Origin of the sequence: Mesorhizobium sp. M0678, assembly GCF_040320505.1 — a bacterium.
Lineage (GTDB): Bacteria > Pseudomonadota > Alphaproteobacteria > Rhizobiales > Rhizobiaceae > Mesorhizobium.
The window spans coordinates 223,699-333,479 of the sequence record NZ_JAMYPT010000005.1; the positions used below are offsets into that span (position 1 = coordinate 223,699).

At 62.7% G+C, this 109,781-nt stretch carries 116 protein-coding genes and 2 tRNA genes (2 of these 118 only partly in view); 55 read left to right on the forward strand and 63 right to left on the reverse strand.

Annotated features, from left to right (window positions below):
* A protein-coding gene (locus NKI29_RS12210) for a dihydrofolate reductase family protein (protein ID WP_352796354.1) crosses the window boundary here: on the forward strand, positions 1-392 show its 3' portion. The gene continues 145 nt to the left of window position 1, outside the view; only the last 392 of its 537 coding nucleotides appear in the window; its start codon lies beyond the left edge, outside the window; the stop codon is at positions 390-392.
* 170 nt (positions 393-562) lie between these two features.
* Here the strand turns inward: NKI29_RS12210 and NKI29_RS12215 are convergent, their stop codons facing one another.
* The gene (locus NKI29_RS12215) at positions 563-1,468 is read right to left on the reverse strand and encodes a LysR family transcriptional regulator (RefSeq protein WP_352680688.1); all 906 of its coding nucleotides are present in this window, start codon (positions 1,466-1,468) and stop codon (positions 563-565) included.
* 147 nt (positions 1,469-1,615) lie between these two features.
* On the opposite strand from NKI29_RS12215, the gene NKI29_RS12220 reads away from it, so the two are divergent.
* Positions 1,616-2,512, forward strand: coding sequence for an MBL fold metallo-hydrolase (locus NKI29_RS12220; RefSeq protein ID WP_352796356.1), 897 nt, complete (start codon positions 1,616-1,618; stop codon positions 2,510-2,512).
* Between the two features lie 89 nt (positions 2,513-2,601).
* Here the strand turns inward: NKI29_RS12220 and NKI29_RS12225 are convergent, their stop codons facing one another.
* From NKI29_RS12225 to NKI29_RS12245, 5 genes are all read right to left on the reverse strand, one after another.
* Positions 2,602-3,471, reverse strand: coding sequence for a patatin-like phospholipase family protein (locus NKI29_RS12225; RefSeq protein WP_352569779.1), 870 nt, complete (start codon positions 3,469-3,471; stop codon positions 2,602-2,604).
* The gene (locus NKI29_RS12230; RefSeq protein ID WP_502896677.1) at positions 3,468-4,718 is read right to left on the reverse strand and encodes a M16 family metallopeptidase; all 1,251 of its coding nucleotides are present in this window, start codon (positions 4,716-4,718) and stop codon (positions 3,468-3,470) included. Before NKI29_RS12230 ends, NKI29_RS12225 begins: the two co-directional genes overlap by 4 nt.
* A gap of 166 nt (positions 4,719-4,884) precedes the next feature.
* Complete coding sequence (locus NKI29_RS12235; protein ID WP_352569777.1) at positions 4,885-6,249, reverse strand: M16 family metallopeptidase; 1,365 nt, start codon at positions 6,247-6,249, stop codon at positions 4,885-4,887.
* A gap of 97 nt (positions 6,250-6,346) precedes the next feature.
* Entirely contained in the window at positions 6,347-6,901 is a 555-nt protein-coding gene (rsmD, locus tag NKI29_RS12240; protein ID WP_352569776.1) for a 16S rRNA (guanine(966)-N(2))-methyltransferase RsmD, read from the reverse strand.
* Positions 6,882-8,786, reverse strand: coding sequence for a pseudouridine synthase (locus NKI29_RS12245; RefSeq protein WP_352569775.1), 1,905 nt, complete (start codon positions 8,784-8,786; stop codon positions 6,882-6,884). The genes rsmD and NKI29_RS12245 overlap by 20 nt, the downstream gene beginning before the upstream one ends.
* Positions 8,787-8,862: 76 nt before the next feature.
* Here NKI29_RS12245 and NKI29_RS12250 point away from each other — a divergent pair, with 76 nt between their 5' ends.
* Positions 8,863-9,315 carry a nucleoside deaminase gene (locus tag NKI29_RS12250; protein ID WP_352479909.1) on the forward strand — a complete coding sequence of 151 codons (453 nt, stop codon included), beginning with the start codon at positions 8,863-8,865 and terminating at the stop codon, positions 9,313-9,315.
* A gap of 85 nt (positions 9,316-9,400) precedes the next feature.
* On the opposite strand, the gene NKI29_RS12255 is transcribed toward NKI29_RS12250, so the two are convergent.
* Positions 9,401-10,081, reverse strand: a complete 681-nt coding sequence (locus tag NKI29_RS12255) for a hypothetical protein (protein WP_352458053.1) — start codon at positions 10,079-10,081, stop codon at positions 9,401-9,403.
* 194 nt (positions 10,082-10,275) lie between these two features.
* Positions 10,276-13,266 carry an isoleucine--tRNA ligase gene (ileS, locus tag NKI29_RS12260; RefSeq protein ID WP_352796358.1) on the reverse strand — a complete coding sequence of 997 codons (2,991 nt, stop codon included), beginning with the start codon at positions 13,264-13,266 and terminating at the stop codon, positions 10,276-10,278.
* A 298-nt stretch (positions 13,267-13,564) separates the two neighbouring features.
* Here ileS and NKI29_RS12265 point away from each other — a divergent pair, with 298 nt between their 5' ends.
* Positions 13,565-13,780 carry an antitoxin Xre/MbcA/ParS toxin-binding domain-containing protein gene (locus tag NKI29_RS12265; RefSeq protein ID WP_352569773.1) on the forward strand — a complete coding sequence of 72 codons (216 nt, stop codon included), beginning with the start codon at positions 13,565-13,567 and terminating at the stop codon, positions 13,778-13,780.
* A 35-nt stretch (positions 13,781-13,815) separates the two neighbouring features.
* Here the strand turns inward: NKI29_RS12265 and NKI29_RS12270 are convergent, their stop codons facing one another.
* Both NKI29_RS12270 and NKI29_RS12275 read right to left on the reverse strand, forming a co-directional pair.
* Positions 13,816-14,628 (reverse strand): MipA/OmpV family protein, encoded by an 813-nt coding sequence (locus NKI29_RS12270; RefSeq protein ID WP_352569772.1) that lies wholly within the window; start codon positions 14,626-14,628, stop codon positions 13,816-13,818.
* Positions 14,629-14,826: 198 nt separating this feature from the next.
* Complete coding sequence (locus NKI29_RS12275) at positions 14,827-15,732, reverse strand: alpha/beta hydrolase (protein ID WP_352569771.1); 906 nt, start codon at positions 15,730-15,732, stop codon at positions 14,827-14,829.
* A 343-nt stretch (positions 15,733-16,075) separates the two neighbouring features.
* On the opposite strand from NKI29_RS12275, the gene NKI29_RS12280 reads away from it, so the two are divergent.
* Positions 16,076-16,630 carry an HdeD family acid-resistance protein gene (locus NKI29_RS12280; RefSeq protein WP_352569770.1) on the forward strand — a complete coding sequence of 185 codons (555 nt, stop codon included), beginning with the start codon at positions 16,076-16,078 and terminating at the stop codon, positions 16,628-16,630.
* A 78-nt stretch (positions 16,631-16,708) separates the two neighbouring features.
* Here the strand turns inward: NKI29_RS12280 and NKI29_RS12285 are convergent, their stop codons facing one another.
* Positions 16,709-17,692, reverse strand: coding sequence for a bifunctional riboflavin kinase/FAD synthetase (locus tag NKI29_RS12285; RefSeq protein WP_352569769.1), 984 nt, complete (start codon positions 17,690-17,692; stop codon positions 16,709-16,711).
* Between the two features lie 9 nt (positions 17,693-17,701).
* Entirely contained in the window at positions 17,702-18,562 is an 861-nt protein-coding gene (locus NKI29_RS12290; RefSeq protein ID WP_352569768.1) for a TIGR01459 family HAD-type hydrolase, read from the reverse strand.
* 331 nt (positions 18,563-18,893) lie between these two features.
* Between NKI29_RS12290 and NKI29_RS12295 the strand changes: the two genes are divergently transcribed.
* Positions 18,894-20,849, forward strand: a complete 1,956-nt coding sequence (locus tag NKI29_RS12295; RefSeq protein ID WP_352796396.1) for a pilus assembly protein TadG-related protein — start codon at positions 18,894-18,896, stop codon at positions 20,847-20,849.
* Positions 20,850-20,968: 119 nt separating this feature from the next.
* Positions 20,969-21,601 (forward strand): LysE family translocator, encoded by a 633-nt coding sequence (locus tag NKI29_RS12300; RefSeq protein WP_023674336.1) that lies wholly within the window; start codon positions 20,969-20,971, stop codon positions 21,599-21,601.
* 6 nt (positions 21,602-21,607) lie between these two features.
* Here NKI29_RS12300 and NKI29_RS12305 read toward each other — a convergent pair whose 3' ends face one another.
* Entirely contained in the window at positions 21,608-22,432 is an 825-nt protein-coding gene (locus tag NKI29_RS12305) for a DUF2189 domain-containing protein (protein WP_352569767.1), read from the reverse strand.
* Positions 22,433-22,565: 133 nt separating this feature from the next.
* Positions 22,566-23,315 carry an SDR family oxidoreductase gene (locus NKI29_RS12310; RefSeq protein ID WP_352569766.1) on the reverse strand — a complete coding sequence of 250 codons (750 nt, stop codon included), beginning with the start codon at positions 23,313-23,315 and terminating at the stop codon, positions 22,566-22,568.
* A 95-nt stretch (positions 23,316-23,410) separates the two neighbouring features.
* Here NKI29_RS12310 and NKI29_RS12315 point away from each other — a divergent pair, with 95 nt between their 5' ends.
* Positions 23,411-23,782, forward strand: coding sequence for a winged helix-turn-helix transcriptional regulator (locus NKI29_RS12315; protein WP_352569765.1), 372 nt, complete (start codon positions 23,411-23,413; stop codon positions 23,780-23,782).
* Positions 23,783-23,883: 101 nt separating this feature from the next.
* Here NKI29_RS12315 and NKI29_RS12320 read toward each other — a convergent pair whose 3' ends face one another.
* Entirely contained in the window at positions 23,884-24,588 is a 705-nt protein-coding gene (locus tag NKI29_RS12320; RefSeq protein ID WP_352796360.1) for a glutathione S-transferase family protein, read from the reverse strand.
* 108 nt (positions 24,589-24,696) lie between these two features.
* Here NKI29_RS12320 and NKI29_RS12325 point away from each other — a divergent pair, with 108 nt between their 5' ends.
* Entirely contained in the window at positions 24,697-25,062 is a 366-nt protein-coding gene (locus NKI29_RS12325) for a winged helix-turn-helix transcriptional regulator (protein ID WP_023674333.1), read from the forward strand.
* A gap of 276 nt (positions 25,063-25,338) precedes the next feature.
* On the opposite strand, the gene NKI29_RS12330 is transcribed toward NKI29_RS12325, so the two are convergent.
* Positions 25,339-25,788, reverse strand: coding sequence for an SgcJ/EcaC family oxidoreductase (locus tag NKI29_RS12330; protein WP_352569763.1), 450 nt, complete (start codon positions 25,786-25,788; stop codon positions 25,339-25,341).
* Positions 25,789-25,850: 62 nt separating this feature from the next.
* Between NKI29_RS12330 and NKI29_RS12335 the strand changes: the two genes are divergently transcribed.
* Both NKI29_RS12335 and NKI29_RS12340 read left to right on the forward strand, forming a co-directional pair.
* Entirely contained in the window at positions 25,851-26,345 is a 495-nt protein-coding gene (locus tag NKI29_RS12335; protein ID WP_051406070.1) for a MarR family winged helix-turn-helix transcriptional regulator, read from the forward strand.
* A gap of 195 nt (positions 26,346-26,540) precedes the next feature.
* Positions 26,541-27,059, forward strand: a complete 519-nt coding sequence (locus tag NKI29_RS12340; RefSeq protein WP_352569762.1) for a CAP domain-containing protein — start codon at positions 26,541-26,543, stop codon at positions 27,057-27,059.
* Positions 27,060-27,103: 44 nt separating this feature from the next.
* Here the strand turns inward: NKI29_RS12340 and NKI29_RS12345 are convergent, their stop codons facing one another.
* From NKI29_RS12345 to NKI29_RS12365, 5 genes are all read right to left on the reverse strand, one after another.
* On the reverse strand, positions 27,104-29,791 hold the full coding sequence (locus NKI29_RS12345; RefSeq protein ID WP_352569761.1) for an EAL domain-containing protein: 2,688 nt from the start codon (positions 29,789-29,791) through the stop codon (positions 27,104-27,106).
* A gap of 173 nt (positions 29,792-29,964) precedes the next feature.
* Positions 29,965-31,500, reverse strand: coding sequence for a DHA2 family efflux MFS transporter permease subunit (locus NKI29_RS12350; RefSeq protein ID WP_352517860.1), 1,536 nt, complete (start codon positions 31,498-31,500; stop codon positions 29,965-29,967).
* Positions 31,501-31,804: 304 nt separating this feature from the next.
* Entirely contained in the window at positions 31,805-32,983 is a 1,179-nt protein-coding gene (locus NKI29_RS12355) for an HlyD family secretion protein (RefSeq protein WP_352569760.1), read from the reverse strand.
* Positions 32,980-33,459: a MarR family winged helix-turn-helix transcriptional regulator gene (locus NKI29_RS12360; protein ID WP_352517870.1), complete on the reverse strand. Its 480-nt coding sequence runs from the start codon at positions 33,457-33,459 to the stop codon at positions 32,980-32,982. The genes NKI29_RS12355 and NKI29_RS12360 overlap by 4 nt, the downstream gene beginning before the upstream one ends.
* A 156-nt stretch (positions 33,460-33,615) precedes the next feature.
* Positions 33,616-34,524, reverse strand: coding sequence for a LysR substrate-binding domain-containing protein (locus tag NKI29_RS12365; RefSeq protein WP_352517858.1), 909 nt, complete (start codon positions 34,522-34,524; stop codon positions 33,616-33,618).
* 140 nt (positions 34,525-34,664) lie between these two features.
* On the opposite strand from NKI29_RS12365, the gene NKI29_RS12370 reads away from it, so the two are divergent.
* Positions 34,665-36,053, forward strand: a complete 1,389-nt coding sequence (locus NKI29_RS12370) for an FAD-binding oxidoreductase (RefSeq protein ID WP_352569759.1) — start codon at positions 34,665-34,667, stop codon at positions 36,051-36,053.
* 40 nt (positions 36,054-36,093) lie between these two features.
* Here NKI29_RS12370 and NKI29_RS12375 read toward each other — a convergent pair whose 3' ends face one another.
* Positions 36,094-37,029 carry a bifunctional helix-turn-helix transcriptional regulator/GNAT family N-acetyltransferase gene (locus NKI29_RS12375; protein ID WP_352569757.1) on the reverse strand — a complete coding sequence of 312 codons (936 nt, stop codon included), beginning with the start codon at positions 37,027-37,029 and terminating at the stop codon, positions 36,094-36,096.
* A gap of 217 nt (positions 37,030-37,246) precedes the next feature.
* On the opposite strand from NKI29_RS12375, the gene groES reads away from it, so the two are divergent.
* A complete protein-coding gene (gene groES / locus NKI29_RS12380; protein WP_006203049.1) occupies positions 37,247-37,543 on the forward strand; it encodes a co-chaperone GroES in 297 nt (98 codons plus the stop codon).
* 62 nt (positions 37,544-37,605) lie between these two features.
* The gene (gene groL / locus NKI29_RS12385; protein ID WP_352541606.1) at positions 37,606-39,261 is read left to right on the forward strand and encodes a chaperonin GroEL; all 1,656 of its coding nucleotides are present in this window, start codon (positions 37,606-37,608) and stop codon (positions 39,259-39,261) included.
* 246 nt (positions 39,262-39,507) lie between these two features.
* On the opposite strand, the gene NKI29_RS12390 is transcribed toward groL, so the two are convergent.
* Positions 39,508-40,107, reverse strand: a complete 600-nt coding sequence (locus NKI29_RS12390; RefSeq protein WP_352517833.1) for a TetR/AcrR family transcriptional regulator — start codon at positions 40,105-40,107, stop codon at positions 39,508-39,510.
* 144 nt (positions 40,108-40,251) lie between these two features.
* On the opposite strand from NKI29_RS12390, the gene NKI29_RS12395 reads away from it, so the two are divergent.
* Genes NKI29_RS12395 through NKI29_RS12405 form a run of 3 tightly spaced genes read left to right on the forward strand, consistent with a single transcriptional unit; the run spans position 40,252 to position 42,114 of the window.
* Positions 40,252-41,214, forward strand: coding sequence for a zinc-dependent alcohol dehydrogenase family protein (locus tag NKI29_RS12395; RefSeq protein WP_352755979.1), 963 nt, complete (start codon positions 40,252-40,254; stop codon positions 41,212-41,214).
* 50 nt (positions 41,215-41,264) lie between these two features.
* Positions 41,265-41,711, forward strand: coding sequence for an OsmC family protein (locus tag NKI29_RS12400; protein WP_352622135.1), 447 nt, complete (start codon positions 41,265-41,267; stop codon positions 41,709-41,711).
* A 16-nt stretch (positions 41,712-41,727) separates the two neighbouring features.
* Positions 41,728-42,114: a nuclear transport factor 2 family protein gene (locus tag NKI29_RS12405; RefSeq protein ID WP_352452751.1), complete on the forward strand. Its 387-nt coding sequence runs from the start codon at positions 41,728-41,730 to the stop codon at positions 42,112-42,114.
* Between the two features lie 26 nt (positions 42,115-42,140).
* Here NKI29_RS12405 and NKI29_RS12410 read toward each other — a convergent pair whose 3' ends face one another.
* Both NKI29_RS12410 and NKI29_RS12415 read right to left on the reverse strand, forming a co-directional pair.
* Entirely contained in the window at positions 42,141-42,752 is a 612-nt protein-coding gene (locus NKI29_RS12410; RefSeq protein WP_352616803.1) for a LysE family translocator, read from the reverse strand.
* Positions 42,753-42,838: 86 nt separating this feature from the next.
* Positions 42,839-43,258: a nuclear transport factor 2 family protein gene (locus NKI29_RS12415; protein ID WP_352595758.1), complete on the reverse strand. Its 420-nt coding sequence runs from the start codon at positions 43,256-43,258 to the stop codon at positions 42,839-42,841.
* A 171-nt stretch (positions 43,259-43,429) separates the two neighbouring features.
* On the opposite strand from NKI29_RS12415, the gene NKI29_RS12420 reads away from it, so the two are divergent.
* Positions 43,430-44,350, forward strand: a complete 921-nt coding sequence (locus NKI29_RS12420) for an AraC family transcriptional regulator (protein WP_023677604.1) — start codon at positions 43,430-43,432, stop codon at positions 44,348-44,350.
* Between the two features lie 37 nt (positions 44,351-44,387).
* On the opposite strand, the gene NKI29_RS12425 is transcribed toward NKI29_RS12420, so the two are convergent.
* The 5 genes from NKI29_RS12425 to NKI29_RS12445 all read right to left on the reverse strand — a co-directional run bounded on the left by NKI29_RS12425 (position 44,388) and on the right by NKI29_RS12445 (position 46,130).
* Positions 44,388-44,726, reverse strand: a complete 339-nt coding sequence (locus tag NKI29_RS12425) for a YkgJ family cysteine cluster protein (protein ID WP_051406159.1) — start codon at positions 44,724-44,726, stop codon at positions 44,388-44,390.
* 50 nt (positions 44,727-44,776) lie between these two features.
* A complete protein-coding gene (locus tag NKI29_RS12430) occupies positions 44,777-44,941 on the reverse strand; it encodes a hypothetical protein (RefSeq protein ID WP_023677606.1) in 165 nt (54 codons plus the stop codon).
* 1 nt (position 44,942) lies between these two features.
* Positions 44,943-45,350: a hypothetical protein gene (locus NKI29_RS12435; RefSeq protein ID WP_023677607.1), complete on the reverse strand. Its 408-nt coding sequence runs from the start codon at positions 45,348-45,350 to the stop codon at positions 44,943-44,945.
* On the reverse strand, positions 45,350-45,577 hold the full coding sequence (locus tag NKI29_RS12440; RefSeq protein ID WP_023677608.1) for a hypothetical protein: 228 nt from the start codon (positions 45,575-45,577) through the stop codon (positions 45,350-45,352). The genes NKI29_RS12435 and NKI29_RS12440 overlap by 1 nt, the downstream gene beginning before the upstream one ends.
* Positions 45,578-45,920: 343 nt before the next feature.
* Positions 45,921-46,130, reverse strand: coding sequence for a cold-shock protein (locus tag NKI29_RS12445; RefSeq protein WP_010915421.1), 210 nt, complete (start codon positions 46,128-46,130; stop codon positions 45,921-45,923).
* Positions 46,131-46,819: 689 nt separating this feature from the next.
* Here NKI29_RS12445 and imm45 point away from each other — a divergent pair.
* On the forward strand, positions 46,820-47,161 hold the full coding sequence (gene imm45, locus NKI29_RS12450) for an Imm45 family immunity protein (protein ID WP_156937365.1): 342 nt from the start codon (positions 46,820-46,822) through the stop codon (positions 47,159-47,161).
* Between the two features lie 309 nt (positions 47,162-47,470).
* Here imm45 and NKI29_RS12455 read toward each other — a convergent pair whose 3' ends face one another.
* Complete coding sequence (locus NKI29_RS12455) at positions 47,471-48,262, reverse strand: SDR family oxidoreductase (protein WP_280952103.1); 792 nt, start codon at positions 48,260-48,262, stop codon at positions 47,471-47,473.
* 66 nt (positions 48,263-48,328) lie between these two features.
* The gene (locus NKI29_RS12460) at positions 48,329-48,790 is read right to left on the reverse strand and encodes a RidA family protein (protein WP_023677611.1); all 462 of its coding nucleotides are present in this window, start codon (positions 48,788-48,790) and stop codon (positions 48,329-48,331) included.
* A gap of 96 nt (positions 48,791-48,886) precedes the next feature.
* On the opposite strand from NKI29_RS12460, the gene NKI29_RS12465 reads away from it, so the two are divergent.
* Positions 48,887-49,738 (forward strand): LysR family transcriptional regulator, encoded by an 852-nt coding sequence (locus NKI29_RS12465; RefSeq protein WP_023677612.1) that lies wholly within the window; start codon positions 48,887-48,889, stop codon positions 49,736-49,738.
* A 19-nt stretch (positions 49,739-49,757) separates the two neighbouring features.
* On the opposite strand, the gene NKI29_RS12470 is transcribed toward NKI29_RS12465, so the two are convergent.
* Entirely contained in the window at positions 49,758-50,513 is a 756-nt protein-coding gene (locus NKI29_RS12470; RefSeq protein WP_023677613.1) for an SDR family NAD(P)-dependent oxidoreductase, read from the reverse strand.
* Positions 50,514-50,596: 83 nt separating this feature from the next.
* Positions 50,597-51,265 carry a glutathione S-transferase family protein gene (locus tag NKI29_RS12475; protein WP_352595761.1) on the reverse strand — a complete coding sequence of 223 codons (669 nt, stop codon included), beginning with the start codon at positions 51,263-51,265 and terminating at the stop codon, positions 50,597-50,599.
* 147 nt (positions 51,266-51,412) lie between these two features.
* Between NKI29_RS12475 and NKI29_RS12480 the strand changes: the two genes are divergently transcribed.
* Positions 51,413-51,592, forward strand: a complete 180-nt coding sequence (locus NKI29_RS12480; RefSeq protein ID WP_031212003.1) for a CsbD family protein — start codon at positions 51,413-51,415, stop codon at positions 51,590-51,592.
* A gap of 62 nt (positions 51,593-51,654) precedes the next feature.
* On the opposite strand, the gene NKI29_RS12485 is transcribed toward NKI29_RS12480, so the two are convergent.
* Positions 51,655-52,785 carry a metallophosphoesterase gene (locus tag NKI29_RS12485; protein WP_023677616.1) on the reverse strand — a complete coding sequence of 377 codons (1,131 nt, stop codon included), beginning with the start codon at positions 52,783-52,785 and terminating at the stop codon, positions 51,655-51,657.
* A 119-nt stretch (positions 52,786-52,904) separates the two neighbouring features.
* Here NKI29_RS12485 and NKI29_RS12490 point away from each other — a divergent pair, with 119 nt between their 5' ends.
* Complete coding sequence (locus tag NKI29_RS12490; protein ID WP_023677617.1) at positions 52,905-53,498, forward strand: hypothetical protein; 594 nt, start codon at positions 52,905-52,907, stop codon at positions 53,496-53,498.
* Between the two features lie 49 nt (positions 53,499-53,547).
* Here NKI29_RS12490 and NKI29_RS12495 read toward each other — a convergent pair whose 3' ends face one another.
* Complete coding sequence (locus tag NKI29_RS12495; RefSeq protein ID WP_352796364.1) at positions 53,548-54,159, reverse strand: TetR/AcrR family transcriptional regulator; 612 nt, start codon at positions 54,157-54,159, stop codon at positions 53,548-53,550.
* Between the two features lie 150 nt (positions 54,160-54,309).
* Here NKI29_RS12495 and NKI29_RS12500 point away from each other — a divergent pair, with 150 nt between their 5' ends.
* From NKI29_RS12500 to NKI29_RS12520, 5 genes are all read left to right on the forward strand, one after another.
* Positions 54,310-55,092 carry an NIPSNAP family protein gene (locus NKI29_RS12500; protein WP_352796367.1) on the forward strand — a complete coding sequence of 261 codons (783 nt, stop codon included), beginning with the start codon at positions 54,310-54,312 and terminating at the stop codon, positions 55,090-55,092.
* A 113-nt stretch (positions 55,093-55,205) separates the two neighbouring features.
* Positions 55,206-55,964, forward strand: coding sequence for an SDR family NAD(P)-dependent oxidoreductase (locus tag NKI29_RS12505; protein ID WP_023677620.1), 759 nt, complete (start codon positions 55,206-55,208; stop codon positions 55,962-55,964).
* A 264-nt stretch (positions 55,965-56,228) separates the two neighbouring features.
* Positions 56,229-57,626, forward strand: coding sequence for a class II fumarate hydratase (gene fumC, locus NKI29_RS12510; protein ID WP_023677621.1), 1,398 nt, complete (start codon positions 56,229-56,231; stop codon positions 57,624-57,626).
* A 128-nt stretch (positions 57,627-57,754) separates the two neighbouring features.
* On the forward strand, positions 57,755-58,189 hold the full coding sequence (locus NKI29_RS12515) for a DoxX family protein (protein ID WP_023677622.1): 435 nt from the start codon (positions 57,755-57,757) through the stop codon (positions 58,187-58,189).
* A gap of 144 nt (positions 58,190-58,333) precedes the next feature.
* Positions 58,334-58,747 carry a DoxX family protein gene (locus tag NKI29_RS12520; RefSeq protein WP_352569738.1) on the forward strand — a complete coding sequence of 138 codons (414 nt, stop codon included), beginning with the start codon at positions 58,334-58,336 and terminating at the stop codon, positions 58,745-58,747.
* Between the two features lie 18 nt (positions 58,748-58,765).
* Here NKI29_RS12520 and NKI29_RS12525 read toward each other — a convergent pair whose 3' ends face one another.
* The 3 genes from NKI29_RS12525 to NKI29_RS12535 form a co-directional block, all read right to left on the reverse strand.
* Complete coding sequence (locus NKI29_RS12525) at positions 58,766-59,392, reverse strand: hypothetical protein (RefSeq protein ID WP_352569737.1); 627 nt, start codon at positions 59,390-59,392, stop codon at positions 58,766-58,768.
* Between the two features lie 63 nt (positions 59,393-59,455).
* Positions 59,456-60,988: an exopolyphosphatase gene (ppx, locus tag NKI29_RS12530; RefSeq protein ID WP_352569736.1), complete on the reverse strand. Its 1,533-nt coding sequence runs from the start codon at positions 60,986-60,988 to the stop codon at positions 59,456-59,458.
* Complete coding sequence (locus NKI29_RS12535; protein ID WP_352458380.1) at positions 60,988-63,189, reverse strand: RNA degradosome polyphosphate kinase; 2,202 nt, start codon at positions 63,187-63,189, stop codon at positions 60,988-60,990. Before NKI29_RS12535 ends, ppx begins: the two co-directional genes overlap by 1 nt.
* Before the next feature lie 149 nt (positions 63,190-63,338).
* On the opposite strand from NKI29_RS12535, the gene NKI29_RS12540 reads away from it, so the two are divergent.
* Together NKI29_RS12540 and NKI29_RS12545 are read left to right on the forward strand one after the other, a co-directional pair.
* The gene (locus NKI29_RS12540; RefSeq protein WP_352569735.1) at positions 63,339-63,584 is read left to right on the forward strand and encodes a zinc-finger domain-containing protein; all 246 of its coding nucleotides are present in this window, start codon (positions 63,339-63,341) and stop codon (positions 63,582-63,584) included.
* 19 nt (positions 63,585-63,603) lie between these two features.
* A complete protein-coding gene (locus NKI29_RS12545; protein WP_352569734.1) occupies positions 63,604-64,818 on the forward strand; it encodes an FAD-dependent monooxygenase in 1,215 nt (404 codons plus the stop codon).
* 27 nt (positions 64,819-64,845) lie between these two features.
* Here NKI29_RS12545 and NKI29_RS12550 read toward each other — a convergent pair whose 3' ends face one another.
* Positions 64,846-65,517, reverse strand: a complete 672-nt coding sequence (locus NKI29_RS12550; protein WP_352636532.1) for a TIGR02117 family protein — start codon at positions 65,515-65,517, stop codon at positions 64,846-64,848.
* Positions 65,518-65,621: 104 nt separating this feature from the next.
* On the opposite strand from NKI29_RS12550, the gene NKI29_RS12555 reads away from it, so the two are divergent.
* The 3 genes from NKI29_RS12555 to NKI29_RS12565 are packed head-to-tail and all read left to right on the forward strand — an operon-like array spanning position 65,622 to position 67,648.
* Positions 65,622-65,885 carry a metal-sensing transcriptional repressor gene (locus NKI29_RS12555; protein WP_023719742.1) on the forward strand — a complete coding sequence of 88 codons (264 nt, stop codon included), beginning with the start codon at positions 65,622-65,624 and terminating at the stop codon, positions 65,883-65,885.
* Positions 65,882-66,904, forward strand: a complete 1,023-nt coding sequence (locus NKI29_RS12560; protein ID WP_502894598.1) for a cation diffusion facilitator family transporter — start codon at positions 65,882-65,884, stop codon at positions 66,902-66,904. The genes NKI29_RS12555 and NKI29_RS12560 overlap by 4 nt, the downstream gene beginning before the upstream one ends.
* Positions 66,905-66,934: 30 nt before the next feature.
* Positions 66,935-67,648 (forward strand): HoxN/HupN/NixA family nickel/cobalt transporter, encoded by a 714-nt coding sequence (locus NKI29_RS12565; RefSeq protein ID WP_352569732.1) that lies wholly within the window; start codon positions 66,935-66,937, stop codon positions 67,646-67,648.
* A gap of 74 nt (positions 67,649-67,722) precedes the next feature.
* On the opposite strand, the gene NKI29_RS12570 is transcribed toward NKI29_RS12565, so the two are convergent.
* Complete coding sequence (locus NKI29_RS12570; protein ID WP_352796370.1) at positions 67,723-69,639, reverse strand: multicopper oxidase domain-containing protein; 1,917 nt, start codon at positions 69,637-69,639, stop codon at positions 67,723-67,725.
* Between the two features lie 757 nt (positions 69,640-70,396).
* On the opposite strand from NKI29_RS12570, the gene NKI29_RS12575 reads away from it, so the two are divergent.
* On the forward strand, positions 70,397-71,734 hold the full coding sequence (locus tag NKI29_RS12575; protein ID WP_352796373.1) for a multicopper oxidase family protein: 1,338 nt from the start codon (positions 70,397-70,399) through the stop codon (positions 71,732-71,734).
* A gap of 13 nt (positions 71,735-71,747) precedes the next feature.
* Complete coding sequence (locus NKI29_RS12580) at positions 71,748-72,185, forward strand: YqaA family protein (protein WP_352796375.1); 438 nt, start codon at positions 71,748-71,750, stop codon at positions 72,183-72,185.
* 126 nt (positions 72,186-72,311) lie between these two features.
* On the opposite strand, the gene NKI29_RS12585 is transcribed toward NKI29_RS12580, so the two are convergent.
* The 4 genes from NKI29_RS12585 to NKI29_RS12600 all read right to left on the reverse strand — a co-directional run bounded on the left by NKI29_RS12585 (position 72,312) and on the right by NKI29_RS12600 (position 76,573).
* Positions 72,312-73,061, reverse strand: coding sequence for an amino acid ABC transporter ATP-binding protein (locus tag NKI29_RS12585; protein WP_031212005.1), 750 nt, complete (start codon positions 73,059-73,061; stop codon positions 72,312-72,314).
* A 70-nt stretch (positions 73,062-73,131) separates the two neighbouring features.
* On the reverse strand, positions 73,132-74,289 hold the full coding sequence (locus tag NKI29_RS12590) for an amino acid ABC transporter permease (RefSeq protein ID WP_352616744.1): 1,158 nt from the start codon (positions 74,287-74,289) through the stop codon (positions 73,132-73,134).
* 4 nt (positions 74,290-74,293) lie between these two features.
* Entirely contained in the window at positions 74,294-75,481 is a 1,188-nt protein-coding gene (locus tag NKI29_RS12595) for an amino acid ABC transporter permease (RefSeq protein ID WP_023677634.1), read from the reverse strand.
* Positions 75,482-75,544: 63 nt separating this feature from the next.
* The gene (locus tag NKI29_RS12600) at positions 75,545-76,573 is read right to left on the reverse strand and encodes an amino acid ABC transporter substrate-binding protein (protein WP_023677635.1); all 1,029 of its coding nucleotides are present in this window, start codon (positions 76,571-76,573) and stop codon (positions 75,545-75,547) included.
* 427 nt (positions 76,574-77,000) lie between these two features.
* Between NKI29_RS12600 and NKI29_RS12605 the strand changes: the two genes are divergently transcribed.
* The 4 genes from NKI29_RS12605 (at position 77,001) to NKI29_RS12620 (ending at position 80,050) form a co-directional block, all read left to right on the forward strand.
* Entirely contained in the window at positions 77,001-78,170 is a 1,170-nt protein-coding gene (locus NKI29_RS12605; protein WP_352569727.1) for a cystathionine beta-lyase, read from the forward strand.
* A 253-nt stretch (positions 78,171-78,423) separates the two neighbouring features.
* On the forward strand, positions 78,424-79,095 hold the full coding sequence (locus tag NKI29_RS12610; RefSeq protein WP_023677637.1) for an RNA polymerase sigma factor: 672 nt from the start codon (positions 78,424-78,426) through the stop codon (positions 79,093-79,095).
* 104 nt (positions 79,096-79,199) lie between these two features.
* A complete protein-coding gene (locus tag NKI29_RS12615; protein ID WP_023677638.1) occupies positions 79,200-79,724 on the forward strand; it encodes a DUF4142 domain-containing protein in 525 nt (174 codons plus the stop codon).
* Positions 79,725-79,738: 14 nt separating this feature from the next.
* A complete protein-coding gene (locus tag NKI29_RS12620; RefSeq protein ID WP_352569824.1) occupies positions 79,739-80,050 on the forward strand; it encodes a cupredoxin domain-containing protein in 312 nt (103 codons plus the stop codon).
* Between the two features lie 105 nt (positions 80,051-80,155).
* Here NKI29_RS12620 and NKI29_RS12625 read toward each other — a convergent pair whose 3' ends face one another.
* The 3 genes from NKI29_RS12625 to NKI29_RS12635 all read right to left on the reverse strand — a co-directional run bounded on the left by NKI29_RS12625 (position 80,156) and on the right by NKI29_RS12635 (position 81,878).
* Positions 80,156-81,376 (reverse strand): anion transporter, encoded by a 1,221-nt coding sequence (locus tag NKI29_RS12625; RefSeq protein WP_352569726.1) that lies wholly within the window; start codon positions 81,374-81,376, stop codon positions 80,156-80,158.
* Between the two features lie 59 nt (positions 81,377-81,435).
* Positions 81,436-81,512, reverse strand: a tRNA-Arg gene (locus tag NKI29_RS12630).
* 60 nt (positions 81,513-81,572) lie between these two features.
* Positions 81,573-81,878 (reverse strand): ETC complex I subunit, encoded by a 306-nt coding sequence (locus tag NKI29_RS12635; RefSeq protein ID WP_023677641.1) that lies wholly within the window; start codon positions 81,876-81,878, stop codon positions 81,573-81,575.
* A gap of 160 nt (positions 81,879-82,038) precedes the next feature.
* Here NKI29_RS12635 and NKI29_RS12640 point away from each other — a divergent pair.
* Positions 82,039-82,115, forward strand: a tRNA-Pro gene (locus NKI29_RS12640).
* Between the two features lie 123 nt (positions 82,116-82,238).
* Here NKI29_RS12640 and NKI29_RS12645 read toward each other — a convergent pair.
* Positions 82,239-83,066, reverse strand: a complete 828-nt coding sequence (locus NKI29_RS12645; protein WP_352569725.1) for an alpha/beta fold hydrolase — start codon at positions 83,064-83,066, stop codon at positions 82,239-82,241.
* 131 nt (positions 83,067-83,197) lie between these two features.
* Between NKI29_RS12645 and NKI29_RS12650 the strand changes: the two genes are divergently transcribed.
* Positions 83,198-84,226 (forward strand): GlxA family transcriptional regulator, encoded by a 1,029-nt coding sequence (locus NKI29_RS12650; RefSeq protein WP_352569724.1) that lies wholly within the window; start codon positions 83,198-83,200, stop codon positions 84,224-84,226.
* 441 nt (positions 84,227-84,667) lie between these two features.
* Here NKI29_RS12650 and hdaA read toward each other — a convergent pair whose 3' ends face one another.
* The 3 genes from hdaA to NKI29_RS12665 are packed head-to-tail and all read right to left on the reverse strand — an operon-like array spanning position 84,668 to position 87,130.
* Positions 84,668-85,369, reverse strand: a complete 702-nt coding sequence (gene hdaA / locus NKI29_RS12655) for a DnaA regulatory inactivator HdaA (RefSeq protein WP_352569823.1) — start codon at positions 85,367-85,369, stop codon at positions 84,668-84,670.
* Between the two features lie 5 nt (positions 85,370-85,374).
* Entirely contained in the window at positions 85,375-86,601 is a 1,227-nt protein-coding gene (locus NKI29_RS12660) for an AI-2E family transporter (RefSeq protein ID WP_352569723.1), read from the reverse strand.
* The gene (locus NKI29_RS12665; RefSeq protein WP_023677645.1) at positions 86,573-87,130 is read right to left on the reverse strand and encodes a CDP-alcohol phosphatidyltransferase family protein; all 558 of its coding nucleotides are present in this window, start codon (positions 87,128-87,130) and stop codon (positions 86,573-86,575) included. The genes NKI29_RS12660 and NKI29_RS12665 overlap by 29 nt, the downstream gene beginning before the upstream one ends.
* Before the next feature lie 200 nt (positions 87,131-87,330).
* Here NKI29_RS12665 and NKI29_RS12670 point away from each other — a divergent pair, with 200 nt between their 5' ends.
* The 7 genes from NKI29_RS12670 to NKI29_RS12700 all read left to right on the forward strand — a co-directional run bounded on the left by NKI29_RS12670 (position 87,331) and on the right by NKI29_RS12700 (position 92,076).
* Complete coding sequence (locus NKI29_RS12670; RefSeq protein WP_352796378.1) at positions 87,331-87,981, forward strand: glutathione S-transferase family protein; 651 nt, start codon at positions 87,331-87,333, stop codon at positions 87,979-87,981.
* 133 nt (positions 87,982-88,114) lie between these two features.
* Positions 88,115-88,747 carry a hypothetical protein gene (locus tag NKI29_RS12675; RefSeq protein ID WP_352569720.1) on the forward strand — a complete coding sequence of 211 codons (633 nt, stop codon included), beginning with the start codon at positions 88,115-88,117 and terminating at the stop codon, positions 88,745-88,747.
* Between the two features lie 135 nt (positions 88,748-88,882).
* Complete coding sequence (locus NKI29_RS12680) at positions 88,883-89,290, forward strand: hypothetical protein (protein ID WP_352569719.1); 408 nt, start codon at positions 88,883-88,885, stop codon at positions 89,288-89,290.
* Between the two features lie 109 nt (positions 89,291-89,399).
* Positions 89,400-90,464: a phosphoribosylformylglycinamidine cyclo-ligase gene (gene purM / locus NKI29_RS12685; protein WP_352472623.1), complete on the forward strand. Its 1,065-nt coding sequence runs from the start codon at positions 89,400-89,402 to the stop codon at positions 90,462-90,464.
* A complete protein-coding gene (gene purN / locus NKI29_RS12690) occupies positions 90,461-91,168 on the forward strand; it encodes a phosphoribosylglycinamide formyltransferase (protein ID WP_352457663.1) in 708 nt (235 codons plus the stop codon). The genes purM and purN overlap by 4 nt, the downstream gene beginning before the upstream one ends.
* 50 nt (positions 91,169-91,218) lie before the next feature.
* Positions 91,219-91,551 (forward strand): hypothetical protein, encoded by a 333-nt coding sequence (locus NKI29_RS12695; protein WP_352569718.1) that lies wholly within the window; start codon positions 91,219-91,221, stop codon positions 91,549-91,551.
* A gap of 9 nt (positions 91,552-91,560) precedes the next feature.
* A complete protein-coding gene (locus NKI29_RS12700; protein WP_352569716.1) occupies positions 91,561-92,076 on the forward strand; it encodes a SixA phosphatase family protein in 516 nt (171 codons plus the stop codon).
* Between the two features lie 110 nt (positions 92,077-92,186).
* On the opposite strand, the gene NKI29_RS12705 is transcribed toward NKI29_RS12700, so the two are convergent.
* From NKI29_RS12705 to NKI29_RS12735, 7 genes are all read right to left on the reverse strand, one after another.
* Positions 92,187-92,459, reverse strand: a complete 273-nt coding sequence (locus NKI29_RS12705) for a DUF680 domain-containing protein (protein ID WP_352452971.1) — start codon at positions 92,457-92,459, stop codon at positions 92,187-92,189.
* A gap of 276 nt (positions 92,460-92,735) precedes the next feature.
* Positions 92,736-92,972: a DUF680 domain-containing protein gene (locus tag NKI29_RS12710; protein ID WP_352452970.1), complete on the reverse strand. Its 237-nt coding sequence runs from the start codon at positions 92,970-92,972 to the stop codon at positions 92,736-92,738.
* A gap of 377 nt (positions 92,973-93,349) precedes the next feature.
* A complete protein-coding gene (locus NKI29_RS12715; RefSeq protein WP_502896684.1) occupies positions 93,350-95,572 on the reverse strand; it encodes a cation:proton antiporter domain-containing protein in 2,223 nt (740 codons plus the stop codon).
* A gap of 170 nt (positions 95,573-95,742) precedes the next feature.
* Positions 95,743-96,441: a DUF2270 domain-containing protein gene (locus NKI29_RS12720; RefSeq protein WP_352569713.1), complete on the reverse strand. Its 699-nt coding sequence runs from the start codon at positions 96,439-96,441 to the stop codon at positions 95,743-95,745.
* 56 nt (positions 96,442-96,497) lie between these two features.
* Positions 96,498-98,606: a molybdopterin-containing oxidoreductase family protein gene (locus tag NKI29_RS12725; RefSeq protein WP_352569712.1), complete on the reverse strand. Its 2,109-nt coding sequence runs from the start codon at positions 98,604-98,606 to the stop codon at positions 96,498-96,500.
* A gap of 211 nt (positions 98,607-98,817) precedes the next feature.
* Complete coding sequence (locus NKI29_RS12730) at positions 98,818-100,695, reverse strand: ABC-F family ATP-binding cassette domain-containing protein (protein WP_352569711.1); 1,878 nt, start codon at positions 100,693-100,695, stop codon at positions 98,818-98,820.
* 448 nt (positions 100,696-101,143) lie between these two features.
* Positions 101,144-101,323, reverse strand: a complete 180-nt coding sequence (locus NKI29_RS12735; protein ID WP_023677659.1) for a hypothetical protein — start codon at positions 101,321-101,323, stop codon at positions 101,144-101,146.
* A gap of 132 nt (positions 101,324-101,455) precedes the next feature.
* Between NKI29_RS12735 and NKI29_RS12740 the strand changes: the two genes are divergently transcribed.
* The 3 genes from NKI29_RS12740 (at position 101,456) to NKI29_RS12750 (ending at position 104,272) form a co-directional block, all read left to right on the forward strand.
* Positions 101,456-101,629: a hypothetical protein gene (locus tag NKI29_RS12740; protein ID WP_023677660.1), complete on the forward strand. Its 174-nt coding sequence runs from the start codon at positions 101,456-101,458 to the stop codon at positions 101,627-101,629.
* A gap of 94 nt (positions 101,630-101,723) precedes the next feature.
* Complete coding sequence (locus NKI29_RS12745; RefSeq protein ID WP_352569709.1) at positions 101,724-103,805, forward strand: ATP-dependent helicase; 2,082 nt, start codon at positions 101,724-101,726, stop codon at positions 103,803-103,805.
* 164 nt (positions 103,806-103,969) lie between these two features.
* On the forward strand, positions 103,970-104,272 hold the full coding sequence (locus NKI29_RS12750) for a DUF982 domain-containing protein (RefSeq protein WP_023677662.1): 303 nt from the start codon (positions 103,970-103,972) through the stop codon (positions 104,270-104,272).
* A 60-nt stretch (positions 104,273-104,332) separates the two neighbouring features.
* Here NKI29_RS12750 and NKI29_RS12755 read toward each other — a convergent pair whose 3' ends face one another.
* On the reverse strand, positions 104,333-104,632 hold the full coding sequence (locus tag NKI29_RS12755; protein ID WP_352569708.1) for a hypothetical protein: 300 nt from the start codon (positions 104,630-104,632) through the stop codon (positions 104,333-104,335).
* Between the two features lie 13 nt (positions 104,633-104,645).
* A complete protein-coding gene (locus NKI29_RS12760) occupies positions 104,646-105,158 on the reverse strand; it encodes a DinB family protein (protein ID WP_352569707.1) in 513 nt (170 codons plus the stop codon).
* A gap of 73 nt (positions 105,159-105,231) precedes the next feature.
* Between NKI29_RS12760 and NKI29_RS12765 the strand changes: the two genes are divergently transcribed.
* The 5 genes from NKI29_RS12765 (at position 105,232) to NKI29_RS12785 (ending at position 108,872) form a co-directional block, all read left to right on the forward strand.
* Positions 105,232-105,942: a glutathione S-transferase family protein gene (locus NKI29_RS12765; protein ID WP_352569706.1), complete on the forward strand. Its 711-nt coding sequence runs from the start codon at positions 105,232-105,234 to the stop codon at positions 105,940-105,942.
* 313 nt (positions 105,943-106,255) lie between these two features.
* Positions 106,256-106,891, forward strand: coding sequence for a 5,6-dimethylbenzimidazole synthase (bluB, locus tag NKI29_RS12770; RefSeq protein WP_352796381.1), 636 nt, complete (start codon positions 106,256-106,258; stop codon positions 106,889-106,891).
* Between the two features lie 50 nt (positions 106,892-106,941).
* Complete coding sequence (locus tag NKI29_RS12775) at positions 106,942-107,337, forward strand: DUF1905 domain-containing protein (protein WP_352796383.1); 396 nt, start codon at positions 106,942-106,944, stop codon at positions 107,335-107,337.
* A gap of 245 nt (positions 107,338-107,582) precedes the next feature.
* Complete coding sequence (gene ndk / locus NKI29_RS12780; RefSeq protein ID WP_023677669.1) at positions 107,583-108,005, forward strand: nucleoside-diphosphate kinase; 423 nt, start codon at positions 107,583-107,585, stop codon at positions 108,003-108,005.
* 36 nt (positions 108,006-108,041) lie between these two features.
* Positions 108,042-108,872, forward strand: a complete 831-nt coding sequence (locus NKI29_RS12785; RefSeq protein WP_352796385.1) for a class I SAM-dependent methyltransferase — start codon at positions 108,042-108,044, stop codon at positions 108,870-108,872.
* A 75-nt stretch (positions 108,873-108,947) separates the two neighbouring features.
* Here NKI29_RS12785 and NKI29_RS12790 read toward each other — a convergent pair whose 3' ends face one another.
* Entirely contained in the window at positions 108,948-109,217 is a 270-nt protein-coding gene (locus NKI29_RS12790; protein ID WP_023677671.1) for a hypothetical protein, read from the reverse strand.
* Positions 109,218-109,410: 193 nt separating this feature from the next.
* Positions 109,411-109,781, reverse strand: the final stretch of a protein-coding gene (locus tag NKI29_RS12795) for a YbaY family lipoprotein (protein ID WP_352622382.1). 397 nt of this gene lie beyond the right edge of the window; the window shows 371 of its 768 coding nt (coding positions 398-768); its start codon lies beyond the right edge, outside the window — the gene reads right to left on this strand; its stop codon occupies positions 109,411-109,413.

Here is a 109,781-nt window from a genome sequence, read left to right on the forward strand (position 1 = left end):
CGACCTATGAGATCTTTGCCGGCTCGTGGCCCAAGGAGACCGGAGATTTCGCCGACCGGTTCAATGCGCTGCCGAAATATGTCGCCTCGACGAGTTTGACAGCGCTGGACTGGCAGCCGGCCGAGCTGCTGCAGGGCGCGTTGCCGGACGCGGTCAGAGGGCTGAAGCAAGGCAGCGGCGGCAACATCTATGTGCATGGCAGCCTCAGCGTCGCGCAGGAATTGCTGCGCCATCGCCTGGTCGACCGCATCCGCCTGCTCAGCTATCCCGGTGCCGTCGGCCAGGGCAAGCTGCTGTTCCCGCCCGGCGCGCAATTGCCGCTCGAGCTGATCTCGGCCAGGCAATTCAGCAACGGCGTGGTGGCGCTGGAGTATGCGGCTGGGATGGCGTGATGAGCCAATCTCCCCCCTTGAGGGGGAGATGCCCGGCAGGGCAGAGGGGGGCGTCTCGCGTAATGCGCCAACCCCCACCGACGCAAGAGGCAGGCCGCGCCCGGTCGAACCGACCCCCTCTGGCCTGCCGGCCATCTCCCCCTCAAGGGGGGAGATCGCAGCTTCGCCCATCAGCGCCCCCGCCCGCCTGCCTCCAGCTTCTGCTCGGCCGCGATCAGCATCTCGACAAACCTCGTCACCTTGGGCGGGCGGAAGCGGGCGGCGGGGTAGACTGTGTAGATGCCGCCGGAGGGCAGCCGCCACTCGGGCAGGATCTGCACCAGCCGCCCGGCGGCCAGTTCGTCCCGCACCAAAAAGTCCGGCAGCACCGACAGGCCGGCGCCGGCGCGGACCGCTGCCAGCACTGCCGGCGTTGCGTCGATCGAAATCGTTGCCTGCATGCGCACGGCCTGCTGCTCGTCATCGCCGCGCGAAAATTGCCATAGCAGCGGTTCGCGCAGCGCCATGTTGGCGACGAAGGGCAGCCCGGCGAGGTCTTGCGGTTCGCCGGCGGTGAACCGGCCTGCAAAGCCGGCGCCGCATACCATGAATTGTTGGAAGGTGCCGATGCGCCGGGCCTGCAGGCTGGAATCGGCCAGCCAGCCGACGCGGATGGCCACGTCGATGTGGCCGGAAACCAGATCGATCGTCTCGTCGCCCAGCGTCAGCTCCACCCGGCAGGCGGGATAGCGCGCGCTGAAGGCGGCGACCACCGGCACCACCGCCGATGTGCCGTAGTCGTTGGACGCGGCGATGCGCAGCGTGCCAGTCGGCTCGGCGGCGGCCTGCGCGAGCTCGTCGAAGGCATCCTCGGCCTGCTGCAGGACCTGCAGGCAGCGGGCATGGAACGTTCGGCCGGCCTCGGTCGGATGGACGCGCCGCGTCGTGCGGATCAGCAGCGTCGTTCCGACATCGCGCTCCAGCCGCGCCACCTGCTGGCTGACCACCGCCTTGGTGATGCCCAGCCGCTCGGCGGCCCGCGTGAACGAGCCGGCATCGACCACCGCCGCGAAATAGGCCAGCCGGTTCAGGTTCATGCTTCGCTCATGGCAGAGGCAGTCTCATTGTCAGGCAATGGCATACATTACGTCTATTTTGTCTGCCTTCAATACGCATTCCGCTTTTGCCATCTTGCGGGCATCGAGGCTGCGCGCCGCCGAGTTCCGCATTCCCAGGAGACATCCATGTTCACACGGAGAGCCATCATGAAAACCACCCTCGCCGCCGGCGCTGCCGCGGTCTTTGCTCCCGCCGGGCTTGGCCATGCGGCAGGCGGGCTTTCCTGGAAACATTTCCCCGCCGGGCAAAACGGCTTCTTCCGCGCCCCGGTGCTGGTCTCCGGCGCCGCCGAAGCCGTGCTGATCGACGGCGGTTTCACCTACCCCGACGGCCGGGCCGTGGCCGAGGCGATCAAGGCGACCGGCAAGACGCTCACCACCATCTATGTCAGCCAGTCCGACCCGGACTATTATTTCGGCCTCAAGCCGATCAAGCAGGCATTCCCGCAGGCACGGGTGATCGCCGCGGCCGAGACGGTGGCCGCCATCAACGGCAATGTCGAAAAGAAGCTCGCCGTCTGGGGGCCGCAGCTCAAGGAGAATGGCCCGCAGGCGCTAGCCGACGTCGTCATCCCCGAAGCATTCGACGGCAAGACGCTCAACGTCGATGGCGAGACCATCGAGATCGTCGCCGCGGAAGGCCTCGCCAACCGGCGCTATCTCTTCGTGCCGTCGCTGAATGCGGTGTTCGGCGGGGTGATGATCTTTGCCGGCGTGCATGTCTGGACCGCCGACACGCCGACCAGGGAACTGCGCGCCGCCTGGCTCGCCAATCTCGAAAAGATCGCGGCGCGCAAGCCGGCGATTGTCGTGCCCGGGCACATGACGCCGCAGGCGGCAACCGACCTTTCGGGCGTCGAGCACACCAAAACCTATCTCGTCGCCTTCGAGGAAGAACTGGCCAAGGCCAAGGACGCTGCCGCGCTGAAGAGCGCCATGGACGCCCGCTTCCCCGGCCTCGGCATGGGCGTCGCGCTCGACATCGGCTCCAAGGTTGCCACCGGCGAGATGAAGTGGGGCTGAGATGGCCGCCAATCGCGAGCTGATCCGCGCCACTTACGAAGGATACGCTCATGGTCCAGCGGGCGCTGACGCCGGACGCTTGATTACGGTTATCCGCCGAGACGGTTCGTGCGCTTGCTGGCTTCGGCCTTGGCGCGGGCCTCGACCGCCTTCTCGATCTCGCGCTTCAGCTCGTCCTTGATCGCCACCGTCTCGGCCATCAGCGCCTCGACCTTCATGAAATCGAGCACCCGGTATTTCGACACCGCCGGCCTGATCAATATGTCGGGCCGGCTCTGGTTCAGCTTGCTGGCGATGATCGACTGCATCATCAGCTGCGTGGCGCCGAACATCAGGTCGACGGAGGTCGGGAATTTGCGGCCCGCCTCGGTCGGCGCGCCGACCACGTCGACGGCGATGATGATGTCGGCGTCGAGCTCGATCAGGTCGAACGGCACGGGATTGTAGATGCCGCCGTCGATCAGCAGCCTGCCGTCGCGCATCACCGGGCGGAACACCGCCGGGATCGCCGCCGAAGCGGCCAGCGCCGAATGCAGCTCGCCTTCGTCGAACACGGCGAGCTGGTGGCCATAAAAGTCCGTTGCCGTCACCTTCAGCGGTATCTTCAATTCGGCGAAGGTTTCGGGAATGGCGTCGGGCAGGAACGCCTTGAGGATGCGCTCGACATTGAACTGGCTGACCCGCAAGCCGCCCTGCAACGCTTCGGCAAAAGTGCCGGGCCGCGCCCGCCACATGCGCGTCGCCACTTCGGCGCGGCGGCCGAGGATCGAGCGCGTATAGTCGTGGATGTCCTTGCCGGTCATGCCCGAAGCCATGCCGGCGCCCATGATGGCGCCGATCGACGAGCCGGCGATTGCTGCCGGCCTTATGCCCAGCTCGTCCAGCGCCTCGATGACATGGATATGCGCCAGCCCACGCGCCCCGCCGCCGCCAAAGGCGATGCCGAAGCTAGGGCTCATCCCTTGTTGGCCGCGCCGAGCTTCGGCCCGACCACCATGACGGCCGGCTCGGCGGAGAGCAGCTTTTTCGCCACCGCTTTCACCTGGTCCAACGTCACCGCGTTTATCAGGGCGGCGCGGCGCTGCATGTAGTCGATGCCGAGCTTGCCGAGCTGAATCTCGAGCAGCGTTGAGGCGATCGCGCCGGAGGAATTCAGATTGTTGATGGCATAGGCGCCGATCATGTATTTCTTGGTCGCCGCCAGCTCGGCTTCGGTCGGCCCCTCCTCGGCCATGCGCTTGACCACGTCGCGCACCACGGCCAGCGTCTCGGCCGCCCTATCGGCGCGGGTCGAGGTGGTGATGGACAGCGCCTCGGAATGCTGGTGGTCGACGAGGTCGGAGCTGACGCTGTAGGCCAAGCCGCGCTTCTCGCGCACCTCGTCGAACAGCCGCGAGGTGAAGGTGCCGCCGCCGAGGATCTCGTTCATCAGCACCGCGGCGAAGAAATCCGGCGCATTCCGCTTCACGCCGGGATAGGCGAGTTGCAGCGAGGCCTGCGGCTGGTCGTAAACGACCTCGAGCTGCTGGCCGAGCTTCAGGTCGATGTCGGGAACGGGCGTAAGCGCCTGCTTTTCCGGCAGGCTGCCGAACACCAGGTCGAGCTTCTGCTTCAGCGTCTCGGCGTCGATGGCGCCGACCACCGCGACATGCAGGCCGTCACGGGCGAAACTTGCCTTGTGGAAGGCGCTGAGATCGGCCGGCGTAATCGTCGCGATGCTTTGCCTGGTGCCCTGGTCGGGCCGCGCATAGGGATGCGTGCCGTAGATCGCGTCCAGCCATTTGCGTTGGGCGAGCGTATCGGGATCGCGCTCGTTGGCGATGATGCCGGACAGGATCTGCGCGCGGATGCGGTCGATCGGCACCTGGTCGAAGCGCGGCTGGTTGACCGCCACCCGCAACAGGTCGAAGGCGCCGTCGCGCTGCTCGGCCAGCATGCGCATCGAGCCGTAGATGCCGTCGCGCTGCGCATCGAAGCTCATCTCGGCGCCGACATCGTCAAGCTTGATCTGGAAGGCCTCGCTGTCGAGGTTGCCGGCACCTTCGTCGAACAGGCCGCTCATCAGATTGGCAAGCCCTTCCTTGCCGGGCGGATCCTGCGTCGCGCCGCCATCGAAAACGAAGCGGATAGCGACGATCGGCACCGAATAATCCTCCACCAGCCAGGCGGTGATGCCCTTCGACGAGGTCACCTCCTGGATGTTCACGGCGGCGCGAGCGGAAAGCGCCGGCAGGATGACAAAGAGAAGGGAGAGGAACAGGGTTGCTAGAAGAGGGCCGGCGTGCGGGCGCTTCCCTTCTCCCCTTGTGGGAGAAGGGGAGGAGCCCACGAGGGGAGAAGGCAGAGCGGGACCATGCTGGCTCATCATCAAATCAATTCCCAGCTTGGGTTTGCGGCAGAAGATAGCCGGTCGTTGCGTGGTCGAGATTGAGATAGCGGGCAGCGACCGCCTTGACCTGGTCGGCGGTGACCTTGCGGATGCGGTCCGGCCATTGCTGGACGTTCTGGACGTTACCGCCTGTGGCGAGCGTCGAGCCGTAGATGTTGGCCATGTCCTCCTGCTTGTCGCGGGCAAAGATCATCGAGCGTACGAAACGGTCCTTGGATTTTTCCAGCTCGTCGCTGGTGACGCCGTCTTTCGCGATGCGGGCGATCTCGGCGTCGACCGCGGCCTCGATGTCGGCAAGCTTGGCATCGCCGCGCGGCGCGCCGTAGACGGTGAAATTGGTGTCGTCGAGCATGGTGCCCTGGAAGAAGGCGCCGGCCTCGGCGGCGATGCCTTGCCTGACGACAAGCTCCTGGTAGAGCCGGCTGCGGTTGCCGCCGCCGAGGATTTCGGACAGCACGTCGAGCGCTTCGGCTTCGCCGGGCTTTGCCGTGTGATAGGACGGAACCACCCATTGCGTGGTAAAGCTCGGCACGCTGACGCGCCCGTCGGTCAGCGTCACCGTGCGCCTGGTGTTCTGCTCGGGCTCGACGGGGCGGATGCGCGGCGGCAAGTCCGGGCCGCGCGCGATCTTGCCATAGGTCTTTTCGGCCAGCGCCTTGACCGTTTTCGGCTCGACATCGCCGGCCACCACCAGCACGGCGTTATTGGGTGTATAATATTTGTTGTAGAAGGCCATCGCGTCGGTGCGGTTCAGCTTCTCCATCTCCTGCATCCAGCCGATGACCGGAATGCGGTACGGCTGGTTCTGCCACAGCGTGGCGTCGATCTCCTCGTCGAGCACCGCCTGCGGATTGCTATCGATGCGCGAGCGGCGCTCCTCGAGGATGACGTCGCGCTCGGTTTTGATGACGTCGTCGTTGAGGATGAGATTGCGCATGCGGTCGGCCTCGAAGCCCATCATCTCACCGAGCGCCTGAGGCACCACCGTCTCGTGAAAGGCGGTGTAGTCGTAGGAGGTGAAGGCGTTGTCCGAACCGCCGATGGCGGCGACGGCACGGTCGAGCTCGCCCGCCGCATGGTTGCTGGTCGCCTTGAACATCAGATGCTCGAAGAAATGGGCAATGCCGGACTTGCCCGGCGGCTCGTCGGCGCTGCCGATCTTGTACCAGACCATATGGGTGACGATGGGGGCGCGGTGATCGGGGATGACGACGACCTCCATGCCATTGTCGAGCAGGAAATCGGTGACGACGCCATCGTCAGGATTGTTATCCGCCAGAGCCGGCGCGGCCATCACCAGAGCCAGTCCCAAGAGCGTTCCGCGCAGCCATTCAGCCTGAAATGTCATAGATGGCTCCGGTTTGTAGTGGGACGATAGGCGGGGTTGCTGGTCGAGGCAAAACGAATTGTTCGTCATTTTGAAGGCGCCATCGTGGAAGCCGAACTCAGGCGGCCTCGATGAACCGGATGACCGTCTCGCCATAGTTGCGCTCGTCGACAACCGAAAAGCCCGACCCTGCCTCGAACGGCGCCGCCGCCGCTTCCTCGACGACGCAGAGCGCGCCGGGGGCGAGCCAGCCGCCTGCTTTGGCCGAGCGCAAGGCGCGTTCGCCAAGGCCTTTGCCATAGGGCGGATCGGCAAAGACCATGCCGAATGCGGCGATGGTGCCCGCCTCGCCCAAGCCCGTCGCGTCGCGGCGGAAAATCTTGGTGCGGCCGGTGAGGCCGAAGGCCTCGACATTGGTGCGGATCAGGCCGCGCCCTTCGGCGGATTCCTCGATGAAGACAGCGTAGGAGGCGCCGCGCGACAGCGCTTCGAGGCCGAACGCGCCGGTGCCGGCGAACAGGTCGAGCACGCGCGCGCCGTCCAGTCTTTCGGGAAAGCGATGCGCCAGCACGTTGAAGACCGCCTCACGCGTGCGGTCGGTGGTCGGGCGGATGGCAAAGGTGCGGGGCGTCGCCAGCGGACGCCCGCGAAACTCACCGCCGACGATCCGCATTGCTTCCTTTCGGGCCGCCGCGCGGCCGGTCGCCACCGCCATCCGGGCGCTCGCCGCGCGGTTTGCCGAACGGCTTTGCACCGCCGCCTTGCGGCTTGCCGCCGGGCTTGCCGTAAGACGGCTTGAACGATGCCTTGCGCGCCTTGTTTTCTGCCGCCTTGGCGGCGTCTGCCTCCGCCCTGCCCTTGCCGATCGGCCGTGCGCCCGGCGCCATCCAGACATTGGCCTTGCGCTGGCCCGGCGGCTCGATCGGCCGCTGCTCGCGTTCGGATTTTTTCCCACCGAAGCCGCCACGAGGCTTGTCGCCACGGGGTTTGTCCCCGAAGTCGCTGCGTTCAGGTCTGGGGCCACGCTCGCCAAAGCTCTTTTTTGGCCCAAAGCTCCTGTCAGGGCTTGTCGACAGCTTGCCGAGCGCTTCGTCGCGGCTGCCCTCGCGCCGCTTGCGGTTCTTGATCAGGCCGCCCTCGCCGATCGGCCGGCGTTCGCCGTCGCGGGTGAATTTCGGCCGCTCGGGCTCCTCCTCGCGCTCACGCCTGACCGGCTTGTTGGAAAACGGCTTGGCGATATCGGCATCGAAATTGGCGCCGGACTCTTCGACCAGGCGCTCGCCGAGCTGGTCGCGCAGCACGCGGCCCTTGATCTCCAGCACATGGCCTTCCGGCAAATCGTCGAGCTGGAACGGCCCGTAGGAAATGCGGATCAGCCGCGTCACGTCGAGACCGAGCGCGCCCAGGATGTTCCTGACCTCGCGGTTCTTGCCTTCGCGCAGGCCGAGTGTCAGCCAGGCGTTCGAACCCTGCTCGCGGTCGAGCGTCGCCTCGATGGCGCCATAAAAGACACCGTCGACGGCAATGCCTTCGCGCAGCCCTGCAAGCGCGCTTTCCTCGACCTTGCCGTGGACGCGCACGCGGTAGCGTCGCAACCAGCCGGTCGCCGGCAGTTCGAGCACGCGCGACAGGCCGCCATCATTGGTGAGCAGCAGCAGGCCTTCGGTGTTGATGTCGAGCCGGCCGATGGTCATCAGCCGCGGCAGCCCGGGCGGCAGCACGTCGAAGACGGTCTTGCGGCCCTCGGGATCGCGGTTTGTCGTGACCACGCCGGCCGGCTTGTGGAACAGGAACAGCCTGGTGCGCTCGATCGGCGGAATCTCCATGCCGTCGAGATGGATGATGTCGCCAGGCATGACGTTGAAGGCCGGCGAGGACAACACCTTGCCATTGACCTTGACGCGGCCGGCCGCAATCAGTTCCTCGGCGTCGCGGCGCGAGGCCAGGCCGGCACGCGCCAGCCGCTTGGCAATGCGTTCGCCGGCTTCTTCCGTTGCCTCGACGCGACGCGGGCGCGGCTTGAAGCCGCCTTCCGATGCCACCTGTGCCCTTTGTGCCCCTTGCGGTCGATCGCCGCCAAAATCACGCTTGGGACGGTCGAAGCGCCTCTCGCCGCGCTCGCTTTCGGCAGCTGCTGGCCGGTCGCCGCGCGGTGCGTAAGGCTTGCGCGGACCTTCGCGCTTTTCATAAGGCGTGCCCTCCGGACGCGGCCCTTTGCTGAACGGCCTGTCGCCGCCTTTGAAGTCGCGCTTCGGCCGCTCGCCTTCGGCAGCTGCCGGCCGGTCGCCGCGCGGCGCATAAGGCTTGCGTGGACCCTCGCGCTGTTCATAAGGCTTGCCTTCCGGACGCGGCCCTTTGCTGAACGGCCTGTCGCCGCCTTTGAAGTCGCGCTTCGGCCGTTCGCCTTCGGCCGCCGCCGGCCGGTCGCCGCGCGGAGCGTAAGGTTTTTTGGCGCCGAAGGGCGGCTTGCCGCCCTTGCCGGGAGCGCCATCGCGACCACGCGGCCCCCCCGGCTTCGGGCCGGCCTTGCGCGGGAATTTCTTGTTTTTGTCGTCCATGTGGCCTTTGCTCGTTTGCGCGGGTAGTAACAGGATCGCGCTCTAGTGGCGAGGAGATAATCGGAATGGAAACCGCGTGAAGCGGCAGGATTTCATGGCCCTGGCGCTGAAAGAAGCCGAAGCCGCCGCCCAGCGTGGCGAAGTGCCGGTTGGCGCGGTCGTCGTCGGCGGCGATACGGTCGTTGCGAGTGCCGGCAACCGCACCCGCGAGTTCGCCGATCCGACCGCCCATGCCGAGATGCTGGCGATCCGCGAGGCCTGCCGCAAGCTTTCCAGCGAGCGGCTCAGCGGCCACGATCTCTATGTGACGCTGGAGCCGTGCGCCATGTGTGCCGGCGCCATCTCCTTCGCCAGGCTGCGCCGGCTTTATTTCGGCGCTGCCGACGAGAAGGGCGGCGCAGTGGTCAACGGCGTTCGCTTCTTCACTTCACCGACCTGCCACCATGTGCCCGACATCTATCCGGGCATGGCCGAGAACGCTGCAGCAGCATTGCTGAAGGACTTTTTTCGCGAGCGACGCGGACCCTGATTTTCTGGTCCGGCAGACGGTCCAAATCCAAGTCAGCCAATCCAGCCAGCCAATTCAGGGCAAGGACGTCTCTGGCGCCGTCAGCCTACCAGGGCAGCCAGTCGAACATGCCGCCGCTCTTACTCTTGGCGGCCGCCTCCCTCTTGAGGCGGCGTTCCTTCTTGTACTCGTCCTCGCCGAGGTCACCCTGCGGCGCGGTGGCGGCGGCAGCGCGGTATTGCACCGGCGGCTCGCTCAGATATCTGCGGGTGGTCGGGTCGCCCTGTTTGCCTTCAGCCCGGCGGCGCATGATTTCCGCGGCGCGGCTCTTGTCCGAATCGGCCGGAGTCCAGGCTGGCGGATGGCTCGAGCCCGACTGCTTCAGCGCGGCCTTGACCGACGCCGGATCCGTCTGCACGTCATCGATGACCTGCGCCTGGTAGGCCGGGTCGTCCTGATGCAGGGTGGCATCGGCGCGCAGGCGGGCACGGCGCTGCTCCGGCGATTCGGGCCATTCGGCGCTTGCCGTCTCGATGCTTTCCTGCGGCGGCGGCAAGACTTCCTTCTGCCCCGGCCCTGGCTTCACCAGCGTGGGGCGCGGCTTGTAGTCGATACTATCCTTGCGCTTGGGTGCGAAGGAAAAAGCCCCGGTGAGGTCGCCGGCAAGCTGCGCGCCCGCGGTCTTGTCGGTCCCGTAAGTGGGCGAGCCCATGCAGCCGGACAAAGCGAGGCCCGATACGACAAGCGGCGCCAGCAGCGCAACGCGCGCGTAAGTTCTCTCGGTCATGCCAAAAAGTCCCACTGTAGACAGCCTCTCGATTGCCGCCGGCCAAAGAAAGGTCCGGTCCCCATCGCCTATGCTCTTCCGACGGAATTCCGGCGACAATTTGTCGTCCGGAGTTTCGCGTGTTTACCTCAACCACTCGTTAAGGGCAACGCGCGAGGGCCGATCGGCCCCCGCCGTGGCATTTGTGCACCGCCTCAAAGACGGCTCAAAGCCTTCAGCTCATGCAGAACAGCGGCGTCACGGGCCGAAACATCCGGGAATTCCGGATCTGAGCCGACATCGGCGGTGTAGCGCCAGGAGCGCGCGCACTTCACCAGGCCACGGTCCTCCGCCTTCTCGACGACCACGGCGACGCCCTTGACGTCGTCGAGGGTAAAGCTGCCCGCCGGCGCTTTGCCGTGCATGATAACCAGATCGCTGGTGATCGCCAACTCGGCCATGTCGACATCGGCGATCGCCGCTTCGAGCACGGCATCGTCGAGGGTGACGACCGGCACCGCTTCCAGCGAAGAGCCGATGACCTTCTGCGCACGGGCGATTTCCAACGCCCCGGTGACGACACGGCGGACCTGCCGCACCTTGCGCCACTTCTCCGCCAGCGCCTCGTTCTTCCAGTCCGCCGGGATCTCCGGGAACTGGTCGAGATGCAGAGAGACCGCATCCGGATGACGGTCGAGCCAAGCCTCTTCCATGGTGAAGGGCAGCATCGGCGCCAGCCATTTCACCAGGCAGTCGAAGAGATGGCGCACCACCTGCACGGAAGCCTTGCGCTTCACGCTGGAAGGCGCTTCGCAGTAAAGCGCGTCCTTGCGGATGTCGAAATAGAAGGCCGACAGCTCGACCACCATGAAGTCGAGCAGCGCGCGGGTGATGCGCTTGAATTCGAACGCGTCGTAGCCCGAGCGTACGACTTCATCGAGTTCAGCGAGCCGGTGCAGCATCAGCCGCTCCAGCTCCGGCATCTTGTCCAGCGGCACCTCCTCACCGTCGTCATGGGCGAGCGTGCCCAGCATCCAGCGGATGGTGTTGCGCAGCTTGCGGTAGGCGTCGATATTGGTCTGCAGCACGTTCTTGCCGAGCCGCTGGTCTTCCCAATAATCGGTCGTCACCACCCACAGCCGCAAGATGTCGGCGCCGGACTGCCTGATGACGTCCTGCGGCACGACGGTGTTGCCGAGCGACTTCGACATTTTCCGCCCCTCCTCATCCATGGTGAAGCCATGGGTGACGACGGTGTCGTAGGGTGCCCTGCCCCTGGTGCCGCAGCTTTCGAGCAGCGAGGAGTGGAACCAGCCGCGATGCTGGTCGGAGCCTTCGAGATAGACGTCGGCCGGCCATTTCAGGTCGGGCCGGTCCTCAAGCGTGAAGGCATGCGTCGAGCCTGAATCGAACCAGACATCGAGGATGTCCATGACCTGCTGCCATTTCGAGGCATCGTGATTGCCGAGGAACCGCTCCTTGGCGCCGGCGGCGAACCAGGCGTCGGCGCCTTCTTTCTCGAAGGCGTCCATGATGCGCTGGTTGACTGCCTCGTCGCGCAGCACATTGCCGTCGGCATCGGCAAAGACGGCGATCGGCACGCCCCAGGCGCGCTGGCGCGACAGCACCCAGTCGGGGCGCTCCTCGATCATGGCGCGGATGCGGTTCTGGCCGGCGGCGGGCACGAAGCGGGTATCGTCGATGGCTTTCAGGGCGCGGCTGCGCAGCGTCGTGCCGTCGCCAAGCTCCTTGTCCATATAGACGAACCATTGCGGCGTGTTGCGGAAGATGATCGGCTTCTTCGAGCGCCAGGAATGCGGATAGGAGTGCTTCAGGCGGCCGCGCGCGAACAGCGCGTTGCGCTTGATCAGCTTGTCGATGACAGCCTGGTTGGCGTTGCCCTTCTTGCCATTGTCGTCGATGACGCGCGCCGCTCCACCCTCGCAGTCCGGGCCGAAGCCCGGCGCGTCCTTGGTGAAGAAGCCGGCATCGTCGACGGTGAAGGGGATCGCGGTGTCGATGCCACGCTGGCGAAGATCAGAGGCAGCATCCATCCAGGCGTCGAAGTCTTCGCGGCCATGTCCCGGCGCGGTGTGGACGAAACCGGTGCCGGCATCGTCGGTGACGTGATCGCCGGCGAGCATCGGCACGGGAAAATCGTAGCCGCCGCCCAGAGCTTTGAGGGGATGCGAAAGCGTAAGGTTTTCAAGCTCTTCGGCGCCAACGCTGCGAAGCCGATTCAGAGTGACCTTGGCCTTCGCGGCAGCGTCGTCCGCAAGCTTCTCGGCAAAGATCAGCTTTTCGCCGGGCTGAGGACCAAAGGCGTTCTCGGCCGCGGTAACCTCGTAGAGACCATAGTTGATGCGCGGCGAGTAATTGACGGCGCGATTGCCGGGGATTGTCCACGGCGTCGTCGTCCAGATGACGACGTTGGCATCAAGCAGATCGAGCGACGTCTGCGTCAGCTTGGGATCCAGGGCTGGCTGCCCATCCTCGATGTTGATGACCTGGCGAGCGAGGCTGACGACCGGAAACTTCGCCCAGATCGTGTCCGACTCATAGTCCTGGTATTCGACCTCTGCCTCGGCCAGCGCGGTGCGCTCGACCACACTCCACATAACCGGTTTGGAGCCGCGATAAAGCTGGCCGGACATGGCGAATTTCAGCAGCTCGCCGGCGATGCGCGCCTCGGCATGGAAAGCCATTGTCGTATAGGGATTGTCGAAGTCGCCGACGACGCCGAGCCGCTGGAATTCGGAACCCTGCACCTTGATCCAGTGCGCCGCAAACTCGCGGCATTCCTGCCGGAACTCGTTGACCGGCACCTCGTCCTTGTTCTTGCCCTTAGCGCGGTACTGCTCCTCGATTTTCCATTCGATCGGCAGGCCGTGGCAATCCCAACCGGGTACATAGTTCGAGTCATAGCCGCGCATCTGGAACGAGCGGGTGATGACGTCCTTGAGGATCTTGTTCAGCGCATGGCCGATATGGATGTTGCCATTCGCATACGGCGGCCCGTCGTGCAGCACGTATTTTTCGCGGCCGGCTGCGTCTTCGCGCAACTTGCGGTAAAGGTCCATGTCCTGCCAGCGTTTGACCAGCAGCGGTTCCTTTTCCGGCAAACCGGCGCGCATCGGGAAATCCGTCTGCGGCAGGTAGAGCGTTTTGGAATAGTCGATCGTCTCGGCGGTCTCGGTATCAGTCATTCGTCTGCCATATGCGTTGCCCGGCGGCAAAAGAGCCCGGGCGTTGAACTATCATGATCTGGAAAAAGCGCGAGAGGCGCGCGCAAGATTCCCGGCGGCTCCGGCGGCGGTCAGGCCGCCCGGAACACCGGGCCTGTAATTCGTATCGCAGTCGCGAATGCGCTGATAAAGTGCGTCATGACCGGGCTTTTAAACGAGGCCGGCCCTATTGAAAAGCCCGAACTCTGATGCTTCCTCCTAGGAGCATGTACCAACTGCGGTTTACATTTCACAGTTAGCGCGCCGGAAGGAACGAAATGTGACTCTGACGATTACCGAGTCCGAACGCGCCCTGCGACTTCGTATTTCAACGATGGCGGATCGTGTTTTCGGCAACCATGAAAGGGCGCAGCGCTGGCTGCGCAAGCGAAGTCGGGTGCTCAACGAGGCGCCCATCAATCTCCTACAATCCGAAACAAGTGCGATGCTTGTGGAAGAGGAACTCAACCGCATCGCCTACGGCATAGTCGCCTGAGCCATGCGGCTGCGCGCAGTATATAACCTGCGACATCACATCGAGAAATCGAAGCGATAGGTCGTCGACATGCCGATCATGAACTGATCCCTGGAGCCGCGCTCCTTGACCAGGCTGGAATCGGCGGCCGGGCCCATCAGGCGGGAATATTCGCCGAACAGACTGGCCGTCATCGGCTCGGTCACCTTCCAGGTCACCGCGCCGCCCAGGCCCGCCGACTTCACCCCGCCACCGGGATGATATTCGCTGAGCCCCGAGGCCAGGGACTCCTCGGCATCAACGCCGTAATTGGCGTCGAAATAGTCCGATGAGGCGAACGAAACGCGCGGTCCGGCCGAAATCCTGACGTCGGGCGTCACATCGTAAAAGGCGTCGGCGGCGATGTCGGCGACAAAGCCGTTATGGGCACGAATGCCGTGCCGCAATTCGGCGCGGGCACGCAGCCAATCCAAAGGATAGAATTCGAAGAAGCCGCCGGCCTCGCCGCCCCAGCGCACCGGGTCGAGGCCTTTCAATTCGTCGGCGTCACCACCGTCGCGGGAAAACAGGAACTTGCCCGTCAGGCCGGCGCGGACGCCGCCATCGTCGATCAATGCCAATGAGATATTGTCGTTGCGCGAGGTGAAGCGCGCCGCGGGACCAGCCTTGCCGAGCGAGATGATCGGCGAGGCGCTGAGCAGGTACTTCTTGCCGCCCTCGAAATTCGGGGCAATCATGCCGGTGGCGCCGACCGTCAGGTACCAGTCTCCGGACAGCCAGCCGAAGGTGCCCTCGCCGGCCTTGGCAACGCCGCAGGTGGCGAGCATGAATGCGGCCAGGACCGCCGGGATCGTCGGGACAGACCGCATCGTTACTCCATACGTCGAACACATTGGCCGATACAACCAGCCTTGACTGAAGCCATGGCGCCAGTTCGGTAAAATTTGACTTAATATCCATGACATCGGCGGCGTTGGCCGGCCTGTTCCGCATTGCAGTCGACTGTTTGGCGCACCAAGATTCCAGATCAAGTGTTTGGAATACGATAGCAGTTGCCTCGGCAGGGGTTACAAACATTCGCGGACAAACATGCCTGCGCCGTGAAGAGCGCGGCGACCGGCGCTCAACCCCGCATTCCAAACCGGCCAAGCGTGAATCATATGCGGCCAAATTTCGAGACGTACTTTGACGTCCGCCGCGCCGGCGGCTTCGGCGAGCCGAGTTGCGTCAGACATCAGCGTCTCGGCCGAACCGGCTTGTATCAGCATTGGGGGAAATCCGCTCAGATCGGCGAACAAAGGCGAGATCAGCGGATCGCGCCGACCAACGCCATTGGGAACATAGGCCGTTGCCAGTTCCTCCAAATACGCCCGGTGGATGATAGGGTCGATTGCGTCGTTGGTTGATAGTGTCGCGCCGGACATCGAAAGGTCCGTCCAGGGCGAAACCAGCCAAAGACATCGCGGCAACGGCTCGCCTGCCGCACGCAATATACTGACCAGGCACAGGGTAAGGTTGCCGCCCGCACTGTCTCCGCCAATCACGATGCGGTCCGGCGCGATGCCTTGCCGCCTCAGAAAGCGCCATGCGGTGAGTGCGTCTTCATGTTGCGCAGGGAAAGGATGTTCCGGTGCGCGGCGATAGTCGATCGCGAGGGTGCGTATTCCCATTGCCCGACCTGCCTCGGTAACCATTCGACGATGACTTTTAAGGGAGCCGGAGCAGTAGCCACCACCGTGGAAAAAGAGCAGAACCTTATCCCTGTCACTCCCAGGCGCCAGGGACCACTCGCCCGCGAGGCCATCGAAAACCACATGCTCGCATCGGATGTCCTCCGCGACTGGCCACACCGAACCGACTTCGTCGAGCCGTGCCCGGCGTTCGTCCCAGCGGACCGTTCGAGGCTTTGAGGTCAACAACCTGCGGACGGCGTTGATCTCCGTCAGATCGAGGTGTTCGTCCGCATCGCTCATTTTGCTTCCCTAGCCTCATCAAGCGTAGAAAACGGCATATAGCAGCAGCACACGTCATCGTATAAAGGGCCAATGCCAGCACTGGGAATTTTCGTTACACTTGCGCCGCGGCGAATACACGGGACGACGGGTCGCCCGTAAACCCGCTTGTTATCTTTTAGCACTGGCTCACCCCCCACATGATCGAATTATTCCATCTGGTATTTGGCCGCTTCGGGTCAAAAACGGAGGTCTAGCGGATCGCTCGGGAGTGTGGCGCTCACAGCCTGCTCGCTGGACGGGCAAGGCGATCGGCGCTACCTTCCGGAACAAAGAAGCTAGGCAACCTTGAGGGAGAAGGGCAATGACCGTGCACAGCGATGCCATGAAAGACGCCATTGGCCAGACGCGGGCGAAATGGGGATGGTTCGTCGCGCTCGGGGTGCTGCTGCTTGTCTTCGGCGGCATTGCCTTCGGCAATCTGTTCATCGCAACCGTCGCCTCGGTCTTTGTCGTGGGCTGGCTGATGCTGATGGCCGGCATTGTCGAGATCATCCATGCCTTCGGCGTGAAGACATGGGGCCGCTTCTTCTATTGGCTGCTCAGCGGCCTCCTCTACGCCGTCGCCGGCTTCTTCGCCTTCGACAATCCGGTCCTCGCCTCGACGGTGCTGACCTTCCTCCTGGCGGTCGCGCTGCTTGCCTCAGGCGTGCTCAGGGCCTGGGTCGGCTACAGCCACCGGCCGCAGCCGGGCTGGGGCTGGGTAGTCGCGGCCGGCGTCATCAGCGCGCTGGCGGGACTGGTCATCGCCATGGGCTGGCCGGTCAACAGCGTGTGGGTTCTGGGCCTGTTCCTGGCCGTCGACCTGATCTTCCAGGGCTGGACCTTCATCGCCCTTGGCTTGGCGCTGAAGAGATAAATTCTGGTTGAGCATGATCTTAATCGGAAAACCGGATCCCACTTTTTGCTTCGCTGACCTTCGGTTCGGGACCATGCTCTAAAAAGCTATGGCCGCGTCCAGCCCGGAAAGCGGCCTGACGCCGGCGAGCAGTGCCTTCGCCTCGGCCTCGTCGCGCTTCATCTGGGCGACCAGCGCGTCAAGCCCGTCGAACTTCACCTCCGAGCGCAGGTAGCCGAAGAAGGACACGGCACAAATCTCGCCGTAGAGGTCGCCGGAAAAGTCGAAGACGAAGGTCTCCAGCAATGGCGCGCCATTGTCGTCGACCGTCGGCCGGCGGCCGAAGCTGGCGACGCCATCGTGTAGCGAACCGTCGGCGCGGCGGAAGCGGACGGCATAAATCCCTTCATTGAGGGTGACTTCCGGCGAAAGCCTCATGTTTGCGGTCGGAAAGCCGAGTGTCCGGCCGAGCTGCTGGCCGCCGATCACCTCCGCCTCGACGGTGAAACGGTAGCCGAGCAAGCCGGCGGCCTCGGCCACATTGCCCTCGCACAGCAGCGTGCGTATGCGGCTCGACGACACCACCTCGGCGCTTTCGTCGCGAAACGCATCCACCAGCGTGACGCCGAAGCCGTGGCGCTCGCCGGCAGCCATCAGATAGGCCGGACCGCCCTGGCGGTCCTTGCCGAAATGGAAATCGAAGCCGGTGACGGCGTGGCTTATGCCGAGGTTGCGCTCGAGCACGCCGGTGACGAAAGCCTCCGCCGACAAGGAGGCGAACTCGCGTGTGAACGGCTGTTCGACCAGCGCCGCAAAGCCCAGATGCGACAACAGCCGCGCCTTCATCGGCGGCGGCGTCAGCACGAACAACGGCATGTCCGGCCTAAACACCTTTCGCGGATGCGGTACGAAGGTCAGCACCAGGGCGGGTACGCCGCGACGCTCCGCTTCGGCGCGCGCGCGTTCGAGCACCGCCTGGTGGCCGCGGTGGACGCCGTCGAAATTGCCGATAGCCACCACGCCGCCGCGCAGATGGGCCGGCAGCGGTGCGGTTGCGGAAATGCGTTCGAACATGGCCGTCATGGCTTGAACCTATTGCAGCCTGGGAATCACCGCGACCGGCCTGTAGCCATATTTTTCCAGGAAGGCCGCGAGCCTGGCCGGATCCGGCTGCAGCGTCTCACCGTAATCGCGGGCATGGATGCCGCCCGATACGTAGAGCACGTCGAAGCCATTGTCGGCCGCGCCCTTGATGTCGGTCATCATGCCGTCGCCGATGGCCAGAACTTGCGAACGCTCGACCGGGCGGCCGAGAATGACGGCGATCTCCTTCATGGCGACGTCATAGACCGGCGCGTAGGGTTTGCCGGCGATCAGCGTGCGTCCGCCAAGCTGTGCGTATTCGCGGGCCAAAGCGCCTGCGCACCAGATCATGCGTTCGCCGCGCTCGACGACGATGTCGGGATTGGCGCAAATGAAGGGCAGGTTCCTGGCACGCAGCCTCTGCAGAAGATCGGCATAATCTTCCGGCTTCTCCACCTCGTCATCGAACAGGCCGGTGCAGACCACGCCGGATGCTTCGAACTCCTCGACGAGTTCGACGTCGAGGCCCTCATAGAGCGTGAAATCCCGATCGGCGCCTATATGGAAGATCTTTCGCGGCCCTTCGGCGATCAGGTCGCGGGTAACGTCGCCGGACGTCACGACACGGTCGTAGGCGGCGGGCGGAACGCCGATGGCGCTCATCTGTGCCACCACGTCGGCGCTGCGACGCGGCGAATTGGTGATCAGCACGACAGGTATTTTCGCCGCGCGAGCAGCGATCAGCGCGGCAGCCGCCGCCGGGAAATGCCATTCGCCATTGTGCACCACGCCCCAGACGTCGCACAGGATGGCTGAATAGGCTCCCGACAAGTCTGCGAGCGAACCGATGATGTCGGGCGAATCCGCCATGCCGTTGTCCCTGTACCATGATGCTTGCAAGCGCCGCGACCGACGGTCCGTAGCGGCCGGCCCGGATTAACCGAAGCGCTTCGCTCTGTCACCAGCTTTCGTTGTGCCCGCAAGATTGCCGCCCGGGGACGCCGGCGAGGACGTGATGGCGAAAGCCTTCTTTTTCAGAGCCTTATCGGGCTTTGCCGCGGAGCAGCATTGCCGATTGCGGACGTGTGGTTAACGGGCATTGAAAAACCGTGCCGACCTTGAACGTATTTTAGCAATCGGAAATTTAAAAATGCGTGGCATCGTCCGGAAAAAAACGGGGCGGGCGGGAATGCTGAAGGCAATGATCGGAAATTTCCGACGCGACAGACGTGGCAACTACTCCTTAATGACCGCAATCACCATTGTACCGCTGATGGGCGGGTTGGCGCTCAGCGTCGATTACGGGGAGTTGTTGCGCCAGAAGCACGAAACGCTGAATGCCCTTGACGCGGCCGGCCTCGCCGCCGCCCAGCAGATCGTCGCCGGCGCCAGCGACGACGACGTCAAGGCCTACGCCAAGACATTTTTCGAAACCAATCTCGCACGTGTCGATCCGGCGAACACAGCGCTGACCGTCACGCTGCCCAACAACAATGCCGGCGGCGGCACCTTGAAGCTCTGCGCCGGCCTCACCTTCCACCCCTATTTTCTACCGGCCGCCAGCCTGCTGATCGGCGGCACGGCAAGCGACACGACCTTCACCGAATGTTCGGAACTCCGCCTCAAGAACACCCTCGAAGTCGCGCTTGTGCTGGATAATTCCGGCTCGATGAGCGATCTCGGCTCCGGCACCGGCGAGAAGCGAATAGACCTGCTGAAGTCGGCCGCCAAGCAGCTTGTCGATACGCTGGCGCTTCAGGCGCAGCAGATGAAGCAGATCACCAAACCGGTGCAGTTTTCTCTCGTGCCGTTTGCGGCCTCGGTCAATGTCGGCCCTACCCACGACCAGGACGGCTGGATGGATCAGGACGGCAACTCCCCGATCCAGCACGAGGATTTCGACTGGACGACGATGAGTGCCGCCAACAATCCGGACAAATATGCCGAGAAGCTCAACGGCGTCTGGTACAAGCGCGGCACCGGCTGGGGCGAGACCAAGGACCAGCCGCTGACGCGTTTCAGCCTCTACGCCGACATGACGGTCCAATCGGGCCGCGAAGAGGTACCCAATTCGAAGCAATATGTCTGCGACACATACAAGAAGAACGGCACCTGCCAATACGGCCATTGGAGCGCACCGGAATATATCTACACCACAAGCCGCTATGCGAGCTGGCAAGGTTGCGTCGAGGCACGGCCATATCCCTACAATGTCGACGACACCACGCCCGATACAGCCGCGCCGGCCACGCTTTTCGTGCCGTTGTTCGCCCCGGATGAGGCTGGCACTCTGTGGCTCGATTTCAACCGTGACGGCATCAACGACGTCATCGGCACGTCCTACAATTACGGCAACAACTGGTGGGCCGATTGGCCCTATGTCGCCGGTCCTACCGCTTCCCAGCGCCAGTCTGACATGCGCAAATATTTCCTGGTAAAACCATACGGTTCGCAATCCGCAGCCGCAGGCGATGGGCCGAATTCCTCCTGCACCACCAACCCGATCACGCCGTTGAAGGACGTCAGCCAGGACGCAGAGAAGCAGGAGATCAAGGACGCCATCGACGCCATGGCGCCGAATGGCAACACCAACGTGCCGGAGGGCCTTGCCTGGGGCTGGCGAACTGTATCGAGCAACCCACCGTTCACCGATGGTCGGCCGAACAGCGAGAGGGGCAACGACAAGGTGGTCGTGGTGCTGACCGACGGAGCCAATACTTATAGTGCCGTCAGCGACGGCAGCTACGCCAACAACAGGTCGACCTACGCCGCCTACGGCTACACTGGGCTGACCTATCCGGGATCTGGAAGCGTAACCCGCCTGTTCATGAATACCAGCACCGATATCGGCAAGACCACCTATACCGGTGCCAACTACACGGCAGCACTCGACGAGCAGATGAAAACGCTCTGCGCCAATGCAAAGAATTCGAACATTCTGGTGATGACGGTGGCGCTCGACCTGTCGCCCACAGATGCCGGCGACAAGAAGGCAATCGATGCGCTGAAGGCGTGTTCGTCGGATTCGCGCTTCCGCAAGGATTCGGCCGACCCGAGCAAGCCGGCCAAGCTGTTCTGGAATGCGACGGGCGCGACTCTGTCGGACAATTTCAAGGAAATCGCCAACGAATTGTCGAACCTGCGCATCGTCGGCTGAAGGCGATGGGATTGGAGACTAAGGCAGGGGCTCCGGCGCACTGGCGCAAAGGCTCCTGCCCTCATGCCCTTGCGGGTGATGGAAGCATGTGGTGAGTGTCCTCATCCGGAGATGCGCTCTTGCCTGAACCCGCCAACCACCTTGCCTTTGCGCTGGTCTGCCTCGGCATGGTGCTGACGCCCGGCCCGAACATGATCTATCTGATCTCGCGCTCGCTGTCGCAAGGGCCGAAGGCCGGGCTGATCTCGCTGGGCGGTGTGGCGCTCGGTTTTTTGTTCTATGTGCTGTCGGCGGCGTTCGGCATCACCGCGCTGCTGCTCGCCGTGCCCTTTGCCTATGATGTGCTGCGCCTTGCCGGCGCGCTTTATTTGCTGTGGCTCGCCTGGCAAGCGGTGAAGCCCGGCGGGCGCTCGCCCTTCCAGATCCGCGAACTGCCGAAAGACAGGCCGCGCAAGCTGTTCGCCATGGGCCTGATGACCAACCTGCTCAACCCGAAGGTGGCAGTGCTCTATCTGTCGCTGCTGCCGCAATTCATCAGCCCCGGCAAGGGCCACGTGCTGTCGCAGCTTCTGGTGCTCGGTGCCACGCAGGTCGCGATCAGCCTGACCGTCAACGCCATCATCGCGGTGACGGCCGGCTCGATCGCCATCTTCCTCGCCGGGCGGCCGCTATGGCTGGTGATCCAGCGCTGGATGATGGGCACGGTGCTGACCGCGCTGGCCGTCAAGATGGCAACCGACGCGCAACGCTGATCGGTCCTACATCGGCCGCCTGACCTGCTGTGCCCGCTCCGGTTCGACCACCCTGCGGTAGAGATGCCAGGTCGCGTGGCCAAGGATGGGCATGACGACGGCAAGCCCGGCAAATAGCGGGATCGAGCCGATGACCAGGAGCACGGCGACCATCAGGCCCCACAGCGCCATCTGCAGCGGGTTTGTCATAACTGCACGCGCCGACGTCTCGACTGCCGAGACCGCGCCGACGTCGCGATCGAGCAACAGCGGAAAGGCGACGACAGTCGTCGCCAGCACGATCGCGGCGAAGGCGAACCCGGCTAGGTTGCCGAGCAGGATCAGCGTCCAGCCCTTGCTGGTCGTCAGCACTTCGCGAATAAAGCCGACGATAGAGGCCGGAGGCTGATTGCCGTACAGGCTGGTGTAGATCGATTGCGCGGTGAACAGCCAGAGCAGGAACAGTACCACCAGCATGATACCGATGACTGCAATCGCGGGCAGCGCCGGCGAGTGGCGCACGTCGAGCGCATGCCACCAGGATGTATCCATGCCGAACTCGCGCCGGCGGCTGATTTCGTAAAGGCCGATAGCGGCGAACGGACCGACCAAAGCGAACCCGGACATCAGCGGATAGATGAGTTGGATGGCGTTCGAGCCCGAGGTCCACTGCGTCAGGATCAGGCCGACCACCGGATAGATCAGGCACAGGAACACATAATGCGACGGCTTGGCCCAAAAATCCTCTACGCCGAGACGGAGCGCATCGAGCAGATCCTCGGTGCTGATGCGGCGCACCGTGGGCTGTACATGCATTCCACGTGCGTCCGCCATGACATGAAAGCCGGCCATAACCTTTCTCCCGTGGGTCGGGACGGCCGCCGCCAGGATGGCCGCCCGTAGCTGCCACTTCTCGTATAAGCACTATGATAGTCGATTTAGGGGTGATTGTCGCCAAGTCGATGGTCACGATGGTAAATCCCGGTTATAGATTTCCGACGCCACCATCGACGAGCAGTTCCGTGCCAACGACGAAGCTCGACTCATCCGATGCTAGAAACACCGCCGCCTTGGCGAGTTCCCAGGGTTTGCCCATCCGGCCGATCGGCACTAGCGCGCGTATCTGATCGCCAAGCGCCTTCTCGTCCGCTTCGGGCAGACCCAGCTTGCCCAAGGCCGGCGTCTCGGTCGGCCCGGGGCTGAGGCCATTGACGCGAATACCGCGCTCGATCATCTCACCCGAGAGGGTGCGCGCCAACGACAGGAGGCCAGCCTTGCTGGCGGCGTAGGCGCTACTCTGGGGCAGGCCGATATGGGCACTGACCGAACCGCACAGGATGATCGATGACGGGTTGGAGAACATCGGCAACAGGGCTTGGATCAAAAAGAACGGCCCCTTGAGATTGGTCTGCATCAGACGGTCATAGACCACCTCGTCCCAATCCTGCAGGGGCTGATGCATCACATCGCCGGCGTTGATGTTCAGTATGTCGAGCCGAGGCCAGCACTGCGCGAGTTCGGCGGCAAGCGCACGCTGATCGGCGAGGTTGCCGGCATCATTCCTGATCACCTGCGCCGATCCGCCCAGCTCGCGCTGCGCAGCTTCCAGCCCGGACGGGCTCCTGCCAGTGATTGCCACCGTCGCACCCTCGGCCAGGAACTGGCGCGCGGTTTCGAGACCGATGCCACTGGTTGCCCCGGTAATGAGGGCATATTTGCCTTTCAAGCGACCCATGATTTGCCTTCCCAAAGACGATGAGAATGGCATTGTCGACACGATAGTATGCTTTGTATAGTAGGCACCGAACGGGTACTAAAGGAAATAATTTCATGGCGCAGGCAAAAGCCATCGAGGTAACGCCAGTCGAAGGCGGAAATGGCACGACCGATCGTTGCCCGATGATCGATTTCGTCAATCTGGTTTCGGGAAAATGGGCCATTCCCATTCTTTATCGCCTGATCGTCACCGGTTGTCCGATCCGCTTCGGCGAGCTCCAGAGGGCCGTCGCACCGATTACGCAAAAGGAGCTCACGCGGCAGTTGCGCCTGTTCGAACATCGCGGTCTGGTCTATCGGAGGGTTTATGCCGAGATGCCGCCGCGCGTGGAGTATGAGATAACGCCGCTGGGTGGAACCTTGCGTGGCACGCTGGATTCGCTGGCCGACTGGATGCGTGTCAACGCATCCCACCTGATCACCTGACTAATCGTGCACGGATTGTTTGCCCTGCCCGGCTAAAGCCACGGGCGGTCACCGCGCGGCACCACACTTTGGCGCCGCGCGGCTGAGATGCGTGACAAAAGCTAGGCAGCGAAACGATCGATCACTTCGGCCAGCGGGACATGGCCAAGACAGGCACCCGAACCCGCCGGCTTTTCGCCACCCTCGATGGCCTGTGCGTAACGCACGGCCGGATCGGCTTCGATCCTGCCGCGCAACGCGGCCAGCTTGGGGTAGGTCGCGCTGTCGACCGCCTGGTGGAACTCCGCCCAGCGCGCCACGCCAATCAGCGTGGTATCGGCAAGCGTCAGCCGATCGCCGACCAGAAAGTCCGTGTCGGCGATCATCGCCTCGAGCTGGTCATGGCGGTTTGTAACGATCTTGCGGCCAAAGCCACGCAAGGTTGTCAGCAGCACCGGTTCCGCCGATTCCATTTCATATGCAGCCCAGAGAGGGGTGAAGGCGGCGGTGAAACCGGTGTTCACGAAAGCCATCAGCTGATGCATCCGGTCGCCCTCCGGCGAGCGAGGATCGAAGCTGATACGGCGTTGCGTGTCGCGGGCTTCGAGCCAGGCGGCAATCGCCATGGTCTCGGTGAGCACCCTGCCCTCGTCCGTGATCAACACCGGCGTTTCCTGACGGCCGTTGATGCTGGCATAGGCATCGTTCTTCATCTCAGAGAGCATGTCGACACGACACAGGCGGTAGCGTTGTTCGAGGCGTTCAAAAGCAGCGACAAGCCCCATCGAACTTCTCAGCGGGAAGCCGTAAAGGAGAATAGGTTCCATTTCTTTGTCTCTTCCATGATTTAGGGATCACGCTGCGCAGCGAAACTTGACCCTAAACGCTGGTCGCCCCATGTAAATTACGCACTATTCTGTAACCAGGTCCCCGCCATGAAAGATGTCGTCTCACGCTGCCCGATCGAGGAGACCATGCGTGTGCTCAGCGGTCGCTGGCCCACCTTGCTGCTCTACTACCTCAAGGACGGTACCAAGCGCTTCAGCGACCTGAGGCGTGACAATCCGACAGTGTCGCACCGCATCCTGGCGCTCGAACTACGCAAGCTGGAGGAAGCCGGGATTGTGCGGCGAACAGCGCATGCCGGCTATCCGCTACACGTGGATTACGACCTGACGGAGCCCGGTCTCAAGCTTGTGCCGCTCATCGACGCCCTGGGCGATTGGTGGGAAGATACCGAGGACGATCGGGCCAGCCGGGCTACATCGACGCCGGAAACCAAACTCGTGGCGGCGGAATAGCCGACCGGCGATCACCGCGCCGCCAAGAACTGCCGGCGAGAGCCCAGCGCTCCAAGCCGTTCATACATTAGATCCCGCAAGACCAAGGCGACCGGCTATGAGGCGCGCCATTGTGGTCGGCCAAACCGGACAAGGCACGGGCCATCCAGCACCAACTCCTGTAGCATAGCTCGCCAATCCCGATCACCTGACCCGCCGTTCGATCTCATTGCCCGATCAGATCGGCTTGACTATGCTGGATGGCTGTCGCTTTCGATTCTGACATGAATGAAGAGCCTACTTATCCTCTTGAAGTTTCTCCTGAGACTTTGCCATTTGATCGTCCCCAAGTTCCATATTGTGCATCGTTGCAATCAACCATTCATCATGATCCCGCGTCGCCACTACGCTGATTAATCCGCGCCGACGCGGCCATTCGTTTCCCATCGGATCGAGCGCGCCAGTCATGGACCACCGCAGGTCGAGCGTGGCAACATCAGGGCGAACAAGCTTGTTCCGCACGCTTTCGGCGGATAGATGGCTGTGCTTGAACATCTTCTCAAAAATTGGGGCATGGAACTGCTCGATCTTGTCACGTCCAGTCGCCTGCATACCGAAGACGTTTGTAAACTCGGCATCTGCCGCGAATACGGCGGCAAAGGCGCGAGCATCGTGACGATTCCAAGCTTCGATCAGCCTGTGCGCGACACTTTCCACCCCTTCAGTTCGGATGTTACCGGTAGCCATGCTGATCTCCTGTCATATAGTTCGGTTGCCATACTATATGGGCACCATATAAGTTTGGAAAGATGGATAATCAGCCATACACGCAGTCTCTGCTTCTCTATGCTTATCAATCGTCGGCGAGCGCTTTGGTCCAGGTTCTCCGGGAGAGCGGCCATTCGGCAATCAAGCCCAAACACGGCGCTGTATTCGCCAACATCGACGCGGAGGGAACCCGACCCAGCGTCCTCGCAGAGCGTGCGGGCATTGGCAAAGCATCGATGGGTGAGTTGATCGATGAACTGGAGCGCCTCGGTTATGTTCGGCGCTCGCATGATCCGAACGACCGACGGGCCAAATTAATCGTTGCAACTAACGCGGCGCTTGCGGTGATCCGGACCGTCCACGATTTCAATCAGCGTCTCGAAGACCAATACCGGAGGCTGCTTGGTGCTCAGGCGTACGAATCGCTCCGGTCGTCACTGCAAGCGATATCCCCCAGAGAAAATTTGCAACCGAGGATACCTCGCCAGCGCTCGTCAAGCCGCAAAGATGGGGCAAAAGAAACTCTCGGTCCGTGAATGCCTGACTGGGTATCGAGCCCCTGGGCGTATCGAGCCCGAACAGCCGCCTGGGCGAATGCCGCCATCCGAGCAAGCCTGTTTCGATTGAGCAGTGAAATCAATCTGACACAGTGCCATCACGTCGAAACCATCATCACGCATTTTCACCGCCCTGCCCGGCAAAAGCCATGATCGCGGTTATGTCAGGCGGGCATGACCGTTACGAAAATCGAAAATTATGAGGCCCAACCAAGCCTAAGCAGGCGCGTGCTGCTCAAAGCTGCCGGCCTTGGCGCCCTTGCCGGGCTCACCGGATGCGCAACCGCCGTGCTGCCTACCGGCGAAAGCGCCGGTGTCTCTGCTTCCGCCGCCGGCACGCTGGCCGGCATCCGCGCTTCGGCGGGTCTCGGGCCGCTTGTCCCCGATGCGCCGCTCGAGCAGGCGGCGCTCCAGCAGGCCGGCTATATGGCGCGCGGCGGCCGAATGAACCACACCACCGGCTGGGGCAAGGACTTTGCCTCGCGCGTCAAAGACAATGGCATTGCCGGCGCTGCCGCCGAAAACATCGCCGAAGGCCGCTTCGACCAGCAGAAGCTGTTTGATATCTGGGTGCATTCGCCAGGCCACCGCCGCAACATGCTCGACCCGCGCTTCACCCGCTTCGGCCTCGCCTATGTGCGCGACGGCCGCGACAGCACGCTTCGCTATTGGTGCCTTGTGCTCGGTAGATAATTTCCGCCATTTGGTCGGCGGAAGCCTGCAGGATGGCCGACCCGTCAGTCTTTGCGGCCGCCGCCGAGCAATTCCTCGACGTCCTGCGCACAAACCGGCCTGCTGAAATGATAGCCCTGCATTTCGTCGCAATTGTTCCTGCGCAGGAAAGCCACCTGATCATCTGTCTCAACGCCCTCGGCGATGACCCTCAGGTTGAGATTTTGCCCCAATGAAATCACCGCGCTGGCCACAGCCTGATCGTTCTCGTCGGCGGCGAGATCCTTGATGAAGGACTTGTCGATCTTCAGCCGCGCCACGGGAAAGGTCTTGAGTGCGCTGAGGCTGGAATAGCCGGTGCCGAAATCATCGATCGAGATCTGGACACCCAGGCTTTGCAGGGCGTTCATGGTGGCGACCGCCAGCTCGATATCCTGCATGATAAGGCTCTCGGTCACCTCCAGCTCGAGATACCTGGCCTCCAGGCCGCTGTCCTTCAGCGCGCTGACGATGCGATCGATCAGGTTGCGCTCCCTGAATTGCCGCGCCGACACATTCACGCAAACGGTCAAGGGCGGCAGTCCTGCGTCTTGCCAGGCTTTGTTCTGCCGGCACGCCTCATGCAGAACCCAGTCGCCGATCGATACGATCAGACCTGTCTCCTCGGCGGTCGGGATGAACATCGTCGGCATTACCGTGCCAAGCGTTGGGTGGTTCCAGCGTATCAGCGCCTCGACCGCAAAAACCCGACCTGACCGAAGGTCCACCTGCGGTTGGTAGAGCAGCGTGAATTCCGAACGCGCCAAGGCGTTTCGCAACTCTTCCTGAAGCACGAATTTTTCATGCGCCCTGGTGTTGAACTCCGGAGCGTAAAACTGGAAATTATCGCGGCCGAACTCCTTGGCGCGATACATGGCCGCATCGGCATTTGCCAGCAGCGTATCGGGATCCGTTCCATCCTTGGGATAGTTGGCAATGCCGATACTGGCCGTCGCCCGCACAAGATGCGCTCCGAGCCGAACCGGCTCGGCGAGTGCAGCCCTGAGCTTTTGCAAGGTCTCGGAAACGAGATCGACGTTCGCCGGCTGGTCGAAAAGCACGACGACGAATTCGTCGCCGCCAAGTCGCACGACGGTATCGGTCGCCCGGACGCAGTCGACCATGCGACTTGCGACGATTTTCAGGAGCTCGTCGCCGGCATTGTGGCCGAGCGTGTCGTTGACGAATTTGAAATTGTCCAGATCGATGAACACCACCGTCACCCAGCGATCGTATCGCTGGGCGTACAAGACCGCCTGTGAAAGCCGGTCCTCCAACAAGGCGCGATTGGGAAGCCCGGTCAGCACGTCATGATTGGCCATGAAGTGGATCCGGTCTTCGGCCTGTTTGCGTTCGATGGCGATTCCGGCGATGCGCGTGGTGAAATCGATGAGGCGAGTCTCGGCCTCGGTCGGTTCGCGCACCGTCATAGAATACATCGCAAAAACGCCGAGCACGGCGCCCTGATGCGACAGGATCGGCGTCGACCAGCATGAACGTAAACCGTGTGGTCGCGCGAGTTCGCGATAGTCCTGCCAAAGCGGATCCTGCATGATGTCAGCGACAATCACCGGCTCGCGCCGATAGACTGCGGTACCGCAAGACCCTGCCCTTGGGCCTACCGCGGCGCCGTCGACGGCGTCGGTGTAGTCTCTCGCCAGGCTCGGCGCGGCGGCGTGGCGCAAGTGGCTGCCATCCTTGTCGAGCAGCAAGACCGAACCGAATATCCCCGCCAGTTGGGACTCGACCAGACGCATGAGCCGCTCGAGCACGTCTTCGAGGGGAGCGCTCTTTGCGATCATCTCGAGGATATGCGCCTGCCCGTCGCGAAGAATTTCGGCCTGCTTGCGCGCAGTGATGTCGCGGGCAATGCCGACGAGGCCGAAAATGTTGTTCTGAACGTTGCGCAACGGCAGTTTCGTAGACAGGAACCATTTGCCGGTGCCTGACGCATCGACGACGAACTCCTCCTCGTCGATCATCGGCTGTCCGTCGCGCATCAGTTGCTGCTCGATGAGGCGAAATTTCTGCGCAAGATCCGGCGCGTGAAGGTCGAAGTCGCTCAGACCGATCATGTCGCTCGTGCTGTCTCGACCGCTGTCGGACGCAATGGCTCGGTTGGCGACGACGAAGCGGCTTTCGGTGTCCTTCACCCACATGTAGTCAGGCACCAGGTCGATCAGCGTCTGCAAGGAGATACGCTCGTCGACGACCAAGCGGTTGGCGCTGAGCTCGCTGATGTCCTCATGCGTGGCCACCCAGCCGCCGTCAGGCATCGGCTGATGGCAGACCTGAATTGTCCGGCCATCGGCGAGCTCCGCTGTCCAGTTCCCCGAAGCCGTGCCCGAATTGACTGCCCGGGCCAACGCCAGATAAGCGTCCGCATTCATTGCCGAGGTTCCGACAGCGACGCGCCGCTCGACGATTTCGCGCAGCGCCGCACCCGGCTGCAATTGCTCCGGTGCAAGGCGATAGATTTCCGCATAGCGTCGATTGCACAGGATCAGCCGTTCATCGGCATCAAAGAAACAGATGCCTTGCGAGATGTTCTCTATCGCGGTCTGGAACCGCAGTGCCTGGTCCTGAAGTGCCGCAATCGTGGCGCGAAGCTCGCGCTCGAGGGCCTCATATGAGGCAGTCGCCAGTTGTGCCAGCGTCGTCAAATTTGCGGATTCGGGCGCGTCGGCGGTTTGCCTGGATGACTTCGTGGCCAAACACAATTCCTCCCGCTGATGCTTGAGGCAGGCAAAGGAGGCTCGCCTTCAACCCAAAAGCGACTGCATATTGGTCCGGATATACTAATGGCAGGTGAACCTGGCTCAACGCCGACGCTACCGGCACAGGCAACGGAAGCCGTGAGCCGGTCGCGGTGCCGGAGCCGTGAGACTTAGTCCATATGCGCGGCAGGCGCGCCACCGGCGGGCGGCGCAGCCTTTGGCTTGCGCAGCAGGAAAACAAAGGGGACAGCAAGCAGTGTCATCATCATCAGCAGCTTGAAGTCATTGACGTAGGAGATCATCATCGCCTGGATATTGACCATGCGATCCATCAGCGACAGCGCCGTCGGATCGCCGCCCGCCGCTGCCGGCGATGCCGCCCAGAGGTTGGGATTGAACGGATTGATATAGGCCGAGAGCTCGGCGTGGTTGATCTGCGTGTTGCGTACCAGCAGAACCGTCACCACCGATACGCCGATCGACGAGCCAAGATTGCGCACCAGGCTGAACAGCGCCGTTGCATCGGTGCGGAAGCGTGCGTCGAGCGTGGCGAAAGCCACGGTGGACAGCGGCACGAACACCATTCCCATTCCAAGGCCCTGGATCACGCCGGAACTGAGGATAAGCCAGTTGTCCATCTGCGGCGAAAAGCTCGACATCGTGTAGAGCGATTGCGCGGTCAGCAGGAAGCCGATGACGACGAGGATCCTGGCATCGATCCTGTGCATGATCCGCCCGACGAACAGCATCGCGATCATCGTGCCGACACCGCGCGGCCCCAGGACGATGCCTATGGTGAGGGTCGGATAACCGAAGATGGTCGACAGCATTGGCGGCAGCAGCGACATGCTCGCCAGGATGAGCACGCCCATGACAAAGATGAACGCCAGCCCGGTGACGAAATTGCGATCGAGGAAGATCTTGGGGTCGATAAAGGGGTGCTCCGCCGTCAACGTATGTATGGTGAATACCCAGAAGCCGGTGATGGAAAGACCAAGCTCGATCCATATCTCGATCGAGGAAAACCAGTCGACCTCGCCGCCGCGATCGAGCATCAGCTGCAGCGCGCCGACACCGAGCGAGAGCATGGTGAAGCCGAAGAAATCGAAGCTGCGCACCCGACGGGCGACGCTGGGAAGATATGCGGCCATGCCAAGGAAGGCGATGATGCCGACCGGCAGGTTGATGAAGAACACCCAGCGCCAGTTGAAATTCTCGGTCAGCCAGCCACCCAGCGTCGGGCCAAGGATTGGTCCCAGCATGATGCCCGCGCCCCAGATAGCCATGGCCTGGCCGTGGCGTTCCCTGGGGTTGATGTCGAGCAGGAAGGTCTGCGACAGCGGCACGATGGCCGCGCCGAACACGCCTTGCATGAGCCGGAACAAAACGATGGTCTCAAGGCTCCAGGCGATGCCGCACAGCATTGAAAAGACGGTGAAACCGACCACGGCCGTCAGGAACAGCTCCTTGCGACCGAAGCGGTCGGCCAGCCAGCCGGTCACCGGCGTCATGATCGCGGCGGCAACGATGTAGGAGGTCAACACCCAGTTGATGTTGTCGGGGGAGGCGCCGAGATCGCCGGTCATGGTCGGCAGCGCAACGTTGGCGATCGTCGTGTCGAGCGCCTGCATGATCGTCGCAAGCATGAGCGCAACTGTGATCAGGCCGCGGTGCGGTACTTCGCGAAAGGGTTCTGGGCTGCTCATGACGTAAAACTTCCAGCAGGTAACAAAAACGTGTACATTAGGTTTCCGGACGGCGAGGCCCCGCTGTAGAGAGACCCTCATCGCGGTGGGACGCGAGCATCGATGTGGGGGTTACATCGACTGAGTGTCTCGACAAAGCGGGCGCCTGCCGCCCGGAAACCTGAGGACCGAAGATCCTGCGCGGCGTTGTCTGCTCAGGCAGGCTACAGCGCAGCCCGTCTACGCATTCAACTTTTCCTGCGCCTCCCTCGGACCAATCCTGCATCCATCTCGCTGTTTGCTATGCGGCCGCTACCAGGCCTCTTTACCTGGCCTCGCCTGCCGTGGCGCGGCGGAAAATGCTCGGCAGCCCGCGGGAAACGCCGGTGTCCACCGTGACGGTCGCGCTCATGCCGGTGCGCAGCGCCGCCTTGGCGTCGGCATCGGTCAATTCCAGGCGGACCGGAATGCGCTGCGTGACCTTGACCCAGTTGCCGGTAGCGTTCTGCGCGGGCAGCAGCGAGAACTCGGCGCCGGTGCCGGCGCCGATCGCCTTGACGGTGGCTTCGAACGTCTTGCCCGGATAAGTATCGACCATGATTTCGGCCTTCTGGCCGGGTTTCATGTTGGTGAGCTGGGTTTCCTTGAAATTGGCGTCGACCCAGGTGTCGCCGGTCTCAACCAGCGAAAACAGCGGCGTGCCCGAACCGACATACTGGCCGACCTTGAACGAAGCGGCCTGGCTGATGATGCCGTCGGCAGGTGCCTTGACCGTGGTCTGGACCAGATCGTAGGCCGCCTTGTCGCGTGCGGCGAGCGCCGCCATTACCGTTGGATGCTTGTCGGTCTCGATGTCGGGATTGCCGCCAAGTGCCGCCTTGGCGCTGGCGATCCCTTGCTGGGCCACGGCCAGCTGCTGCTTCGCCTTGTCGAGGTCGTTCTTGGCTTCGTCCAGAGACGACTTGGCGTTGATGCCCTTGCGGGCAAGGTCGGCGGCGCGGTCATATTGCGACTGCGCGTACTGGACCTGGCTTTCGTCGGACTTCTCCTGCGCCAGCGCCTGGCTGTAGGCCGCACGCAGCTGCTCGACATTGAGCCGTGCGCCAGCCACCGCCGCGTCGGCCTGGGCCAATGCGATCCGGTAGGGCTCGGGATCGATAGCGAACAACACGTCGCCCTGCTTGACAGACTGGTTGTCGAAAATGTCGACCTGAACGATGCGGCCCGCCGTATCGGCGGCTATCGACACCTTGGCCTGCTGCAGATTGGCGTTCTCGGTCTCCTGATAGCGGCCGCCGGTCACCCAGACATAGCTGCCGCCGGCGATCAACGCAGCGGGCAGCACAAACATCAAAAGGAAGCGGCCGGCACGGCGCTTCTTCTTCGGCGCCACCGGCGCCGGAGCTATCTGCGGAGCGACCGTTACCGGAGCTGCCGCCGGCTTCGCGGGAGCTTCCATCTCCAGCTTGGCCGCATTCTCATCTAGTTTGGCTACCGCGTTCATGCTGCTGCGCCTTCCGTATTCTTCACTTTTTCCGAGGGCGGCGTCTCACCATCTGCAAGATTCTGCACCATTGTCTCCAGCGCCCTGACCAGGACGTGGCGATCTTCCGGCGAAACGCCAACGAGCGATTCCTCATAAACCTCGCCGGCAAGGCTCTTGACGTGGGTGTAGGCCGCGTTGGCCTTGGCGGTCGGGAAAATCATGCGCACTCGCCTGTCGGTTGCGTCGGGACGGCGCTCGATCCAGCCGCCCTCCTCCATGCGATCGACAAGACGCGAGACGCTGATCGGCTCGATTTCGAGAAGCTCGGCAAGCCGCGCCTGCGCGACACCCGCCTCCTTGGCGACACGTACCAGAAGCCGCCATTGCGCCGAAGAAAGGCCGAAACCACTGGCGCGCGCCTCGAAGCGCTTGCGCATCAGGCGCTGCACGTCGTGGATCAAAAAGCCCAATCTGTCGATGCCGTCGGAAACCATGAGCGACATATATAATAAGCGTGCTCATAATTCAAGGAGCCGGATTGTGCCAGAAGCCGGCATGTGTGCATGGCAGTCGGTGCAGGGCGATCGTGGTTAGCAATTTATTACGCCGGGCGCTTGTGACGAGCATGCAGAAGATCGGCGTTCAGATGCTCAGACTATCGATCTCATCCAGGCGGAAAACGCTTCGATATGCGCTTGTCGGGGGTGATTGGCTACGCAGGCAAGGTAAAAGCCATAGCCTGGCAGACAGAGATCATGTGCCTTGACTAGCCTGCCAGCCTCGAGTTCGCCACTGACGACCACATCGCTGCAGATAGCGATACCTTGGCCTGCCGCTACCGCGTCAATCGCGTGCAGCTCTTCACGGAAGCTTAGGTCCCATGCCTGGTTGGCATTGGGGATGCTGGGATCGATCGAGCGTGCGATCGCCAGCCATCGTTGCCAAGTCGGCGCTTCCGGGTCGCGGTTCGTCCAATTGAAATGGATGAGTGGGTATTGCAGCAGATCGGCGGCGCGCTCGATCTGTCGGTCGCCTCCTGCGAACAGCTCCGGGCTGCATACCGGAAAGAATGCGTCCCGAAAAATTTCCTGCGCGGGAACATCCCGCGGCATCCTGCGCGCATAGCGGATCGCGACGTCGGCGTCACCGGCTCGCAGGTCCAGAACGGCGTCTGTCCCGATGATCTCCAGTGGAATGTTCGGATGCTGTTCGCGCCACTTCGACAGGCGCGGAACCAGCCATCGGCTGGCAAATGCATTTGGGCTCGTCACGCGCAACGGGCGTTGGCCAACTCCGGCCGAGGCTGATGCTATTGCCGCAGCGAAAGCGTCGAAGCCGCTGCAAATTACCGGGAATAGCCGTTCGCCCACGCCTGTGAGCACGAGCGGTCGTGGGCGCCGCCGGAACAGCAGTTGCCCACAGACCTCCTCCAGCAATCGAATCTGGTGGCTGATGGCCGTTGGCGTCACTCCGAGTTCCGTCGCGGCCTTCCTGAAGCTCATCAGCCTGGCAGCGGCTTCGAAGGCGCGAAGCGACCCGAGCGGCGGAAGTTTTCTCATCCAGGCAGTTTAGATGAATTTAGCTCATCCAGCGACTGAGATATTCGATTTTGCAGCGAATGGCGCCGCATGAGATCATTATGATCCGGTGAACGACAGCGTCCTGTCCAACCGTGCTGGATCACGAAGGGTATCCCTCGATGAGCATGTTCAAGCTTATAGACGGTTCCGAGCCGACGTTGCAGGCGCCAGATATCGCCCGGCTCAGGCAGGCGATTCGCGGCGATCTGATCCTTCCGGACGACCCTGGCTATGACCAGGCGCGCAGAGTTTGGAATGGCATGGTCGATAAGAGGCCGGCGGCTGTCTTCTATTGCGCCGAATCCAGCGATGTCGTCACGGCCGTCAACTTCGCCCGATCGCAAGGCTTCCTCGTCGCCGTCCGCGGCGGTGGTCATAACGTCGCCGGCAGTTCGGTATGCGACGGCGGCTTGGTGATCGATGTGTCACGCATGAAGCGGATCGAAGTCGACCCGATCCGCCGTGTTGCGCGCGCAGAAGCCGGCCTAAACCTGGGCGAGTTCGACGCAGCCACACAGGCCCATGGTCTTGCGACGACCATGGGTGTCAATGCGGATACCGGCATAGCCGGACTGACACTCGGCGGCGGGTTCGGCAAGCTTGGCCGCAAACATGGACTGAGCTGCGACAACCTTGTCGCTGTCGAAATCGTGACGGCGGACGGCCGGTTGGTCACGGCAAACGCGGCCGAAAATGCAGATTTGTTCTGGGGCATTCGGGGCGGCGGCGGCAATTTCGGAATAGTCACCACCTTCGAATACAAGCTCCATCCCGTGGGTCCGCTCCTCATCGCGGGATCGATGCTATACCGCTACGAAGAGGCACGCGAAGCGATGCGGTTCTATCGTGCGTTCTCGAGCGGCGCCCCGGATGAGCTGAGCCTGGATGCAGCACTTGTGACGGCGCCCTCGGGCGAACGCTTCTTCAGCATATCGGCGTGCTACATCGGCCCACTCGACGAAGGCCAGCAAATCATTCAACCTCTGAGAGAGTATGGCACGCCAGTTGAGCGCCGGATTGCTCCTGTCCCCTATCTTCAAATCCAATCGGCCGGGGACAGCCTCTTTCCGCGCGGGCGGCGCTACTACTGGAAGGCGCAGTTCATGCGCGAAATCACAGATCAGGCGATCGATACCATGCTTGCGGCTTACATGACTGCACCCAGCGAATCGCTTCTAGTCCTGCAGCAGGTTGGCGGCGCCATCTCGCGAGTACCGATGGACGGAACGCCCTACGCCAACAGAGATGCACTTTACGATTGCTTCCCGATATCGATCTGGGACAATCCGTCTGACGACGAAACGCACATCCGATGGGCGCGCGACCTGTGGGATGCAATGAGACCGTTCTCGACCGGCGGCGTCTACGCCAATAATCTCGGCGAAGAGGGCACTGATCGGGTTCTGGCGGCTTACGGCGAGAATTATCCGAGGTTGGCCGCACTAAAGAACAAGTATGATCCCACCAATTTCTTTCGCTTGAACCAAAACATTAAGCCTGCGACCTGAGCGACCGCCCCAGGCCGATGCTCGAAATTCTGCGGCGCTGCTACAGCTCCAAATTCCAGTTCTGGCCGACCAGATCCTTGCCGAAGGAATGGTGGCGCTCCTCGTTGGTCAATTTAAAGCCCGCAGCCTCATAGATGTGGCGAGCGGCGGCGAGCACGTCGTTGGTCCACAGCGTCAGTGTCCTGTAGCCCCTGGCGCGGCAAAAGCCGACACATTCCTCGACCAGCCGCTTGCCGATGCCGAGGCCGCGCGCCGACGGCTCGACATAGAGCAGGCGCAACTTCGCCACCGCGTCCGACTGGCGCACGACGAAGACCGAGCCGACGACCTCCCCTTCCCGCTCGGCGATCCAGCTGCGTTCCCATTTCGGATCGAAGGATTTGACGAAGGCACCGAGGATTTCGGCGACCAGCGCTTCATAGGTTTCGTCCCAGCCATATTCCTGCGCGTAGAGCAGGCCCTGGCGATGAATGATCCAGCCGATGTCGCCGACTTGCAGGGGCCGCAGCATATAGGGAATTTTGGGTTCGGCGCTTCCGCCCAGCAAACGCTGCACCGTCTGCATGGCCTTGACCAGCCTGTCCTGTTCGGGAACTGGAAGCCGTTCGAGCAAAGCCGCGACCTGGTCGTGCGAACCCTGGTTCAGCGGCGCGAAGGCCTGCCGCCCGGCCTTGGTCAGCGCGATCGATGAGCGCCGCGCATCCGCCTCGATCGTGGCGCGCTCGACCAGATCACGCTCCTCGAACTTCTTCAGCAGCCGGCTGAGATAACCGGCATCGAGGCCGAGATCGCGCGCAAGGTCGGTGGCGGTCAGGCCATCGCGATGCGCCAGCTCATAGAGCACCCGCGCCTCGGTCAGCGAGAAGGTGCTTTTCAGCAGCCCTTCGTCGAGCAGCCCGATCTGGCGGGTGTAGAAGCGGTTGAAGGCCCGCACCGCGTCGATCCGCTCCTTGCCTGGGTGATGATGAATGGTCATGGCATCCTCCTCCCGGCAAGATCAGCGATTTAGTTGACTTGGTCAAGTATCCGTTTGAAGCAATTGTCCTGATTATGCCCAGCGGGCGCCTTGACTCGCACGAGCTGCCAGCCTATTTCAGCGCCACGTTAGCACTCCCCCAAGATGAGTGCTAACCACATGTCCGGCGCCGCCGGACGGAGGAACTGTTCTCACCATTCTCATCGAGGAATAAAAAATGGCAAAGTCGAAGTTCCGCCCGCTTCATGACCGCGTGGTCGTTCGTCGGGTCGAATCCGAATCCAAGACCGCGGGCGGGATCATCATCCCCGATACGGCTAAGGAAAAGCCGCAGGAAGGCGAGATCATCGCCGTCGGTTCCGGCGCCCGCGACGAAGCCGGCAAGCTCGTCCCGCTGGACGTCAAGGCCGGTGACCGCATCCTGTTCGGCAAGTGGTCGGGCACCGAAGTCAAGCTCAATGGCGAAGACCTTCTGATCATGAAGGAATCCGACATCATGGGCATCATCGGCTGAATATCGGCCTCACCCTCGTTTAAATCTTCGGGCTCAATCCAAGCCCCTGCCAGGAGCTAAAAATGGCTGCCAAAGACGTAAAATTCTCCCGCGACGCTCGTGAGCGCATGCTGCGCGGCGTCAACATCCTCGCCGACGCGGTGAAGGTCACGCTCGGCCCCAAGGGCCGCAACGTCGTCATCGACAAGTCGTTCGGCGCACCGCGCATCACCAAGGACGGCGTCACCGTCGCCAAGGAAATCGAGCTTGAGGACAAGTTCGAAAACATGGGCGCGCAGATGGTCCGCGAAGTTGCTTCGAAGACCAACGACATCGCCGGCGACGGCACCACCACCGCGACCGTTCTGGCACAATCGATCGTCCAGGAAGGCCACAAGTCGGTTGCCGCCGGCATGAACCCGATGGACCTCAAGCGCGGCATCGACCTCGCCGTCGCCGACGTCGTCGCGACGCTGATCAAGAACGCCAAGAAGATCAAGACCTCGGAAGAGGTTGCCCAGGTCGGCACTATCGCCGGCAATGGCGACGTGTCGGTCGGCTCGATGATCGCGGAAGCGATGCAGAAGGTCGGCAATGAGGGCGTCATCACCGTCGAGGAAGCAAAGACCGCCGAGACCGAGCTTGAAGTCGTTGAAGGCATGCAGTTCGACCGCGGCTATCTCTCGCCCTACTTCGTCACCAACGCCGAGAAGATGGTTGCGGATCTGGAAGACGCCTACATTCTTCTCCACGAGAAGAAGCTCTCCAACCTGCAGGCCATGCTGCCGATCCTCGAGGCCGTCGTGCAGACCTCGAAGCCGCTGGTCATCATCTCGGAAGATGTCGAAGGCGAGGCCCTGGCCACGCTGGTCGTCAACAAGCTGCGTGGCGGCCTGAAGATCGCTGCCGTCAAGGCGCCGGGCTTCGGTGATCGCCGCAAGGCCATGCTGGAAGACATCGCCATCCTCACCGGTGGCCAGGTCATTTCCGAAGACCTCGGCATCAAGCTCGAGAATGTCGGCCTGAACATGCTCGGCCGCGCCAAGAAGGTGTCGATCTCCAAGGAGAACACCACCATCGTCGACGGCGCCGGCAAGAAGGCCGAAATCCAGGGCCGCGTCGCCCAGATCAAGCAGCAGATCGAGGAGACCACCTCGGACTACGACAAGGAGAAGCTGCAGGAACGTCTCGCCAAGCTGGCGGGCGGCGTTGCCGTCATCCGCGTCGGCGGTGCGACCGAAGTGGAAGTCAAGGAAAAGAAGGACCGCGTCGATGACGCCCTCAACGCGACCCGCGCGGCCGTCGAAGAAGGCATCGTTCCCGGCGGCGGCGTCGCACTGCTGCGCGCTTCGCTGAGCATCAAGGCAACCGGCGCCAACTCCGACCAGGCCGCCGGCATCAACATCGTGCGCCGCGCGCTGCAGGCTCCGGCCCGCCAGATCGCGGCCAACGCCGGTGCGGAAGCATCGATCGTTGCCGGCAAGATCCTTGAGAACAAGGGGGCAACCTTCGGCTACAACGCCCAGACCGGCGAATATGGCGACATGATCGCCATGGGTATCGTCGATCCGGTCAAGGTTGTGCGCACGGCTCTGCAGGACGCGGCCTCGGTCGCCGGCCTGCTGGTCACCACCGAAGCCATGATCGCGGAGGCTCCGAAGAAGGAGTCGGCTGGCGGCGGCATGCCTGGCGGCATGGGCGGCGGCGGCATGGGCGGCATGGGCGGCATGGACTTCTAATCCAGCCAATCTCGCAAGCTTACGGAAAGGGCGGCAGCGATGCCGCCCTTTTTCGTTGATGTGGCGGAGATTGAGAGGCCGTCCGATCTCAAGTAAGCAGGCGCATATCCCGCAGGACGCGTCTGTTCGGCCACCATGCCGTTACTTCCAGGCGTCGCGGCGGCGCAGAACATCAATCGTCGAGCTGCAGCCTTGGCCCTTTTGGCGGAACGCCGCGCCGCCTTCGATGCGATGAAGGCATAAACGTCAATGCACCGCTGCGGTGGCACTCTTGGCCGGCAATGCCCCCTCAATCAGCGCCGCGACCTCATCGGCTACCGCCAGCACCGGGGCGCGGTCGTGGGTGGCGCGTGCGATCACCATCAGTCCTTCAAGCGATGATTCGACCAGCAATGCCAGCGCGTGCGCGCGCCGTTCGGGCACCCCTGCCCTGACGAAGGCCGCCCTGAGCAAGCCTATCCATTGCTCGAAGGCGGACCGGCACAACTCGGCCAGTTCCGGCATGTCGATCGGCGAGTCCAACACCACGGGTGCGATCGGGCAACCGAGCGTGAACCGATTGTCTTCCAGCATGCGCGCGACCGACTGGTAGATGTGGTGGACAGCCACCGCCGGGTCCTTTTCGGCAGCGAGCGCGGCGTCCAGCCTCTGCGTCACATCGGCGACGCTGTCGCGCGTCACTTCGATGACCAGCTGATCCTTGCCGCCCGGAAAGTGAAAGTAGAGCGAACCTCTCGGTGCGCCTGAGGCGCTCAAAATATCGTTGAGCGACGTGCCGTGGTAGCCGCGCTGCCTCAGCAGCAGCCCGGTCGTCTCGAGTATGCGGGTGCGGGTGTCGTTCGCCATGTCAACCTCTGTCAGGAGTGAGCATTATAGGCCTTGCATCGAATATGACAATCGGTCTATATAATATGTAGATCAGTCTACATATGCGAGAGGCAGATGCGCAGTTGTCGTCTTGAAGGAACCCGCGGGATCAAGTGCCTGGTGATGCGCGACGAGGCGCAGCCGACGCCGAAGCCGCACGAGATCGTCGTGCGTGTCCGCGCCACCTCGCTCAACCGCCGCGATATGATGATCCTCAACGGCACCTACCCGCTGGCGCCGCGCCAAGGCGTTATCCCGCTGAGCGACGGTGCCGGCGAAGTCGTTGCCGTCGGCGAGGCCGTCACCCGCTTTGCCGTCGGCGACCGCGTCACCGGCAGTTATTTTGCGCGCTGGATCGACGGCCGCATCAATGCCGGTCTGATCGACCAGCTTGGCTGCACGCTGGACGGGATGCTGGCCGAATACGCCGTGCTCGACGAGCAATGGGCGGTGCGGCTTCCCGATCATCTCGACTGGCATCAAGCGGCGACACTAACCTGCGCCGGCCTGACCGCCTGGAATGCCGTGACGGCGGCCGAAATGCCGAAGCCCGGCCAATGGGTTCTTGTCATCGGTTCAGGTGGCGTCGCGCTATTTGCGCTGCAATTCGCCAAGCTGCTCGGCTGCCGTGTCGTGGCAGTCAGCTCGCGCAACGAGAAGCTGGACCGGCTGCAGGCGCTGGGCGCCGACCTCGTCGTCTCGACCGCCGACATGCCGGAATGGGGTGCTGCGGTGCGCGAGCAGACCGGCGGCATCGACCTCGTCGTCGAGACCGGCGGCCCGCCGACCTTCGCGCAATCGATGATCGCCTGCGCGCTTTACGGGCGCATCGTGCTTCTCACCATACAGGATGCGAAAGGCGGGACGGTGCAGATCCCCGGCCCGGTCTACCAGCGCAGCCTCGCCACCATCAGCCGCCTGTTCGTCGGCAATCGCACCAACCTCGAAGCCATGCTGCGCGCCATCTCGGTGCATCGGCTTAAGCCTGTCATCGACAAGGTGTTCGCCTTCGACGAGGCCAACGACGCCTATCGCTATTTCCAGCAAGGCGACGTCTTCGGGAAAGTGGTCGTCGACAGCGCCTGACTGGTCCGCCCCAAAATCTGATCGACCCCTCAAATCAAAGGAGAGACACAATGACCATTCGTGAAGCAGAGGCCCAATGGCAGGGATCGTTGAAGGAAGGTTCGGGCCGGCTGAAGCTCGGCAGCGGCGTCTTCGAAGGCGCCTACTCGTTCCCGTCGCGTTTCGAGAACGGTCCCGGCACCAATCCCGAGGAATTGATTGCGGCGGCGCATGCCGGCTGCTTCTCGATGGCGCTGAGCGCCGTCCTCGGCCGCGAAGGTTACACTCCCGCGCGCATCCACACGATCGCGAAAGCGCATCTCGGCGCCACCGCGGCCGGACCGACGCTGACCCGTATCGAGCTGGAGACCGAGGCAAGCGTCGCCGGGCTGGCGGCGGGGGAGTTCGAGCGGCTGGCGCAGACGGCCAAGGAGAGCTGCCTCGTGTCGCGGGCGCTGGCCGGCGTCGCAGTGATCACGCTCAAGGCCCGCCTCATCGAAACCGCTACCGATCACTGAAGGGAAGGAATATCCAATGACACAGGAACTCATCATCGACATCGCCGCAGCCAAACGCTCCGCCGAAACGGCCGAGATCATGCGGCGCTACAACGACGTCTTCCAGCGCCACGACCCGTCGGCGCTCGACGATCTGGTGGCGGAAGATTGCGTGATCGAGAACACCACGCCGGCCCCGGACGGCGCCCGCCGCATCGGCAAGGGCGCCTGCGTCGAACTGTGGTCGGCGATCGCGACCGGACCCGGCACGCGCTTCGACATCGAAGAAACTTTCGTCGCCGGCGACCGGGCGACGATCCGCTGGCGCTACTGCATGGCCGACGGCAATTCGCTGCGCGGCGTCAACCTGATGCGCGTGGCGGACGGGCAGATCGTCGAGGCCATGGGCTATGTGAAGGGATAGATTTGCGCTGCCCGCGACCTTCCTGTCTAACGGTCCGCCAGCGCCAGTTTGGCGCCGAGCATGACAAAGGCTCCGGCGAAGGTACGGCGCATCCAGGTCAGCACCTTTGGCCGCGACACGACATGGCTGCGGATCGACGCGGCAAAAATGCCATAGCCGACAAAGACCACGAAGGTGAGCAGCATGAAGATGCTGCTGAGCTCCAGCATTTTCGACAGCGCATGCGGTTCGGTGGTGCTGACGAATTGCGGCAGGAAGGCAAAGAAGAAGATCGACAGCTTCGGATTGAGGATGTTGATGAGGATGCCCGAAGTGATCACTTTGCCGGCCGAGCGCGGCGCGACATTTTCGTCGACGCTCAGGCCGCCCTTCTCCTTCAGCGTGTTCCAGGCCATGTAGAGAAGATAGGCGACGCCGAGATATTTCAGCGTCTCGAAGGCGACGGCACTTGTATGCAGCAGAGCCGCGAGGCCGGTGATGGCGGCCGCCATGTGCGGAATGATGCCGAGCGTGCAGCCGAAAGCGGCAATGATGCTGGCGCGCGCACCACGCGAAAGCCCGGCGCTCAGCGTATAGAGAACGCCGGTACCGGGCGAAGCCACGACAATCAGCGACGTCAACAGAAATTCGATGCTCACGGATGGTCTCCCGGTGCTGGCCCTGCCGCCGGCAGCGTAATCAGCGAAACGTGCGGGCACAAGTCAGCCTGAGAGCCTATGCGCATTCAGATCATGCTGTTGGCGTGCAGCTTGCTATCGGCTATAGGCTGCCGAACTTCCCAGTGTTCGACCAGCTTGCTGTCCTTCAGCCTGAAAATGTCGACAATGGCTAGGCCCTCCTCCTCCGGTTCGCGTTTTGCGTGCATGTGCACGATGACGAAATCCCCTTCGGCAAAAATCCGCTTCACCTCTCCCTTCACGAGGGGAAATGACTGTTTGAGCTGCTGCAGATAGGCTTTGAAGCCTTCCGCACCATCCGCAATGTTCGGATTGTGTTGGATGTAGCGTTCGCCAAAATGCATCGAAGCAGCTTCGATGTTGCCTTGGTTTACTGCTTTGTCGATGAAGTCCAGGACGATCGCCTTGTTGGTGTCGAGCAAATTATGGGTCTTGGCTGGAACTGGATTTGATGGTTCGTCACGCATGTTTTTGCTCCTTCCCGTGCCTGCTTCTGCCTGTTGTGGACAGGAGCGTCCGCAGGCCGATCTTGCCAACATAATCAGCCACGCTTGTGAGATGGTCGATACGCTATTCGCCTGGATTCTTATCCAATCGTCTAATATCGTCGTCCTATTCATCGTTGGAGGATGGTTCTCATGGACGCCTTGTCCGAAGTTCTTGCTTCGCTGAGATTTGGCAGCGCCATGATCGGCAGCGCGACCCTGCATCGGCCATGGGGTATTTCGGTGGATCCGACAAGGAATGCCGCCATCCACGTCATACAGAACGGCGAATGCTGGCTGCGGTTAGCCGGTGAAAGGGAGCCGATCCGCTTAGGCGAGGGAGATGTCATCCTTGTCGCGAGCGGTATCGGGCATGCCCTTTGCAATCCGGCGGATGCACCGACGGCATCGATATCCGCCGTCCTTTCCGCAAATCGGAGCGGACTGGAACCGAAAAGCGAGAGCGGCGCGACAACTCTTCTTTGTGCGAGATATTCACTCGACGGCGTCGGGCCATATCCGATGGTTTCGCTGCTTCCTCCGCTGATTCATTTGACCCGGAATCAGATCGACACCAGCGAGCCGCTGCGGCTTGCCCTGGAACTTCTGCAGGTCGAAGCGAAAGGCGATCTCGGCGGCCACGACATTGTCGCCCCACGCCTTCTCGACAGCACGTTGATCTTCTTGTTGCGCGCCTGGATCGAACATCAGCCACTCGGAACAGGGGGATGGTTTGGCGCCTTGCGCGACAAAGGCATTGCGCAGGCTTTGCGCCTGATCCACGAGCGGCCGGGCAATCCCTGGACCATCGCTTCCCTTGCCAGCGGCGCAGCACAGTCCCGGGCCACCTTCGCGCGTCGCTTCGCTCAACTGGTAGGACAGCCGCCGCTGTCCTATGTGACCCGGTGGCGGATGAACCTTGCCGCCAAGGCTCTGCGGGAAACGAACCAGAACATTGGCGAGATCGGGCGCGCCGTCGGATATGAATCGGTGCCGTCGTTCTCGCAGGCATTCAAACGATTGACCGGACGATCGCCCGGCCTCTACCGCAGCGACTTTCGCCCATCTGATTGACGAAATTCAAACTGAGACGCCAGCCCGAGGGCCGTCATTACAGCGTCGGCAGACCGTGAGCCCGACGCGCGATCAGGCAGTCGTCATCGCCCGGCATGCAGGCGCGGCAGACGTCGGGGCGGATGTCGTAGATGCCGCATGCGGTCGACTTGCCGACCTCGCCGCACAGTGCCGAACAGCGCGCGCCGTCGCAGCGCATACCGGCTTCGTCGGCAGCCACGTATTTTTGCGGGATAAGGTCGAGCTGCGCGTCATCCTCGGTGGAGAAGCGCGGCCATCTGGACGAGTAGGCGCAGCAGGCGCCACAGGTCTGGCAATCGAAGGCAATCGGACCGGCGCCCTCTTGTGGCGACGAAAACTCCTCTGCGACCGCCAGGGCAAGCAGCCTTGGCGCAGATTTCCGGTCGGCATTTTGCTGCAAGGGCGCTATTTCTTCTTGGGCTTGCGCGGCGGTGCTTCCGCCGGCGACCTGAACAGATCGGTGCCCGCTTCGGCGGCTTCGCCGGTTTTTGGCGCGGCGGCCGGCTTGACCGGCTTCACGGCGGCAGCAGGCGCTGCCGGCTGGCCCTTGGCGGAAAACTTGATTGCCATATCAATCCTCGTCAGAGAAACGCGATGATGGCGCATTCGGATTGCGAAGGCGGCCGATGAGCGCCGAAACGGCCGTGATGTTCATTTCTTCGGGCGACCAGTTCCTGGCTTCCTCGATGTGCCGAGGCGCCAGCTCGCGATGCGTGCTGCCGCTGTAGGCGGCATCCTGAAAGGTCACGCGCTCGCGGGTCTTGGCGTTTTCCCGGACGTATTCGATCAGATAGTTGGGGCATTCGGCACGACCGCGCACGCCGAGCCGAACCTGGGCATCGCCGTGGACACGCCTGCAGCGCTCGAGCTTTTCGAGCACGCGCCGGACATATTCGACCGGCTTGTCTAGTTCGCCCACGACATCGGCGATGGTCGAATCTGTGGCGATCGCCTTTTGAGGCACGCGTTTGGTGGCCATCAGCGTTTGCCTGCGCGTTTCGGCGAGGCCGCGAGCGCAACCGCCGCCGCCATGTCGTCGGCTTCCTTCTCCAGGCGCAATTCGCGCAGCCGCGCGGTCTTGGCTTCGCGGGCCTGGCTGACGGCATCCCGTTCGGAATTGATGCGGTCGAGCGACATCGACTGGGTCCGCGTCTTGCTGAAAATGGATTCGGCCTGGTCGCGGGGTTTTTTTGAAGTTGCGGTCAAGGTCTTTCTCCCGGTTCGGAGCACGCCGCCGAAAAGTGGCGAGACTGGTCTTTCGGCCAGGATCCCGCACAAAGCAATACGGCAGCCGGTTTCAAATTGCTGGAACGTCCTTAGCACGTCCGGGCCGTCGAGCAGCGCTCTTTCGGCGGTCGAAGCGCAAAAATGAAAAAGGCCAGGCACCGCCTGACCTTCCATAAGAGCGCCTGCGCATCCCGAGAGACGCGCAAAGAACGTTCTTCTCATGCGCATGAGCGGGGACTTAACATCCCCGCGATCATGCGCTGGAATTTGCCATTCACCGGTGCCAGTACATCCGTGGTCACCGGCGAGGCTGAATTCCGTTTTAGGCCGCCTTCAACTGGTCGGCGGACATCTTGCCCGACTTGTTGTCGCGGACCATCTCGTAGCCAAGCTTCTGGCCCTCGACGATGTCGCGCATTCCGGCGCGCTCGACGGCTGAGATGTGGACAAAAACGTCGGCAGAACCGTCGTCAGGCTGAATAAAACCAAAACCTTTGGTGGCGTTGAACCATTTAACTGTGCCTGTGCTCATAACGAACCCTTTCCATGGCAAATATTCGTTCGCCGTCATGCGGATGCACAACAACGTTTGTCTCGATTTTGATGGGGGAAGTTCGCCAAAGGCGCGCCTAAGCACGCGGATAACAAAAGTCGGTCAAACAAATATCGACAAAATTCTTATAGACTTCTTTGCGCGTTGTGTCAATTTTTTTGATTTGTCGGTGGTGTCTCAGCTTGAAATTTGACGCCTCTCTTGTCGCGTTGCGATGCTCTGTCCTATACGCTCGCCGTATGAGTGAGCAACCAGACGAAACGAACGACCTTGTGAATTCGCTCCTGCGACAGGCGGCGGAAGCGCGGGTAACTGCGGCAACTGCTATGATCCGCGCTCTGACAATGGGTGACCCGGAAATATGGGAACCAACGCCTGAGAAGATCGCCGAATATAAAGCGGAGCTAGCTGAGGCAGAAGCCGAGTTGGCAGACTTGAACAATGCCGACCGGACCTAAAGGCCAGAAGCGCCCGGCCGACGTGATCGGCAATGCAGTCCGCATCAACTTCATTCACATTTATAACACGCGGAAGACGTCGCCAGCCATGGCGGCAGTCCGAGGCGCTCCGGTCAATGGCCGATCTTTGCGAGAAGATGGACGCCGTTGCGCCGAAGCCGGGTCGCGCGGGCCCATACAAGAAGAACACCGGCGAAGTCTAGGGGCAGGATGCTGACTTGGACCACTCTTAATTCACTGGGGGAAAACGATCTCCTCTACCGTGGCGCGGTGTTCCGCTTCCGCGCTCGAACTCCAGTAGAGGAAATCCGAGAGTACATGCTGTTTGAAACGTCTGAGGCATCAGGTCTGGGTCTTGTACGGTGCAGCGGCTATGACGCAGGTCACGTGCTCGTCTACCTGCCAGAAGAAGCGAAGGCAGAAGGGGCGACGGCAATATCGCCCAAGTGGCTCGCCTCGCATTGGCTCGAATGGATCGGTCATTCTATTCCAAGCCAAGTTTGGGTATCCAAAGAGGCGCAAGAGTCGCCGGAGCGGCTGCCAGACGAGTGATGCCCTTTGACATGTCGGGCAGCCTTCCGCCCAATCCTGAAAATTCAAACTGAGACACTACCGATTTGTCACACTCGCAGAGGGCGCCGCGACTGCCTGTGCAGGCACATCGGCAGCGAAAGCCGGGCGAGCCGCAAAAAACCACTTAGCCGGGAACCATTTTGGCACCGCGGGCATTCTTTCGGTGTCGAAAGCCGTTCTTGAAAGAGCGATCTTGAGAGAGGCGGACGACAAACAGGACGCCCCCCGCGCAGATAAAAGGCACGAGGGGCGTTCCTGTGTGATGCGAGCATTCGCGCCGCCTGCCCCTCACAGCATGCCGCGGCTGAGCCCACCATCCACCGGCAAAGCCACGCCGGTGATATAGGCGGCGTCGTCGCTGGCCAGGAATGCGGCAACCGCGCCGAATTCGGCGGGGGTCCCGTAGCGCTTTGCCGGGATTTCGGCCTGACTCTCGGCGGCGATCACAGCAGCGTCCACACCCCTGTCGGCGGCGTCCATCGCGTCGAACTGCTTCGTCCGGTCCGTCGCAAAACGGCCAGGCAGCAACAGGTTGACGGTGACGCCGTCCGCCGCCACTTCGCCGGCCAGGGTCTTGGCCCAGCCGGCAAGCGACGCGCGCAACGCATTCGAAGCGGTGAGGCCGGGGATCGGCTCGCGGACGGACGTGGAGGAAACGGCGATGATGCGCCCCCAGCGCCGCGACCGCATGCCTGGCAGGAAAGAAATGGCGATACGCATCTGGCTCAGCACCATGCTGGTGAACTGCTTCTCCCAGACGCTCGCATCGAAGACGCTGGCCGCGAAGGGCGGCGGGCCGCCGCCATTGAGCAGGACGATGTCGATCCGCTGATGCTCGTCCTCGATGGCACGGATCAGCCGGGAGACGCTGTCGTTATCGGAAAGATCGGCGCTGAAGGTCGAGCAGACGGGGCCGGCGGACTCGATCGCGCGCCGCGCCGCATCCAGGGTCTCCTCCCCTCGTCCGACCAGGATGATCTCGGCGCCTTTCGCCGCGAGCACTTCGGCGACGCCGAAACCGAGGCCCTTGCCTCCTCCGAGAACCAGCGCCTTCCGCCCCTCAAGATTTGTACTTATCAAGCCAAGCCCCCTCTGGTTTCACTGCGCACTCCCGGATAAGCCCTGAGTGCATGCTTTGGGCGTGCATCAGCGGACATGCACAATGGCGTCGGCTTCGACCGGAACATTGGCCGGCAAGCCGGCCATGCCGAGCGAGCAGCGGGCATGCTCGCCACGCTCGCCAAAAACATGGAGCAGAAATTCGGATGCTCCGTTGCCGACCTCCGAATAGGCCGCAAAGCCGGCCGCCGCGTTCACATAGACGGTCAGCTTGGCGAATTTCACGACGCGGTCGAGATTGCCGTCCAATTCCTTGTCCAGCCAATAGACGATGTTGGCCGCGCAGAGCCGGGCGGCATTCCGCGCCGCGGCCAGATCGATCTCTGCGCCGACCTGGCCGATCGCGGCGATCTCCTGCCCGATCTCGGGGATCTGACCGGAGACATAGACGATGTCGGCGACCCGAACCGTCGGCGAGAACGGCAAAGCGGGCCGCTCGAGTGACGGCCAGGCGACACCGAGCTCCTCAAATCTTCTTCTGTAGGACAAGGTGGCTGCTCCTGTTTTCGTTGGACGAGCGGACCTTGAATTCAGATCGGGCTTTCAGGTAGCCTGATAGTGCTGACACAGCTATCAGGACTTCTTATGACTGGAGATATCGACGTCAGGCTGCTGCGCGCCTTCGTCACCGTGGCCGATACGGGAACGGTGAGCCGGGCGGCCGATCGGCTTGCCCGCACCCAGGCGGCGGTGAGCATGCAGCTTCAGCGCCTCGAGGGTGAAGTCGGCGCCGAGCTGCTGCGCCGTTCGCCGCGCGGCGTGACGCTGACCGAGGCCGGCGAGATCCTGCTCGCCTTCGCCCGCAAGGCCATCGCGATCGGCGACGATGCCAGGCGCGAGATAGAAGGCCGCAGGCTGGTCGGCCGTGTCCGGCTCGGCATCGTCGAGGATTTGGCGGTAACGCGGCTGCCGTTGATCATCGCCGACTTCCGCCGCCGGCATCCTTCCGTGGAGATCGAGCTGACGTCGGCCAGCAGCAGCGATCTCAGCAAGTCTTTGGGCGAAGGAAGATGCGACATCGTCATGGCCGATCCGGCGCGCTTCACAAAGGCGCCGCGAGGCCATCTGTCACGACAGCTGGTCTGGGCGGCAAGCCGCATGATCGAGATCGATGACGAGGTTGAGCTTCCGCTGATCATCTTCGAAGGCGCCTGCTCCTGGCAGGACAGGATGCTGGCCTCGCTCGCCGAGGCCGGGATCGGCTGGAAGATCGGCTGCCGCGTGTCGACCTTCGCGACACTGATCTCGGCGCTGAGGGCCGGGCTTGGCATCGGCCTTCTGCTGCAGGAAGGACTGCCGCCCGACTGCCAAAGCCTCAACGGACGCTTCAACCTGCCGCCGGCGCCGATGGCGGATTTCGGCGTCTACCTCGCGAGGGACCCGTCGCGGCTGGTCGAGGAGTGTGGCGATTTCCTGCGGGCGGGATTTGAGGCGTAGCGAAAATATCTGACGCCGTTCACCGTTCCTGGTCGGTCGGGCGGATGACGATCTCGTTGACGTTGACGTGTGCCGGCTGGCCCACGGCGTAGAGAATGGCCGCGGCGATGTCCTCGGCGGTCAGCGCCTCCATGGCGGCGAGCCGCTGGTCGAGCCCGGCCTTCGCCGCCGGGTTGGTGACATGGTCGCCGAGTTCGGTGCGCACAAGGCCAGGCTCGATGACGGTGACGCGAACCTTGTCGGCGTAGACTTCGCGGCGCAGCGATTCGGAAAAGCCGACGACGCCGAACTTGGTTGCGGCATAGCCGCTGGCGCCGGGATTGGCGACGCGTCCGGCGATCGACGAGACATTGACGATGTGACCCTTGGCGGCCCTGAGATGCGGCAGCGCCGCCTTGGTGACGCCCATCAGCGCCAGCAGGTTGAGCTCGACCATGCGGCGCCAGTCGTCGAGTTCGGCATCGGCGGCCGGCGACAGAAGCATGACACCTGCATTGTTGACGAGGATGTCGAGGCGGCCCCATTCGGCGACAACCTTGTCGACCATGGCGGTGACATCGTCGTTGCTGGTGACGTCAGCCTCGATGCGGAGCGCAGCGCCGCCGGCCTCTTCGATACGCGCGGCCAGCGCTTCGAGACGATCGGCGCGGCGTGCGGCAATCGCCACCTTGGCCCCGGCGGCTGCGAGTGCCACAGCCGTTGCCTCGCCGATGCCCGAGGAGGCGCCGGTGACGAGTGCGACCTTGCCGGCCAGTGCGGAAGAAACAGATGTCATTGTGAAGTCTCCAAGGCCCCAGCCCGATCTTCAGATAGGCCGCGGGCCGCGAAGTGGAAGACCAGTTTGCCGGTTGCTCGGCTCTATTCGTCTGGGCCGGGCTCCGGCCAAGGCTCTTTCGCCGCCTCGGCATACCAGTGGCGCATCGCCGGCATCGAAAGCACGGCGTCGACATAGGCGCGGGTATCGGTTGCCAGCGTGCCGCCATAGGTGTCGAAGCGGGTGACGACCGGCGCATACATGGCGTCGGCCGCGGTGAAATGGCCAAACAGGAACGGGCCGCCTTTGCCGTATTTTTCGCGGCATTCGCGCCATAGCCCTTCGATGCGCGCCCGTTGTGCCTCACCTTCGGCGTCGAGCGGCTTGTAGCCTTTTGGCCGGCGCAAATTCATCGGCCAGCCATAGCGGACCTCGCGAAAGCCGGAATGCATCTCTGTCGCCGCCGAGCGGGCCAGCGCGCGGGCGCCGATGTCGGCCGGCCAAAGCTCTTTCCCGGGAAACAGCTCGGCGAGATATTCAAGGATGGCAAGGGTTTCCCAGACGATCCGGACCTCGCCATTCGGCAGCCGATGGTTCAGCACCGGCACCTGGCCGGTCGGCGATATCCTGGCCAGATTGGCCGCGGTCTCGGGCGTGCGCAGGCGCACAAGACCTTCCTCGAACGGGATCTCCAGATACTTCATCGCCAGCCACGGCCGCAGTGACCACGACGAAAAACACTTGTTGCCGAGGAAGAGCGTGAATTCAGCCATTGTCCCTCCGGCCCTGTCTGTTCGGGCGTTCTGGTGCACCCTATCCTGTCGGCTTCGCGGCCGGAAGCTATCCCAATCGACGGGCAGAACCCGGAACCTAAGCGATCCGCGACCGTTTCTCCAGGCGAACGGTCCAGGAGATGCGAGATGGTGAACAAGGATCAGGTTGCCGGCGTTGCCAAGCAAGCCAAGGGCTCGGTCAAGCAGACCGCCGGCAAGGCCACCGGCAAGAGGCGCGCCGAGGCCGAAGGCGACGTCGACAAGGCGACCGGCAAGATGCAGAAGGCTTACGGCGACGTGAAGGAGAAGGTGAAGAAGGCGCTTTGACGCCGGCCCTTCGTGAACCAGGAAAAGGCGGCTCGGCCGCCTTTTTGGCCCTCTCCTGCCCGTCAGAAAGTCAGGCTTTTGCTGTATGCATTGGTGAAGGTGACCTCGCCATGATCTCCGGCGGCTTCGCCCAGCACCACATCCATGCTGTTTCCCGTCACCCGCGCCAACGCAAAGCCGCCCATGAAGGCGGCCTTCGGCTTGAACAAGTCGACCCCGTCACGGTGGTAGATCATCGGCGTCGCGTGCTGGTGGCCATGGAAGACGCCGACGACGTTGTAACCCTTCAGCACAGCCAGCAGCGCCTGCCTGTCGGCTTCGCTCCACCAGTGGGGCGGACCCTTGCCGGCGTCGTCGAAGGTTTTCTCGGCGGCGTCCCATCTTTCGATCGAAAAAGTATCCCAGCCATAATGCTGGAACAGGATGACCGGGCGGCCGTCGCCGGCATAAGTCGCCAGGTCCTGCTTCAGCCATGGCAGGCTGCTGACGGCGCCATGGCCGGTATCGCCGGCGAAACGGTGCGTCTGGACAAGATGCAGGCCGCCCCAATCCCATGAATAGCAGTCGGTCTCGACGTCGTAGTCGGTCGCCGGCGCAGGCGGCTTGAAGAACACGCCGGGGCGGTGGTTGACCTCGACGTAGTCGCGCATTTCGCGGCGGTACCAGTCGACATGCGAGCGCGGGCCGTTCTGGTCGAGGTCGTGGTTGCCGAGGCCGACATAGACCGGCATGTGCACGCGGTCGGGGCCGACGCCTTGCTGGTAGCGCTGGCTGAACTGAAGCAGTTGCGTGCCCTCGCTGGGCTGGGTGATCTGGCCGCCGCCATCATCGGTGATGTCGCCGCCAACGACGAGGCCGAGCGGCGTGCCGATTTTGCCCGTCGAGCGCAGGGCGGTGGCAACGCCATCGATTTCAGCCGGCCATTGCCTGTCGCCGACGCCGTTGAGTGCGGCGACGTTGCGCAGCAAGGCAGCGTCTGTCTTGCCCTCCTGCTCGCAGTGCGGGCTCAATCCGTTCGCCATGCGGCAGGCATGGACATCAGCGATAAACAGGAAAGTGGCGTCGATCGGCGGGATGCGCTGCCCGGTCTGGCCGAAGGCCGGGCGCGAAACGGCGCCGGCCGCGGCAACGGCCGCTGCCTTCATCAGGAACCTGCGCCGGGAAACCGGCCGGGCGGAAATGCGATGCATCATGCGCTAAAATTCAGCACGACGCGGACCGGCAGTCCAGTTGCTCGCAAAGTGTGTCGACACGTTCCCCCAGGTCTGGCATTGCTTTCGGCATTCAACTTGCGCGGGCAGAGGAGGACGCCATGAACACTGCATCCATCGGCATGACAATGGCCATTCTGGCGGTGACGAGCGCGGCGCATGGCGCCGAGTGCATCGACGCCAAATCGGCCAAGGCCGGCTTCATTCTCGAAAGGGCTGGCATCCACAGCGAATTTCGTCCGGCGGCGGGCGGAATGGTGGCGGTTGCCAACAAATACCAGTCGCAATCGCCGCAGTCGCAGTACCTGTTCGGCGGGCTGATCGAGGTGTTTCGCGACAGCAGCACGGGGCAGCTGGCGATGATCCCGTTTTCCGATCTCAGGAAGGTGTTCCCGCTGAAGGCGGGTGCCAAGAGCAAGATCGTATTTGCCCGTCTCGCACCGAACAAGCCGCCGAAGGGCACCGAGACGCTGGAGATCAACATCAAGGGCAAGGAGACGTTCAGCCTGGGTGATTGCAAATACTCCGTGCTCGCGGTCAAGCAGACCATCAGGAGCGAGGCCGGCGAGATGCGGGACGAGTTTACCGCGCTTTACGCACCCGACCTGCAGGCAGTTGTGGCCAGGCGCTATGACGAGGGCACCAGTGCCGAAAGCGTGGTCGGCTACGAGCTGATCAAGCCGCTGCCGAATTAAGAGCTCGGCCTCCCCGCCTCGGTCATAGTGAGCGACTGTCCTGCCGGCGTCAGAGGGCTCTGTGCAGTATCCTGCTACGTCGCCTCGTTCCTGCTTTGGACGACATAACTCCCTGCTCCAACGCCGTCAGGCAGTCACGCAGCACGCTCGCGTCCTGTGCTGTCTTGGCCATCGACATGGCGCCCGAATAGCTGGCGACGGCGAGCGCTGCGAAGCGCTGCGGATCGGTGCCCAGCTCCCGGCCCGCCTGCTGGTCGGCGCTGATCTTGTCGGCGATCGCCTGACGCCAGGTCGAAAAAATGCCGGCAAGGGCAATGCGGAAATCCGGATCGGCAAGCGACAGTTCATGCGCCAGGTTGTTGAGCGGGCAGCCGCGCACGAAACCCTGCTGCTCCAGCTCCGCCGCGACGGCCGCGAACACGGAGCGCACGCCCTCGCGCGCTGAGGGAGCCATCCGCATCGGCGCGATCCAAGTCTCTTCTACGGCGGCGGCGACCCGCTCCTCGATCACTGCGAGCGCCAGCGCCTTCTTGGTTGGGAAATGGTGGTGCAGCGCGCCGCCGGTGACGCCCGCCGTCGCCATCAGGTCGCCCATGCTGGATGCATGATAGCCGCGTGCCTGAAACGCCTCCTCGGCGACATCGAGCACCTTTTTGCGCATGCCTTCGGGGTCGTTGGTGCGTTTTTGAGCCCGCGACCTTGGGCGAGCGGATATCTCTGCTGACATCTTCACACGATAGCAGATTGACAAAACAGGACAATCGGTCTGTTTTGTAAAACAGGATGACTGTCCTGTTTTGGAGCTCGCGCGATGAACCTGCCTTTGAACGCCATACCTAATCCCGATCTGCTCGCCTCGCCCGTCGTCGAACTCAGGCAATACACGCTGAAACCCGGCCGGCGCGAGACACTGATCGGCATCTTCGACAATCAGCTGATCGAGGGCCAGGAAACGGCGGGGATGACCATCATCGGCCAGTTCCGCGATCTCGTCCGGCCGGATATGTTCGTCTGGCTGCGCGGCTTCGACGGTATGGAAGCGCGGAAAAACGCTCTGACCGCCTTCTATGACGGGCCGGTCTGGGCTGCCTGGCGCGACGCCGCCAACGCCACGATGATCTCATCCGACGACGTGCTGCTGCTGAAGCCGGCCTGGCCGGGCGCGAGCCTAGACCTCTCGGGATCGAAACGAGTACCCCAGGCGGACCTCGAAAAACCGTGCGCAGGCAGCGATTTGCAGGCAATTATTGTCATCAGGATTCATCATTTGCAACCGGGCCTGGAAGCCCGTTTCGCCAACGACTTCCAGACCGCGGCCCTTCCGGTGCTCGCCGCATTTGGCGCGTCGCCGCTCGCCGCCTTCGTTACCGAACATGCCGAAAACAGCTTTCCGCGGCTGCCGGTGCGGGCCAGCGAAAACGTCTTCATCAGCATCACCGGTTTCGCCAGCGCCGATGCACATGCCCGCCACGAGGCAGCCTTGGCTGCCTCCCCGGAGTGGCAAGTGTTCGAGCAGAGCGTCCAGTCACGTATGGCCAAGCCGACTGAGACTTTGCGGCTGTCGCTAACCTCACAATCGCTGCTTGGGCGGTGAGACGAGGCGAAGTTTCATACGCTGGGATAGGCAGGCGACTTGACCCGGAGTGCAGGCAGCGCTGCTCTGGGGTCATGCCGCCGGCGGAAGGCGGCAGTGCGCGGGAGTGTTGGATGAGACTAGGCGGCAAACGGGCACTGGTCACCGGCGGCTCGGACGGGATCGGGCTGGCAATCGCCGAGGCGTTTTTGCGCGAAGGCGCGGACGTGCTGATCGTCGGCCGCGACGGCAAAAAACTCGACGCCGCCCGCAAGCAGCTCGGGGATAATGTCGAAGCGCTTTCGGCCGACCTGTCGGCCAGCGCCGGCATCGATGCCGTGGTCGAGCATGCCAGGCGCGGCCCACCTGTCGATATCCTCGTCAACAATGCCGGCGTGGCGTTCCTTGTGCCGTTCGAAACCGTCAGCGAGGATCAGTTCCAGCAGTCCTTCGCACTCAACGTCACGGCGGTATTCTTCCTCACCCAGCGGCTGTTGCCGCATCTCGCGCCGGGCGCGGCCTCGGTGATCAACATCTCGTCCTATTTCGCGCATAAGATGATCCCGAAGCGGCCGTCCAGCCTCTATTCGCTGTCGAAGGGCGCGCTCAATTCGCTGACCAAGTCGCTCGCCTTCGAGCTCGGGCCGCGCGGCATAAGAGTCAACGCCATCGCGCCCGGCACGGTCGACACAGCGATGCGGCGCAGGTCGATCGAAAACCTGCCTGAGGCCGCGCAAGCCGAGCTCAAGGCCTATGTCGAGCGCAGCTACCCGCTCGGCCGCATCGGCCGAACCGGCGACCTTGCCGGCATCGCCGTCTATCTCGCCAGCGACGAAGCGGCATGGACCAGCGGCGGAATCTTCGCCGTGGATGGAGGATACACGGCGGGGTGAGGTTGCGATCTCCCCCCTCGAGGGGGAGATGGCCGGCAGGCCAGAGGGGGTCGTCTCGCGTGGAACACCAGCCTGTTTCGTCCGCTATGGGAGTTGCGTCAAGACCTACCGACCCCCTCTGTCGCCTTCGGCGACATCTCCCCCTCAAGTGGGGAGATTGCCAGCACCTTCAACCGATTTGCATTCCCGTCACCCGCAATCTCCGCTTGAAGGCATTTGTGCAACGCGATACGCCGTTTGCAAATTGCAAACCGGAGAGACTTCGTGAGCGCGCCAGAGACCAGAACCGAAACCGACACGTTCGGTCCCATCGAGGTCGCCGCCGACCGTTACTGGGGCGCGCAGGCGCAGCGTTCGCTGGCCAATTTCAAGATCGGCTGGGAAAAGCAGCCGGCCTCGATCGTGCGGGCGCTGGGCATCGTCAAGCGGGCGGCAGCGGAGGCCAATATGGAGCTGAAGCGGCTCGATCCGGCGATCGGCAAGGCCATTATCGAGGCCTCCCAGGAGGTCATCGACGGCAAGCTCAACGAGCATTTCCCGCTGGTCGTCTGGCAGACCGGTTCGGGCACGCAGTCCAACATGAACGCCAATGAGGTGATCTCCAACCGGGCGATCCAGCTTTTGGGCGGCGTCATGGGGTCGAAGAAGCCGGTGCATCCCAACGACCACGTCAATATGAGCCAGTCGTCGAACGACACCTATCCGACTGCAATGCACATCGCCTGCGCCGAGCGCATCATCCACGACCTGCTGCCGGCGCTAAGACATTTGCATGCGGCACTCGAGGCCAAGACCAAGGCTTTCGCCCATATTGTGAAGATCGGCCGCACCCATACACAGGACGCGACGCCGCTGACGCTCGGCCAGGAATTCTCCGGTTATGCGGCGCAGGTCGCCTCGTCGGTCAAGCGCATCGAACTGACCCTGCCCGGCCTGCAGGAATTGGCGCAAGGCGGCACCGCGGTCGGCACCGGCCTCAACGCGCCGGTCGGTTTTGCCGAAAAGGTGGCGGCGCGTATCGCCGCGATCACCGGCATCGATTTCGTCACCGCGCCGAACAAGTTCGAGGCGCTTGCCGCCCATGATTCCATGGTCTTCTCGCACGGCGCCATCAATGCCTGCGCGGCGGCGCTGTTCAAGATCGCCAACGACATCCGTCTGCTCGGTTCCGGCCCGCGTTCGGGCCTCGGTGAATTGTCGCTGCCGGAAAACGAACCGGGCTCGTCGATCATGCCGGGCAAGGTCAACCCGACCCAGTGCGAAGCGATGACGCAGGTTTGCGTGCAGGTCTTCGGCAACAATGCGGCGATCAGCTTCGCCGGCAGCCAGGGCCATTTCGAACTCAACGTCTACAATCCGCTGATGGCCTATTGTTTCCTGCAGTCGGTGCAGCTGCTGGCCGACGCTTCGGTGTCGTTCACCGACAATTGCGTCGTCGGCATCGAGGCCCGCGAGGACAACATCAAGGCGGCACTCGACCGTTCGCTGATGCTGGTGACCGCGCTGGCGCCGACGATCGGCTACGACAACGCGGCCAAGATTGCAAAGGCGGCGCACAAGAACGGCACAACGCTGCGCGAGGAAGCGCTGGCCACCGGGCTGGTCAGCGAAGCCGACTATGAGCGGCTGGTGCGGCCGCAGGACATGACGCATCCGGGGTAAGTTGATCGCGAAAACGTTACCTGGGTGAACAATCCGTAACCAATCTGGCGTCTTTGGTGAACAGTCGGCCTGCGCTAACTAGACGGGTATCCCAAGCCGTTTGGCCAAACCCTTCTGGAGAGTTACGCATGTCCACCAACACGTCCACCAACACTTCGTTTGCCGGTTCCGGCACCGCCGCCGGCGCCTCGGGCACGATCCTGCTCGGCCGCATCCTGCTTTCGGTCATCTTCCTGCTTTCCGGCTTCGGCAAGCTGACGGCGATTGCCGGCACGGCCGGCTATTTCGGCAGCCTCGGCCTGCCGCTGCCGATGGTGACCGCCATTGTCGTCGGCCTGATCGAACTGCTTGGCGGCCTCGCCATCCTCGTCGGCTTCCAGACCCGGATCGTCGGCTGGGTGATGGCGATCTTCACCGTTGCCACCGCATTGGTCGCCCACACCGGCTGGGCCGATCAGATGCAGATGATCAATTTCCTGAAGAACGTCGCGATTGCCGGCGGCTTCCTCGTGCTGGCCTCCTCGGGCCCAGGCGCCTATTCGATCGACGCCAAGCGCGGCTGAAGCAGTCCAGCATTGCTTGGACAAAAGGGGTGCGGAATTTTCCGCGCCCCTTTTTCGTTGTCGGTTTGTGCCCTTCGGTCCGCTGACGGAAAACCTGCTAAGATCGGGCGCCAGGCCAAGCGGCCGTCGACAACGGAGGTGAAGATGCCCCGCAATGCGCTGCTTCTGCTTTCCCGATTGCTGCTCGCCGCACTTTTCGTTCCGTCCGGCTTCCACGCGCTTACTGACGTTGCCGGCACATCAGGCTATTTTGCCGGCCTCGGCCTGCCGCTGCCAACGCTCGTAGCCTGGGCGACAGGCCTGTTCGAGCTGATCGCCGGGCTGCTCATCCTCGTCGGCTTCAAGACGCCGGTCGTGGCGCTGCTGCTCGCCGCCTTTTGCGTCGCGACAGCGTTCATCGGCCACTATGGCCAGGGCGGCGGCGATCCGACGCTGACCTTCATGCATTCGCAGATGCTGATGAAGGACATCGCGATATCAGGCGGTTTTCTGGCGCTGGCGATGGCTGGCGCGGGTGCATGGTCGGCCGACGGCCGGATGGCTGCAGGGACTGGCTAAGCTGCCGCCCGGTTCGGCTCATTTGCTGTCGAGAAAGACGAACTCCGCAAGCCTGGTTATGTTTATGGGCTGAGAGAGAAAGGCGCCATGCCCCATTCGACCGACGCTGATGGTCAGGCAAACCTGTCTGCTTTCCACCGCGATCGGCAGCCATTCATATCCATATTGATCTGCGCCCTTGGGGGAGTAGCTCCGAAGATTGCTGTCAATCGCGACATACAGGTAGTTGCGCAATTGGATCAGGCTTGCCCTCTTAACGTATGGCAACAGGTCGGTTCGGCCCACGATAGGCTCAAGAAAGTTGCCGAGGGGCTGATGAACGGACACGGTTCGATCGACAGCGCCAGGACAGAGATTAACGTCCGCATAAAACGTGTTCATCGAAATCGATCTTTGAAATTTGATCATTTCGTCGCTTATTCTAAATACAAAATATTTTATCTTTTGCCCGCTTTTAGGTTTTAGAAAACCTGTGAGCAAATTGAACGGTGTTTTTCCGTCTGCGGCTTTTGGATAACTCTTCTCAAACTCAAACGCGCCTTTTGCAGCAACGGAAACCTTGGAAACCGTCTGAGCTCTGGCCGCGTCGAAAATCAACAATGGCAGGATGGAAAGCAGCAGCAGCAGGATTTGACTGGATTTCACGACCTTCTCCCAAGCGTGGAGCTCGCAGCGAATTGCCACATGCAATTGGCGTCGTGCCTCAAACTACTTCACTGAAATACTGGGCCCGCCCTCGACCGCCAGCACCAGCCGGCGATTGGTGACCTTTGCCAGCTGTGCCAGCCGGCCGGCCGGCCGCTCGCCGTAAAGATCGGCCAGCGCTGCCGGCAGCACCAGCGCCAGCACGCCATTGCCGCGGTTTTCCCATTTCAGCCGTGGCATGACGCCTGGCATTGCCGCAGTCAGCAAATAGACGACGCGCAGCAGCGCGGCCAGCACGCGGGCGCGCTCGAGATAGCGCGGTGTCGCCAGTCCGCGGATTTCCGGAGCGGCTTCATTGAACACGCCCTCGTGGCGAAACAGGCTGACAAGCGCCAGGAAGGCGCGGCCGGGATGGTCGACGCCGATGAACGAGGCGTGGGCGATGATGTTGAGCGATTGCTTGCCGCGATATTCGGGATGGGCACGCCAGCCGATATCGGCGAGCAGGCAGGCGGCGTGGCGGTAGCGCGCCTCATCCCTGGTTTCGTCGATGCCGAAGGCAGCGAACGCCTTGCCGGTCCACTCGACAAGCTCATGCGCGTGGTCGACCGAGCGCGAGCGCAGGCGGGCAAGCTCTTCCGCCGCCGAGATTAGCGGATCGGCTTTCTGCTCGGCCTTGTCGAGCAGCGAGTAGAGAAAGCCCTCGCGCACGCCCAGCGCCGACACGATGATCTTCGACGGCTGCATCGCCGCCATGATCTCCTGCAGCACGATGGCGCCATAAGGCAGCAGCGAGCGGCGGTTCTTGGAGATGCCCTCGATGCCTTTGATCTTATCGATCTCGGCCTTGGCGACCTGTCGGAGGAAGTTCGCGGCGCTTTCGATGCCGATCTCGTAATGGTGCATGACGCCGAGCGGGTAGTTGGTCATTTCCATGTGCAGCCGGGCGAGGTTTCGCCAGGTGCCGCCGACCGTGTAGAACGCCCTGCCCTGCCCGCCCTTCAGCAATTTCGCCCGCGCCAGTTGCTCGCGCGTGATCCTTGCCGCCTGGGTCAGCGAGTTCTTCGCCATGTCCTGCAGGCGCAGGCCGCCCAACGGCAGCGTGATGCCGTCACCGATCGTCTCACCGTCAATGTCGATCAATTCGAGGCTGCCGCCGCCAAGATCGCCGGCGATGCCGTTGGCCGGATGGAAACCGGAAATGACGCCGAGCGCCGAATAATGGGCTTCCTCGCGGCCGCTCAGCACCTGGATCTCGGTCTTGAGCACATCCTCGGCGCGGTGGATGAAGTCGGGGCCGTTGACCGCCTCGCGGGCGGCGGCGGTCGCCAGCACATACATGCGCTGGGCGCCGGCCTGGTCGGAGAGCGCGCGGAAGCGGCGGAACTCTTCCATCGAGCGCGTCACCGCCTCGGGATCGAGTTTTCCGGTCGAAACGATGCCGCGGCCGAGGCCGGCCAGCATCTTTTCGTTGAACAGCAAGGTCGGCGAGCGCGCCAGCCCCTCATAAATGACAAGACGGATCGAGTTCGACCCGATATCGATGATGGACAGCGGTCGGCGGTCCTGGAGCCGGCCCTGGGATGCTGAAATCATCAGCCCGTCGCTGCGTTCTGTTTCTTGCGGCGCTTGAACTGCGCGATGCGCTTGGGCGCATGCGACTTCAACGCATCGCCCCGTCCGGACAGGCTCGGATTGGTCATGAAATATTCCTGCGCGTTGAACGGTTCCTCGCCCTCTTCCAGCACGACGCGCCGGGAGGTTCCGTCAGCCAATACGTCGAAACTTTGCTGGTTGTCCATGATGTTGCCGAGCATGATCTGGCCGAGCACCTGTTCGTGCACAGTTGGATTGGTGATCGGCACCATCGTCTCGACACGGCGGTCGAGATTGCGCGGCATCAAATCGGCCGAGGAGATGTAGACGATCGCCCCGTCCGAGGGCAGGCCGTGGCCGTTGCCGAAGCAATAGATGCGGCTGTGTTCGAGGAAGCGGCCGACGATCGATTTCACCCTTATGTTCTCCGACAGGCCGGGCACCTGCGGCCTCAGGCAGCAGATGCCGCGCACGACGAGATCGATCTCGACGCCGGCGCGGCTGGCATCATAGAGGGCATCGATGATGATCGGGTCGACCAAGGCGTTCATCTTCATCCAGATGCGGGCGGGCCTGCCCTCCAGCGCGTGACTGATCTCGTCCGAAATGTGCTTGAGGATGCGGTCGCGCAGCGTGAACGGCGATATGGCCAGCCGCATCTGCTCGGCCGGTTCGGCATAGCCGGTGATGAAGTTGAACAGCTGGGCGACATCGCGCGCGATCGTCGGGGCGGTGGTGAAGAAGGACAGGTCGGTGTAGATGCGCGCGGTGACCGGGTGGTAGTTGCCGGTGCCGAGATGCACGTAATTGCGCAGCCTGCCATCCTCGCGCCGCACGACCAGCGACATTTTCGAATGGGTCTTCAGTTCGAGGAAGCCGAAGACGACCTGGACGCCGGCTCGCTCGAGGTCGCGGGCCCAGCGGATGTTGGCTTCTTCGTCGAAACGCGCCTTGAGCTCGACCAGCGCTGTCACCGACTTGCCGGCCTCGGCGGCGTCGACCAAAGCGCGTACGATCGGGCTGTCGTTGGAGGTGCGATAGAGCGTCTGCTTGATCGCTACCACTTCTGGATCGGCCATCGCCTGACGCAGGAACTGCACCACGACGTCGAAGGATTCGTAGGGGTGGTGGACGATGATGTCCTTCTCGCGGATCGCCGCAAAACAATCGCCGCCATGCTCGCGGATGCGCTCGGGGAAGCGCGGATTGTAGGGCGTGAACTTCAGATCGTCGCGGGCGACGGCGACGATCTCCGAGATCTGGCTGAGCGCCAGCGGACCGGTGAGCACGCTGATCCGGCTTGCCGAAACGCCAAGCTCGCCGGCGACGAAGTCGCGCAGTTCGGGCGGCATCAGCCGGTCGAATTCGATCCGGATAACCGAGCCGCGGCGGCGGCGCTTCAGCGCCGTCTCGAACAGGCGCACCAGATCCTCGGACTCTTCCTCGACCTCGATATCGCTGTCGCGGATGATACGGAACGTGCCGGAACCCTTGACCTCGTAGCCCGGGAACAGCTTGCCGATATAAAGGCCGACCGCCTCCTCGAGCGGGATGAAGCGGACATGGCGCTTGCGATCCGGCAAGCGGATGAAGCGCCTCAGCGCCACCGGCAGGCGCAAAAGCGCGCTCATTTCCTCGCCGTTCTTACGGTGGCGCAATTGCAACGCCATCGAGAAACCGAGATTGGGAATGAACGGGAACGGATGCGCCGGGTCGATCGACAGCGGCGTCAGCACCGGAAATACCTGCTCCTGGAAATGGTCCTCGAGCCAGATCTTCTCGTCCTTGCTCAGCGCATCGCGGGTGATGCTCTCGATGCCTTCCTTGTCGAGCAGCAGCATCAGCGCCGAAAGGCTTTTCTGCTGGTCCTCCTGCAGGCGCTCGACCTCGCGCAGCAATTGTTCAAGCTGCTGCTCGGGCGTGCGCCCATCCGGGCTCTTCAGCACGATGCCCTCGCGCACCTGGCCGGCAAGACCCGCAACGCGGACCATGAAGAACTCGTCGAGGTTGGCGGCCGATATCGACAGGAAGCGAACACGCTCGAGCAGCGGATGATTGGCGTTCAGCGACTCTTCGAGCACGCGCCGGTTGAATTGCAGCCAGGAAAACTCCCGGTTGACGAAGCGGTCGGGATTGCCGCCTTCGCGGCTCGCCGCCTCGACGGTGATGAATTCGTTCTGCACCGGCTTCAGTTCGTTCATGGTTTCCGCTCTTCCCACACCGTTCGACGACCATAGCCTTAACCGGCTTAACTTATCCTCTGACAGGCTTTTGCGACAGTTTCATTTCATCGATCTTGCAAAGAGACGGGTTATGATCCAGATGCAATCGACAAGATCAGGAGACGACGATGGCAGGCGGTTCCATTCCCCATTTCCAGAACGATGCGGGCTATCCGGCAATCGACATCGGCGTCAAGGAATTCATGTGCACCGGCGCCAATCCGCCTTTCGACCACCCCCATGTATTTCTCGACATGGGCGACGACAATGAAAAGGTCTGCCCGTATTGCTCGACGCTCTATCGCTATTCGCCGAAGCTGAAGGCATTGGAAACGGCGCCGCCGGGCTGCCTTTATATCGACCAGGCCGCCTGATTCTTCCGCGACAAACCTGATGCAGGAAACGCAGTCCCGGCAGGTGGTCATCGCCGGGGCGGGCGTCGCCGGGCTGACCGCGGCACTGGCCTTCGCCGAGCGCGGCTATCGGATAAAGCTGTTCGAACAGGCGCAGCACCTCGAGGCTGCCGGCGCCGGTATCCAGCTCTCACCCAACGCGACGCGCATCCTACGGCAGCTCGGCGTACTCGATCGGCTGCTGGCGACGGCGGTGCGGCCGGAGGCGGTCGTGCTCAAGGATGCCGCCACGCTGCGCAAGCTGGCGCGCGTACCGCTTGGCCAGGCGGCCGAAACGCGCTGGGGAGCGCCCTATCTCGTTGCCCACCGCGCGGATCTGCAGTCAGCGCTGATGCAGCGAGTTTCGGAGCAGCCCGGTATCGATCTGATCGCCGGCGCGCGGGTGACCGACATCGCAGCCGGATCGAAAGGTGTTACCGTCACTGCATCGGCTGATGGCGCCACGGTCGAGGCTGGCTGTCTGCTGATCGGCGCCGATGGCGTCTGGTCGTCGGTGCGAGAAACGCTTGCCCGCAACGCAGCCGATTTCCGGAGAAGCCGGTTTTCGGGCGAGCTTGCCTGGCGCGCCACGGTGGCCGCCGACAGCCCCGCCGGACAAACCTTTGCAGCGATCGGTGCGCCCGATTGCGTTACTGCATTCCTCTATCCCGGCTTCCATATGGTCGCCTATCCGGTCAGTCGTGGCACTGCCTTCAACCTCGCCGCCTTCACTGGGGGCGAGCGCATCGCCGAGGGCTGGTCGGGGCATGCCAACCCCGCCAGCCTCGCCAGCGCCATGCGCGGTACCGCGCCGGCGCTGGTCCGTCTGGCGAGCGAGGCGGCGCCGTGGATGGCATGGCCGATCCACACCGTCGAGCAGCGGCGATGGACGACGCCGGAAGGCATCGCGCTGATCGGCGATGCGGCGCACGCGATGACGCCGTTTGCCGCACAGGGCGCGGCGATGGCGATCGAGGACGCGGCGACGCTTGCCGGCTTCGTTGCGGCCTCCACAGCCGATCTTGAGGGGGCGCTTGCCGCCTGGGAACAGGCGCGGCGGCCGCGCGTCGCCCAGGTCGCCCGCCGCGGCGCCATCAACCGCCTCGCCTGGCATGCGGCCGGGCCGGTGGCGATGGCCCGCAACCTGTTCCTGGCGATGCGCTCGCCCGAAAAGCTCGCCGCCGATCTCGACTGGCTCTATGGTTGGTGGGCGTAGGACGCTCGGCGGTCCTAAGTCGCCTTGTCAATTGTAAAGCCGCATCGACAGGCCGAGCGAGGCCGGCAGCGGATTCCACCAGCCGGTGCGCAGCCCGGCCGTGCGCAATGCCGCCGCCGTCCAGGTGTTGCAGCCGATCAGCGCGTTGAAATGACCATTGGCTTCGAAGAACCGATCGAAGCGGGAATAGGCCGCACTCTCGATCGGGATGGCCCCGTTCGGCCCCTGCCGGAAGCTTGCCGCAATGTAATCGAGCAGCGCCGTAAACCGCTCCTCGCCGATGTCGAAGCCGGCGACGTCGCGATGCGGCTCGGCGATGTCGACGGAAATGTCGACATGCATTGCCGAGGCATCGACCGTCAGCGCCTTCATCACCGGCACCGCCTTCAGCTCCGACCAGGTCGGCGTCTCCAGATAGAAGGCGCGGCCGCCCCAGCCGAAGACGATGTAGCGGACCTCCGCCACGTCTGCTGGAATGCCGGCATCGACCAGGAAATGGAAGCGCCGGCGCACATCGTCGTCGACCGGGATGGCGATGTCGGTGTGGATCGGATTTTGCAGCACCAGGATACGGTGGCTTGTGCCGATCGGATCGGCAACGGCCGCCGGCCAGAGCGGGCGCGGCAGCAGCGTGCCCAGCGCCACCGCAAGGACTGCTGCAACGACCAGCAGGCCAAGAAAACGGGCAAGCTTCTTCATGGGAAAGGCATAGAACAAGCCATGCTCAAGGTGAAGCCCCTCCGAAAGGTGCACAGCTGACTTAGAGCTTGACGCGTATCCTCCCCGGGAGGATACGCTCAAGCATGTCAGATCACCTCCACGCCTCGCATCCTTCCATCATAAAGCGCCTGAAGCGCGCGCAAGGCCACCTTGCGGCGGTGCTGGCGATGATCGAGGCGCATCGCCCTTGCGTTGACCTGGCGCAGCAGCTTCATGCCGTCGAAAGGGCCATCAGCAGCGCCAAGCGCGAGCTGATCAACGATCACATCGAGCATTGCCTGACGGACAGCGTCGAAACCGGCGGCAACTCGCTGGCGGAACTCAAGCAGCTGGCGAAATATCTATGAATTCCATCGTAGCCCCCATTCTGGAATGGCTCGGGCTCGGCTCGCACGCCGCACATCATCACGGCGGTCACGGTCCGCACGGTCACAGCCATGGCGTCATCGACGCGACAATTGCCACCACCGACCGGGGCATCTGGGCAATCAAATGGTCGTTCGTGATCCTGGCCATCACCGCGGCATTGCAGATGGTCGTGGTTGCGTTGTCGGGGAGCGTGGCATTGCTGGCCGATACGATCCATAACATCGGCGATGCGACCACGGCGATCCCGCTATGGATTGCGTTCGTGCTGGCGCGGCGCAAGCCGTCGCGGATCTTCACCTATGGCTTGGGCCGGGTCGAGGATCTGGCCGGCATCATCATCGTGCTCATCATCCTGTTCAGCGCTGTAGTCGCTGCCTACCAAGCCATCGACAGGCTGATCAATCCACAAGTGGTGACACACCTGGGCTGGCTGACTGCGGCGGGTATTGTCGGCTTCCTCGGCAACGAGGCGGTTGCCGTGTTCCGTATCCGCGTCGGTCGCGAAATCAACAGCGCGGCACTGATTGCCGACGGCTACCACGCCCGCACAGATGGACTTACCAGCCTTGCCGTGGTCATCGGAGCCATCGGCGTTTGGTTCGGCTTTTCCTTGGCCGATCCGATCGTCGGTCTGCTGATCACGATTGCGATCTTCGGTATCGTCTGGCAATCGGCCCGCTCGGTGCTGACCCGCATGCTGGATGGAATCGAACCCGGTGTGATGGACGAAATCCGACATGCCGCCGAGCATGTTCCGGGCGCGCGCATTGTCGATGCCAAGGCGCGCTGGATCGGTCATAGATTGCACGCCGACATCGCAATTGCCGCGGACGGAACCCTGCCGCTGTCGGCGGCGAACAAGATCGCCGCAGCGCTGAAGGACGAACTATCCCAGCATATGCCGGCCCTGGCTGAGGCGAATGTGCGGTTTTCAACGGAACGTGGAGAGAACGACCATCCTCACGAGCACACGCATGACCACGGCCACATGCACTGACGCTCGCCGATTTTCTGCTAGTCTCGTCCGATGTTCCAGACGCTCGTCGAATTTCAGCGCACGATCTATCTGACGCTCGGCGAACAGATCAAGCTGCTTGCGGCCGGAGGCAATTGGCTGGCGTTCGTGGCCTTCCTGCCGATGGGCGTCGTGTTCGGGGCTGCCCATGCGCTGACGCCGGGGCACAGCAAGGCCGTCCTGGCGACTTATCTTGCCGGTTCGGATGCGAAGGTCTCGCGTGGTCTGCTCGTATCTATCACGCTATCGTTCACGCATGTGACGATTGCCGTTCTGATTGCGGCTCTCTCGCTGCCACTGGTCTCAATAGCATTGGGCAGCGTCGGCCGCGCTCCGCTTCTGGAGCACATCAGTCGCGGGCTGCTCGGCCTCATTGGCGTCTGGATGCTCTGGCGCGCTTTGAGCCACAGCCATCACCACAGGCACGAGGGCGAGGCTGTCGGCGTCATGGCAGGCCTGATCCCATGTCCGCTTACGCTTTTCGCGATGACTTTCGCGATGTCCAGGGGTGTTCCGGCAGCGGGCGTCCTGTTTGCCATCACCATGATGGTCGGCGTGGCGCTGACGCTGTCCTGCGTCGCCGTGTTGTCGATCGTGTTTCGGGAACGGCTTGTACAGTTTTTCGCGCGCCAGCCACGGCTGTTCGAAACCATCTCCCGGGCCATCGAGGGCGCCGCCGGTCTCGCCCTTGCCGGCGTCGCTGTCTGGCAGATCACCTCAGCTTGAGAGAAAATTTGGCCCCAGCCATTGCATGGCGTCCTGGCCGGTGCACCGGCTGGAACGAGCCTAGGCGACGCCGGTCATGTCACATCGATCACGACCATCAGCCCGCCGCCGCCCTTCTCCTCGACATTGTTGTTCGTGGTGTGATGCGGGATGTGGCAATGGATCAGCCAATGCCCCGGACGCTGCGCCATCCAGATCACGTCGTAGCGCTGACCCGGCCCGACGTTGATCGTATCGGCAAGGAAACGACCCGAAGCGGGGACCGTCTCGCCGTCGCGGGCAACGACCTCGAACGGTCCGCCATGGATATGCATCGGATGGATGAAGCCGTTGTTGGTGCCGATGAACCGCACCTTGAGCGTCTCGCCGACCTTCATCGGGATCGTCTCGGTCGAGGGATAGGCCTTGCCGTTGATGGTGAAGAAATTCGGCATGCCGCCGTCCATCGGCATCGACGGGTAGGTCAGCCCTTCCCGCACCAGCCATTCCTGAAGCTGGATGACGTAATCATGGTCGGCCGCGACCTCGTCGGCAGGATTGGCGGGATCGATGATCAGCGCACCGTAGAGGCCGAGCGCCTGGGTCCGGTCCGGCTTGGCATGGGGATGATAGAAATAGGTTCCGTGCTGGGTTGCGGTGAATTCGTATGAATAGGATTGCCCGGGCTCGATCGGCGCCTGGGTGATCTCGGCCGGCCCATCCATCTGGTTAGGCAGGATCAAGCCATGCCAATGCACCGTCGTTTCCTCAGGCAGGCCGTTGGTGACGTTGATCCTGACCCGATCGCCTTGGCGAATGTGAATTCGCGGACCGGGAATCTGGCCGTTATAGGCATAGGCGTCGACCGCGACGTCCGGCAGGATCTGCCAGCGGACCACTGAAGGCCTGAGCTCGAACACCTTGATGCCGTTCTCCATCCGAAACGGCAGTTCCTGGTCGCCCCTTGCCGTCAGGCCATAAGAGGCGGCCACGAGGCGTGGATCGGTAGCGGCCATGTCACGCATTGTATCGGCCGGCGTGTCGCGATCCATGATCATGCCTTGCGGCATGATCACCCCGCCGACGTCGCGTGCCGACAGCGTCAGGTTCAGCCAGTTTGCCGGCGCGACCATGCCGATGGCGAGCGCCAGCAGGGAGACGGCACCCAGGGCAGCGACCTGCGGCGTCGTGGCATCCGTCTCCATGTGATGGCCGCCGCCTTTGCCTTTGTGGGAAACCATATCGTGGTGCTGCCCGTGATGGCCGCTGGCGTCGGCCTGCTGCATTTGCATCTGCGCATGTTGCCTCGTGGCAGGCTGCTCTCGACCATCGATGCCGGCTGCCTGCGCACGCTGTGTCATCAGCCCATGCTTCAGCCCCCGGGCGACCAGCCAGACATTGGCCGGATAGGCAAGCGCAAAACCGGCGATGACGCCGATCGACATCACGCCCCAGAACAGCAGCTCCGTCGGTTCCATCGCGCGCATGTCGCGGCCCATCATCAGGAAGCTCATGACCGGCGCCATGCCGGCCATCATGAAGTTCATGGAGATGAACTCGGGCAGGAAGCTCTTGCGTACGTTTTCCCAATAGGTGCCGCCCATCATCGATTTCATGAACAGCGACTGGAAGATGAACAGACCGAAGGCAAAGCCGGCGAGATATTCGACGATCAGGTCGATCCACATCGGCAGGCCGAGCGCCGCCGTGACGGCGGCGGCAAGAATGATGCCGGTGGCATCGCCGGCGACGCAGTGGATGGTGGAGCCGACGCCCTGCTTCCAGAGCGGCCGGGTGAACACCTCATGCTCGCCCGGCCGTGGCTCCTTGTCCGCGAGCACGTAAAGCAGCAAGCCGAGCGGACCCATATAGAGGGTGACCAGGATGAAGCCCCATTTCATCACCACCGGCTCGGGATTGTTGCGATATTGGTCGAAGCCGACATAAAGCGTCGAAGCCAGCGCCAGCGCGAACCAGACGACGAGGAAATAATCGATCGGTTGGATGAGCATCAGGATGAACCCTTGACCTATCGCCGCACTCGCCCACTCGGCTTGTTATACAACTCCTAATGGCAACAAACGCGGCTGGCGCGCTTATGATCCGCGCCGACCGTACGCTGTTCAGGCAGGCCAATTTTCGTTGTAACCGACTGATCTGATGACGCCTGCCCGCAGCTCATTTCCGGAACTGTCAGTCTTATCATTGCGGCGCTCCTCTAGTGGGGTTGTTATGGGGCTTCCCATCACAGGAAGGTCAAGGGCTTTTGAGCCAGCTCAAATCATCGCTGTCGTGCCGAAGCAGCGCTCGAAATTTGCCCCTTGACCTTCCCGTGATGGGAACCTTTATCGTGTCGCAGCTACCCAGTTGGAGCTGCAAACCCATGAACGCTGTCGCTCATAACCCCAGCCGAGCCTGTTTCCGCTCCCGCGACTCAGATTGGGATCGAGGGCATGACCTCCGCCTCCTGTGTCGCCCGCTTGAAAGGCGCTGAAGACGGCGGCATGACGTGACCGAGGCTAGTGTCAACCTGGCTACGGAGCGTGCCACGTGAGTTACACCGCGTGCCGACGCGCGTGACCTTAATCTCGGAGACCACACATGGATCGACGCTCTTTTCTTGCGGCAGGCGTTGCCACGGTTCTCGCCAGCCCGCGCGCCATCGCCCAGATGAAGATGGACGAGATGCCCGGCATGGATATGGGGCACGCGGGCCACGACATGGGCGCGGCACCAAAAAGCGCGACCATGCTGCCTGAGGGCCAGGCGTTGCGCGAGTTGCCGCTGCTAGCCAATGAAGCCAATGCGCCCCGCCTGTTCAGAGCAAACCTCACGGCTGAACCCGCCATGGTTCGCTTTGCAGAAGGGCTCGACACGCCAATCCTTGGATACAACGGTATGAGCCCGGGGCCATTGATCGAGGTGACTGAAGGCGACCGTGTCGAGATTGCATTCACGAACCGAATTCCTGAAGAGACAAGCACCATCCATTGGCATGGCATGCCGGTTCCAGCTGACCAGGATGGCAATCCTATGGACCCCGTTGCGACGGGCACGGAGCGCACCTACAGCTTCGAACTGCCCGAAGGAAGCGCGGGGTCGTACTGGTATCATCCGCATCCGCACGGCAAGACGGCCGAGCAGGTCTATCGCGGACTTGCCGGCGCGTTCGTGGTCAAGCCGAAGGCGGACCCGATCCCGGCCCAGTATGGCGACACTGTGCTGGTGTTCACAGACCTTCGCCTTGCCGCCGACGGCACCATGCCGGACAACACCATGGTCGATTTGATGAACGGGCGCGTCGGCGATCACGTGCTGGTCAATGGACAGAAAAATCCCGCGCTATCGGTTCCGTTTGGAACAAAGCGGCGATTTCGGTTCTACAACGCGACTAACGCGCGCTTTTTGCGGCTCTCCTTCGACGGCGCACCCATGACGATCATCGGCACCGATGGCGGTCTGCTGGAGGCGCCGGTGGCAGCCAAGGATGTCCTGCTCAGCCCGGCGGAACGCCTTGAACTGATCGTCTCGTTTGAGAAGCGCGGCCCCGTCACCCTGAACACGCTCGACTACGATCGCGGCTGGATGGGCGCAGGCCGCCCCGCCGATGCAGGCCTGACATTGCTTACGGTCAATGTTTTGGACACGCCTGCAGAGACGTTTCCTCCGCTGCCGGAAAAGCTTCGACCAATTGCGCAACTTGGCACCCCTGCCGTCAGCCGGCGTTTCGTGTTCACCGAAACGACGACGATGAGCGCGACGGATATGCAGATGGGCTTCCTGATCAACGGCGCGGCGTTCGACATGGGCCGCATCGACGTGGTGTCGAAAACAGGACAGGTCGAGCTCTGGGAAATCGTCAACAAGGCCGACATGGACCATCCGTTCCATGTTCACGGGACGCAGTTCCAAGTGGTCGAGCACGAACGTGGTGGGCAGGTCTCGAAACCGGCCTATCTCGCCTGGAAGGACACGGTCAACGTGGCGCGCGGCGAAACGATGCGGCTTTTGCTGCGCCAGGATCGCCCCGGGCGGAGGATGTATCATTGCCACATCCTGGAGCACGAGCAGCTCGGCATGATGGGCGTCGTCGACGTGCAGGCCTAGCCGGTCGCTCGACGTGGCTGCACTGGCAATCTATGGCGCCATGTTCACCAGCGCATTCCTCGCCGCAACCATCTTGCCGGTCTCGTCGGAAGTTGTGCTCGCTGGCTTGATCGCCGGCGGCCGTGGCGATCCGGTGCTACTGCTTGCGGTCGCCACAATCGGCAACACGCTCGGCTCGGTGGTGAACTGGACGCTGGGCCGTGGCATCGATACGCTGAAATCTAGGCGATGGTTTCCCATCACCCGTGAACGATACCAGCGGGCCAGCCGGAGCTTTCGCCGCTTTGGCGCGTGGCTGCTCCTATTCGCCTGGCTGCCGGTCGTCGGGGACGCCTTCACTGTCGCGGCAGGCGCGGCCCGCATGCATCTCGGCATATTCGTGATGCTTGTCGCATTGGGCAAGGCTGCACGATATGCGGCAATTGTCGCAGGATTGTGGGTGCTAAGATAATTGCCGCTGCTCGCCATCGACCAAAGGGCAGATCCTCCCGAGCATCACCGCTCGTCGAATACGCGTAAGGTCCGAGCAAGACAGAGAGCCCGGTCCGCCGGTCTTGTCCCGAACCGGCGTACAGGATCAGTGCAGGATCTGCGACAGGAACAGCTTCGTGCGCTCATGGCGCGGGTGGTCGAAGAACTCGGCCGGCGTGTTCTGCTCGACGATCTGGCCTTGGTCCATGAAGATCACCCGGTTGGCGACTTTGCGCGCAAAGCCCATTTCGTGGGTGACGCAGAGCATGGTCATGCCTTCCTCGGCCAGCCCGACCATCGTCTCCAGCACTTCCTTGATCATTTCCGGATCGAGAGCCGAGGTCGGCTCATCGAACAGCATGATGCGCGGGTTCATACACAGCGAGCGGGCGATCGCCACGCGCTGTTGCTGGCCGCCGGAAAGCTGGCCGGGATATTTGTTGGCCTGTTCCGGGATCTTGACGCGCTTGAGGAAATGCATGGCGATTTCCTCGGCCTGTTTCCGCGGCATCTTGCGCACCCAGATCGGCGCCAGCGTGCAATTCTCCAGGATGGTCAGATGCGGGAACAGGTTGAAGTGCTGGAACACCATGCCGACCTCGCGGCGCACCTCGTCGATCTTCTTCAGATCGTTGGTCAGTTCCTTGCCGTCGACTATGATCTTGCCCTTCTGGTGTTCCTCCAGCCGGTTGATGCAGCGGATCATCGTCGATTTGCCGGAGCCCGACGGGCCGCAGATGACGATGCGCTCGCCGCGCATCACCTTTAGATTGATGTCCTTCAGCACATGGAATTCGCCGTACCATTTGTGCATGGCGATGATGTCGATGGCGACATCGGTGGTGGAAATGTGCATCTTGGCGGCATTGACCTTGATCTCTTCCGCGCTGACGGCGTTTTCTATGGCCATGACAAGGTCCCCTTTTTTAGCGTTTGTGGCCGGTGTCGAGACGGCGTTCCGTGTACATTGAATAGCGCGACATGCCGAAGCAGAACAGCCAGAAGATGAACGCCGCGAACACCAGGCCGGATCTGGCCGTCTGCGGCGTCGCCCAATTGGCGTCGGAGAAGTTCTGCTTGACGATGCCGAGGAGGTCGAACATCGAGATGACGATGACCAGGCTGGTGTCCTTGAACATGCCGATGAAGGTGTTGACGATGCCGGGAATGACCAGCTTCAGCGCCTGCGGCATGACGACCAGACCCATCTTCTGCCAGTAGCTGAGGCCGAGCGAATCGGCGCCCTCATACTGGCCTTTGGGGATCGCCTGCAGGCCGCCGCGCACCACTTCGGCCATGTAGGCGGCGGCAAACAGCGACACGCCGATCAGCGCGCGCAGGAACTTGTCGAAGCTGACGCCGGCCGGCAGGAACAGCGGCAGCATCACGCTGGCAAAGAACAGCACCGTAATCAACGGGATGCCGCGTACCGTCTCGATGAAGATCACGCACAGCAGCTTGACGATCGGCATGTTCGAGCGCCGGCCGAGCGCCAGCACGATGCCGACCGGCAGCGACACAGCTATGCCGACGAAGGACAGGCTGAGTGTCACCAGCAGTCCACCCCAGAGCGGGGTTTCGACATAGGGCAGGCCGAACATGCCGCCGATCAGCAGAACGAAGGCGACGACCGGCAGTGCAAAAAAGAGAAGAATGGCATTCAGCCCCTTGCGCGGTACGCGCGGAACGAGCAGCGGCACCAGCAGCGCCACGAACAGGATGGCGACTAGGATCGGGCGCCAACGCTCTTCCAGGGGATAGCGGCCGAACATGAACTGGCCGAACTTGGCGTTGACGAAAGCCCAGCAGGCGCCGGTCCAGCCGTCCGACTGGATGCCGCCCTGCGCCACGGTGGCGCAGACCGTGCGGTCCGGTCCCGTCCACTGGGCGTTGATGAAAGCCCAATTGACGATCTGCGGCAGGATCATGGCAACCAGCACGATGCCGATGATGGTCAGGATGGCGTCGCCGGTCGATGCGATCAGATTCTTGCGGACCCAGGCGGTGAGGCCGCGCTCGCTCGACGGCGCCGGCTGCGCCAGCGCCATCTCCGTCCGCACCCAGGACATATCGTGCTCTTGCATGGCCCTACCTCTCCACCAGCGCCATCCTGGCATTGACGACGTTCATGATCGCCGACGTGATCAGGCTGAGCGCCAGGTACACCGCCATCATGATCACCACGCCTTCGACTGCCTGCCCGGTCTGGTTCAAGACCGTGCCGGCCGTCGCCGTCAGGTCCGGATAGCCGATGGCGATGGCGAGCGAGGAATTCTTGGTCAGGTTGAGATACTGGCTGGTCAGCGGCGGAATGACGATGCGCATCGCCTGCGGCACGACGACAAGCCTGAGGATCGATCCCGAGCGCAGCCCGAGTGCCGCGGCCGCCTCGGTCTGGCCTGCGCTGACGCCCCTGATGCCGGCGCGCACGATCTCGGCGATAAAGGCGGCCGTATAGCAGGACAACGCCAGATAGAGTGACAGGAACTCGGGCCTGACCTGAAAGCCACCGACGAGATTGAAGGTCGACTGCTTTGGAAATTCAAAGCTCAGCGGAAAGCCGCTCAGCGCGTAGGCCAGCAACGGCAGGCCGACGATCAACGCCATGGATGTCCAGAACACCGGGAACGGCTGACCCGTCGCCATCTGCCGCTGCCGCGCCTTGCGGGCGACGAACCAGGCCATGGCGATGCCGAGGAGCAGTGCGACCAGGATCAGCCAGGAGCCCTCGCCCCATATAGCGCGGGGAAAATAGAAGCCGCGCTGGTTGAGAAAGGAGCCGAACGGCAGATTGATGCTCTCGCGCGGCGGCGGCAGCACGGCGAGCACGCCGGAATACCAGAAGAAGATGACCAGCAGCGGTGGGATGTTGCGGAACACCTCGACATAAACGGTGCAGATCTTCCTGATCAGCCAGTTATGCGACAGCCGGCCGATGCCGACGATGAAACCGATGATGGTGGCGGTGATGATGCCGACGACAGCAACGATGACGGTGTTGATAAAGCCAACCAGGATGGCACGGAAATAGGTCGAATCCGATGAATAAGCGATGGCGCTTTCGCTGATGTCGAAGCCGGCGCGGCCCTTAAGAAAGCCGAAGCCGGAAGCGATATGCAGCCGCGTCAAATTGGCGATGACGTTGTGGGTAACCCACCAGACACCCGCTACCAGCAGGACGAGGACCAGTGCTTGAAAGAATATGCCGCGGACGCGCGGATCATTGATGAAGGAACCGCGGCTTGGCTCCTCGCGAAGAACTTCCTGCGATGCCATTCGACAGTCCCCTGGAAAGAGAGACCGGAAGGCAGACGATCTGCCTTCCGGATCCATTTTCGATCAGCGGATCGGCGGAGCGTACTGCAGGCCACCCTTGGTCCACAGCGCGTTGATGCCGCGGGCGATCTTCAGCGGGCTGCCGGAGCCGACATTGCGTTCGAACATCTCGCCGTAATTGCCGACGGCCTTGACGATGTTGACGACCCAGTCGTTGGAGACACCTAGATCGGTGCCGATCTTGGTGTCGGCTTCCTGGCCGAGCACGCGCTTGATCTCGGGATTGTCCGAGTTCTTCATCTCGTCGACATTGGCCTGGGTGATGCCCAGTTCCTCGGCGTTGAGCAGCGCGAAATAGGTCCACTTGACGATGTGGTACCACTGGTCGTCACCCTGGCGCACGGCCGGCCCAAGCGGCTCCTTGGAGATGATCTCGGGCAACACGACGTGGTCGGCCGGCGAGCTGAGCGTCAGGCGAATGCCGTAGAGACCCGACTGGTCGGTGGTGTAGACGTCGCAGCGGCCGGCGTCATATGCGGCGTTGACCTCATCCAGCTTTTCGAAAACGACGGGGTTGTACTCCATCTTGTTCGACTTGAAATAGTCGGCAAGGTTGAGCTCGGTCGTGGTGCCGCTCTGCACACACACCGCCGCGCCCGAAAGCTGCAGTGCCGAATTCACGCCCGGAAGCTTCTTGGCGTTGATCATGAAGCCCTGACCGTCATAATAGGTGACGCCGACGAAGTTCAGGCCAAGCGCCGTATCGCGGTTGATGGTCCAGGTGGTGTTGCGCGACAGGATGTCGACCTCGCCCGACTGCAGCGCGGTGAACCGCTCCTTGGCGCTGAGCGGCGTGAACTTGACTTTGGTGCCATCGCCGAAGACGGCGGCCGCCACGGCGCGGCAGAAATCCACATCGATGCCTTTCCATTCACCCTTGTCGTCAGGCGCCGCGAAGCCAGCAAGACCCGTATTGGTGCCGCACTGGATGAAGCCTTTCGCCTTGACATCGTCGAGCGTGCTCGCCGATGCGGCCGAAGCCGCGAATCCAAACGCGGCGGCGCCCAAAAGGCCGATTGCAATGTGTTTCATGACCCACTGACCCTTTTCTGTTTTTTCCAGGCGAACCTGATTTTTTCCCGTGTGAACGCAGCTAAGTATCCCGGCCCGTTACCGGAATCCCGCATCGTCACCGACGCGCTGCCTCCCATTCACGAACAACATCGAAGGCGATTATTCCTGTGAGGTCAAGGGAAATGACCAAATCCGAAAGACTTTGAAAACCAACCGCCTGAAATGCCTGAAATTGCAGACAAACGCGCTCGCAAATTGGTCAGCGCGCCAATAAAGCCGGCAAAGTCCGACCGTGAGTTGCCAAGCGCACTTGGCAGCCTTCCCGCGGATCCACGGCTCGTTGCTGAATTGGCATATTCAAGACCTTGGCCTGGCGGGTGCGGTGCGGTTGCGCGGCCAATGCCGCCGCACTATGGCTAACGACCAACCCATGGGACGAAAAGCAATGGCAAAAGACGACAGCGAGATGGGCGTCAACACGCGGCTCGCCCATTCCGGCAACAACCCGCATGACTATTTCGGCTTCGTCAATCCGCCGGTGGTGCATGCCTCGACCGTGCTCTATCCCAATGCGGCGGCGATGGCTTCACGCAGCCAGAGATACACCTACGGCACGCGCGGCACGCCGACCACCGATGCGCTGAACAGCGCGATCGATGCGCTGGAAGGTTCGGCAGGCACGGTCGCGGTACCGTCCGGCCTGGCGGCGGTGACGCTGCCGCTGCTCGCATTCCTGTCGGCCGGCGATCATCTGCTGATCGTCGATTCCGTTTATCATCCGACCCGCAACTTCGCCGACACGATGCTGAAGCGGCTGGGCATCGAGGTCGAGTATTACGAACCGCGCATCGGCGCCGGCATCGCGGCGCTGATCAAGCCCAACACCAAGGTGGTGTTCACCGAATCGCCGGCCTCCAACACTTTCGAGGTGCAGGACATACCGGCCATCGCCAAGGCAGCGCATGCCGCCGGCGCCATCGTCATGATGGACAACACCTGGGCGACGCCGCTCTACTTTCGCCCCCTCGACCATGGCGTCGACATCTCGATCCACGCGGCGACGAAATACCCGGCCGGCCATTCCGACGTGCTGCTCGGCACGGTGTCGGCCAATGCGGACTGCTGGAAGCAGCTTTTCGAGACGTTCAACACGATGGGCTGCTGCGCCGGGCCTGACGACGTCTACCAGGTGCTGCGCGGCCTGCGCACGATGGGCGTGCGGCTGGAGCATCATCAAAAGAGCGCGCTTTCCCTCGCCGGCTGGCTGGAGGGTCAGCCGGGCGTAGCGCAGGTGCTGCATCCGGGGCTGCCCAGTCATCCCGACCACGCCATATGGAAGCGCGATTTTTGCGGATCGAGCGGCATCTTCTCGATCGTTCTCGCGGGCGGCGGACAGAAGCAGCAGCACGCCTTCCTCGACGCGTTGAAGTTTTTCGGCCTCGGCTATTCCTGGGGCGGCTATGAGAGCCTTGCCGTGCCGGTATTCCTTGGCGACCGCACCATCGCCAAGGGCCCGTATGACGGGCCGCTGGTGCGCCTGCAGATCGGGCTCGAGGATGTAGGGGATTTGAAGGCCGACCTGGCGCGCGGGCTGGCGGCGGCCGCTGGGGCCTGAGCCAGCACCTTTTCAAACTGAGTCAGAAAATCGGCGTAACAGCCTGGAAAAATTGCGATCCTGAGCGATATCATGGCGACCGATCGGGCGATGATACGGCTCTACAAAATAGAGGCGGCGGTGTGGTGAAGGCGGTAGAATAGCCTCTGCCAGTCCTTGACACGGATTGAGGCTGGCCGGCGGGATCAGTCGGGAACCTTTTGTCGGCCGATGCATCCAATGTCGCGATGAGAAGCCTATCAGGAGATCGGCTATGCCTGCTGCGTTGACGGCAACGCCCGCCGCTTCGGGCGACATGCAGCTTGTCGGCCGCGCGCTGGCACGTGATGGCGATGCGTTCCGCACCATCATCAAGACGCACAACCAAAGGCTCTACCGCATCGCCCGAGGCGTCGTGCGTAACGACAGCGAGGCCGAGGACATCGTCCAGGAGGCCTATGTCAGCGCCTTTGCCCATCTCGAGGCCTTTCGCGGCGATGCCTCGCTCGCCACGTGGCTATCGCGTATCGTCATCAACGAAGCGCTCGGCCGCTTGCGCAAAAGGCGGCGAATGGTAGCGATGCCTGAAAACCCGCAAGCCGAAATCATCCGGTTTCCCCTCAACCCGAGCGACGATCCGGAGCGGACGATGGCGCAACGGCAGATCCTTGAGCTTGTCGAACGGGCAACCGACAGTCTTCCCGATGTCTACCGGATGGTGTTCGTGGCGCGCGTCATCGAGGGATTGAGCATCGAGGAAACCGCCGAACTGCTTGGCGTGCGACCAGAAACCATCAAGACCCGGCTGCACCGCGCCCGCGCGCTGGTGCGCAAGGCGCTGGACGACCAGATCGGCCCGGTGCTGCTCGACGCCTTTCCCTTCGCGGGCCGGCGCTGCGAACGGCTGACCAATGCCGTGATGCAGCGGCTTGGTCTTTCCGGATAGGCCGCGCCGATTTTCGCGGGAACGTTTGGCGGCGACCTGCATCCAATGAGCATCACTGAAAACGAAGCCCGATGCAGTTCCGCGTCGGGGCGAAGGAGAGCATCATGTTTATTCGATCGACCACGGCACTGGCCGCAGTTTTCCTGCTTAGCGCAGCGCCCTTGTCGCAAGCTGCCGACAAACCGACCGATCCGCAGATCGCACATATCGCCTACACAGCGGGCGTGCTTGACGTCGAGGCGGCCAAGCAGGCGCTGAAGAAATCGAAGAACAAGGAGGTCGTGGATTTCGCCAAGGACATGGTGCGAGATCACGAGGCGGTCAACAAACAGGCTCTCGACCTGGTCAAGAAGCTCAAGGTCACGCCTGAGGATAATCCGACCAGCAAGGCGCTGACCAAGGCAGCGGCCGAAGAACGTGCCAAGCTTGCCAAGCTCAAGGGCGCGGCGTTCGACAAGGCCTATGTCGCCAGCGAGGTGGCCTACCACAAGCAGGTCAATGGCGCGCTCGAAACACTGCTGATTCCGTCGGCCAGCAATGCCGAGCTGAAAAGCCTGCTGGAAACCGGCCTGAAAATATTCCAGGGCCACGAACAGCACGCCGAACACGTCGCCGGCATGCTGAAGTGAGGATTGGGCCGATGATGTCGAGGCGGCATCTGTGGGTTGCGCTGGCATTGGCCATGGTTGCCGCGCCGGCCAAGGCCGAAACCATCGAGGTGACGATCGAGAAGCTTGTGTTTTCGCCGGCAAAGATCGAGGCGAAGGTCGGCGACACGATCAGGTGGGTAAACAAGGACGTGTTCGCCCACACGGCAACCGTCAACGGCGCCTGGGAAGTGATGATCCCGCCGAAGAAGGCGGCGAGCCTGACGGTGAAGAAGGCGGAATCGGTCGATTATTTCTGCCGCTTCCATCCCAACATGAGAGGCCATCTGACGGTGACATCGCCCTGACTGGCTGATGCATGTCGCGCAAAAGTGTGCAGCGGTTTTGCGATAACGACATGCATAAACAACAGCCCAATGCGTGTCGCATGAGGCCGTCGAATGCGACGCGCTTTAGGCCGCCAGCCATGCCGTCCCTACAAGAAGCGTGACCAGCGTCAACGGCAGGCCGACCTTGAAGAAGGCGATGAAGCCCAGCGGTTTGCCGGAGACCCGCGCGTGCTCGGCAACGATCAGATTGGCGACCGAGCCGAGCAGCGTGAAATTGCCGGCCAGCGTCGAGCTCATGGCGACGACTAGCCAGGCCCGCTCGGGGTTTTCCAGTCCGGGCACGAACGGCTTCAGCGCCAGCACGGCCGGGACATTGCTCATGATGTTGGACAGCACTGCGGTGAAGCCGGACAGCCGCCAGACATCATTCAGCCCGAGGTCCTTTGCCGAGGCGACGATGTCGGGCGTCAGCAGCGTCTTCTCCGCCCCGGCGACGACGATGAACAGCCCGGCGAACATGAACAGCAGCGGCCCATCGATCTCGCGATAGATGCGCTCAGGTTTGATGGCGCGGGTCAAAAGAAGAATGGCGCCGCCGATCAGCGCTGCCTTGGCGACTGGAACGCCGGCGAAGAAGGCGATCGCCAAACCGACACAGACGACCACCGCCTTCACCACCTGCCCCGGCAGCATGCGGCCGCGATAGACTTCGGGGCTGAGCTCGGCCTTGCGCGAAAATTCGGCGCGGTAGACGATGCGGATGATGACGATGACGGCGACGAGGCCGAACGCCGCGACCGGCGCCAGCGCCGCCGAGAAGGCCGGATAGGAAATCCCCGACAGCGCGCCGATGACCATGTTCTGCGGATTGCCGGTGATGGTGGCGACGCTGCCGCAATTGGACGCCGTGGCGGTGGCGATCAGATAGGGAACCGGATTGCGGTTGATGACGCGGGTGACATGGACGACGATCGGCGCCATGACCAGGCAGATGGCGTCGTTGACCAGGAACGCCGACAGGACGCCGGTCAACAGCGTCACCATCACCAGCAGCATGAACGGCGCATGCGCATGCTCGATGGCGAACCCGCCGAGCGCGCGAAAGGCGCCCGACACTTTCAGATGCGCCACGACGATCATCATGCCGAGCAGAAGCGTGATGGTGTCGAAGCTGATGGCGCGGTAGGCGTCCTCCATGTCGAGCGCGCCGATGGCGATCATCGCCGCACCGCCGAGCAGCGCGATCCCTGCCCGGTCGAGGCGCAGCCCGGGTATCCTGCCGATTGCGACGCCGGCATAGGTCAGGACAAGGATCAGCAATGCCGCCGCGCCCATCGCTGTCATGTGTTGGAAATCCTGTGCGACTGGCGAGTGAACCTGTCCGGAATGGACATTGAAAATATTGGCGATCCCGACAGGATTCGAACCTGTGACCATCGGCTTAGAAGGCCGGTGCTCTATCCAGCTGAGCTACGGGACCGCTGGCCGGCCGCACGACCGGCTGATTTGTTCTTGGCGCCGGCACGGGCCGGCATGGCCGTCAATGCGTCCAGGGCGTCCTGCGGTCATAGCGGAAATTCTCCGCATAAGAAATCTGGCGGCGCTTGATTTCCTTCGGCTCCTCGACGCGAAAAGCGAGCCCTTCCTTCTCGGCATAGGCCACCGCCTCTTCCCTGGTGTCGAAGGTCAGCCTGATCTGGCTTCGCATGTCGCCGGACGTGGTGTAGCCCATCAGCGGATCGATCTTCTTGCGCTGCTCCGGATCGAATTCCAGCACCCAATAGCCGGTCTTGGCCTTGCCGGACTGCATCGCGGTTTTGGCTGGGCTGAAAATGCGGGCTGACATGACCACCTCATTGCTGGTTGCAAGCACACGACCCCGAGACCACATTACTGTTCTCTGGCCATGCACTAGCCCGTCATTACTGCGCAATGCCGTCGGCAGCAAGGCCGATGGCTTTTTACGCTTGCTTTGGCGGGCTGAAATCACTAGGCAACAGACCGTTCGGAGTGTAGCGCAGCCTGGTAGCGCATCTGGTTTGGGACCAGAGGGTCGGGAGTTCGAATCTCTCCACTCCGACCATTCACCAAGCGAATCTCGTCGGCAGCGCAAGTGGATCACGCTCAAGCGTGTCTCCGTCGCCGGTCATGTTTAAGCGACGGACGGACAGCACGAGCCCGCGCTGCCCGTCCGACATGTAAGCCGTCAGCCCTGGATGAAGGCCAGCAGATCCGGATTGATGATCTCCGGGTGGGTGGTGCACATGCCGTGCGGAAGGCCCTTGTAGACCTTGAGCGTGCCGTGCTTCACCAGCCTGGCCGCAAGCAGCGCGGAATCGGCGATCGGTACGATCTGGTCGTCGTCGCCATGCATGATCAGGACGGGAACCTCGATGTTCTTGAGGTCGTCGGTGAAATCGGTCTCCGAGAACGCCTTGATGCAGTCGTAATGGGCCTTGGCTCCGCCCATCATGCCCTGGCGCCACCAATTGTCGACGGCGCCTTGCGAGACCTTGGCGCCCTCGCGGTTGAAGCCATAGAACGGGCCGGCCGGCACGTCCCTGTAGAACTGGGCGCGGTTAGCGGCCAGGGCGGCACGAAAACCGTCGAAGACTTCAATCGGCAAGCCGCCGGGATTGCTGTCGGTCTTGACCATAATCGGCGGCACGGCGCCGATCAGCACCGCCTTGGCAACACGGCCGCCGCCGCCATAGAGCGCGACGTAACGCGCCACCTCGCCGCCACCGGTCGAGTGGCCGATGTGGATCGCACCCCTGAGATCGAGATGCGCCGCCAGCGCCGCAACATCGGCGGCGTAGGTGTCCATGTCGTTGCCGGTCGCGGTCTGCGACGAGCGGCCGTGGCCGCGGCGGTCATGTGCGATGACGCGGTAGCCCTTTTCGAGGAAGAACAGCATCTGGTTGTCCCAGTCGTCTGAGCTCAGCGGCCAGCCGTGATGGAACACGATCGGCTGGCCCTTGCCCCAATCCTTGTAGAAAATCTCGGTGCCGTCATGGGTGGTGAATGTGCTCATGGTTCTACTCCTTGATGAAAAAGTCGGGGGGTAACAGGGAAGCTTTTAGCCCCCTTCAGCTGGACAAATTATAACAGTGCGGTCAGGGTGAGCATTGGCAAAACGGACATTCAACGTGGCAAAACTGACAAATGACGGCGGCGCGTGATCTGATCGAAATCGGCCTTGTCTTGTATCCCGGTGTGCAGGAAGCAGCCGTGCTCGGCCTGACCGATCTTTTCATGCTGGCAAACCGGCTGGCTGTCGAGCGGTCGCCCGAGGCGGCGAGGCTTCGCGTCAGTCATTGGCAATTGGAGGACGCGGGCCACACCGTAGTCCGCACCTTCGACAGCGACCCCGGCGCCGACAATGAACCAGCCATGGTTATCCTCCCGCCGACCTTGGGAGATCCGATCGCTCGGGAAGCAGCCGCGCCCTATGCCGGCTGGCTCAGGGATCGCCACACGGCAGGCGCGACGCTCGGTTCGGTCTGTGCCGGCGCTTTCGTGCTTGCCGAAACCGGCCTGTTGTCCGGCCGTGCGGCGACGACGCACTGGGCTTATCGCGACGCGCTGGCGCTACGCTTTCCCGACATCCTGCTCGACGCCGACAGGCTGGTCATCGACGATGGCGACATCATCACCGCGGGCGGCTACATGGCCTGGACCGATCTCGGCCTGAAGCTGGTGGACAGGGTGCTCGGGTCAGCCGTCATGATGGACACGGCGCGTTTCATGCTGGTCGACCCGCCGGGCCGCGAGCAACGTTTTTACAGTCCGTTTGCGCCGCGGCTGACCCACGGCGACGAAGCGATTCTCAAGGTGCAGCACTGGCTGCAGGCGAACGGCGCGCGCGATGTGACGCTTGGCGCCATGGCCGATCACGCCGGGCTGGAGGAGCGGACTTTTTTGCGGCGCTTCCGCAACGCCACCGGCCTCAAGCCGACCGAATATTGCCAGCACCTGCGGGTCGGCAAGGCGCGCGAGATGCTGGAAACCACGATACGAGCGATCGACCAGATCGCCTGGGAGGTCGGCTATGACGATCCCGGCTCCTTCCGCAAGGTATTCGCCAGGATAACCGGCCTCGTGCCTGGCGATTACCGCCGGCGCTTTGGCGTGGAACAAGCGGCGCTTGGGGGAGACGATCGGTCTGAAACGGTAGCGAGGCTAGAGCAATGACGGACCGACCAATCGCGACCTGCGATGAGTGCGGCAGCACATATTTTTCCGACAGCAGCGCAATGGCCAGTCTATGTGCCGAATGCGCATCTCTGCTCTATGGATATCCAAACTGCGAACATAATTTCGAAAGCGGCCGATGCACGGCCTGCGGGTGGGACGGCTCTCGATCAAAATACGTCGCCGATATTATTTCCAGGCAAGACCGACAGCGTTGAGAATATCGCTATCAGCTGGCGAGAAAATCACACTTCAAGGCGACTGGTCGGATCGCCGCATATGGCAAGCTCGCCGGGAAGAGAACCCCAACCACCCATCTCCCGGCGAGCCTACTACCTGATTTGATACGCAATCAGGACCGGGATTAGCCGGCAAGCTCTTTGCTGCAAGACAGATGCCAGCTTTTGTTCCCGAAATGGGACAGTGGCGGAACTGGAATCGTCAAATCTCGAACTCGCCCTGCCCTTCGTCCATGGCGCTGACCGTCTCGGCTGCCAGGGCGCGGGTGATCGGCGTCTTGCGCTCGAGCGCGGTGCGGTCGAGCCGTTCGACCACCCGCATGGCAGTGGCCAGCGAGCGCTCGATGCGGCGCACCAGATATTGCACGACATGCGGCTCGACCTCGACCTGGCGGTCGGCGAACAGCTTTGTGATGACGCCGGCCAGCAGAAGATCGTCGGGTTCGTGGATCTCGACGGTAGCCGCCGCCTTCAGCCGCGACGCCAGGTCGGGCAGCCTGACGCCCCAGGCGGACGGGAAGCGCCGCGCCGTCAACAGCAAGCTCGAGCCGGCGCCGCGCACCGCGTTGATCAGGTGGAAGAGGCCGTGCTCATCGATCGGTTCGGCATCGATATCGTCGATCAGGGCCGGATGCGCACCGAGGTTTTCGATGCAGTCGCCGATGCGGCCGGCCTCCACTTTCACGGCGTCGGCGCGGGTCCGCCAAATCGAGGCCAGATGGGTTTTTCCCGAGCCGGCCGGCCCGGCCAGCACGACAACCGGCGACGGCCAGTCCGGCCAGCGGTCGACAAGCGCCGCCGCCTGGCTGTTGGTGCTGGAGACGACGAGCTCGTCGCGCGAATAGCCGGTGCCGTGGCCTAGATCGAGCGGCAATTGACGCGGCGGATCGATCTTGTCCGGCATCTGGCTCAACCGCGCGCGCCCCCGCGGCGCCGCACCTGCAGCGGCGGCACCGGCTCGTCGGCATGGCCCTTGTAGAGCGGCGATTCGAGATAGCGGGCGATGGCGAAACGCACCAGAACGGCAACGGCGGCGGAAGCCGGCACGGCAATCAGCAGGCCGACGAAGCCGAACAGCGCGCCGAAGGCAAACAGCGCAAACATCAGCCACACCGGATGCAGACCGACGCTTTTGCCGACCAACCGCGGCTGCAGGATATTGCCCTCGATGAACTGCCCGACGAAGAACACGCCGGCCACCGCCGCGATCATGGTCCAGTCCGGCCAGAACTGGACGAAGGCGACGCCGACGGCCAGCACCAGGCCGGTCAGCGAGCCGACATAGGGGATGAACGAGATCAGCCCGGCAAACAGGCCGATGAGGATGCCGAAATTCAGGCCCGTCAACGTCAGGCCGGTGGCATACATGGCGCCCAGCACCAGGCACAGCGTGCCCTGTCCGCGCACGAAGCCGGCGGTTGCCGTATTGATGTCCCTGGCGATCGCCCTGACGGTCTTGACATAGTCGCGCGGCACCCAGCTGTCGACGATTGCCACCATGCGGTCCCAGTCGAGCAGCATGTAGAAGGCGACGACCGGCGTCACCACGAACAGGCTGACCACCGAGACCAGCGCCACGCCGGAGCTCCAGATCGAGGTGAAGACGGTGGTCAGGAGGCCGAAGCCGGAGGTCAGCAGCGAGTTCAAGCCTTCACGCAGACCGTTGGCGTCGACGCCGAATTTTTCTTCCAGCCATTTCGGGTCGAAGCTGGTGATCAGGCCCTGCAGCCGGGTCAGATAGTCCGGCAGCTTGCTGGCGAAATCAGCCATCTGCGAGGCGAGCACCGGAACCAGGATGACGACGGCCAGCACCAGGACGACGATAAAGGCGATGAGGATGACCACCGTCGCCATCAGCCTGGACAGGCCGAGGCGCTCCAGCCGGTCGGCCACAGGATCGAGGAAATAGGCGAGCACCATGCCGGCAACGAAGGGCAGAAGGATGCCGCTGAAGACATAAAGGAAGACGGCGAGGATGATGGCGCTGACCAGCCAGAAGCGGATCTGGCGGCGAAACGACGCCGATGCCGCAGCCTCCGCTGCCGCGGCTTCGGCCTCGGCGTCGATGGACCGTTCGTCAGGTGCCCGGTGGTCAGGTGCCCCGTGTTCAGGTGCCGGGTGTGGAGCCTTCGCCATAGCCGCTCATATGCCTCAGCCAAGCCACGAGATAGGCCGCGGCCGAAGCCACGGTCAAGACCCCGGACAGCAATATGAGGGCCGGCCTCAGCGGATCGAGACGGATGTCGAAGGCGAGTTCGCCCAACACCACTGCCGCCAGCACGATCTGGATCGCGGTGTTGGCCTTCGACACCAGGAGCGGCTTCATCTCGACCGGATGCGCCATGACGGTGGATAAAAGCACGGCGCAGACGATCAGTGCGTCGCGCGACACCATGGTAACGACCAGCCACAGCGGCAGTTCGCCGCTGAAGCCCAGGACCACGAAAACCGAGACCAGCAGCAGCTTGTCGGCCATCGGATCGAGATAGGCGCCGAGCCTGGAAAACTGGTTGAAATGACGGGCGATGAAGCCGTCGACGCCGTCGGAAATGCCGGCAATGAGGAAGCCGGCAAAGGCCCAGTCCCAGCGTTCCTGCAGCATGGCCAGCACCACGGCCGGCACCAGCACGAAGCGCATGATCGTGATCATGTTGGGGATGGTCAAACGCATATCCCGTCGCTCTTGTTTGTCGATACATGATGGAGATGGAGGGTTACGGCAAGTGAGAAGCGACACAGAAGCTGCCAATCTCCCCACGAGGGCGCCAGCAATGAAATAGGTCAAGACCGATGTCGATTTCGGGGAGGCTCATTCGTCTCACGATAGGAAGCCGAGGAAATTTGCCCAGCAAGGAAACGGACGCGATGACAATCACTATCACAGCATTTGAACGATCGCCCGATGGCGGCAAGGGACTGGCGCGCGATACGCGCGTTCGCTGGGCGCTCGAAGAAGTGGGGCAGCCGTATGAGGTTCGTCTTGTTTCCTTCGCAGAAATGAAGGCGCCTGGCCATCTGGCCATCCATCCCTTCGGCCAGATCCCCACCTATGAGGAAGGTTCTCTCTCGCTGTTCGAAACCGGCTCGATCGTCTTTCACCTTGCTGAGCAGCATGCGGGATTGCCGCCGAAGGATCGCAATGCCCGCGCGCGTGCGATCACGTGGATGTTTGCCGCACTTAACACCGTCGAGCCGACGATCCTCGAATTAACGACGGCAAGAATATTCGAACGTGACAAGCCTTGGAGCGAGGAGCGCTTGCCGTTGGTAAAGGACCGTGTTCGCGCTCGGCTGGACAAACTCTCGGCCCACTTGGGCGTCGCCGACTGGCTCGATGATACGTTCAGCGCAGGCGATTTATTGATGGTATCGGTGCTGCTGCGACTAAGAATGTCAGGCATTTTGGACGAATATCAACACTTGGCTGCCTATGTAGCGCGCGGGGAAGCTCGGCCGGCTTATATCCGGGCTTTCGCCGCGCAATTTGCAATCAACGCAGAGGGGCGTGAAGAATAGCCAGCGTTGAACTAACCAAATGGAAGCGAGCCCGAAGCGCGCTATCCTTTGGCCGTTAGGAAACAAGGCGCGCTTTGGATGGACTAATAGGCCGCTAGCAAGGCACGATGCGCAACAGAGAGGGAGTGGAACCTTGTCTTTGGCCGTTGGCGAAGTGCGTAAGTATCTCGATACGTTCATGACGGGACATGGCTTTCGCCGCATCCGGAAAGGCGTCTTCGAAGTCGACCGGAGCGACGATATCAGCCTGATTCTCGAAGAGGCCTTTACTGCAAGCCATGGCGATGTTCATTTGAACATGCTCGTTTACCTGGACTTTCTTACCGTCAGGCCGTTGCTTGAAAGGCTGTACGGCAAAAAATGGATCTGGCCCGGACTGTCGCAGTTTCATCCTGAAACGATATTTAACAATGAGCTGAAAGCTTATGCTCGTTACTTTGAGCACCTTGACCAGACGAGCATAGATAGGTTGCTGGGGAAATATGTCGAGCTGGCGCGACGGATCAGGGCTCAGAACCCGGACCTCGCCAGTTACGTCGCCGGACATAGCGAGTTGCTCGACAAACCTTACGAATTCACACAGCCCTTCGCAGTTCGAATCCTCGCGCTGATTGCCTGCGAAATCGAACTTGGGCACTACGAGCGGGTTAAGCAGGCTGTGCACTGGATTCGAACGAACAATGGCGGAATAGCGCTGAGCGGCTACGCCAAGGCACAACTCGACCGCGTCGACATGGTTCTGGCGGAACGAGAGGGGCGTCCATAAGGGGGGCAGCTTGGGCGACTGTCCACTCCTTTGTCGAGCCAAGACCGTCTGATCCCGCCGTCATCCTTGCGAGGTGCGGCCGTTCATGCGAAGAGCCCGTGAAGCGACAGCCTATTTCCCCACTGCTGAATGACGATGGCGCAGAGAATCACAATCGCTTGGCGAGTAACGCTTTGTTATCTGGCCGGACTGACGGAAAGTCTTTTGGTCTTCGCATTTTTCGGAGCCTCGCACCGCAACGTGGCAGCGCAGGATCTTCTTTCGACCTTCGCTCTTTATCTGGCCGTAGGCGTGGTCGTCTCTTGGCCCCTCTGGCTGACCGCCGCTGTCGTCGCGTTCGTTTTCTCAAGGTCAGTCGCTGCAAAGCCAGGTCTGTGGACTGCCGCGGCGGCTTTGATCGCCGCCGGCTTCTCGTATGGGACCCTGCCCTTCGACGGTGAGATCAGGTCTCTTGCCACCGTCGGAGGCCTCGCCGCAATTCTGGCAGGGATTTCTTTTTACTGTTGGAGTGTATCACGCCCGGTTCCGCCGTTATCCAACTGAAACACCATCATCACGCGCTTGCCTTGCGGGGCAAAACCGTTCATGCGAAGAGCCCGCAAGCGAATGAAACCAGCGACAGGCAAGCGCAACAGATGAGCAGGCGCCGGAAATGAGCAAGCGCAAGAACGGGCTCACCTATGCCGAAGCGGGCGTCGACATCGATGCCGGCAACCTCATGGTCGAGAAGATCAAGCCGCTGGTGCGCGCCACCCGCCGGCCGGGCGCCGATGGCGAGATCGGCGGCTTCGGCGGCCTGTTCGACCTCAAGGCCGCCGGCTTCACCGATCCGGTGCTGGTGGCCGCCAATGACGGCGTCGGCACCAAGCTGAAGATCGCCATCGATGCCGGCAAGCACGATACGATCGGCATCGACCTCGTCGCCATGTGCGTCAACGACATCGTCGTGCAAGGCGCCGAGCCGCTGTTCTTCCTCGACTATTTCGCCACCGGCAAGCTCGATCCCGACCAGGGTGCTTCGATCGTCGGCGGTATCGCTGCCGGCTGCCGGCAGGCCGGCTGCGCGCTGATCGGCGGCGAGACGGCGGAAATGCCCGGCATGTATCACGACAAGGATTACGACCTTGCCGGCTTTGCCGTCGGTGCCGCCGAACGCGGCCAGCTGCTGCCGACCGACGACATCGTCGAAGGCGACGTGCTGCTCGGCCTCGCCTCGTCGGGCCTGCATTCGAACGGCTTTTCGCTGGTCCGCCGCATCGTCGCCGTAAGCGGCCTTGGCTGGGGCGATCCGGCGCCGTTCAATGACGAGGCGACGCTGGCCGAGGCGCTGCTCGAGCCGACGCGCATCTACGTCAAGTCGATCCTCAAGGCGATCCGCAACACGCATGGCATCAAGGCGCTAGCCCATATCACCGGCGGCGGCTTTCCCGAAAATATCCCGCGCGTTCTGCCCAAGGATTTTTCGGCCGAGCTCGATCTCGGCGCCATCGAGGTGCCGCCGGTGTTTTCGTGGCTGGCCAAGACCGGCGGCGTCGCGCCGGAAGAGATGATGCGGACCTTCAATTGCGGCATCGGCATGATCCTGGTCGTCGCCTCCGGCCAGGCGGCGCAGGTCGCTGCCGTTCTGCAGGAGGCCGGCGAGACGGTGACGCCGATCGGCCAGATCGTGCCGCGCCGCGATGCCGGCGTCATCTATCGGGGCTCGATTGGCCTATGACCAGGAAACGGACGGTCGTACTGATCTCGGGGCGCGGCTCCAACATGACGGCGCTGGTTGCGGCGGCGAGCAACCCGGCCTATCCGGCCGAGATCGTCGGCGTCATCTCCGACCGCGCCAATGCCGCCGGCCTTGGCATCGCCGCGGCGCGCGGCATCGCCACCAGAGTGATTTCGCGCTCCGACTATGCCAGCAAGCAAGCGCATGACGAGGCGATCGATGCGGCCCTCTTGTCGTTCGGCGCCGAGATCGTCGCGCTGGCCGGCTATATGCGCATCCTCGGCGCGCGCTTCGTAGAGAAGTGGCAGGGCCGCATGATCAATATCCACCCTGCCCTGCTGCCTGCCTTCAAGGGGCTGGATACGCATGCGCGGGCGCTGCGCGCAGGCATGCGCATCCATGGCTGCACGGTGCATTTCGTCACGCTCGACATGGATGACGGGCCGATCATCGCCCAGGCCGCCGTGCCGGTGATGGTCGGCGACAATGAGGATACGCTGGCCGCGCGCGTGCTCAAGGCCGAGCACCAGCTCTATCCGCTGGCGCTGGGCCTAGTCGCCGAAGGCAAGGCGCGGATGGAAGGCGGCCGCACGGTGTTTTCGCGCTTCGCCGACGATGCCGACAACGCCACGTCGGTGGTGATCGCGCCCGACCCGCTGCGCGAAGAGACCGATCTCGAGCACCTGGCGCGGATCACGCCGTGAGGGTCCGCAGAAACGGCCAATAAATCGCCGGGGAATGACAGAATAGATCAATGGACGTTTTCGACAGCGCGATCCGGACAAAGCGTGATCTCGCCGGCGTCTTCGAGTACGACGAGGCGGACGATCCGAAAAGTGCCACGGCATATTTTTATCTCTGTCGGATCGAGGACGGACGAGTAGGTCCCGTCGTCGGTGCAATTCACCTTCGATCGGGCGATTGGGCCATCACTGAAGCAGACATTTTGGTCAGATGGGATAAAGATGAACGGCATGTAGGCCTGTTCATCTTTGGTGCGCTTTGGGCGAGTTTTGATACCGCCATGGGCACAAAACATGGCGGCGGCTATGGGAAAGACTTTCAGCCGGACATCTCTTGGACTTGAATTGAATCCATGAAGCAACTGCTGCTCCTGCGTCACGCCAAGTCGAGTTGGGACGATCCCGACCTCATCGACTTCGACCGGCCGCTGTCCGCGCGCGGGCTGAAGGCAGCACCACTGGTCGGGCGCGAACTGGCCCGGCGCGGCTGGCTGCCGGAGTTGGCGCTGGTGTCGCCGGCACTGCGCACCCGCGACACATGGCGGCTGGTCTCGGCGGAATTGCCGGCGAAGGTGCAGGCCAAATCTGCCCAGGCGCTTTACGAGGCAGCAGCGGCGGACATCCTCGCCAAGGTGCGGCAAGTGAAGGCGGGGACCGGAACGCTGCTGGTGCTTGGCCACAATCCCGGGTTGGAGGAGTTCGCGCGCGGTCTTGCCGGGGCTGGATCTGATGAAGCGGCGCTGAAAAAACTGGCGGAAAAATTCCCGACCGCGGCCCTGGCTCGGTTCGACGTCGATGGCGATTGGGCCGGTCTCACCTTCGGCAGCGCCCGGCTGACGCACTGCATTTGGCCGAAGGATCTTCGCTAGGGACTGCCTGACAGGCCGGGGGATCGCCGACCTTTCGGCCAAACCCGGCTTCGCACAAACAAAAGCGGCGGGCCAAGCCCGCCGCTCTTCGTGCTCCGGGGTTTGAGGAACTATCGGCCCCAGTTGCCCCGGCCAGATTGGGGCACTACGGGTTGATCAGTGCCGAACCGGGTCGTCGCCTCGGTGTCGACGGCGTTGTGCTCGGCCGTCAGCGGCTTGCGGATGGAACCGGTAAACCCGCTGTCGATGGTGCCGACAGGCGCGTTGCCAACAGGCGCGGCCGGCTGGTTGACGCCGTCCGAACCATAGTGATCACTGCCTGCAAAGGCGCTGCCCGTGGCGACGAGGACGATGGTGGCGACGGTAAGAGCAATCTTGGTCATTTCAGGTACTCCAGTGTACTGGTCATTCGTGAGTTGTCGTTGCTTTCGACGCATTCGAGATGAGAGCGCTGTCCGCGCCGACGAATACGCACCCGGCTTTTTCCGATGTGCACGTTGCTGGACGATTTCAGCAACCGAGATTGTGGCTACAGATGAAACCTGCAGATCAACGTATTCGATTGGCGCAGGATGCTATTCGGCGCACACGCCCGTTGATACGCGAAAGCAAGAGTAGCGGGCCAAGCCCGCCGCTCTTTGTGTTGCGGGCCGTGATAATCAGCGGCCCCAGATGCCTTGGCCGGATTCAGGCGCCACCGACTCGGAGGTTATCTTGGCACCGGTACGCTCGGAAGTAACTGGCTTGCGGATCGAACCGGTGAAGGTGTTGTCGACGTTGGCAGCAGCAGCAGCGGCCGGCTGGTTGACGTTGTCCGAGCCATAATGGTCGCTGCCGGCAAAAGCAGTGCCGGTGGCAACGAGGATGGCGGCGGCGGTAAGAGCGAGCTTGGTCATTTCGGGTACTCCGGTAGTTCTTTAGTCTGTCCGTCAAGTGGCGTGCCTCGGGAGGAATTCGCGTCGCTCGGACCACCCCGAGATGGGTCGGCAAGCCTGTCGTTTCCAATCACGAAAATTTTGTACGGGTGCGCCAAATTGGCCGCTTGAAATTCGACATGCAGCTCCTTGCGCCACAATGTTCTTATTTCTTTTCAACTAGTTATGGGTCAGTGGTGATTTGCCGCGCGAACATTCTTTGAGCCGGCGTTCACCCTTTCCTGTACTCTCTGTCAACAGAACCAAACCGTTCGTTTCGAGTTCTTTTACGTTTGGCTGATCAGCGCTTTCAGAGGCTCGATCGACATTCCTGCCGACGGATCAATGCGCCGTGAAATTCACGCTGCCAGCTCAGCGCCAGCGGCGTCGTGCTTGGGCCGCGCGCTGGCCAGAAGCACGACGGGGCAGTTGCAGGCGGCTAAAACAGCGCCGGCGGTTTCACCGAAGAACAGGTCCTCACCCGGACGTTGGGTGACGCCCATTACAACGATCGCCGCGCCTTTGGCCGCCTCCCGGGTGATCGCCTTGTCGGGTGTGACGCGGGTATGGAACGCTGTGTCGATATGCAGGCCGTAGCGGCCCGCCAGGTCGGCGATGTCTTTCAGGACGGCCTCTTCGCGGCTATGCGACACCGATGTCGACCTGCGGCCCTTGGCTGCCTTTTGCGAGACGTAAAGTATCTTGACCCGCGCCCGGTTTGGACGGGCCAGCGCCAGCGCCAAGTCGGCGGCGCGACGCGCCACCTGGGTACCGTTGACGGGGACGAGAATGCTGGTGCCGGCCCTCAGCGTCGGCATCTTTTCGCCAGCATTGCCGCCGTTCAGGACCAGGCAAAGCGGGCCGTCAAATCCTGCGGCAATGTCGTTGAGGGCCGGCGCGAAGGCGCCATCGGCGGTCAGCACATTGTCCAGGCCGACCAGCAACAGGCCGTATCCCTTGCGGGCCTCTTCGGCGATCGTCTCACCCGTGGCCTCCAATTCGGTGCGGGCCGTCAGGTGGACTTTGTCGACAAGCGTATCTTCGATCCGTTTCACCGCCCGGGCGCTCTTTTTTGCACCCTTCTTGATTTCCTGCAGGGCGCGCTCCTGTCCCTTGCTGTCGGTCGGCCTGTCAACTCGGCCGTCTTTCGGCTGAAGCAAGGTGGTGGGCAGGCGAAGCAAGGTGGTGGGCATGCCGCTGCCTCCGCCGACCAGTCCGGCGAGATATGCAGTGAACTTGCCGATCCTGCTGTCGTCGACCAGCACCAGCAGCCGCTCCAGCCTGGAAATGAAGCCGTATTCGTCCAACGCCTCGCGCTCGACACGCTGCTGCTCGTCGTGCCCAACCGGCAGCCGGCCGAGCGCCCAGCGCAGCATCGGCGGCATGGCCAAGGTGGTGATCACGGCCATGGTGACGATCATGGTGAAGAGATTGTGCGACAGGATGTTCATCGACAGGCCGATGCTGGCGACGATCACCTCGGTCGAGCCGCGCGCGTTCATGGCACTGCCGACGGCGATTGCTTCCTTGAACGACATGGCGGCGAGCTTGGCGCCGATGAAGGCGCCGCCAAACTTGCCGATGCTGGCGATGACCACGAGAGCGCCCGTCAGCATGGCAAGCGTCGGATCGGCAAGAACTGTGAGATCGGCGGAAAGCCCCGCCATGCCGAAGAAGATCGGCATGAACAGCGCGGTGATGACGCCGCGAAGCTGGCCTTCGATATGGCTGGAGAGGATGGGCGATTCCCCGACCAGGATGCCGGCGACGAACGCCCCCAGCACGGTATGGACGCCTATCAAATTGGTGATCAGCGCCATCGCTCCCATGATGATGAGGATCATGGTGATCACCGCAAACTCGCTGCGGAATTGATCGTTGGTCCAGCGGATCAAGGTGAAGACAAGACGGCGGCCAATGGTGAAGGAGAACACCATGAACAGTGCCACCGCGGCGATGGTGGTCACCAGCGGCGCGAACTGTAGCTTGCCATTGGTGGCGATGCCGAAGGTTACGGCGATGACCAGCCAGCCGATCGTGTCCTCGATGATTGCCGAGGAAATAATCACCTGTCCGAGGTTGCGGCGCATGAAGTTCATCTCGCGCACCACCATGGCGACGACCTTGACCGACGAGATCGACAGCGCGGTGCCCAGGAACAGCCCGGCGACGGTGCGCTGCGTCGGGTCAGCCAGCAATGCGTCCGGCAGGAATTGCGCCAGCGCGAAACCGAAGATGAAGGGCACCACGACGCCGGTCGCCGAAATGGAAAAACAGGCCGCGCCAACCCGGCGCACCAGCCGCAGGTCGGTCTCCATGCCGGTCAGCAAAAGCAGCATCAGGATGCCGAGCTGCGAGACGGCGTCGATCATGCCCTTTTGCGCAGGATCACTGGGAAAGATCAGGTGCTGGGCCGACGGCCACAGCCAGCCGAACAGCGAAGGACCGAGCAGGATGCCGCCGATCAGTTGGCCCATGATTGCCGGCTGGCCATAACGCTGCAGCACTTCGCCCAGGCCGCGCCCAACAAGCAGCAGAAGCACGATCTCGGCGACGAAAGCGCCTTCGCCCGAACCACCCATGCCGGAGGCCCGGGTACCGGCAACGAGCGTCTCCGCTGCCCAGGCCGCGCCCGCGGGGACGAAAGCGCAAACCAGCAGTGTCAGGCTGGAACGTGTCGGAGCCTGCCAAGCCATGAAACCCCCATCGCCCAATGCACGTGTCCAACAACGCGCGACAGGGCGTTGCGTTGCTAGACGTGGACGTCACCGAAGGAGAGTTCGCCGTCGTCGCTCTCTGTCAGAAAGGCTGTCACCAGCAGGCCTGCATAGAGGACGGCGACCAGCACGACGATGGCGCCACCAGGAACGGGACCCAGGGCAGCACTGGTGACGGCCTCACGCATCGACCCGACGAAGCCGATGCGGACGCCTTCGGCCAGAAGACTGGGGGTCGACAGTTTGAGGATCCAGGCCAGCAGCAGAATCAGCAGCATGTAAATGTAATTGCGACGCAGGCGGCGCGCCAAAGCCACGCGTTGCGAAATCAGGAATTTCGGCGCGCGCAGGCTCTCGCCGACGATCAACAGCCAATCGGACGCGAAGTCCGGCTGCGGCGAGAATATCTGCGCGAAATAGTGCCGTTCGAACTGGCGCACGCGAGCCCGATAGAAGTCGAAGAAGCGATATCGGCGGGCCTCTATCCACAGCAGCAGCAGAACAAGCAGCATGGCAAACAGCAGCACGCCATGGTGAGCGCTGGCTGTCGAAAGCGAAACGGACAGCATGGCTGCGACAACGGTTATCGCCCAGTTGCTCGTCCGGTCCAGGCGGTCGCGCCACCCAGCCATGCGCGCAATCTCGGCGCGATGAAAGTGGGACATCGTGGTTACGAGTTCGCCGGACGACAGTGTCCTTCCGATGGGATCCGGCGCCGGCAACACTTCTGCCATGACAATGCCTCCACCCGCCACGCGAAAACGGCCGGATGGAGATATCGTTCCGACGCTCAATCCGCCGGGCGCAGCCAGACCTTGTTGTCGTGGAAGGCGGCGCCGCCATAGGGCGCCGGCGCATCGGCGCCGGTCAGCACGTTGATGCCCTCGCCGCGCTCATGGGCGCTGTTCGGCCAGATGCCTTCGGCGACGACCACGCCGCGCTTGATGCCGTCGAACAGTTTTGCGTGCAGCACCACTTCGCCACGCTGGTTGCCGACTTCGACACGGCCGCCGTCGGCGACGCCGAGTGCCGCCGCATCATCGGGATGCAAGAGCAGCTCCGGCCGGCGCTCTTTTGCCTGCGATACCGGCGTTTCGGCAAAGGTCGAATTGAGGAAATTGCGCGCCGGCGAGGTGGTCAGCCGGAACGGGTGCGCCGCGTCCGCCACCTCGATCAGGTCGACGTGATCGGGAAATTCCGGCAGCCGCTGCACAGGCCCGAAGAGGCCCATGCTTTTCGGCGGCCGGTTGGGCGCTGCCTGCCCGGTCCAGTTGGCGCGGAAATGGAACTTCTTGTCGGCATGGCCGAAGCCAGTGATGAAATGCGCGGCCTCGAAATCCGGCTGCAGGTCGACCCATTTGTCTTCCTTCAGACTGTCGAAACTGCCCAGCCCGCGCTTGCCCAGGATGATGTCGATGTGCTGCTGTTCTGTCAGGCCGAAGCCCGGCATGTTGGCAACGCCGAGGCGCTTGCCCAACTCCTCGACAACGAAATGGTTGGTGCGCGGGCCTTCCGGCGGCTCGATCAGCTTCGGCCCCAGCGTGATGTGCTGGTTGCCGCCACCCTTGTAGACGTCGTCATGCTCGAGAAACATCGTCGCCGGCAGCACCACATCGGCGAGCTTGGCGGTGTCGGTCATGAACTGCTCGTGCACGCAGGAAAACAGATCGTCGCGCAGAAAACCTTGCTTCACCAGCCGCTGCTCCGGCGCGACATTCACCGGATTGGTGTTCTGGATCAGCAGCGCCGTCACCGGCGGGCCGCCATAGAGCGCATCCTCAGCCCCGGTCAGCACCGGGCCGATGCGCGAATGATCGAGATGACGGATCGAGGGATCGCGCATCCGTGTGCCTTCGAGCAGTTCCTGGTTGAGCTTGAAGATGCCCGAATTGGAATGGAAGGCGCCGCCGCCCTCATATTGCCAGCAGCCGGTAACCGCAGCGATCGAGGCCGCGGCATGCATGTTGACCGAACCGTTGCGCTGCCGCGAAAAGCCGTAGCCGAGGCGGAAGTAAGTCTTCTTCGTCGTGCCGACGAGCCGGGCGAAGGTCTCGATTTCGTCGACGGAAAGCCCGGTGATGTCTGCCGCCCATTGCGGCGTCCGCGTCTTGAGATGCGCTTCCAGACCGTGCGGATCGTCGGTGTATTGTTCCAGATAGGCGCGGTCGGCCATGTCGTCACGGAACAGCACGTGCATCACCGCGCAGGCCAGCGCGCCGTCGGTGCCGGGCTTCAGCACCAGGCCGAGATCGGCCTGCTTCATCGTTGCATTTTCGTAGACGTCGATGACGACGATCTTGGCGCCGCGTTCCTTGCGCGCCTTGATGGCGTGGGTCATGACGTTGACCTGCGTGACCACGGCGTTGGTGCCCCAGATCACCACGCAGTCGGACTTCGCCATTTCGCGCGGGTCGGGGCCGCGCAGCGCGCCGGCGCCCATCATCCAGCCGGTCCAGGCCAGATTGGTGCAGATCGAACCGAAGAAGCCGGAATATTTTTTGGCGTGCCTGAGCCGCTCGATGCCGTCGCGCTGCACCAGACCCATCGTGCCGGCATAGTAATAGGGCCAGACCGTCTCCGAGCCATATTTTGCCTCCGCCGCGATGAACTTTTCGGCGACGAGATCAAGCGCCGCCTCCCAGCTGGATTCCTTCCAGGTGCCCTCGCCCTTGGCGCCGGCACGGACCAGCGGCTTCAGCAGGCGGTCGGGATGATGGACGCGGTCGGCATAGCGGGCGACCTTGGCGCAGATGACGCCGGCCGTATAGCTGTTGGCCTTGGCGCCATGGACGCGGCCGATGCGCCTGGCGTCGAGCAGCTCGACCTCGAGCGCGCAGGTCGACGGACAATCATGCGGACAGGCCGAATGGCCGATTTTGAGCTTGGCATGCTGATTCATGGGGTCAAACTAGCTGCTTTGGACAACCAGGTGTAGGGCCAGATGACGAGCCAATCCCCCCCAAGTGGGGGAGATGTCCGGCAGGACAGAGGGGGGCGTGAAGGATCGCTACGTCGTCGGTGTGACTCGCTCTTGATCAAACTCCAACGACCGGCGGCTCCAAATGGCTGTCAGGCTGGCGGGAACCCACGAGCGGGGAGATTACGCTCTCCTACTCCGCCGTGCCTTCCTCGTACTCCGCCGACATCGACAGCCATTTTTCCTCATGGCCGGCCAGCTGTTGCGCAAGTTGTGAGCGCTCCTTGGCCAGCCTTGTCGCGGTCGAGGGGTCCTTTTCGTAGACGGCCGGGTTGGCGAGTTCGTCCTCGATCAGGTCGATGCGCTTGCGGAGGCGGTCCATCAGCGCTTCGGTGGCGCGGATTTCCTTGGCCAGCGGCTCGAAGGCGGCGCGGCGCGCGGCCGCATCGCGGCGGCGGTCGGCCTTCGACGCTTTGTCCGCCTCGCGCTTGCCGCGGCGGTCGCCGGAGACGCCGGTAACCAGCGTCTTGTAATCCTCGAGATCGCCGTCATACGGATTAACCGCGCTGTCCTTGACCAGCCACAACCGGTCGGCGGTCGCTTCGAGCAGATGGCGGTCGTGCGAGATCAGGATGACCGCGCCGGGAAAATCGTTCAGCGCATGGATCAGCGATTCACGGCTGTCGATATCAAGATGGTTGGTCGGCTCGTCGAGGATGAACAGGTTCGGCCCCTCGAAGGCCGACAGTCCCATCAGCAGCCGCGCCTTCTCGCCGCCGGACAGGTCCTTGGCTGCGGTGTTCATCTTTTCGGTGGTCAGGCCGAACTGGGCGACGCGACCGCGCACCTTCGATTCCGGCGCTTCCGGCATCAGCCGGCGGACATGCTCATAGGCGTTTTCGTCCGGCCTGAGGTCGTCGAGCTGGTGCTGGGCGAAGATTGCTACCTTGAGCCCGGGCGCCACCGTCATGCTGCCGGTCTCCGGCTTCAGCCGGCTGGCCAAAAGCTTGGCGAAAGTCGACTTGCCGTTGCCGTTGGCGCCGAGCAGCGCGATGCGGTCGTCGGCATCGATGCGCAGCGTCATCTTCTTCAGGATCGGCTCGCCCTCGGTGTAGCCGACGTTGACGTTGTTCAGCGCAATGATCGGCGAGGCCACCGACTTCACCGACTCCGGAAAGGAGAACGGCCGCACCGTGTCGTTCACGATCGCGGCGATCGGCTTCATCTTCTCCAGCGCCTTGATGCGCGACTGCGCCTGCCTCGCCTTCGACGCCTTGGCGCGGAAGCGCTCGACGAAGGATTCCATGTGCTTGCGCGCTGCTTCCTGCTTGACGCGGCCCTTCTCCTGCAATTCGCGCTGCTCGGTGTATTGGCGCTCGAACTGGTCGTAGCCGCCGCGCCAGAAGGTCAGCTTCTTCTGGTCGAGATGGACGATCGAGTTGACGGCGCGGTTGAGCAGGTCGCGATCGTGCGAAATCAGCAGCACGGTGTGCGGGTATTTCGACACGTAGTTTTCCAGCCACAGCGTGCCTTCGAGATCGAGATAATTGGTCGGCTCGTCGAGCAGCAGCAGATCGGGCTCGGCAAACAACACGGCGGCCAGCGCGACGCGCATGCGCCAGCCACCGGAGAAGGACGAGGCCGGGCGCCGCTGCGCGGCATCGTCGAAGCCGAGGCCGGCGAGAATGGTGGCCGCGCGTGACTCGGCCGAGTGCGCATCGATATCGGCCAGCCGCATGTGGATGTCGGCGATGCGGTGCGGATCGGTCGCCGTCTTTTCCTCTTCGAGCAGCGCACTCCGTTCAAGATCGGCCTTGAGCACGATCTCGATCAGCGGCTCCTCGGTGCCCGGCGCTTCCTGCGCCACCTGACCGATGCGCGTGTTCTTGGGCAGGCTGATCGAGCCGGTTTCGGAGGCGAGATCGCCGGTGATCGCCTTGAACAAGGTCGTCTTGCCGGTGCCGTTGCGGCCGACAAGGCCAGCCTTGCTGCCGGCCGGCAAGGTCAGTGAGGCATGGTCGAGAAGCAGGCGTCCGGCCATGCGGAGCGAAAGGTCGTTGATGATCAGCATGGCCGGGCTTTTGCACGGGACAACCATGCTTCGCAAGGGCTTGAGCCCCGGTTCGCCGCATAAGGCGCGAAAACCGGCAAGCAAGTCAGCCCGCCGCGCCGCGACTTCCCGCAAAACGCAAAAAGAACCCGCTATCCTGAGGGGGGACAAGGAGAGCGGGCTCTTTCGTGAACGGCGGCCTTGGGAGCGTCCGATCGACATCCAAACACGCAGGAGCCCGGTTTGTTCCTTGGGAAGAACGAACTATGTGATGAACAAATGCTGCTGTGGCCGGCAGGTTTGTCCACAGGGGCGTGCCGTCTGTACGCTATCGACCATGACGCTGCGGAAAGACTCGGCTATCCTTGGATGTGCGGCGGGCCTGATCTCCGCCTGGCCGGCGCCATCAGCTTCCTCCCAAGCGGCGCCGGCCACCTTCCTTGACCGGCGCCGACGCCATTTGAGGCGGTCATTGTTTCGGCGGCGTGCCGGGCTGATCGCCGCCGGTCGTCGACTTCGGCACCGGATTCTTGTCGACCTGCGGGTTCTGATCGACCGTGTCGCCAGGGGCCTTGGTCGGCTGGATATTGTTGTCGCAACCCGCAACAGTCAGAGCTGCCATAAGCAGCAGGATTGAGCGCTTTTTCATCGCAGTCTCCTCTCGCCCGACAACGAGGCGTCGGCGATTTGGTTGCGCGGCCGGTGTCGTTCCTGCATTCGCCAAGGGGCCTGGGAACAAAATGCCGCGTCTCCGGTTGCTCCACAATCAATGGAGGAAGGCATGATCCGTCTGCTCATCGCCGGGGCAATCGTCTATGTTGCCTATCGCGTCGCCAAGAAAGTGATCGACGAGGTGCCCGACGATTTTGATCCGCTGCTGTTGCCACCGCCGCAGGACGATCGCGAGGCGCTGCGGCGGCAATCGGCAAGGATGGGCGTCGAGCCCGAGCGTTAGTCGACAGGCCTGCCCGCAAGGCTTCTTCGCTCACGGGCCCTATTCCGGCTCCGCAAACCGTTGCGAACAAAGCAGAAACGATGCTTGATGGGCGATGAACCTCGCCGCCCGTGATTCGTCCTTCCAGCCGGCCTATCTGGCGAAGCTCAACGCCGAGCAGCGGCTTGCCGTCGAACATGGCGACGGCAAGATCGCCGGACCGTTGCTGGTCATTGCCGGCGCCGGCTCCGGCAAGACCAACACGCTGGCGCACCGGGTCGCGCATCTGATCGTCAGGGGTGCCGACCCGCGCCGCATCCTTTTGATGACATTTTCGCGCCGTGCCGCAGCGGAAATGGCCAAGCGGGTCGAGCGCATCGCCGGCGAGGTGCTGGGGCGCGATGCCTCGGTGATTACCGATGCGCTGAGCTGGGCCGGCACGTTCCACGGCATCGGCGCCAGGCTGCTGCGCGATTATGCGCTGGAGATCGGTCTCGATCCGGCCTTCACCATCCACGATCGCGAGGATTCCGCCGACCTGATGAACCTCGCCCGCCACGAGCTTGGGTTTTCGAAGACCGAAGCCCGCTTCCCGACCAAGGGCACCTGCCTTGCGATCTATTCGCGCGCGGTCAACGCACAGGCGCCGCTCGGCGAGGTGCTGGGTTCGGTGTTCCCGTGGTGCGCCGGCTGGGCCGAACAGCTGAAGCAATTGTTCGCGCGATATGTCGAGGCCAAGCAGGGGCAGAACGTGCTCGATTACGACGACCTGCTGCTCTACTGGGCGCAGATGGCCGGCGAGCCGGAAATCGCCGCGCATCTGGGTGCACGTTTCGACCATGTGCTGGTCGACGAGTACCAGGACACCAACCGGCTGCAGGCATCGATCCTGACGGCGCTCAAGCCCGACGGATCGGGGCTGACGGTGGTCGGCGACGACGCGCAGTCGATCTATTCGTTCCGCGCCGCGGAAGTGCGCAATATCCTGGATTTTCCCAAGCAGTTCGCGCAGCCGGCGGAGGTCGTCATGCTGGAGCGCAACTACCGCTCGACCGAGACCATCCTGGCGGCCGCCAATGCGGTGATCGGCGAAGCTTCGGAACGTTTCACCAAAAATCTCTGGACCGAGCGCAAATCAGCGGAAAAGCCGAAGCTGGTGAGCGTGCGCGACGAGACCGAGCAGGCGAGCTATGTCTGCCAGGCGATACTCACCGAACGCGAGGCCGGCACCGTTCTCAAAGCGCAGGCCGTGCTGTTTCGCGCTTCGCACCATAGCGGCCCGCTGGAGATCGAACTGACACGCCGCAACATCCCCTTCGTCAAGTTCGGCGGGCTGAAATTCCTCGATGCCGCCCACGTCAAGGACGTGCTGGCCGTGCTGCGCTTTGCCGAAAACCCGCGCGACCGCGTCGCCGGATTTCGCGTGCTGCAACTTCTGCCCGGCATCGGCCCCTCGGCCGCCAATGCGATCGTCGAGACCATGGCGACGTCGCTCGACGAGACGATGGGGCTTGCCCGCTACCGGCCGCCGCAGCGGGCCGCCGACGACTGGCCGGGCTTTGTCGCGCTCTATTGCGGCCTGCGCGCCGGCGCAAAAAAATGGCCGGCCGACATCGAGCAGGTCAGGCTCTGGTACGAGCCGCATCTGGAACGCATCCACGAGGATGCGACGACGCGCCGGGCCGACCTCCTGCAGCTCGAGCAGATCGCTTCCGGCTATGGCTCGCGCGAGCGCTTCCTCACCGAGCTGACGCTCGATCCGCCGGACGCGACCAGCGACGAAGCCGGCCCGCCGCACCGCGACGAGGATTATCTGATCCTGTCGACGATCCATTCGGCCAAGGGCCAGGAGTGGAAGAACGTCTTCGTGCTCAACACCGTCGACGGCTGCATCCCGATCGATCTCGGCGTCGGCAGCAAGGAGGACGTCGACGAGGAGCGGCGGCTGCTCTACGTGGCGATGACGCGGGCCAAGGACAGCCTGCACCTGGTCATGCCGCATCGCTTTTTCGTCCACGGCCAGGCGGCGCGCGGCGACCGCCATGTCTATGCCTCGCGCACGCGCTTCATCCCGCGCTCTATCCTCGGCGCCTTCGAGCAGGTGGCATGGGCCAGCGTCCAGGCCAGAGACGATCCGCGCCGCCAGCCGCAGGTGCGTGTCGACCTCGGCGCCCGCATGCGCGGCATGTGGAAATAGGCACCCGCCTCGACGTCGGCGCTGCTCGCCCGGCGACCGCTCCCGGAGCCGGCGAAAAAACAATCCCGGCAACATGGAACCTCGCGCCGTGATCCGCGTTTCTGCCCGACCCCCAGACCGGAGAACGGCGTCCGCCGTGACCTCCGCCCATTCGAGAGGCCAGAATGCACGACAGGACGTTTTCCACCCCGGTCGCCCTAACTGTTGGCGCCGGCTACAAGCGTACGATCGCTTCGTTCTCCGAGATGCACGAATTCCTGACCGAGTTCCCGCCTTCGCGCCGCCGGCTGAGCTATGGCGCCGCGGTAAAGGCCTGCGAGGCGGCACGTGCCGGCGATATCTCGGCCGAAGCGGCACGCGACGCCCTGATCACCTTCGCCGTGACGGCAGGTATCCTCTGGCCGGCCGCCCAGCCGGCAGTCTCGGTCAAGCCGGTCGCCCGGGGCCTCGGCGGCTACGCCGCCTGACAAGACTCTTCGTCATCATGGCCGGCCGGATTCCGGTCACCAGTGCTGGCCCGGCGGATCCTAAATCAGCTGCCTTCTGATACTCATCCGGGTCACCGCAGTCACAAGAATGGCGCCGATCATGAAATAGATGGTCGCGACGATGTCGCCCTGGTGGAAATAATAACCGGAGTTGAGAAGCGCCAAGACCACGGCGAAGAACGCCACAAGGCGCAAGGGTTCATCGGGCATGCGTGCCAATTCTCGCTGTTGCTGCTGAATGCTGCTGAAGCGGCCGCCCTCACGACCATCCGCTCCATAAAATGTTTCGGCGCGTTTTGCAATCTCGGCAGATCGTCCTCTATCCACGGTCCGCTTCACCAGCCGCCCAGGTTCAGGCGAAGGCCCTGCCCTCCTCGCTGCGCTGGAACATCGTCAGGTCCAGTCCGAGGCTTGGCTTGCCCAGAATGGTCAGGATCGCATGCGCCTGGCCGCGGTGGTGGGTCTGGTGGTTGAAGAAGTGGTCGAGCGCCGGCGCCAGCCGCTGCGAGACGGTGCGCATATCCGAGACGGTCATGTAGGAGAAGCGGCCCGACAGCGCCTTGTCGCTCAGGCCGTCGACCCAGTCGATGATCCGTTTGTCCTCGGCCTCGCGCGCCAGCCGCAAGCCTGGCAAGGCGCGGTGCAGGATCGTGTCGAGCCTTGCCGGCGCGTCGCCCTCGCCGGTGAAGCGTTTCATCCAGATACGGTCGGCTGCCAGGAGGTGGTTGAGCGTTCCCATCATCGAACCGAAGAAGACGCCGATATTGCGGTCGAACTCTTCCTCGACGAGATCGGCAGCGGCATCGTAGATGCGGCCGTTGGCCCATTGATTGTAGGCCGCAAACATCCTGAAATGCTGTTTCATTTTCTCTCGACCTGCGAGACCCCCTGCGCGGGTCCGTTTCGGCCATAGTTAGACTGCAAGGACGCTGCCGCCAATGACCATTCTGCTCTACGACCTTGTCGGACGCGACGCCGCCCGCCCGTTCAGCCCGCATTGCTGGAAGGCGGCGATGGCGGTGGCCCACAAAGGGCTCGACATCGCCAGCGTGCCGACCCGTTTCCTTGAAGTGCCGAAGGTGGAAGGCGGCGTCTCGAAGCTCGTTCCGGTGATCCGCGACGGCGAGACGGTGGTCGCCGATTCCTTCGCCATCGCGCTCTATCTCGAGGAGACCTATCCCGAGCGGCCGACATTGTTTTCCGGCGACGGCGGCAAGGCGACGGCGCGCTTCATCGAACGCTGGTCGCAGCTGACCATCCATCCCTACGTCACCACCGCTGCGATACTGGACCTGCACGCCATGCAGGACGAGGCGAACGCCGCCTATTTCCGGCAGAACCGCGAGCAGCGCTTCGGCAAGCCCCTGGAGGCGGTTTACGCCACCCGCGACGCCGGGCTCGCCAGCTTCCGCGCCTCGCTGGAGCCGCTGCGCTCGATGCTTGGCTATCAGCCCTTCATCGGAGGCCGGTCGCCGCTATTTGCCGACTACATCGTTTTCGGCGCGCTGCAATGGGCGCGCATCGCCACGCCCTACCGGCTGCTCGACGACACCGATGTCGTGGCGCAATGGTTCGAACGATGCCTCGATCTGCATGGCGGCCTCGGCCGCACGGTTGCGGCCGCAGCGATCTCCCGCCTTGAGAGTTGAAATCGGCAGTTTTCATCGGCGGCGGCACATTTTGTTCTTGCTTTGTGCCGGCAGCTATGCTACTAATCTCGATATGGTGATGATTCGCACCGACGCCCGCCCGGCCTGCCGAGGCGGGTTTTGTTTTGCCGATCGAGGTCCAACGGCGTAGATCGCGGCGATGTCGTCCGGCCTTAGCTGAAAGTTGCCAGCCGGCGAAATGCGACAATGCGGGTAGACGAAGTGTCGCTCGAAGCGCCTCATCAGCGCCTGGATCGAAGCAAACAGGACGAACATCCGGCGAACCGGGCAATCACAACAAAGGCAGCGCGCCATGACCGCAAACCCAGAGTTCCCGGCCGATTTTCGCGCTGCGCTCGCCAACCTCTTCCTGTGGCGGCGCGACGTCAGGCGGTTCAAGCCGACGCCGCTCCCCGATGGAGCGCTGGAGCGGCTGCTCGAGCTTGCCAGCGCCGCACCGTCCGTCGGGCTGAGCCAGCCCTGGCGCTTCGTCGTCGCCGAGAGCGAAGCATGCCGCGCCGCCGTCAGGGCCTGCTTCGAGCGCTGCAACGCGGAGGCACTCCAAAGCTTTTGCGGTGAACGCGCCGCCCTGTATTCGCGCCTGAAGCTTGCCGGCCTGAATGAGGCGCCCTGCCAGCTTGCGGTTTTCGCCGACCGCGCAACCGAGCAAGGGCATGGGCTTGGCCGCCTGACCATGCCAGCCACCATAGACTATTCCGCTGTCATGGCGGTCCACACGATGTGGCTGGCGGCGCGAGCCGAAGGAATAGGCATGGGCTGGGTCTCGATCCTCGATCCGGCCGAGATGGCGACGATCATGGACGTGCCGGCGGAGTGGACGCTGATCGGCTATTTCTGCGTCGGCTATCCCTCGGAGGAACACAGTGTGCCGGAACTGGAACGGGAAGGCTGGGAGGTCCGGCGCGCTTCGATCGTGATAAGGCGGTAGTGCAACGGCGGCGCTGCCATCCTCTTTGCGCTCCTCCCTTGCAGGGCAGAATGGATATTCTGGATGATTTTCGCCGATCGTCAGCATCGCCAACAAGAGACCGTGGCAAGGCCAGTCACGACGGCCTTGATCTGAGGAAGGGCATTGAATGTTTCGCTGCGACGTGCAGGCCGAGAGGCTGGGTCTATCAGGGCAAGGGCGGCTGGCATTTCGTGACGCTGCCGCCGGAGCTTGGAGCCCGGATCAAGACGGCGATGGTGGGGATGGCAAGGCCCTGGGGCTCGCTTGGCGTGGAAGCCGTCATCGGCCAGACCAGATGGCGGACATCGCTGTTTCCCGACAAGAAATCCGGCAGCCTGCTCTTGCCGATCAAGACCGCGGTGCGGGTTCGCGAAGGCCTCGGGGCTGGCGACACGGCCAACCTGACGATCGAGATGCAGTTATGACGACGTAGTCTCAGGCTGGCGACGACGCGCTATAGGGCTGCCAGTCGATCGGACCCAAAGTGAGTACCGGTTTCTGGAAAATCCGATGCTGAGCAAAAAGATGGAGCGGCGGCATGGTTCGACTTGAAAGTCCGCCGCCCCAGCGCAGAAATGCGCGCCGCGCCGGCCTCCCCTTGGCAAGGCGGCGGGCGGCTTGTATAGAGCCCGCCACCTTCAATTCCACTCTCCATCACAAGGACGATCCCATGGCGCTCGAACGCACCTTTTCCATGATCAAGCCGGACGCGACCCGTCGCAATCTCACCGGCGCTATCACCAAGATACTGGAAGATGCCGGCCTGCGCGTCGTCGCTTCGCGCCGGGTGTGGATGAGCCGCCGTGAGGCGGAAGGTTTCTATGCCGTCCACAAGGAGCGTCCGTTCTTCGGCGAGCTGGTCGAATCCATGTCGTCGGGCCCGACAGTCGTGCAGGTACTGGAAGGCGAGAACGCCATTGCCAAGAACCGCGAAGTGATGGGCGCCACCAATCCGGCAAGCGCAGCCGAAGGCACCATCCGCAAGCTGCACGCGCTGTCGATCGGCGAGAATTCCGTGCATGGTTCCGATGCGCCGGAAACCGCCGCGCAGGAGATCAAATACTGGTTCTCGGACACCGAGATCGTCGGCTGAGCCGGCATCCCGAACCCCATCAAAGAGGCCGGCGCAATGCCGGCCTTTTTTGCTAAAGCGCGTCGCGTTCGACCGGCCTCATGCGACGCGCTTCAGGTTTCTTGTCTTGATGCATGTCGTTATCGCAAAACCGCTGCACACTTTTGCGCGACATGCAGTAGCGGACATTTTCAGCTTCAGGCTCCTCGACGGGTCACGGGTGCGTTAAGCTCGGAGGGGCGGATCAAACGCGATCCCGACAATGGAGCCGACCAGGCCATGACCAGCACCATTCCCGGTTTCTTCCAAGGCACCGAAATGCCAACCAGCGGCTGGTGGGAAGCGCTGTGGCCCGAGCCTGCCAGTGTCCTGGCGGCAGTCGGCATGAAGCCCGGCACGGACGTGGTCGATCTCTGCTGCGGCGACGGCTGGTTCACGCTGCCAATCGCCAGGGTCGCCCGTCATGTGATCGCTATCGACATCGATGCCGATCTGCTCGACGTCGCCAGGCGGCGGCTGGCCGAAGGAGGCGCGGGCAATTGCGAGTTTTTGGCGGGCGACGCCTATGAACTTGCCAGGCTGGTGCCTCAAACCGTCGACTTCGTTTTTATCGCCAACGCTTTCCACGGCGTTCCGGATCGGCCGCGGCTTGCCCGCGCCGTGCGCGCGACGCTTGGCCCTGCCGGTCGTTTTGCCATCGTCAACTGGCACCAGTATCCGCGCGAGCAGACCACGGTCCTGGGCGAGCCGCGCGGGCCAAAGACCGAGCTGAGGCTGTCACCCGAACAGACCACCGCGTCGGTGGAAGCGAGCGGGTTCAAGCTCGCCGAGCTGGTTGATGTGCCGCCCTATCACTATGGCGCGGTATTCAAACTCGCGACGAATTGAGAAATATCGCATGAGATGCGGCATCGTCGCCCGATACATGTCGCCCGCCGCCCCCTAGCGGCGGGTTCTGCCTGTCTATTTCGCCTCGCGTTCCTTCACGTTCGCATGTTCGTTCGCCGCTTCCGTGTCGGTGGACGGGGTCTTGGTCTCTTCACCTGAAAACGGGCTGCCCTGCCCCGGTGCGAGATCGCCGCTATGGCCGGCCTTGTTGGTCTGGAACGGTTGGCTGTCCGCTTTGAGACCGTGGTCAAGAGCATTGACGAGATGGTCGTCCGCCTTGGCAAGGCCGGTAAAGGCAAGGAGCGATGCACCGGTGGCGGCAAGGATAAGCGTGTGCGTTTTCATGTCTGGACTCCTTTGAGTTAAGGCCAGAACGAGCCGCAGCCATTCTGGCGGCTTCAACGAAGGGACAACGTCCCTTTTGCCTTACCCGCCATTTTATGTGGAACTAACGCGCCCTCTGCCCGGCCTATTCCCGCTGAAACACAATGTGATCGGCATGCAGCTGCCGCAGAGAGTAATCGGCTTGGGTGATGCGCTAGCTCGCGGCGTTGAAGCGCAGAATGTCGCGGCCGCCGCTGTCAATGATGACAAGCTTGCCGGCGTCGACGTGGTAGGATGCCGCTTTGGCCAGCGCCTCGAACAGCGCCTTTTCCTCGGCCATGACCTGAGGCGCGCAGGCCTTGAAGGTCGAGCCGATGTCGCTGATGGCGATCATCGAGCCGTCTACCTTGGCAGTGGCGAAATAGACGTTGCAAGGGCCGCTGCCGCCGGCCTTGCCGGCTTCGCTGATCCGGAATGTCGCCCGCGGCTCGGCAATCACGCCGACACCGTCGATATATTCGACCAGCCAGCTTTGGCCGAACACCGAAGCTGCCGCCGGCGCATCGCTCGGCGCCGCCATTTTCA

Excerpts from the sequence above, each read along its gene's own strand:
- NKI29_RS12215 (WP_352680688.1), bottom strand. The coding sequence starts at position 1,468 with ATGAACCTGAACCGGCTGGCCTATTTCGCGGCGGTGGTCGATGCCGGC.
- NKI29_RS12220 (WP_352796356.1), top strand. The coding sequence starts at position 1,616 with ATGTTCACACGGAGAGCCATCATGAAAACCACCCTCGCCGCCGGCGCT.
- NKI29_RS12225 (WP_352569779.1), bottom strand. The coding sequence starts at position 3,471 with ATGAGCCCTAGCTTCGGCATCGCCTTTGGCGGCGGCGGGGCGCGTGGG.
- NKI29_RS12235 (WP_352569777.1), bottom strand. The coding sequence starts at position 6,249 with ATGACATTTCAGGCTGAATGGCTGCGCGGAACGCTCTTGGGACTGGCT.
- rsmD (WP_352569776.1), bottom strand. The coding sequence starts at position 6,901 with ATGCGGATCGTCGGCGGTGAGTTTCGCGGGCGTCCGCTGGCGACGCCC.
- NKI29_RS12245 (WP_352569775.1), bottom strand. The coding sequence starts at position 8,786 with ATGGACGACAAAAACAAGAAATTCCCGCGCAAGGCCGGCCCGAAGCCG.
- NKI29_RS12255 (WP_352458053.1), bottom strand. The coding sequence starts at position 10,081 with ATGACCGAGAGAACTTACGCGCGCGTTGCGCTGCTGGCGCCGCTTGTC.
- ileS (WP_352796358.1), bottom strand. The coding sequence starts at position 13,266 with ATGACTGATACCGAGACCGCCGAGACGATCGACTATTCCAAAACGCTC.
- NKI29_RS12270 (WP_352569772.1), bottom strand. The coding sequence starts at position 14,628 with ATGCGGTCTGTCCCGACGATCCCGGCGGTCCTGGCCGCATTCATGCTC.
- NKI29_RS12275 (WP_352569771.1), bottom strand. The coding sequence starts at position 15,732 with ATGAGCGATGCGGACGAACACCTCGATCTGACGGAGATCAACGCCGTC.
- NKI29_RS12280 (WP_352569770.1), top strand. The coding sequence starts at position 16,076 with ATGACCGTGCACAGCGATGCCATGAAAGACGCCATTGGCCAGACGCGG.
- NKI29_RS12285 (WP_352569769.1), bottom strand. The coding sequence starts at position 17,692 with ATGACGGCCATGTTCGAACGCATTTCCGCAACCGCACCGCTGCCGGCC.
- NKI29_RS12290 (WP_352569768.1), bottom strand. The coding sequence starts at position 18,562 with ATGGCGGATTCGCCCGACATCATCGGTTCGCTCGCAGACTTGTCGGGA.
- NKI29_RS12295 (WP_352796396.1), top strand. The coding sequence starts at position 18,894 with ATGATCGGAAATTTCCGACGCGACAGACGTGGCAACTACTCCTTAATG.
- NKI29_RS12305 (WP_352569767.1), bottom strand. The coding sequence starts at position 22,432 with ATGGCCGGCTTTCATGTCATGGCGGACGCACGTGGAATGCATGTACAG.
- NKI29_RS12310 (WP_352569766.1), bottom strand. The coding sequence starts at position 23,315 with ATGGGTCGCTTGAAAGGCAAATATGCCCTCATTACCGGGGCAACCAGT.
- NKI29_RS12315 (WP_352569765.1), top strand. The coding sequence starts at position 23,411 with ATGGCGCAGGCAAAAGCCATCGAGGTAACGCCAGTCGAAGGCGGAAAT.
- NKI29_RS12320 (WP_352796360.1), bottom strand. The coding sequence starts at position 24,588 with ATGGAACCTATTCTCCTTTACGGCTTCCCGCTGAGAAGTTCGATGGGG.
- NKI29_RS12325 (WP_023674333.1), top strand. The coding sequence starts at position 24,697 with ATGAAAGATGTCGTCTCACGCTGCCCGATCGAGGAGACCATGCGTGTG.
- NKI29_RS12330 (WP_352569763.1), bottom strand. The coding sequence starts at position 25,788 with ATGGCTACCGGTAACATCCGAACTGAAGGGGTGGAAAGTGTCGCGCAC.
- NKI29_RS12335 (WP_051406070.1), top strand. The coding sequence starts at position 25,851 with ATGGATAATCAGCCATACACGCAGTCTCTGCTTCTCTATGCTTATCAA.
- NKI29_RS12340 (WP_352569762.1), top strand. The coding sequence starts at position 26,541 with ATGACCGTTACGAAAATCGAAAATTATGAGGCCCAACCAAGCCTAAGC.
- NKI29_RS12350 (WP_352517860.1), bottom strand. The coding sequence starts at position 31,500 with ATGAGCAGCCCAGAACCCTTTCGCGAAGTACCGCACCGCGGCCTGATC.
- NKI29_RS12355 (WP_352569760.1), bottom strand. The coding sequence starts at position 32,983 with ATGAACGCGGTAGCCAAACTAGATGAGAATGCGGCCAAGCTGGAGATG.
- NKI29_RS12360 (WP_352517870.1), bottom strand. The coding sequence starts at position 33,459 with ATGGTTTCCGACGGCATCGACAGATTGGGCTTTTTGATCCACGACGTG.
- NKI29_RS12365 (WP_352517858.1), bottom strand. The coding sequence starts at position 34,524 with ATGAGAAAACTTCCGCCGCTCGGGTCGCTTCGCGCCTTCGAAGCCGCT.
- NKI29_RS12370 (WP_352569759.1), top strand. The coding sequence starts at position 34,665 with ATGAGCATGTTCAAGCTTATAGACGGTTCCGAGCCGACGTTGCAGGCG.
- NKI29_RS12375 (WP_352569757.1), bottom strand. The coding sequence starts at position 37,029 with ATGACCATTCATCATCACCCAGGCAAGGAGCGGATCGACGCGGTGCGG.
- groES (WP_006203049.1), top strand. The coding sequence starts at position 37,247 with ATGGCAAAGTCGAAGTTCCGCCCGCTTCATGACCGCGTGGTCGTTCGT.
- groL (WP_352541606.1), top strand. The coding sequence starts at position 37,606 with ATGGCTGCCAAAGACGTAAAATTCTCCCGCGACGCTCGTGAGCGCATG.
- NKI29_RS12390 (WP_352517833.1), bottom strand. The coding sequence starts at position 40,107 with ATGGCGAACGACACCCGCACCCGCATACTCGAGACGACCGGGCTGCTG.
- NKI29_RS12395 (WP_352755979.1), top strand. The coding sequence starts at position 40,252 with ATGCGCGACGAGGCGCAGCCGACGCCGAAGCCGCACGAGATCGTCGTG.
- NKI29_RS12400 (WP_352622135.1), top strand. The coding sequence starts at position 41,265 with ATGACCATTCGTGAAGCAGAGGCCCAATGGCAGGGATCGTTGAAGGAA.
- NKI29_RS12405 (WP_352452751.1), top strand. The coding sequence starts at position 41,728 with ATGACACAGGAACTCATCATCGACATCGCCGCAGCCAAACGCTCCGCC.
- NKI29_RS12415 (WP_352595758.1), bottom strand. The coding sequence starts at position 43,258 with ATGCGTGACGAACCATCAAATCCAGTTCCAGCCAAGACCCATAATTTG.
- NKI29_RS12420 (WP_023677604.1), top strand. The coding sequence starts at position 43,430 with ATGGACGCCTTGTCCGAAGTTCTTGCTTCGCTGAGATTTGGCAGCGCC.
- NKI29_RS12430 (WP_023677606.1), bottom strand. The coding sequence starts at position 44,941 with ATGGCAATCAAGTTTTCCGCCAAGGGCCAGCCGGCAGCGCCTGCTGCC.
- NKI29_RS12435 (WP_023677607.1), bottom strand. The coding sequence starts at position 45,350 with ATGGCCACCAAACGCGTGCCTCAAAAGGCGATCGCCACAGATTCGACC.
- NKI29_RS12445 (WP_010915421.1), bottom strand. The coding sequence starts at position 46,130 with ATGAGCACAGGCACAGTTAAATGGTTCAACGCCACCAAAGGTTTTGGT.
- imm45 (WP_156937365.1), top strand. The coding sequence starts at position 46,820 with ATGCTGACTTGGACCACTCTTAATTCACTGGGGGAAAACGATCTCCTC.
- NKI29_RS12465 (WP_023677612.1), top strand. The coding sequence starts at position 48,887 with ATGACTGGAGATATCGACGTCAGGCTGCTGCGCGCCTTCGTCACCGTG.
- NKI29_RS12470 (WP_023677613.1), bottom strand. The coding sequence starts at position 50,513 with ATGACATCTGTTTCTTCCGCACTGGCCGGCAAGGTCGCACTCGTCACC.
- NKI29_RS12475 (WP_352595761.1), bottom strand. The coding sequence starts at position 51,265 with ATGGCTGAATTCACGCTCTTCCTCGGCAACAAGTGTTTTTCGTCGTGG.
- NKI29_RS12480 (WP_031212003.1), top strand. The coding sequence starts at position 51,413 with ATGGTGAACAAGGATCAGGTTGCCGGCGTTGCCAAGCAAGCCAAGGGC.
- NKI29_RS12485 (WP_023677616.1), bottom strand. The coding sequence starts at position 52,785 with ATGATGCATCGCATTTCCGCCCGGCCGGTTTCCCGGCGCAGGTTCCTG.
- NKI29_RS12490 (WP_023677617.1), top strand. The coding sequence starts at position 52,905 with ATGAACACTGCATCCATCGGCATGACAATGGCCATTCTGGCGGTGACG.
- NKI29_RS12495 (WP_352796364.1), bottom strand. The coding sequence starts at position 54,159 with ATGCGCAAAAAGGTGCTCGATGTCGCCGAGGAGGCGTTTCAGGCACGC.
- NKI29_RS12500 (WP_352796367.1), top strand. The coding sequence starts at position 54,310 with ATGAACCTGCCTTTGAACGCCATACCTAATCCCGATCTGCTCGCCTCG.
- NKI29_RS12505 (WP_023677620.1), top strand. The coding sequence starts at position 55,206 with ATGAGACTAGGCGGCAAACGGGCACTGGTCACCGGCGGCTCGGACGGG.
- NKI29_RS12515 (WP_023677622.1), top strand. The coding sequence starts at position 57,755 with ATGTCCACCAACACGTCCACCAACACTTCGTTTGCCGGTTCCGGCACC.
- NKI29_RS12520 (WP_352569738.1), top strand. The coding sequence starts at position 58,334 with ATGCCCCGCAATGCGCTGCTTCTGCTTTCCCGATTGCTGCTCGCCGCA.
- ppx (WP_352569736.1), bottom strand. The coding sequence starts at position 60,988 with ATGATTTCAGCATCCCAGGGCCGGCTCCAGGACCGCCGACCGCTGTCC.
- NKI29_RS12535 (WP_352458380.1), bottom strand. The coding sequence starts at position 63,189 with ATGAACGAACTGAAGCCGGTGCAGAACGAATTCATCACCGTCGAGGCG.
- NKI29_RS12540 (WP_352569735.1), top strand. The coding sequence starts at position 63,339 with ATGGCAGGCGGTTCCATTCCCCATTTCCAGAACGATGCGGGCTATCCG.
- NKI29_RS12545 (WP_352569734.1), top strand. The coding sequence starts at position 63,604 with ATGCAGGAAACGCAGTCCCGGCAGGTGGTCATCGCCGGGGCGGGCGTC.
- NKI29_RS12550 (WP_352636532.1), bottom strand. The coding sequence starts at position 65,517 with ATGAAGAAGCTTGCCCGTTTTCTTGGCCTGCTGGTCGTTGCAGCAGTC.
- NKI29_RS12555 (WP_023719742.1), top strand. The coding sequence starts at position 65,622 with ATGTCAGATCACCTCCACGCCTCGCATCCTTCCATCATAAAGCGCCTG.
- NKI29_RS12560 (WP_502894598.1), top strand. The coding sequence starts at position 65,882 with ATGAATTCCATCGTAGCCCCCATTCTGGAATGGCTCGGGCTCGGCTCG.
- NKI29_RS12565 (WP_352569732.1), top strand. The coding sequence starts at position 66,935 with ATGTTCCAGACGCTCGTCGAATTTCAGCGCACGATCTATCTGACGCTC.
- NKI29_RS12570 (WP_352796370.1), bottom strand. The coding sequence starts at position 69,639 with ATGCTCATCCAACCGATCGATTATTTCCTCGTCGTCTGGTTCGCGCTG.
- NKI29_RS12585 (WP_031212005.1), bottom strand. The coding sequence starts at position 73,061 with ATGCACATTTCCACCACCGATGTCGCCATCGACATCATCGCCATGCAC.
- NKI29_RS12590 (WP_352616744.1), bottom strand. The coding sequence starts at position 74,289 with ATGCAAGAGCACGATATGTCCTGGGTGCGGACGGAGATGGCGCTGGCG.
- NKI29_RS12595 (WP_023677634.1), bottom strand. The coding sequence starts at position 75,481 with ATGGCATCGCAGGAAGTTCTTCGCGAGGAGCCAAGCCGCGGTTCCTTC.
- NKI29_RS12600 (WP_023677635.1), bottom strand. The coding sequence starts at position 76,573 with ATGAAACACATTGCAATCGGCCTTTTGGGCGCCGCCGCGTTTGGATTC.
- NKI29_RS12605 (WP_352569727.1), top strand. The coding sequence starts at position 77,001 with ATGGCAAAAGACGACAGCGAGATGGGCGTCAACACGCGGCTCGCCCAT.
- NKI29_RS12610 (WP_023677637.1), top strand. The coding sequence starts at position 78,424 with ATGCCTGCTGCGTTGACGGCAACGCCCGCCGCTTCGGGCGACATGCAG.
- NKI29_RS12615 (WP_023677638.1), top strand. The coding sequence starts at position 79,200 with ATGTTTATTCGATCGACCACGGCACTGGCCGCAGTTTTCCTGCTTAGC.
- NKI29_RS12620 (WP_352569824.1), top strand. The coding sequence starts at position 79,739 with ATGTCGAGGCGGCATCTGTGGGTTGCGCTGGCATTGGCCATGGTTGCC.
- NKI29_RS12625 (WP_352569726.1), bottom strand. The coding sequence starts at position 81,376 with ATGACAGCGATGGGCGCGGCGGCATTGCTGATCCTTGTCCTGACCTAT.
- NKI29_RS12635 (WP_023677641.1), bottom strand. The coding sequence starts at position 81,878 with ATGTCAGCCCGCATTTTCAGCCCAGCCAAAACCGCGATGCAGTCCGGC.
- NKI29_RS12645 (WP_352569725.1), bottom strand. The coding sequence starts at position 83,066 with ATGAGCACATTCACCACCCATGACGGCACCGAGATTTTCTACAAGGAT.
- NKI29_RS12650 (WP_352569724.1), top strand. The coding sequence starts at position 83,198 with ATGACGGCGGCGCGTGATCTGATCGAAATCGGCCTTGTCTTGTATCCC.
- hdaA (WP_352569823.1), bottom strand. The coding sequence starts at position 85,369 with ATGCCGGACAAGATCGATCCGCCGCGTCAATTGCCGCTCGATCTAGGC.
- NKI29_RS12660 (WP_352569723.1), bottom strand. The coding sequence starts at position 86,601 with ATGGCGAAGGCTCCACACCCGGCACCTGAACACGGGGCACCTGACCAC.
- NKI29_RS12670 (WP_352796378.1), top strand. The coding sequence starts at position 87,331 with ATGACAATCACTATCACAGCATTTGAACGATCGCCCGATGGCGGCAAG.
- NKI29_RS12680 (WP_352569719.1), top strand. The coding sequence starts at position 88,883 with ATGGCGCAGAGAATCACAATCGCTTGGCGAGTAACGCTTTGTTATCTG.
- purM (WP_352472623.1), top strand. The coding sequence starts at position 89,400 with ATGAGCAAGCGCAAGAACGGGCTCACCTATGCCGAAGCGGGCGTCGAC.
- purN (WP_352457663.1), top strand. The coding sequence starts at position 90,461 with ATGACCAGGAAACGGACGGTCGTACTGATCTCGGGGCGCGGCTCCAAC.
- NKI29_RS12695 (WP_352569718.1), top strand. The coding sequence starts at position 91,219 with ATGGACGTTTTCGACAGCGCGATCCGGACAAAGCGTGATCTCGCCGGC.
- NKI29_RS12700 (WP_352569716.1), top strand. The coding sequence starts at position 91,561 with ATGAAGCAACTGCTGCTCCTGCGTCACGCCAAGTCGAGTTGGGACGAT.
- NKI29_RS12705 (WP_352452971.1), bottom strand. The coding sequence starts at position 92,459 with ATGACCAAGATTGCTCTTACCGTCGCCACCATCGTCCTCGTCGCCACG.
- NKI29_RS12710 (WP_352452970.1), bottom strand. The coding sequence starts at position 92,972 with ATGACCAAGCTCGCTCTTACCGCCGCCGCCATCCTCGTTGCCACCGGC.
- NKI29_RS12715 (WP_502896684.1), bottom strand. The coding sequence starts at position 95,572 with ATGGGTGGTTCGGGCGAAGGCGCTTTCGTCGCCGAGATCGTGCTTCTG.
- NKI29_RS12720 (WP_352569713.1), bottom strand. The coding sequence starts at position 96,441 with ATGGCAGAAGTGTTGCCGGCGCCGGATCCCATCGGAAGGACACTGTCG.
- NKI29_RS12725 (WP_352569712.1), bottom strand. The coding sequence starts at position 98,606 with ATGAATCAGCATGCCAAGCTCAAAATCGGCCATTCGGCCTGTCCGCAT.
- NKI29_RS12730 (WP_352569711.1), bottom strand. The coding sequence starts at position 100,695 with ATGCTGATCATCAACGACCTTTCGCTCCGCATGGCCGGACGCCTGCTT.
- NKI29_RS12735 (WP_023677659.1), bottom strand. The coding sequence starts at position 101,323 with ATGAAAAAGCGCTCAATCCTGCTGCTTATGGCAGCTCTGACTGTTGCG.
- NKI29_RS12740 (WP_023677660.1), top strand. The coding sequence starts at position 101,456 with ATGATCCGTCTGCTCATCGCCGGGGCAATCGTCTATGTTGCCTATCGC.
- NKI29_RS12745 (WP_352569709.1), top strand. The coding sequence starts at position 101,724 with ATGAACCTCGCCGCCCGTGATTCGTCCTTCCAGCCGGCCTATCTGGCG.
- NKI29_RS12750 (WP_023677662.1), top strand. The coding sequence starts at position 103,970 with ATGCACGACAGGACGTTTTCCACCCCGGTCGCCCTAACTGTTGGCGCC.
- NKI29_RS12760 (WP_352569707.1), bottom strand. The coding sequence starts at position 105,158 with ATGAAACAGCATTTCAGGATGTTTGCGGCCTACAATCAATGGGCCAAC.
- NKI29_RS12765 (WP_352569706.1), top strand. The coding sequence starts at position 105,232 with ATGACCATTCTGCTCTACGACCTTGTCGGACGCGACGCCGCCCGCCCG.
- bluB (WP_352796381.1), top strand. The coding sequence starts at position 106,256 with ATGACCGCAAACCCAGAGTTCCCGGCCGATTTTCGCGCTGCGCTCGCC.
- NKI29_RS12775 (WP_352796383.1), top strand. The coding sequence starts at position 106,942 with ATGGATATTCTGGATGATTTTCGCCGATCGTCAGCATCGCCAACAAGA.
- ndk (WP_023677669.1), top strand. The coding sequence starts at position 107,583 with ATGGCGCTCGAACGCACCTTTTCCATGATCAAGCCGGACGCGACCCGT.
- NKI29_RS12785 (WP_352796385.1), top strand. The coding sequence starts at position 108,042 with ATGCCGGCCTTTTTTGCTAAAGCGCGTCGCGTTCGACCGGCCTCATGC.
- NKI29_RS12790 (WP_023677671.1), bottom strand. The coding sequence starts at position 109,217 with ATGAAAACGCACACGCTTATCCTTGCCGCCACCGGTGCATCGCTCCTT.